The 112,631-nt window shown below is 71.8% G+C and carries 106 protein-coding genes, 2 tRNA genes and 1 riboswitch (2 of these 109 running past the window's edge); of the genes, 48 read left to right on the plus strand and 60 right to left on the minus strand.

Features of this window, described 5'->3' with window-relative positions:
- Positions 1–709, plus strand: the 3' portion of a protein-coding gene (locus tag ASH01_RS03400; RefSeq protein WP_235509513.1) for a glycosyltransferase family 2 protein. Its footprint begins 155 nt before the window's first position; the window shows 709 of its 864 coding nt (coding positions 156–864); the start codon falls outside the window, past its left edge; its stop codon occupies positions 707–709.
- 3 nt (positions 710–712) lie between these two features.
- Here ASH01_RS03400 and ASH01_RS23185 read toward each other — a convergent pair whose 3' ends face one another.
- Positions 713–1,123 (minus strand): universal stress protein, encoded by a 411-nt coding sequence (locus ASH01_RS23185; RefSeq protein ID WP_162263858.1) that lies wholly within the window; start codon positions 1,121–1,123, stop codon positions 713–715.
- Between the two features lie 297 nt (positions 1,124–1,420).
- Here ASH01_RS23185 and ASH01_RS23190 point away from each other — a divergent pair, with 297 nt between their 5' ends.
- The 9 genes from ASH01_RS23190 to ASH01_RS03450 all read left to right on the plus strand — a co-directional run bounded on the left by ASH01_RS23190 (position 1,421) and on the right by ASH01_RS03450 (position 9,377).
- Positions 1,421–2,068 (plus strand): hypothetical protein, encoded by a 648-nt coding sequence (locus ASH01_RS23190; RefSeq protein ID WP_056771293.1) that lies wholly within the window; start codon positions 1,421–1,423, stop codon positions 2,066–2,068.
- Between the two features lies 1 nt (position 2,069).
- Positions 2,070–2,573, plus strand: a complete 504-nt coding sequence (locus tag ASH01_RS03415; RefSeq protein WP_056771296.1) for a pyridoxamine 5'-phosphate oxidase family protein — start codon at positions 2,070–2,072, stop codon at positions 2,571–2,573.
- A 202-nt stretch (positions 2,574–2,775) separates the two neighbouring features.
- Entirely contained in the window at positions 2,776–4,578 is a 1,803-nt protein-coding gene (locus ASH01_RS03420; protein ID WP_162263859.1) for a GAF domain-containing sensor histidine kinase, read from the plus strand.
- Positions 4,554–5,297, plus strand: a complete 744-nt coding sequence (locus ASH01_RS03425; RefSeq protein ID WP_056771303.1) for a response regulator — start codon at positions 4,554–4,556, stop codon at positions 5,295–5,297. Before ASH01_RS03420 ends, ASH01_RS03425 begins: the two co-directional genes overlap by 25 nt.
- A gap of 343 nt (positions 5,298–5,640) precedes the next feature.
- Positions 5,641–5,979: an ANTAR domain-containing protein gene (locus tag ASH01_RS23195; protein ID WP_056771306.1), complete on the plus strand. Its 339-nt coding sequence runs from the start codon at positions 5,641–5,643 to the stop codon at positions 5,977–5,979.
- Between the two features lie 150 nt (positions 5,980–6,129).
- Positions 6,130–7,749 carry an LCP family protein gene (locus tag ASH01_RS03435; RefSeq protein WP_056771311.1) on the plus strand — a complete coding sequence of 540 codons (1,620 nt, stop codon included), beginning with the start codon at positions 6,130–6,132 and terminating at the stop codon, positions 7,747–7,749.
- A 116-nt stretch (positions 7,750–7,865) separates the two neighbouring features.
- The gene (locus tag ASH01_RS03440) at positions 7,866–8,414 is read left to right on the plus strand and encodes a copper chaperone PCu(A)C (RefSeq protein WP_056771314.1); all 549 of its coding nucleotides are present in this window, start codon (positions 7,866–7,868) and stop codon (positions 8,412–8,414) included.
- A gap of 55 nt (positions 8,415–8,469) precedes the next feature.
- On the plus strand, positions 8,470–8,868 hold the full coding sequence (locus ASH01_RS03445) for a nitroreductase family deazaflavin-dependent oxidoreductase (RefSeq protein ID WP_056771317.1): 399 nt from the start codon (positions 8,470–8,472) through the stop codon (positions 8,866–8,868).
- A gap of 59 nt (positions 8,869–8,927) precedes the next feature.
- A complete protein-coding gene (locus ASH01_RS03450) occupies positions 8,928–9,377 on the plus strand; it encodes a hypothetical protein (protein ID WP_056771318.1) in 450 nt (149 codons plus the stop codon).
- Between the two features lie 54 nt (positions 9,378–9,431).
- Here the strand turns inward: ASH01_RS03450 and ASH01_RS03455 are convergent, their stop codons facing one another.
- Together ASH01_RS03455 and ASH01_RS03460 are read right to left on the minus strand one after the other, a co-directional pair.
- Positions 9,432–10,871 carry a carboxylesterase/lipase family protein gene (locus ASH01_RS03455; RefSeq protein ID WP_056771324.1) on the minus strand — a complete coding sequence of 480 codons (1,440 nt, stop codon included), beginning with the start codon at positions 10,869–10,871 and terminating at the stop codon, positions 9,432–9,434.
- Positions 10,872–10,954: 83 nt separating this feature from the next.
- Positions 10,955–12,472 (minus strand): leucyl aminopeptidase family protein, encoded by a 1,518-nt coding sequence (locus tag ASH01_RS03460; protein ID WP_235509514.1) that lies wholly within the window; start codon positions 12,470–12,472, stop codon positions 10,955–10,957.
- A gap of 118 nt (positions 12,473–12,590) precedes the next feature.
- On the opposite strand from ASH01_RS03460, the gene ASH01_RS03465 reads away from it, so the two are divergent.
- The gene (locus ASH01_RS03465; RefSeq protein WP_056771331.1) at positions 12,591–14,396 is read left to right on the plus strand and encodes an SLC13 family permease; all 1,806 of its coding nucleotides are present in this window, start codon (positions 12,591–12,593) and stop codon (positions 14,394–14,396) included.
- Here ASH01_RS03465 and ASH01_RS03470 read toward each other — a convergent pair.
- From ASH01_RS03470 to ASH01_RS03490, 5 genes are all read right to left on the minus strand, one after another.
- On the minus strand, positions 14,371–15,501 hold the full coding sequence (locus ASH01_RS03470) for a lysylphosphatidylglycerol synthase transmembrane domain-containing protein (protein WP_082619372.1): 1,131 nt from the start codon (positions 15,499–15,501) through the stop codon (positions 14,371–14,373). The two genes, ASH01_RS03465 and ASH01_RS03470, sit on opposite strands and share 26 nt — an antisense overlap.
- A 5-nt stretch (positions 15,502–15,506) precedes the next feature.
- Positions 15,507–15,713, minus strand: a complete 207-nt coding sequence (locus ASH01_RS03475) for a hypothetical protein (protein ID WP_056771338.1) — start codon at positions 15,711–15,713, stop codon at positions 15,507–15,509.
- Positions 15,714–15,823: 110 nt separating this feature from the next.
- Positions 15,824–18,865: a LuxR C-terminal-related transcriptional regulator gene (locus ASH01_RS03480; RefSeq protein WP_056771341.1), complete on the minus strand. Its 3,042-nt coding sequence runs from the start codon at positions 18,863–18,865 to the stop codon at positions 15,824–15,826.
- A 511-nt stretch (positions 18,866–19,376) separates the two neighbouring features.
- Positions 19,377–20,663 carry an MFS transporter gene (locus tag ASH01_RS03485; RefSeq protein WP_082619427.1) on the minus strand — a complete coding sequence of 429 codons (1,287 nt, stop codon included), beginning with the start codon at positions 20,661–20,663 and terminating at the stop codon, positions 19,377–19,379.
- Entirely contained in the window at positions 20,657–22,096 is a 1,440-nt protein-coding gene (locus tag ASH01_RS03490) for an FAD-dependent oxidoreductase (RefSeq protein ID WP_200961746.1), read from the minus strand. The genes ASH01_RS03485 and ASH01_RS03490 overlap by 7 nt, the downstream gene beginning before the upstream one ends.
- A gap of 123 nt (positions 22,097–22,219) precedes the next feature.
- Between ASH01_RS03490 and ASH01_RS03495 the strand changes: the two genes are divergently transcribed.
- A complete protein-coding gene (locus ASH01_RS03495; protein WP_056771345.1) occupies positions 22,220–22,573 on the plus strand; it encodes an ArsR/SmtB family transcription factor in 354 nt (117 codons plus the stop codon).
- Between the two features lie 46 nt (positions 22,574–22,619).
- On the opposite strand, the gene ASH01_RS03500 is transcribed toward ASH01_RS03495, so the two are convergent.
- The 4 genes from ASH01_RS03500 to arsB all read right to left on the minus strand — a co-directional run bounded on the left by ASH01_RS03500 (position 22,620) and on the right by arsB (position 26,704).
- Positions 22,620–23,153 (minus strand): DinB family protein, encoded by a 534-nt coding sequence (locus ASH01_RS03500; protein WP_056771349.1) that lies wholly within the window; start codon positions 23,151–23,153, stop codon positions 22,620–22,622.
- A gap of 83 nt (positions 23,154–23,236) precedes the next feature.
- Complete coding sequence (locus tag ASH01_RS03505) at positions 23,237–23,653, minus strand: arsenate reductase ArsC (RefSeq protein ID WP_056771353.1); 417 nt, start codon at positions 23,651–23,653, stop codon at positions 23,237–23,239.
- 75 nt (positions 23,654–23,728) lie between these two features.
- Entirely contained in the window at positions 23,729–25,531 is a 1,803-nt protein-coding gene (gene arsA / locus ASH01_RS03510; protein ID WP_327191907.1) for an arsenical pump-driving ATPase, read from the minus strand.
- Positions 25,532–25,561: 30 nt separating this feature from the next.
- On the minus strand, positions 25,562–26,704 hold the full coding sequence (arsB, locus tag ASH01_RS03515) for an ACR3 family arsenite efflux transporter (RefSeq protein WP_056771356.1): 1,143 nt from the start codon (positions 26,702–26,704) through the stop codon (positions 25,562–25,564).
- Between the two features lie 130 nt (positions 26,705–26,834).
- Here arsB and ASH01_RS03520 point away from each other — a divergent pair, with 130 nt between their 5' ends.
- On the plus strand, positions 26,835–27,179 hold the full coding sequence (locus ASH01_RS03520; protein ID WP_056771359.1) for an ArsR/SmtB family transcription factor: 345 nt from the start codon (positions 26,835–26,837) through the stop codon (positions 27,177–27,179).
- Positions 27,180–27,195: 16 nt separating this feature from the next.
- Here ASH01_RS03520 and ASH01_RS03525 read toward each other — a convergent pair whose 3' ends face one another.
- The 3 genes from ASH01_RS03525 to ASH01_RS03535 all read right to left on the minus strand — a co-directional run bounded on the left by ASH01_RS03525 (position 27,196) and on the right by ASH01_RS03535 (position 29,645).
- Entirely contained in the window at positions 27,196–28,035 is an 840-nt protein-coding gene (locus tag ASH01_RS03525; RefSeq protein WP_056771362.1) for an aldo/keto reductase, read from the minus strand.
- 71 nt (positions 28,036–28,106) lie between these two features.
- Positions 28,107–28,916 (minus strand): SDR family NAD(P)-dependent oxidoreductase, encoded by an 810-nt coding sequence (locus ASH01_RS03530; protein ID WP_056771364.1) that lies wholly within the window; start codon positions 28,914–28,916, stop codon positions 28,107–28,109.
- A gap of 240 nt (positions 28,917–29,156) precedes the next feature.
- Positions 29,157–29,645 carry a winged helix-turn-helix transcriptional regulator gene (locus ASH01_RS03535; RefSeq protein WP_056771366.1) on the minus strand — a complete coding sequence of 163 codons (489 nt, stop codon included), beginning with the start codon at positions 29,643–29,645 and terminating at the stop codon, positions 29,157–29,159.
- A gap of 114 nt (positions 29,646–29,759) precedes the next feature.
- On the opposite strand from ASH01_RS03535, the gene ASH01_RS03540 reads away from it, so the two are divergent.
- From ASH01_RS03540 to ASH01_RS03550, 3 genes are all read left to right on the plus strand, one after another.
- Complete coding sequence (locus tag ASH01_RS03540; protein ID WP_056771369.1) at positions 29,760–30,254, plus strand: SRPBCC family protein; 495 nt, start codon at positions 29,760–29,762, stop codon at positions 30,252–30,254.
- Positions 30,255–30,401: 147 nt separating this feature from the next.
- Positions 30,402–30,767, plus strand: a complete 366-nt coding sequence (locus ASH01_RS03545; protein ID WP_056771370.1) for a YidH family protein — start codon at positions 30,402–30,404, stop codon at positions 30,765–30,767.
- On the plus strand, positions 30,764–31,105 hold the full coding sequence (locus ASH01_RS03550) for a DUF202 domain-containing protein (protein WP_056771373.1): 342 nt from the start codon (positions 30,764–30,766) through the stop codon (positions 31,103–31,105). Before ASH01_RS03545 ends, ASH01_RS03550 begins: the two co-directional genes overlap by 4 nt.
- Positions 31,106–31,158: 53 nt before the next feature.
- Here ASH01_RS03550 and ASH01_RS03555 read toward each other — a convergent pair whose 3' ends face one another.
- Positions 31,159–33,366, minus strand: a complete 2,208-nt coding sequence (locus tag ASH01_RS03555) for an MMPL family transporter (RefSeq protein WP_056771378.1) — start codon at positions 33,364–33,366, stop codon at positions 31,159–31,161.
- 214 nt (positions 33,367–33,580) lie between these two features.
- On the opposite strand from ASH01_RS03555, the gene ASH01_RS03560 reads away from it, so the two are divergent.
- Positions 33,581–34,141 (plus strand): TetR/AcrR family transcriptional regulator, encoded by a 561-nt coding sequence (locus ASH01_RS03560; RefSeq protein WP_056771379.1) that lies wholly within the window; start codon positions 33,581–33,583, stop codon positions 34,139–34,141.
- 10 nt (positions 34,142–34,151) lie between these two features.
- Here the strand turns inward: ASH01_RS03560 and ASH01_RS03565 are convergent, their stop codons facing one another.
- Both ASH01_RS03565 and ASH01_RS03570 read right to left on the minus strand, forming a co-directional pair.
- Positions 34,152–34,571 carry a DUF7144 family membrane protein gene (locus ASH01_RS03565; protein WP_056771382.1) on the minus strand — a complete coding sequence of 140 codons (420 nt, stop codon included), beginning with the start codon at positions 34,569–34,571 and terminating at the stop codon, positions 34,152–34,154.
- Positions 34,572–34,639: 68 nt separating this feature from the next.
- Positions 34,640–36,607 carry an alpha/beta-hydrolase family protein gene (locus ASH01_RS03570; protein WP_056771385.1) on the minus strand — a complete coding sequence of 656 codons (1,968 nt, stop codon included), beginning with the start codon at positions 36,605–36,607 and terminating at the stop codon, positions 34,640–34,642.
- A gap of 178 nt (positions 36,608–36,785) precedes the next feature.
- Between ASH01_RS03570 and ASH01_RS03575 the strand changes: the two genes are divergently transcribed.
- On the plus strand, positions 36,786–38,219 hold the full coding sequence (locus ASH01_RS03575) for an ATP-binding protein (RefSeq protein ID WP_082619373.1): 1,434 nt from the start codon (positions 36,786–36,788) through the stop codon (positions 38,217–38,219).
- A 36-nt stretch (positions 38,220–38,255) separates the two neighbouring features.
- On the opposite strand, the gene ASH01_RS03580 is transcribed toward ASH01_RS03575, so the two are convergent.
- The 3 genes from ASH01_RS03580 to ASH01_RS03590 are packed head-to-tail and all read right to left on the minus strand — an operon-like array spanning position 38,256 to position 42,080.
- A complete protein-coding gene (locus tag ASH01_RS03580) occupies positions 38,256–39,422 on the minus strand; it encodes an ABC transporter ATP-binding protein (protein ID WP_200958942.1) in 1,167 nt (388 codons plus the stop codon).
- A complete protein-coding gene (locus tag ASH01_RS03585) occupies positions 39,419–41,035 on the minus strand; it encodes an ABC transporter permease (RefSeq protein ID WP_056771388.1) in 1,617 nt (538 codons plus the stop codon). Before ASH01_RS03585 ends, ASH01_RS03580 begins: the two co-directional genes overlap by 4 nt.
- Before the next feature lie 7 nt (positions 41,036–41,042).
- Positions 41,043–42,080 carry an iron ABC transporter substrate-binding protein gene (locus ASH01_RS03590; protein WP_056771391.1) on the minus strand — a complete coding sequence of 346 codons (1,038 nt, stop codon included), beginning with the start codon at positions 42,078–42,080 and terminating at the stop codon, positions 41,043–41,045.
- Positions 42,081–42,211: 131 nt separating this feature from the next.
- Here ASH01_RS03590 and ASH01_RS03595 point away from each other — a divergent pair, with 131 nt between their 5' ends.
- Positions 42,212–42,556 carry a histone-like nucleoid-structuring protein Lsr2 gene (locus ASH01_RS03595; RefSeq protein ID WP_056771393.1) on the plus strand — a complete coding sequence of 115 codons (345 nt, stop codon included), beginning with the start codon at positions 42,212–42,214 and terminating at the stop codon, positions 42,554–42,556.
- A 56-nt stretch (positions 42,557–42,612) separates the two neighbouring features.
- On the opposite strand, the gene ASH01_RS03600 is transcribed toward ASH01_RS03595, so the two are convergent.
- Both ASH01_RS03600 and ASH01_RS03605 read right to left on the minus strand, forming a co-directional pair.
- Positions 42,613–42,828, minus strand: coding sequence for a hypothetical protein (locus tag ASH01_RS03600; RefSeq protein ID WP_056771396.1), 216 nt, complete (start codon positions 42,826–42,828; stop codon positions 42,613–42,615).
- Between the two features lie 70 nt (positions 42,829–42,898).
- The gene (locus tag ASH01_RS03605; protein ID WP_056772663.1) at positions 42,899–44,080 is read right to left on the minus strand and encodes a phytanoyl-CoA dioxygenase family protein; all 1,182 of its coding nucleotides are present in this window, start codon (positions 44,078–44,080) and stop codon (positions 42,899–42,901) included.
- A 162-nt stretch (positions 44,081–44,242) separates the two neighbouring features.
- On the opposite strand from ASH01_RS03605, the gene ASH01_RS03610 reads away from it, so the two are divergent.
- The 4 genes from ASH01_RS03610 to ASH01_RS03625 all read left to right on the plus strand — a co-directional run bounded on the left by ASH01_RS03610 (position 44,243) and on the right by ASH01_RS03625 (position 48,383).
- The gene (locus ASH01_RS03610) at positions 44,243–45,295 is read left to right on the plus strand and encodes a LacI family DNA-binding transcriptional regulator (RefSeq protein WP_056771399.1); all 1,053 of its coding nucleotides are present in this window, start codon (positions 44,243–44,245) and stop codon (positions 45,293–45,295) included.
- Positions 45,296–45,454: 159 nt separating this feature from the next.
- Entirely contained in the window at positions 45,455–46,459 is a 1,005-nt protein-coding gene (locus ASH01_RS03615) for a Gfo/Idh/MocA family protein (protein WP_056771402.1), read from the plus strand.
- Complete coding sequence (locus ASH01_RS03620; protein ID WP_056771405.1) at positions 46,456–47,505, plus strand: Gfo/Idh/MocA family protein; 1,050 nt, start codon at positions 46,456–46,458, stop codon at positions 47,503–47,505. Before ASH01_RS03615 ends, ASH01_RS03620 begins: the two co-directional genes overlap by 4 nt.
- Positions 47,502–48,383, plus strand: coding sequence for a sugar phosphate isomerase/epimerase family protein (locus ASH01_RS03625; protein ID WP_056771408.1), 882 nt, complete (start codon positions 47,502–47,504; stop codon positions 48,381–48,383). The genes ASH01_RS03620 and ASH01_RS03625 overlap by 4 nt, the downstream gene beginning before the upstream one ends.
- Before the next feature lie 65 nt (positions 48,384–48,448).
- Here the strand turns inward: ASH01_RS03625 and ASH01_RS03630 are convergent, their stop codons facing one another.
- Positions 48,449–48,718, minus strand: a complete 270-nt coding sequence (locus tag ASH01_RS03630; protein WP_156415399.1) for a hypothetical protein — start codon at positions 48,716–48,718, stop codon at positions 48,449–48,451.
- 15 nt (positions 48,719–48,733) lie between these two features.
- Positions 48,734–49,177: an Hsp20/alpha crystallin family protein gene (locus tag ASH01_RS03635; protein WP_056772665.1), complete on the minus strand. Its 444-nt coding sequence runs from the start codon at positions 49,175–49,177 to the stop codon at positions 48,734–48,736.
- Between the two features lie 266 nt (positions 49,178–49,443).
- On the opposite strand from ASH01_RS03635, the gene ASH01_RS03640 reads away from it, so the two are divergent.
- Positions 49,444–49,728, plus strand: coding sequence for a hypothetical protein (locus ASH01_RS03640; protein ID WP_056771413.1), 285 nt, complete (start codon positions 49,444–49,446; stop codon positions 49,726–49,728).
- 81 nt (positions 49,729–49,809) lie between these two features.
- Here ASH01_RS03640 and ASH01_RS03645 read toward each other — a convergent pair whose 3' ends face one another.
- Both ASH01_RS03645 and ASH01_RS03650 read right to left on the minus strand, forming a co-directional pair.
- Positions 49,810–50,871, minus strand: coding sequence for an ANTAR domain-containing protein (locus tag ASH01_RS03645; protein WP_056771416.1), 1,062 nt, complete (start codon positions 50,869–50,871; stop codon positions 49,810–49,812).
- Between the two features lie 342 nt (positions 50,872–51,213).
- Positions 51,214–54,366 (minus strand): S8 family serine peptidase, encoded by a 3,153-nt coding sequence (locus ASH01_RS03650; protein ID WP_235509538.1) that lies wholly within the window; start codon positions 54,364–54,366, stop codon positions 51,214–51,216.
- 315 nt (positions 54,367–54,681) lie between these two features.
- Between ASH01_RS03650 and ASH01_RS03655 the strand changes: the two genes are divergently transcribed.
- Together ASH01_RS03655 and ASH01_RS03660 are read left to right on the plus strand one after the other, a co-directional pair.
- A complete protein-coding gene (locus tag ASH01_RS03655) occupies positions 54,682–55,191 on the plus strand; it encodes a DinB family protein (protein ID WP_056771421.1) in 510 nt (169 codons plus the stop codon).
- 204 nt (positions 55,192–55,395) lie between these two features.
- On the plus strand, positions 55,396–55,992 hold the full coding sequence (locus tag ASH01_RS03660) for a phosphatase PAP2 family protein (RefSeq protein ID WP_056771424.1): 597 nt from the start codon (positions 55,396–55,398) through the stop codon (positions 55,990–55,992).
- Positions 55,993–56,252: 260 nt separating this feature from the next.
- On the opposite strand, the gene ASH01_RS03670 is transcribed toward ASH01_RS03660, so the two are convergent.
- A tRNA-Tyr gene (locus tag ASH01_RS03670) sits at positions 56,253–56,333 on the minus strand.
- Between the two features lie 135 nt (positions 56,334–56,468).
- On the opposite strand from ASH01_RS03670, the gene ASH01_RS03675 reads away from it, so the two are divergent.
- Positions 56,469–56,963 (plus strand): YajQ family cyclic di-GMP-binding protein, encoded by a 495-nt coding sequence (locus ASH01_RS03675; protein WP_056771430.1) that lies wholly within the window; start codon positions 56,469–56,471, stop codon positions 56,961–56,963.
- Between the two features lie 85 nt (positions 56,964–57,048).
- On the opposite strand, the gene ASH01_RS03680 is transcribed toward ASH01_RS03675, so the two are convergent.
- Positions 57,049–57,837, minus strand: a complete 789-nt coding sequence (locus ASH01_RS03680; RefSeq protein ID WP_056771433.1) for a DUF4031 domain-containing protein — start codon at positions 57,835–57,837, stop codon at positions 57,049–57,051.
- Between the two features lie 138 nt (positions 57,838–57,975).
- On the opposite strand from ASH01_RS03680, the gene ASH01_RS03685 reads away from it, so the two are divergent.
- Complete coding sequence (locus ASH01_RS03685; protein WP_056771435.1) at positions 57,976–58,266, plus strand: WXG100 family type VII secretion target; 291 nt, start codon at positions 57,976–57,978, stop codon at positions 58,264–58,266.
- 130 nt (positions 58,267–58,396) lie between these two features.
- Here the strand turns inward: ASH01_RS03685 and groL are convergent, their stop codons facing one another.
- The 3 genes from groL to ASH01_RS03700 all read right to left on the minus strand — a co-directional run bounded on the left by groL (position 58,397) and on the right by ASH01_RS03700 (position 61,269).
- On the minus strand, positions 58,397–60,028 hold the full coding sequence (gene groL, locus ASH01_RS03690) for a chaperonin GroEL (protein WP_056771437.1): 1,632 nt from the start codon (positions 60,026–60,028) through the stop codon (positions 58,397–58,399).
- Positions 60,029–60,249: 221 nt separating this feature from the next.
- On the minus strand, positions 60,250–60,675 hold the full coding sequence (locus tag ASH01_RS03695) for an HIT family protein (protein ID WP_056771440.1): 426 nt from the start codon (positions 60,673–60,675) through the stop codon (positions 60,250–60,252).
- A gap of 45 nt (positions 60,676–60,720) precedes the next feature.
- On the minus strand, positions 60,721–61,269 hold the full coding sequence (locus ASH01_RS03700) for a hypothetical protein (RefSeq protein WP_056771443.1): 549 nt from the start codon (positions 61,267–61,269) through the stop codon (positions 60,721–60,723).
- Positions 61,270–61,373: 104 nt separating this feature from the next.
- On the opposite strand from ASH01_RS03700, the gene ASH01_RS03705 reads away from it, so the two are divergent.
- Positions 61,374–62,267 (plus strand): MBL fold metallo-hydrolase, encoded by an 894-nt coding sequence (locus ASH01_RS03705; RefSeq protein WP_235509515.1) that lies wholly within the window; start codon positions 61,374–61,376, stop codon positions 62,265–62,267.
- Positions 62,268–62,381: 114 nt separating this feature from the next.
- Here the strand turns inward: ASH01_RS03705 and ASH01_RS03710 are convergent, their stop codons facing one another.
- The 7 genes from ASH01_RS03710 to ASH01_RS03740 all read right to left on the minus strand — a co-directional run bounded on the left by ASH01_RS03710 (position 62,382) and on the right by ASH01_RS03740 (position 69,056).
- Entirely contained in the window at positions 62,382–63,401 is a 1,020-nt protein-coding gene (locus tag ASH01_RS03710) for a type IV toxin-antitoxin system AbiEi family antitoxin domain-containing protein (RefSeq protein ID WP_056771447.1), read from the minus strand.
- Positions 63,402–63,587: 186 nt separating this feature from the next.
- Positions 63,588–64,658, minus strand: coding sequence for a P1 family peptidase (locus ASH01_RS03715; protein ID WP_056771449.1), 1,071 nt, complete (start codon positions 64,656–64,658; stop codon positions 63,588–63,590).
- On the minus strand, positions 64,655–65,119 hold the full coding sequence (locus tag ASH01_RS03720) for a GNAT family N-acetyltransferase (RefSeq protein WP_020143393.1): 465 nt from the start codon (positions 65,117–65,119) through the stop codon (positions 64,655–64,657). Before ASH01_RS03720 ends, ASH01_RS03715 begins: the two co-directional genes overlap by 4 nt.
- 95 nt (positions 65,120–65,214) lie before the next feature.
- Positions 65,215–65,514, minus strand: a complete 300-nt coding sequence (locus tag ASH01_RS03725) for a DUF3263 domain-containing protein (RefSeq protein WP_056771452.1) — start codon at positions 65,512–65,514, stop codon at positions 65,215–65,217.
- A 273-nt stretch (positions 65,515–65,787) separates the two neighbouring features.
- Positions 65,788–67,149, minus strand: a complete 1,362-nt coding sequence (locus ASH01_RS03730; RefSeq protein WP_056771455.1) for a pyridoxal phosphate-dependent decarboxylase family protein — start codon at positions 67,147–67,149, stop codon at positions 65,788–65,790.
- 71 nt (positions 67,150–67,220) lie between these two features.
- A complete protein-coding gene (locus tag ASH01_RS03735; RefSeq protein WP_056771459.1) occupies positions 67,221–67,868 on the minus strand; it encodes an HAD family hydrolase in 648 nt (215 codons plus the stop codon).
- Between the two features lie 9 nt (positions 67,869–67,877).
- Entirely contained in the window at positions 67,878–69,056 is a 1,179-nt protein-coding gene (locus tag ASH01_RS03740; RefSeq protein WP_056771462.1) for an N-acetylglucosamine-6-phosphate deacetylase, read from the minus strand.
- A gap of 44 nt (positions 69,057–69,100) precedes the next feature.
- Here ASH01_RS03740 and ASH01_RS03745 point away from each other — a divergent pair, with 44 nt between their 5' ends.
- The 3 genes from ASH01_RS03745 to ASH01_RS03755 all read left to right on the plus strand — a co-directional run bounded on the left by ASH01_RS03745 (position 69,101) and on the right by ASH01_RS03755 (position 73,268).
- On the plus strand, positions 69,101–69,778 hold the full coding sequence (locus tag ASH01_RS03745) for a uracil-DNA glycosylase (RefSeq protein WP_056771465.1): 678 nt from the start codon (positions 69,101–69,103) through the stop codon (positions 69,776–69,778).
- Complete coding sequence (locus ASH01_RS03750; RefSeq protein ID WP_056771467.1) at positions 69,775–70,593, plus strand: SGNH/GDSL hydrolase family protein; 819 nt, start codon at positions 69,775–69,777, stop codon at positions 70,591–70,593. Before ASH01_RS03745 ends, ASH01_RS03750 begins: the two co-directional genes overlap by 4 nt.
- A 299-nt stretch (positions 70,594–70,892) precedes the next feature.
- Positions 70,893–73,268, plus strand: a complete 2,376-nt coding sequence (locus tag ASH01_RS03755; RefSeq protein WP_056771470.1) for an immune inhibitor A domain-containing protein — start codon at positions 70,893–70,895, stop codon at positions 73,266–73,268.
- A 132-nt stretch (positions 73,269–73,400) separates the two neighbouring features.
- On the opposite strand, the gene gabT is transcribed toward ASH01_RS03755, so the two are convergent.
- The 5 genes from gabT to ASH01_RS03780 all read right to left on the minus strand — a co-directional run bounded on the left by gabT (position 73,401) and on the right by ASH01_RS03780 (position 76,908).
- Positions 73,401–74,738 carry a 4-aminobutyrate--2-oxoglutarate transaminase gene (gene gabT / locus ASH01_RS03760; RefSeq protein ID WP_056771473.1) on the minus strand — a complete coding sequence of 446 codons (1,338 nt, stop codon included), beginning with the start codon at positions 74,736–74,738 and terminating at the stop codon, positions 73,401–73,403.
- Between the two features lie 143 nt (positions 74,739–74,881).
- Positions 74,882–75,463 carry a dihydrofolate reductase family protein gene (locus ASH01_RS03765; protein ID WP_056771476.1) on the minus strand — a complete coding sequence of 194 codons (582 nt, stop codon included), beginning with the start codon at positions 75,461–75,463 and terminating at the stop codon, positions 74,882–74,884.
- Positions 75,464–75,563: 100 nt separating this feature from the next.
- Positions 75,564–76,004, minus strand: a complete 441-nt coding sequence (locus ASH01_RS03770) for a VOC family protein (protein ID WP_056771479.1) — start codon at positions 76,002–76,004, stop codon at positions 75,564–75,566.
- A gap of 5 nt (positions 76,005–76,009) precedes the next feature.
- Positions 76,010–76,522, minus strand: coding sequence for an SRPBCC family protein (locus ASH01_RS03775; protein WP_056771482.1), 513 nt, complete (start codon positions 76,520–76,522; stop codon positions 76,010–76,012).
- The gene (locus ASH01_RS03780) at positions 76,519–76,908 is read right to left on the minus strand and encodes an ArsR/SmtB family transcription factor (RefSeq protein ID WP_056771483.1); all 390 of its coding nucleotides are present in this window, start codon (positions 76,906–76,908) and stop codon (positions 76,519–76,521) included. Before ASH01_RS03780 ends, ASH01_RS03775 begins: the two co-directional genes overlap by 4 nt.
- 173 nt (positions 76,909–77,081) lie before the next feature.
- Between ASH01_RS03780 and ASH01_RS03785 the strand changes: the two genes are divergently transcribed.
- From ASH01_RS03785 to ASH01_RS03800, 4 genes are read left to right on the plus strand one after another with little or no spacing between them, the layout of a single operon-like run.
- Positions 77,082–77,477: a TOBE domain-containing protein gene (locus ASH01_RS03785; protein ID WP_020143406.1), complete on the plus strand. Its 396-nt coding sequence runs from the start codon at positions 77,082–77,084 to the stop codon at positions 77,475–77,477.
- The gene (gene modA / locus ASH01_RS03790) at positions 77,474–78,349 is read left to right on the plus strand and encodes a molybdate ABC transporter substrate-binding protein (protein ID WP_056771488.1); all 876 of its coding nucleotides are present in this window, start codon (positions 77,474–77,476) and stop codon (positions 78,347–78,349) included. Before ASH01_RS03785 ends, modA begins: the two co-directional genes overlap by 4 nt.
- A 37-nt stretch (positions 78,350–78,386) precedes the next feature.
- Entirely contained in the window at positions 78,387–79,172 is a 786-nt protein-coding gene (locus ASH01_RS03795) for an ABC transporter permease (protein ID WP_056771491.1), read from the plus strand.
- Positions 79,169–80,242: an ABC transporter ATP-binding protein gene (locus ASH01_RS03800; RefSeq protein ID WP_056771494.1), complete on the plus strand. Its 1,074-nt coding sequence runs from the start codon at positions 79,169–79,171 to the stop codon at positions 80,240–80,242. Before ASH01_RS03795 ends, ASH01_RS03800 begins: the two co-directional genes overlap by 4 nt.
- A 40-nt stretch (positions 80,243–80,282) precedes the next feature.
- Here ASH01_RS03800 and ASH01_RS03805 read toward each other — a convergent pair whose 3' ends face one another.
- The 3 genes from ASH01_RS03805 to ASH01_RS03815 form a co-directional block, all read right to left on the minus strand.
- On the minus strand, positions 80,283–80,516 hold the full coding sequence (locus tag ASH01_RS03805; RefSeq protein ID WP_156415401.1) for a hypothetical protein: 234 nt from the start codon (positions 80,514–80,516) through the stop codon (positions 80,283–80,285).
- Positions 80,513–81,598: an MFS transporter gene (locus ASH01_RS03810; RefSeq protein WP_056771503.1), complete on the minus strand. Its 1,086-nt coding sequence runs from the start codon at positions 81,596–81,598 to the stop codon at positions 80,513–80,515. Before ASH01_RS03810 ends, ASH01_RS03805 begins: the two co-directional genes overlap by 4 nt.
- A gap of 175 nt (positions 81,599–81,773) precedes the next feature.
- Positions 81,774–82,670, minus strand: coding sequence for a peptidoglycan DD-metalloendopeptidase family protein (locus tag ASH01_RS03815; protein WP_082619374.1), 897 nt, complete (start codon positions 82,668–82,670; stop codon positions 81,774–81,776).
- 137 nt (positions 82,671–82,807) lie between these two features.
- Here ASH01_RS03815 and ASH01_RS03820 point away from each other — a divergent pair, with 137 nt between their 5' ends.
- From ASH01_RS03820 to arfB, 3 genes are all read left to right on the plus strand, one after another.
- Entirely contained in the window at positions 82,808–83,953 is a 1,146-nt protein-coding gene (locus ASH01_RS03820; RefSeq protein WP_056771507.1) for an acyl-CoA dehydrogenase family protein, read from the plus strand.
- Between the two features lie 51 nt (positions 83,954–84,004).
- Entirely contained in the window at positions 84,005–84,781 is a 777-nt protein-coding gene (locus ASH01_RS03825; protein WP_056771510.1) for an SDR family NAD(P)-dependent oxidoreductase, read from the plus strand.
- Between the two features lie 101 nt (positions 84,782–84,882).
- The gene (gene arfB / locus ASH01_RS03830) at positions 84,883–85,338 is read left to right on the plus strand and encodes an alternative ribosome rescue aminoacyl-tRNA hydrolase ArfB (RefSeq protein WP_200958944.1); all 456 of its coding nucleotides are present in this window, start codon (positions 84,883–84,885) and stop codon (positions 85,336–85,338) included.
- Positions 85,339–85,399: 61 nt separating this feature from the next.
- On the opposite strand, the gene ASH01_RS03835 is transcribed toward arfB, so the two are convergent.
- On the minus strand, positions 85,400–85,726 hold the full coding sequence (locus ASH01_RS03835) for a DUF952 domain-containing protein (RefSeq protein ID WP_056771514.1): 327 nt from the start codon (positions 85,724–85,726) through the stop codon (positions 85,400–85,402).
- Between the two features lie 147 nt (positions 85,727–85,873).
- Here ASH01_RS03835 and ASH01_RS03840 point away from each other — a divergent pair, with 147 nt between their 5' ends.
- Positions 85,874–86,749 (plus strand): alpha/beta fold hydrolase, encoded by an 876-nt coding sequence (locus ASH01_RS03840; RefSeq protein WP_056771517.1) that lies wholly within the window; start codon positions 85,874–85,876, stop codon positions 86,747–86,749.
- A gap of 47 nt (positions 86,750–86,796) precedes the next feature.
- Here ASH01_RS03840 and ASH01_RS03845 read toward each other — a convergent pair whose 3' ends face one another.
- Positions 86,797–87,489, minus strand: a complete 693-nt coding sequence (locus tag ASH01_RS03845; RefSeq protein ID WP_056771520.1) for a Crp/Fnr family transcriptional regulator — start codon at positions 87,487–87,489, stop codon at positions 86,797–86,799.
- Between the two features lie 174 nt (positions 87,490–87,663).
- Between ASH01_RS03845 and ASH01_RS03850 the strand changes: the two genes are divergently transcribed.
- The gene (locus ASH01_RS03850) at positions 87,664–87,861 is read left to right on the plus strand and encodes a hypothetical protein (protein ID WP_020143422.1); all 198 of its coding nucleotides are present in this window, start codon (positions 87,664–87,666) and stop codon (positions 87,859–87,861) included.
- 4 nt (positions 87,862–87,865) lie between these two features.
- Here ASH01_RS03850 and ASH01_RS03855 read toward each other — a convergent pair whose 3' ends face one another.
- Genes ASH01_RS03855 through ASH01_RS03870 form a run of 4 tightly spaced genes read right to left on the minus strand, consistent with a single transcriptional unit; the run spans position 87,866 to position 93,742 of the window.
- On the minus strand, positions 87,866–89,530 hold the full coding sequence (locus ASH01_RS03855) for a peptide ligase PGM1-related protein (protein WP_056771524.1): 1,665 nt from the start codon (positions 89,528–89,530) through the stop codon (positions 87,866–87,868).
- Complete coding sequence (locus ASH01_RS03860; protein WP_056771528.1) at positions 89,527–90,687, minus strand: adenylate/guanylate cyclase domain-containing response regulator; 1,161 nt, start codon at positions 90,685–90,687, stop codon at positions 89,527–89,529. Before ASH01_RS03860 ends, ASH01_RS03855 begins: the two co-directional genes overlap by 4 nt.
- Entirely contained in the window at positions 90,684–91,076 is a 393-nt protein-coding gene (locus ASH01_RS03865) for a response regulator (protein WP_056771530.1), read from the minus strand. The genes ASH01_RS03860 and ASH01_RS03865 overlap by 4 nt, the downstream gene beginning before the upstream one ends.
- Positions 91,073–93,742 carry a response regulator gene (locus ASH01_RS03870; RefSeq protein ID WP_056771533.1) on the minus strand — a complete coding sequence of 890 codons (2,670 nt, stop codon included), beginning with the start codon at positions 93,740–93,742 and terminating at the stop codon, positions 91,073–91,075. Before ASH01_RS03870 ends, ASH01_RS03865 begins: the two co-directional genes overlap by 4 nt.
- Before the next feature lie 220 nt (positions 93,743–93,962).
- Between ASH01_RS03870 and ASH01_RS03875 the strand changes: the two genes are divergently transcribed.
- Both ASH01_RS03875 and ASH01_RS03880 read left to right on the plus strand, forming a co-directional pair.
- Positions 93,963–94,712 (plus strand): MIP/aquaporin family protein, encoded by a 750-nt coding sequence (locus ASH01_RS03875; protein ID WP_056771536.1) that lies wholly within the window; start codon positions 93,963–93,965, stop codon positions 94,710–94,712.
- A gap of 55 nt (positions 94,713–94,767) precedes the next feature.
- Entirely contained in the window at positions 94,768–97,020 is a 2,253-nt protein-coding gene (locus ASH01_RS03880) for an MMPL family transporter (RefSeq protein ID WP_235509516.1), read from the plus strand.
- Here the strand turns inward: ASH01_RS03880 and ASH01_RS03885 are convergent.
- Positions 96,986–97,498: a hypothetical protein gene (locus tag ASH01_RS03885; protein WP_235509517.1), complete on the minus strand. Its 513-nt coding sequence runs from the start codon at positions 97,496–97,498 to the stop codon at positions 96,986–96,988. The genes ASH01_RS03880 and ASH01_RS03885 overlap by 35 nt on opposite strands.
- A 141-nt stretch (positions 97,499–97,639) precedes the next feature.
- Between ASH01_RS03885 and ASH01_RS03890 the strand changes: the two genes are divergently transcribed.
- Positions 97,640–100,423, plus strand: a complete 2,784-nt coding sequence (locus ASH01_RS03890; RefSeq protein WP_056771544.1) for a cation-translocating P-type ATPase — start codon at positions 97,640–97,642, stop codon at positions 100,421–100,423.
- Between the two features lie 18 nt (positions 100,424–100,441).
- Here ASH01_RS03890 and ASH01_RS03895 read toward each other — a convergent pair whose 3' ends face one another.
- A complete protein-coding gene (locus tag ASH01_RS03895) occupies positions 100,442–101,488 on the minus strand; it encodes a type I asparaginase (protein ID WP_156415405.1) in 1,047 nt (348 codons plus the stop codon).
- Between the two features lie 356 nt (positions 101,489–101,844).
- Between ASH01_RS03895 and ASH01_RS03900 the strand changes: the two genes are divergently transcribed.
- From ASH01_RS03900 to ASH01_RS03910, 3 genes are all read left to right on the plus strand, one after another.
- Positions 101,845–103,161, plus strand: coding sequence for an anaerobic sulfatase maturase (locus ASH01_RS03900; protein WP_056771553.1), 1,317 nt, complete (start codon positions 101,845–101,847; stop codon positions 103,159–103,161).
- Between the two features lie 162 nt (positions 103,162–103,323).
- Positions 103,324–105,681, plus strand: a complete 2,358-nt coding sequence (locus ASH01_RS03905) for an arylsulfatase (RefSeq protein WP_056771556.1) — start codon at positions 103,324–103,326, stop codon at positions 105,679–105,681.
- 72 nt (positions 105,682–105,753) lie between these two features.
- Complete coding sequence (locus ASH01_RS03910; RefSeq protein ID WP_056771558.1) at positions 105,754–106,461, plus strand: hypothetical protein; 708 nt, start codon at positions 105,754–105,756, stop codon at positions 106,459–106,461.
- 187 nt (positions 106,462–106,648) lie between these two features.
- On the opposite strand, the gene ASH01_RS03915 is transcribed toward ASH01_RS03910, so the two are convergent.
- From ASH01_RS03915 to ASH01_RS03935, 5 genes are all read right to left on the minus strand, one after another.
- On the minus strand, positions 106,649–107,095 hold the full coding sequence (locus ASH01_RS03915) for a DUF6325 family protein (protein ID WP_056771560.1): 447 nt from the start codon (positions 107,093–107,095) through the stop codon (positions 106,649–106,651).
- Between the two features lie 161 nt (positions 107,096–107,256).
- Positions 107,257–107,332, minus strand: a tRNA-Thr gene (locus ASH01_RS03920).
- Positions 107,333–107,493: 161 nt separating this feature from the next.
- Positions 107,494–108,144, minus strand: a complete 651-nt coding sequence (locus ASH01_RS03925; RefSeq protein ID WP_056771563.1) for a LysM peptidoglycan-binding domain-containing protein — start codon at positions 108,142–108,144, stop codon at positions 107,494–107,496.
- A 3-nt stretch (positions 108,145–108,147) separates the two neighbouring features.
- A riboswitch (cyclic di-AMP (ydaO/yuaA leader) is annotated at positions 108,148–108,335 on the minus strand.
- 320 nt (positions 108,336–108,655) lie between these two features.
- Complete coding sequence (locus ASH01_RS03930; protein WP_056771567.1) at positions 108,656–110,548, minus strand: serine/threonine-protein kinase; 1,893 nt, start codon at positions 110,546–110,548, stop codon at positions 108,656–108,658.
- A 99-nt stretch (positions 110,549–110,647) separates the two neighbouring features.
- Positions 110,648–111,079, minus strand: coding sequence for a CBS domain-containing protein (locus ASH01_RS03935; RefSeq protein ID WP_056771570.1), 432 nt, complete (start codon positions 111,077–111,079; stop codon positions 110,648–110,650).
- Positions 111,080–111,283: 204 nt separating this feature from the next.
- Between ASH01_RS03935 and ASH01_RS03940 the strand changes: the two genes are divergently transcribed.
- A protein-coding gene (locus ASH01_RS03940) for an alpha,alpha-trehalose-phosphate synthase (UDP-forming) (protein WP_056771572.1) crosses the window boundary here: on the plus strand, positions 111,284–112,631 show its 5' portion. The gene runs 215 nt beyond the window's last position; the window shows 1,348 of its 1,563 coding nt (coding positions 1–1,348); the start codon lies at positions 111,284–111,286; its stop codon lies beyond the right edge, outside the window.

The following is a 112,631-nucleotide window of genomic DNA, read 5'->3' on the forward strand; positions in this document are numbered from 1 at the left end:
GGACGTGCGGGTCGAGAGCCTGCCGCGTCGCGAGGGAAGGCTTCCCCTCGCCGCGGCGCGGAACCTCGGGGTCGCCGTCGCCTCCCGCGCCGGCGCCGAGCAGGTCATGCTCCTCGACGTCGACTGCATCCCGTCACCAGGGCTCGTCGAGCGGTATGCCGCCGTCCTGGGCGACGAGCGCCGGCGCAGTCCCGGGCCGGACGTGGCACCGCTGGTCCTCGCCGGAGAGGTGGCCTACCTGCCACCGGCCCCGGCGGGACGCGACTACCGCGACCTCGACCTCGCGGCCCTGGCCTCGCCGCACCCGGCCCGGCCGACCCTGGCCTCGGACGAGGTGCGTCCTGCCGAAGACCTGCGGCTCTTCTGGTCCCTGTCCTTCGCGCTGACGGTGCGCTCGTGGAACGCCGTCGGGGGCTTCGACGAGGCGTATGTCGGCTACGGCGGCGAGGACACCGACTTCGGCCAGCGCCTCGGCGCCTCCGGTGGGCGCCTGCTCTGGGTCGGCGGTGCCGCAGCACACCACCAGCACCATCCGACGAGCTCGCCGCCCGTCCAGCACGTGCACGACGTCGTCGCCAACGCCAACCGCTTCGCCCGCCGGTGGGGCTGGTGGCCGATGGAGGGGTGGCTCGACGCGTTCGCCACCCTGGGGCTCGCCCGGCGCGACCCCGACGGCACGTGGCAGGTCACCGACGACGCGCCCGGCTGAACGTCAGCGGGCGAGGACCACGGTGCTGAGGGCGTGCTCGACGACGGCCCGGCTCGTCGAGCCGAGCGACATGCCGGCGAAGCCACCGCTCCCGGTCGCCCCGAGGACGACGAGATCCGCGACCGCGGACAGGCTGATCAGCTGCTCGGCAGCATGCCCCGAGAGCACCTTCTGCTCGACGACGACGTCCGGGAAGTCGTCGGCCACCTCGTCCACGACCTCCCCGAGGAAGGCGCGAGTGGCCTCCTCCGGGTCGGACGTGAACCACCACGGCGACGCACCGATACGCTCGGGCGGCGCCAGCGGGTAGAGGTGCCACACCGCGACCGCGACGACCACGGCCCCCTTGGCGTCGGCGTCAGCACAGGCCCAGCGCAGCGCGGCCCTGCTCTGCTTCGAGCCGTCAACCCCCACGACGATCCTGCCCCTCGGCCGAGGCGCGTCAGCCCCCCGCACCCCAGCGGGCCGTGTCGCCACACGTGCCGCCCCGGGGCGCGCCGGACCTGGGTCGCGCTGTCTCGTCTCGTCCATGGTGCTCACCTCTGGGTCCAGCGTCTGCCGCGGACCGGACTGCCGACAGATGCATCGGTCCTGTCCGATCCGGGACCTTGGTCCCGGCCCCTGGCGACCTTCGGCCGTGTCATGACCCGCCCACCGGCGCGCACCATCGATGCAGCGCCGTGCCCGGCGCCGCCGACCAGGGAGAGCACCATGTGCACCGTCCTCATCACCTACTCGACCCCACCACCCCCGCCGGAGGCGGCGCCCGAGTCGTACGCCACGGGCGTCCTCCCGACCGGAGTGGCCACGGGCGCGCCGGCCACGCCCCCATCGTCGTCCTCGTTCGCGGCGACGACCGCGGGGATCGACGAGGCCATCGCCGCGTCGATCGCCGATGAGCTCTCGCGCGCCGGGCACCGCGTCACGTGCCGCCCGTGCGTCGCGATCACGTCGACGGAGGGCTTCGACCTCGTCGTCGCCGTCGACCACCTGCACGTCAGCCACTGGAGCGGCCGGCCGTCGGTCCCCGTCCGGCCCACGGAGCCGCCGGGCGCCGGCGCCGAGGCGGGACCGGAGGACGGCCGGTCCACCATCCCGATGACGTGGTGCGCCGACTGGCGTGCCGTCGACGCGTGGGCGCGCAGCGTCGGCGACCACCTCGTGCACTTCCTCGAGGTGCGCACCGAGCTGGCCCGGGTGCGTGCCGAGCTCGACCGGTGCCGAGCGATGCTCCGCGCCGTGACTCCCGAGCCGCGCCCGGTCAGCGCCGTCGAGCTCGGACGGCCCGTGGGACGTGACTCCGGCCGCGCCCACCACCCCCAGCGCCTGGTCTCGGCCGGGCCGACGCCGAGGCCCTGACATGACGACGACCGGCCGGCCGGCCGGCGAGAGTGCGGACCACGCGGACCACGGGCAGCGGTCGAGCCGACGCATCAACTATGCCGACCTGACCCCGACCGAGTGCCAGGCCCTGCTCGAGTCCCGCAACGTCGGGCGCATCGGGTGGAATGCCGGCCACGGCCCCCAGATCTTCCCCGTCAGCTATGCGTGCGCGGCCGACCTCATCGTCTTCCGGACCTCGCCCTTCGGCGTGCTCTCGGAGCTCGTGCGGCCGACCCAGGTGGTCTTCGAGGTCGACGACCTCGACGACACGGCACACACGGGGTGGAGCGTCATCGCACGCGGTCGCGCCCAGGCCGTCGCGTCACCCGCGCTGCTCACGCACCTCTGGACGGTCGAGGGTGCCGAGCCGTGGGCCGGTGGCGTGCGCAACGTCTTCATCGGGATCAGCGTCGAGCGGATCACCGGTCGTTCCTTCGGATCGCAGCGCGTGCCGTCCGCCGCGCGACGCAGTGCCCGCTGACGGCCCGCCCCGTCCTGCGACAACGAGCCACCGGCGCAGCCGCGCGGGCCTAGCCTTGGGTGATGACGGCGACGCGCGCGACCGGCCGACGGGTGCGGACGGCCGCCGTGTCTGGGCGGACGACACGCTGATGGTCGAGCGTGTCCCGTCGCCCCGCCCGGCCGGCGCATCTGGCCCGGGCGCTTCGGCACCCACGGCAGGCGTGGAAGCCTCGACGGGCTCGACCGGCTCGGCGGAGGACCGGCTGCGCGGGCTGCTCGCGGCCAACCGCTCCGTCGTCTCGGAGCTCGCGCTCCCTGCCGTGCTCCGCCGCATCGTCGAGGCAGCACGCGCCGTAGCCGGCGCCCGCTACGCCGCGCTCGGGGTCATCGGGATCGACGGCCGGCTCGAGCAGTTCATCCACTCGGGCATGGACGCCGAGGTGGTCGAGCTGATCGGCCACCTGCCCACCGGGCGCGGCGTGCTCGGAGCCCTCATCGAGGAGCCGGAGCCGATCCGGCTGCACGCCATCTCCGACGACCCGCGGTCCGTCGGATTCCCGGCCGGGCACCCTCCGATGCACGGCTTCCTCGGGGTGCCGGTGCGCTCCCGGGGCGAGGTCTTCGGCAACCTCTACCTGGCCGAGCGCGTCGACGGCTCGGACTTCTCGTCCGACGACGAGGACCTCGTCGTCGCCCTCGCCGCGAGCGCCGGTGTGGCCATCGAGAACGCTCGCCTCTACGAGGAGTCGCGACGACGCCAGGAGTGGCTGCGGGCGTCGGCCGAGATCAGCCGCGACCTGCTCCGGCCCGGCCTCGGCGAGCAGGTCCTCGTCCGCATCGCCGACGCGGTGCTGCGCCTCGCCGACGCCGACGTCGTCACCCTCGACTTCCCCGACCGCGAGACCGACGCCGCCCTCGCCGACGCCGACGAACCCCTGGCGTATGCCGTCCGCCTCGTCGTCGGGGTCGCGCGCGGGGTGGGTGCCGACGGCCTCGTCGGAACGGCATACCGCTCCGGTCCCTCGCTGGCCGGCACGGCGATGCGCGAGCGTCGGGCGGTCCTCGCCGAGGCGTCCGGGCCGGCCGACCCGACCCTCGTCTCGGTCGCCGAGGCAGGGTCGGGCGGGCCGGCCATGGCCTGTCCGCTCGTCGGCGAGGCCGGGGTGCGCGGCGCCGTCGTCGTCGCCCGACGGGCCGGGAGCCGCCCGTTCACCCGTGCCGACGTCGAGATGGCCGAGCAGCTCGCGACCCACGCCGCGCTCGCACTCGAGCTCGCCGACGGCCGCGCCGACGAGGAGCGCATCGCGGTGCTCGAGGACCGCCACCGCATCGCCCGCGACCTGCACGACCACGTCATCCAGCGCATCTTCGCGACAGCCCTGTCACTCGAGGCGGTCACCGAGCGGACCGCCGACACGACGGTCCGCGGCGCCCTGGGCCGAGCGGTCGAGGACCTCGACGAGACGATCCGACGGATCCGCGCTTCGATCTTCGAGCTGCAGGAACCCCCGTCGTCGCTCGACGCCCGCGCCGTGCTGCTCGAGGTGGTCGCCGCCGCGACCCCAGGTCTCGGCGTCGAGCCGACCCTGAGCCTCGACGGGCCGGTCGCGACGGTCATCGACCCCGTGCTGCTCCACGACGTCACGGCCGTCCTCCGCGAGGCGCTGACCAACGTCGTCAAGCACGCGCGGTGCTCCGCCGTCTCCGTCCGCGTCGCCGTCACGGCGGAGGCCGTCACGGTCGAGGTGACCGACGACGGTCCGGCCACGCGGGGCGCGGGGGCCGACGGCGCGCGGCGCGGCAGCTCGGGGACACCGGCTGACCGCGACGCCACCGACGCCGCCGACGCCACCGACGCCGCCGACGCCACCGACGGCGCCGGACGGACCACGCGCCCGCCCGAGCGACGGCACCGCGGCCTCGCCAACCTCACGAAGCGCGCCCACGACCGCGGCGGGGACTGCACGCTGACGACCGACGAGAGGGAGACGGTGCTGAGATGGACCGCCCTGCTGACCCCGTGACGACGCCGATCACGGTCTTCCTGCTCGACGACCACGAGATCGTCCGCCGAGGGCTCATCGACCTGCTCGAGTCGCACGACGGCTTCCGGGTCGTCGGGGAGGCCGGCACCGCCGCCGAGGCCCTGCGACGCATCCCGACGCTCGCCCCCCAGGTGGCGCTGCTCGACGCTCGGCTCCCCGACGGGAGCGGCATCGACGTGTGCCGCGAGGTCCAGGTGAGCAGCCCCGGCACGCGCTGTCTCATCCTCACCTCCTACGACGACGACGACGCCCTCTTCGCCGCGGTCATGGCCGGGGCCTCGGGCTACCTGCTCAAGCAGATCCGCGGCACGTCCCTCACCGAGGCGGTCGCGCACGTCGCCGCCGGCCACTCCCTCATCGACCCGGCCCTCGTCGAGCGCCTGCTCGAGCGGATCCGCCGACCCCAGGGCGCCGACTCCGCGGACGGCGGCGGTGAGCACCCGTCGGGGCGGGTCGGGTCGGCGCGACCGGGCTCGCGCACCGGGACCCTGACCGACCGGGAGCAGGAGATCCTCACCCTCATCGCCGAGGGACTGACCAACCGCCAGATCGGCGACCGCCTGCACCTCGCCGAGAAGACCGTCAAGAACTACGTGTCCGGCCTGCTCGCCAAGCTCGGCTTCGAGCGCCGCACCCAGGCCGCGGTCTACGGCGCCCAGCACGGCACGGAACGCGCGGAGCACCACGAACGCAGGTGACGGCATACGCCGAGCCGAAGGCTGTAACGGATGCACGCGGGCCGCGATGGTGTGGGTGAGGCGGCACCCGATCCCCCGAGCGGGTGCCGTCTCGCTGCACCTCCGGCGCCGGTCCCGCCGGCGACGTCACCGCCGCCCCTGGCTGGTTGAAGAGCGACGATGGCGCCGGGTGACGAGTACCCAGCGAGAGCCGCGTCAGTCGCCCGCCTCGTGTCCCGCCGTACCGGACGAACCGGACGCCCCACCCGCTCGACCCCATCTGTCGGACCGGTCCCCTAGGCTTGACGCGCGCCAATCGCGGTCGAGCAAAGGCCGCCGGCGGGGTACCAGTAGGAGTTTTCGCATGGAGCCACACGTCGTGGCGGGCACCTCGCCCAGACACGGGGTCGACACGGTCTTCGGGGCGTCCGACGACGCCGACGAGCAGCTGACCGCGGTCGAGACCTACCTCCTCGAGGCGCTCGAGCGCCTCGACGCCGCCGAGTCACGCGCCCTCCAGCTCGAGGCCGCCCTCGCCCACAGCCGTGACATCGGCGCCGCCATCGGCATCCTCATGGCGCTGCGTCGCGTGACGCGGGAGCAGGCGTTCGACGAGCTCCGGAGGGCCAGCATGGCGCGCAACGTCAAGCTGCACGTGCTCGCGCTCGAGGTCGTCGAGACGGGGCGCATCGATCAGTCGTGACCCGCGGGGCCGCCGCCCCGCCGGCACCCCGGCACGTCCCCGTCCCATCCCTCGGGATGAGCCTTTCGCCGAGGTGCTTCTGCTGGGCGCCTCCGAGAGGCATGATGTCGATCGGTGACCTGCGCACGTGGCCAGGCCGGGAGGAGCAGGATGCAGCCGGACGGCGCTGCGCACGAGCCGCGGCCGCAGGACGCGCCGGAACCGGCCGCGGCCGGGCCGGGTGAGCCGGGTGAGCGGGGTCGCAGCCAGGTGCGCCGTGAGCTTGGGTCCGGCTTCCGCCGCGCACTCGGTCTCACCGCCCTCGGCACCGTCCTGCCGGGCGCCGGGCTGACGCAGACCCGCAGCCGCTGGGTCGGCTGGACCATCCTCGGCATCACCCTGGCCGCGGTCGCCGGGGCGGCGTACGCCGTGCTGACCCAGGGCGTCACGAGTGCTGCGCTCACGGTCGTCGCCAGGCCCAACCTGCTCCGCGGAGCCGTCGTCGTCATCGCGCTCTGGGGCCTCGTCTGGTGCGCGTCGATCGTCCTCACGGCCGTCCAGGCGCGACCGGGTACGCTCGACCGCGGCCGCACCGGCCTGCTCGCCGCCTTCACGACGCTCATGGTGCTCGTCGTCGGCGGCGGGGCCTTCACCGCCGCGGACTATGCCCTCATCACCCAGGACACCGTCGAGGTCGTCTTCTCGGCGCCGCCGTCGCGACCGGGCGTGGGCGCGAGGGTCGTCGAGGGCGACGACCCGTGGGCCGAGCAGGCCCGGGTCAACCTCCTGCTGCTCGGCTCCGACGCGGGCTCCGACCGCATCGGCACCCGCACGGACTCGATGATCGTCGCGAGCATCGACACGCACTCCGGGCGCACGACGCTCATCTCGATGCCCCGCAACCTGCTCAAGGCTCCGCTCGCCCCCGGCAGCCCCCTCCGCGCCCGCTACCCGTCCGGCCACTTCGGCTCGCCCGAGCGGTCCTGCGCCCAGAACGAGCCCGGCGCGACCGGCCAGTGCATGCTCACCAACCTCTACAGCGAGGCGGAGGGGTATGCCGTCGACCACCCGGGCGCCTACCCCAAGGGTGTCGTGCCGGGCCGGGAGGAGATCCGCGGCACCGTCCAGCAGATCGTCGGGCTGACGATCGACCACGTCGTCGTCATCGACCTCAAGGGCTTCTCGCTGCTCATCGACGCCATGGGCGGGCTCGACATCAACGTCAAGGACGCCGGCACGGGCGGCCCGCTGCCGATCGGTGGGCGCGTGACCGCCGACCAGCGCATCGTCGGCGTCAAGGCGTGGTTCACGCCCGGGCGCCAGCACCTCGACGGGTGGCACTCGCTCTGGTACGCCCGCTCGCGTGCCGCCGACAGCGACACGTTCCGGCAGGCCCGGCAGCGGTGCGTCGTCCAGGCGATCGTCGGGCAGGTGAACCCGGCCGAGATGGTGGCGCAGTACCCCCAGCTGGCCCGCATCGCGCGCGACAACATCTACACCGACATCCCGGCCCGGAGCCTGCCTGCCTTCGTCGACCTCGTCGAGCGGGTGCAGAAGGCCAAGGTCAACAGTGTGACGCTGACCCTCGACGACGGCATCAAGCCGTGGGACCCCGACTACGCCAAGGTCCGCGCCCTCGTCAGGAAGGGGATCGCCGCGCCGAAGCCGGCGAAGACGCCGACGCCGACGTCCACGACGCCCGGTTCCGCGGGCGGCACGGGCGCGGCGACCCGGACGCCGCGCACCCCCGCGACGCCGAGCCCGACGACGACGCCGTACGCGCAGTGCTGAGGCGGACCCGGAGCCCGCGGCTCCGGGTCCGCCCGCACCGGCGACCACCTCCACCGCCTGAGGATCACCCCCGACGGGGGAATCGCCCGACGCGCGTCCCGCCTAGCGTGACGGCCATGAGGACCAGCCCGATCGTCGTCGCCGCGCTCCTGTCGGTCAGCGTCGTCCCGCTCGCTGCGTGCACCTCGCAGCCGGACCCCGTGCAGGCGCGCATCACCAACCCGGCGCGTGGCACGAGCGTCAACGCCGAAGTCGGTTCCCTCCGGCTCCTCGCGACGCGCATCGACGCCCCGGAGGACCGGAAGCTGCTCACCGGCTCGAACACGGGGCTCTTCACCACGCTCGCCAACGACGGAGCCACCGCGGACCGGCTCGTGGCCGTGAGCACCGCCTACGCCAGCCAGGTCATCACGCGCCAGGGCACCGACGGGCCCGAGGGCCCCGTCCAGGTCGACGTCCCCGCCAACGGGGTGGTCTCGCTGCAGTACCCCGGCGGCCTCCACCTCGAGATGGTCGACCTCAAGCTCGACGTGCGGGCCGGTCGGCTCCTGCCCGTGACCTTCCGCTTCGAGAAGGCCGGGAGCGTCACGGTCAACGTCTTCGTCGACGGCTTCGGTCTGCCGACCGTCTCGCCCGTCTCCCCCGTGGCACCGGCGACGAGCTGACCGGGGCCGACCCGCCAGACCCGCGAGCGCCGAGCTCAGTCGAGAGGATCGCGCCATGGACCCCGACCACTCACCGGGTGAGGCCACCCGGGCTGCGTTGACCCGCAGCCAGCTCATCGACCTCACGACGACAGGCCGGCGCACCGGCCGACGACGGCGTATCGAGATCTTTCTGCACCATGACAACGGGCAGCTCTTCATCACCGGGATGCCCCGGGCCGACCGGACGCGCGACTGGATCCACAACATCGAGGCCGACCCCCACGTCGTGGTCCACCTGAAGCAGTCGGTCGTCGTCGACGTGCCCGCCACGGCGCGCGTCGTCACGGACCCTGACGAGCGCCGGCCCTTCATCGAGGCTGCCGCCAGACGTTGGCGGCGCACGGACGTGCCGGAGATGCTCCGGTACAGCCCGCTCATCGTGCTCACGGTCGATGACTCTTCCGACCACTGACCCCACGACCGGTCGACGGCCGCTCGTGATCCGGACCGACGAAGGGGCCGGCGACCGCCGTGGCCACGTGGGCTGAGTTCGCCGACGCCGAACCAGATCTCGCGGCCTTCGCTCGGGAGCGGATGGCGGGTCGGATCGTCTACCTGGCCACGCTGCGGCTCGACGGTGGCCCACGTGTGCACCCGGTGTCCCCGTGGCTCGCGGCCGGGCTGCTGTGTGTGTCGTTCCGCGACACCAGCCCGATGCTCCGCGAGGTGGGACGTGACCCGCGGTACGCGTTCCACACGGCGCAGCCGTGGGACGACCACACCGGCGACCACGGGGAGTTCATGGCACGCGGCTCGCTGGAAGAGCTCGCTCCCTCGCACCCCGCAGTGGTGGCGCGCCCGAGCCAGACGGCATACGGCCTGGTCCACTATGCGTGCTCGGTCGCGGAGGCCGTGGCCACGGAGTACACCGACGAGGAGATGCCCGTCCGCCGACGGTGGACGGCGCCTCCGTCGGCGTGACCGGGTGGCGGCGACGTCACCCACGGGGCCCCAGGCGTGCCTCGCCGGACCCGACTACACCTGGGCCAGGTCGAGCACCTGAGGCGGCTCGCTCCAGATCCGGCGGGAGACCTGCTCGGGATAGCTCGTGACCTCCGGCTCGGCATCGAACAGTCGCGTCGCTCCGGTGTCGTAGGAGGGCCACCCGGGGTCGCCGTTCGTCGCGAACGCCGTCCACGCGCTCCGCATCTGCTCGGACACCGCCTCGGCCTCCGCCGTGGGGCGGCCGATGAGCAGGGCCGGCTGACCGACCGTGAGGGTGCCGAACACGAGCGGCACGTCCAGCCCGTGGCAGGCCCCGAGGACCCCGCCCATGCCGGGTGCCGGCCAGGTCAGCTCGTAGAGGTGGACCCGGCCACCCGCGGCCAGCTGGGCCTCGGCGAGGTGCAGGGACGGCATCCGGAAGAGCCAGTCCGACCGCACCACGTCGTAGAGCTCCTCGGGGTCGGGGAAGCTCTCGCGGTAGCGCCCCGGGTCGGGGCCGAAGATCTCGGCCGCCTCGAAGGCCTGCGCCTCGGTGATCGCGCCCAGCTGCCCGCTCAGCGCCGTGAGCAGCCGCTGCTCGTGGCGCGTGTGGCCGACCATCAGCTCGACCCGCCCGGTCAGCCCGAGCCACGGGGTCGTCGGGAGCACGTCACCGTCGACGACCGGCGCCAGGGGGACGTGTGCGTGGGCCGCGCGCCCCCAGCGGTCCGCGTGCAGCCCCATCGTCGCCGCCACGGCATCGGCGGCTGCGGGCAGGGTCCGGGGGTCGGCCGCCGGCAGCTCGGAGGGGTCCAGTCCGAGCTCGGCCGCGCAGGCCCGGGTGATGTCGGCGGCCAACCGAGGGGTGAAGAACGTGCCGGGCAGGCTCTGCGCGACGGCCCGGTGGAAGAGCCCGGAGGCGCGGGGCATGGCGAGCAGCGCCGCCACCGAACCGCCACCCGCGGACTGGCCGAAGACCGTGACCCGCTCGGGGTCGCCGCCGAAGGCGCCGATGTTGTCGCGGACCCACTCGAGCGCGGCGACCTGGTCCAGCAGCCCACGGTTCGCCGGCGTGCCGTCGACCCAGCCGAAACCGTCCAGGCCGACCCGGTAGTTGAAGGTCACGACGACGACCCCGCCGCGCGCTAGGAGGCCCCCGTCGTACTCAGGCAGGCCGGACGTGCCGAAGAGGTAGGCGCCTCCCTGGATCCAGACCATGACGGGTGACCGGCGCCCCAGCCCCGGCGACCAGACGTTGACGGTCAGCCAGTCGTCGCCCTCGTCGGTCGGGGCGTCCATGCCGAAGGCGGCCGACTGCGGCGGCGGTGGACCGAACGCGCGGGCCGGGCGGGTGCCGGCCCAGGGCCGCACCGGTCCGGGGGCTGCGAAGGGAGCGGGCGGGGCGGCGTACGGGATGCCGCGGAAGACGGCGAGGCCGCCCTCGGTGGCGCCGCGCACGACGCCACCCGTGACCTCGACGTCGATGTCCACCCGACGATTGTCGCCGCGACCCCGGCCGCGGGGCCAGCCCATTTCGCCGGGGTCGGTCCGCGCCGGAGCGGCACGGACGGCGTTCACCTGCCGGGCGTGGCCGGCCTCTCGAACGCGCAGGCGAGCTCGATGAGCAGCCGGCTCCCGAAGCCGGTGGCCCCCTTGTTGCGCCAGCCTCTGGCCTCCGGCAGCTGTGCCGTGCCCGCGATGTCGATGTGGGCCCACGGCTTGTCGCCGACGAACTCCTCGAGGAAGAGGGCCGCCGTGATCTGGCCGGCGTTCGGACCGCCGAGGTTGGTCATGTCGGCGATCGGCGAGTCGAGCTGCGACCGGTAGCGGCGATGCAGCGGCAGCGGCCAGACCGGCTCGTCGACCACCGCCCCCGCTGCCCGGACCTGGTCGACGAGCGCGTCCGAGTTGCCCATGACACCGGCGATGTCGACACCGAGGGCCCGCAGGCACGCACCGGTCAGGGTGGCGATGTCGACGATGGCGTCGACGTCGAGCTCGACGGCGAGAGCGAGCGCGTCCGCCATGACGAGACGTCCCTCGGCATCGGTGTTGAGCACCTCGACGGTCTTGCCGTTGCGCATCCGGAGCACGTCGCCGAGCTTGAGCGCCGAGCCGGAGGGCATGTTGTCGGTGCACATGAGGTAGCCGGTCACCTCGGTCTGGCAGCCGACGGCACGCAGCGCGGTCATGGCGGCGAGCACCGTGGCAGCACCGGTCATGTCGTTCTTCATCTGCGCGTGCGACTCGTCGCTCGGCTTGAGGCTGATGCCGCCGGAGTCGTACATGATGCCCTTGCCCACGAGGGCGAGGTGCCCGCGCGACTCGCCCTCCGGCACGTAGTGCAGACGCACCATGCGCGGCTCCTCGACGCTGCCGAGGTTGACCCCGAGCAGCCCGCCGCACCCCATCTCGACGAGCTCGTCGAGGCCGACGACGTCCACGTCCAGTCCGGCGTCGGGGCCGAGCTCCTGTGCGACCTCACCCATGCGGGTCGCGGTGAGCGCCGCGGCAGGACAGTTGGCGAGGTCGCGGCCGACCGCTGCCGCTCGCGCGAGCACCTCACCACGACGGACGCCCTCGACGACGGCCTCGGAGTGCTCGGCGGGGGCGATGAGGACGAGCCGCTCGAGGACCGGTTCGTCGTCGGTCTCGCTGATCCGGAAGCGCCATCGGGCGAGGAGGACACCCTCGGTGGCGGCGCGGGCGAAGTCGGCCGGCGACACGCCGATCTCCCGGTCGGGCAGCTCGACCGCGAGGCGGGTGTGCAGGGGCACGGCCCGGGCGAAGGTCGCGGCGAGGTCACGCACCGCAGCCTCGTCGATGTCGTCGACCGCCCCGATGCCGACGGCGACGAGGGCTCGGCCACCGCTGGGGATCACGATCGTCTGCCCGCGCTTGCCGGTGAAGCCGGCGGCGCCGAGGGCGGCCGCGTCCTGCCCGAGGTCGGCCGGCGGCTCGGCGCCCTCCGCCACCGGCACCGCGACCGCCCCGACCTCGTCGGCTCCGGGCAGGTCGGTGACGACGTCGACCGTGACGGACGACCGGGTCGACGGGATGGGATCCAGAGTGCGCATGGCAGGAGTGCTCACGCCGACTCCTTCCGGAGACGTTGGTCTTGGTCCTAACGAGCATGGCCGCGCCGCCCCCGCGACCGATTCACCCGTCGTGGGTGACCGCACCACGCCTCCCGGCACGGACGATGGGGCGATGAGCCCCGCGACGACGAGCCTGGTGGTCCTCGCGGCAACCGTCGTCCTCTTCATCTGGAACCGCCTGCCCGTGGGCGGGGTGGCGGTCCTCACCTGCCTCGCGCTCTACGCGACGGGACTCGTCGACGCGGACACGGCCCTGTCCGGGTTAGGCGACCCGGTCGTCGTCTTCATCGCCTCCCTCTTCGTCGTCAGCGAGGCCATCGACTCGGCCGGTGTGACGACGTGGGCGGGCCAGCGGCTCATCGACGTCGTCGGTGACGGAGCGGTGCGCCTCATGGTCGCGGTGCTCGGTCTGTGCGCGGTCCTGACCGCCGTCATCACCCTCAACGGCTCGGTCGCCGCCCTCCTGCCCATGGTTCTCGTGCTCGCCACCCGGATCCGGCGGTCGCCCTCGCTCATGCTCATGCCGATGGCCTTCGCCGGGAGCGCCGGATCCCTCCTCGCCCTGACAGGCAGCCCGGTCAACGTCATCGTCTCCAACGCTGCCGTCGACGCCGGTGTCGAGCCGTTCGGCTTCTTCGACTTCGCCGTCGTCGGCCTCCCCCTCGTCATCGGCACGGTGACGCTGGGGGTCCTGCTCGGGCCACGGGTGCTGCCCCGCCGGTCCTCCTCCCAGCCGGTCCGTGACCTCGGTCGGCACGCGAGCCGGCTCGCCGCCTACTACGAGCTCCACGACGGCTTCTACCGCCTCCGGGTGCGCCCGGGGTCGCCCGTCGTCGGGGTGCCCGCGTCGAGACTCGACCTCGCGGCATACCCGGGGGTGACCCTCATCGGCGTGCAGAGTGCCGGCGGTCACGCCGTGACGGGAGCGACCCCGGTCGGGGACGACGACGTCGTCGTCGTCAGCGGGGCGAGCGATGCCGTGAGCCGCCTCGTGCCCGAGCTGCGCCTCGCCGTCGCGATGCGACCGGTCACGGTCGAGTCGGCCGGCATCATGAACCGCGAGGTGGGCGTGGCCGAGGTCGTCGTCCCGCCACGCTCGCCACTCGTCGGTGAGACGTCCTTCCCCGGCCAGATGCGTGGCAGCGACCTCGTCGTGCTCGGGATCCGCCGGCTCGGGAAGGACCTGGGTGCGACGCCGCACGAGCTGACGGCCGGGGACAGCCTCCTGCTGCACGGCACGTGGACGTCGATCGAGGAGCTCGTGCACGACCGTGACGTGCTCCTGGTCGACTCCCCGGATCTCGTTCGGCGACAAGCAGTTCCGCTCGGTCCACGGTCGGGCCGGGCGATCGCCGTCCTCCTCGTCATGGTCGTCCTGCTCGCACTGGGACTCGTGCCGCCGGCGATCGCGGGCCTCGCCGCGGCCACCGCGATGGTGCTGACGAGGGTCGTCAGCGTCAACCAGGCCTACCGCGCCGTCTCGTGGCAGACCGTCGTGCTCATCGGCGGCCTCATCCCGCTGTCGACCGCGATCGAGACGAGCGGCGCGGCCGACCTCGTGGCCAGGGGGCTCATCGACGTCGTGGGCGAGGGCCGGCCCTACCTCCTCCTCGTCGCGCTCTTCGGCCTCACCGCGGTCGTCGGGCAGGTCGTCAGCAACACCGCGACGGTGCTCATCGTCGTGCCGATCGCGGTCGCAGCGGCCCAGGAGACCGGCGTCTCGGTGCTCCCGGTCCTCATGCTCGTCGCGGCCGCCGGGGCCGCGTCGCTGCTCACCCCGATCGCGACGCCCGCCAACATGATGATCATGGGCCCGGGCGGCTACCGCTTCGGCGACTACTGGCGCCTCGGTCTGCCGGTCCTGCTCCTGTGGCTGGTCGTGGCCGTCATCGTCATTCCCCTCGTGTGGCGCTTCTGACGGCTGCCGCCTCGGCGACGTGGGCGCGCCGCCACCGCGTGACCGTCACGGTTCCGAGTGCGAGCGGAACGAGCATCCAGCACACGCGGAAGACGACGAGCCCGGCGACGGCCTTCGTCTCGAACGGTCCCTGCTCCAGGCCGAGGATGGCGATGACGGCGGCGTCGAGCACCCCGACGCCGCCGAAGGGCAGCGCCGTGAGGGGGTAGCTGACGAGCAGGGCCACGACGATGGTGACGGTGGGGGCCACGAGCGCCGGCACGCCCGCGAAGCGCAGCGACAGCACGAGCAGCAGCGCCTCGCTGAGGACCAGCCCGACCTGGCAGGCCATGGCCCGGCCCCAGCCGCGGCGCAGCACGTCGCCGGCCTGCCGGACGAACTCGGTGGCGCGGGTCGACCACGCCGCGGGATCGACCCGCGGGGTGACGCGCCGCAGCTGGTGGCCGACCCATCCAGCGGCACGCGCGGCGGGCCGCTCACCGCGCGACGCGATGACGAGCCCCGCGACGACGACGAGGCTGACAGCGCCGCTCGAGACAGCAGTCCAGACGTATGCCGGCTCGGCCTGTCCCGCGACCGCGGCCAGTCCCAGCCCGAGGACGGGCGCGCCGAAGCGCGCGACGTAGTAGGTCAGGGTGTTGAGCGAGATGCCGGCGATGGCCTCGGCGGACGGGATCCCCCACGACCGGAGCATCGCGATGCGCAGCACGACGTCGCCCGGTGGGGGTGCGACCGTCGCGACGAGGTTGGCCGACAGGTCGTTCGACACCGCCCGGCGCAGTCCGAGGGACGGCACGAAGACCGCGAGCGGGCCGGCGTTGAGGCACTGACGCAGCGCGACGACGCACAGCAACGCCAGGACCTGGACCGGAGCCAGGCCGGTGACGGCGTCCCACACGGCCGACCAGTTGACGCGTCGCACGACGCGGGAGAACCACCACAGCGCGACGAGCGTCAGGCCGATCCGCAGGGCACCGACGAGCAGCGCCCGCCGACGCAATGACAGCAGCGACTGCTCGGCTCGCGACGGCGGCTCCTGCGGCTGCTCGGACCGCCATGGCTCAGGGGGGCCAACCGCAGAGTCCCCCACGGGCTCCTGGGTCACCGGCGCTAGTCCGGGAGTCGCCGCAGCTCGAGGAGCGTGAAGCCGAGGTCCTGGAAGCGGTCGAGGATGCCGTGCAGGTGCGGCGCGTCGACGACGTCGCCGTACATGACCGAGCCCAGCGCGCCGACCTGGACGGTCGACTCGTCGAGCTCCGGGAAGGCCGCGCGGGCGACCTCGGGGATCTGCTCGGCCAGGATGAACTCGTAGCGCACGCCGCCCCCTTCGCGGGTCGGGCCGGATGCCGAAGGCTCTTGATCCGATCGTGCCGGTCCGGGTGCGTCGTGGCGTCACCCCGGGCGGGTGACCTCGACCTGCCGGCGACCTAGAGGAGCCCGAGGCGGCGCGCTGCGGCCACCGCGTCGCGGCGCGACCCGACACCGAGCTTCTGGAAGAGCGAGCGCATCTGCGTCTTGACGGTGTTGCGGCTCACGGCCCGCGCGTCGGCGATCTCGGCGACGGTGAGCAGCGATGGCAGCTCGCGCAGCAGGCTCAGCTCGCGGGCGCTGAGGGCGACGTCGAGCAGCGGCTCCGGCCGCAGGTCCGGAGCCTGACGGGAGTGCTCGCGCAGCTCGAGGGCGAACGGCTCGAGCTCGCCGAACCGTCCCGCACCGACGGCGAGGACCTCGGCGACCTCGGGCGCGACCTCGAGCACGGTCCGGAGCGCGTGCTGGGGAGCGGCTCGGGTGAGGGCGACGACGAGTCCCTCGTGCGCGACGGTGGCCTGGGCGTTGCGGTGGGCCACCACCGCCTTGACGAGGTGCGCCGTGACCGCCGCGCGCAGGGGAAGCACCGCCGGGTCGACCGCGAGCAGGGGCGCGACCGCCGATCGGGCAGCGGCGTCGTCGCCGTCCCACAGGTGGCGCACCCCCGACATGACGGCGACCTCGACCTCGCACCCGGGCAGCCCGGCGCTCAGCTGCTCGACCTCGAGGGCGAGCCGCGGGAAGCCTGCGAGCAGCACGATCCGATGCGCCCGGGACAGCTCGCCCACGGCGAGGTCCGCGGTCATCGACAGTCGCGACACGTCCCTGGCTCCGGCCATGACCCGGGTGACCACGTCCTGCCGGGCACCGGGCTCGTCCGCGGCCTCCTCGAGATCGAGGTCGGCCTCGAGCATCCGCGCGAGCCGACCCAGCTGCTCGAGGCCGCGTGCCGCGGTCGTGTAGGCGTCGTCACCGGACTCCCCGTCCCCGGGCATGGGCACGGGCGCGGGCGCGGGCGCGGGCATCATCGACGAGACCTCGGCGATCAGCGCGAGGGCGGTCACGTTGCGGTCCCGCGCGGTCGCGATGTCGAGGACCTGATGGGCGCCCCACGCCGCGAAGACATGGGCGGGCAGCAGCCGGGGCGACAGGGCCCACGGCGTGCCTTGCGCCTCGGCGAGCACGCGTTCGGACCATGCCGTCATCTCGACGAGGTCCTCCTTGCCGGCCGCGACCGACGCGAGCCCGACCATGGCCTGAAGGGCGGACAGCAGGTGCCCGGCACGGCGGGCGGTCCCGAGGGCCGCACCGTAGGCCGTCCGGGCGTCGTCGAGACGTCCGGCGCCGAAGAGGACGCCACCGCTCGTCAGCTCGTCGAGCAGGTCGAGGTCTGCCCGCGCATGCTCATGGGGCACGCGACCCATCTGCCGACTTCGCTCCGAAAGCCTCTCTCCCACAAGAGGGCTCGCGACGGGATCGTCGAGGGGAGGCACGACGTGGCCGCGCGTGGACCGGCTGCCCGACCACGTCCGGAAGGTGGAGGACAGCTCGGCGGCCAGCCCGTCGGCGACCCTCTCGTCGCCGCTGGGCTGGGCGCCGAGTCGCGCGGCCGTGTCAGCGACCGAGCGTCGGCCCACGTCGTCACCGACGAAGGAGAGCCAGCGGAGGCCGACCGCCAGCAGACGCTCGAGGGGCAGCGCACCGGGATCGTCCTGCCCGGTGCCGTCGGGCGCCGGCTCGACGTCGGCCTGGGCACCATCTGCCTCGCCCGCGAGCCACGTGTCGGGCTGCGTCGCGAGGGACACGAGCTGGATCCGGGCGGCCTCCGGGTCCGACAGGTCGAGGCTCGCGAGGGCTGCGACCGCGGTCATGACGGGGTCACCGATCGGGACCGTGCGCACGGCGGCATCGATGTCGGCGGCCCGGCCGTCGAGCAGCAGGTGGAGCGCGTGGTGGTGGATCACGTCGCTCATGAGGTCGAGATCCCCCGCCGCCTCGGCGTGACGCAGCGCCCGTCCCGGGACGTCGTGGGCGGCATACCACCGCGCGGCGCGGGCGTGGACCTCCCGGGCACCTCGGAGGCTGCGGGACTCGAGCATCGCGCCGAGGTAGCTGCGCAGCAGCACGTGGTAGCGATAGGTCGGCGGCCCGACCCGGTCGGCGGTGACCATGGCGTTGTCCGACGAGAGCGCCTCGAGCAGCGCACCCGCGTCGTCGCGCCCGGTCACGGCGGCGGCGAGATCGGGCGTGAGGTCCTCGAGGACCGAGGTCGAGACGAGGAAGTCACGCACCTCCTCGTCGAGGCTCGCCAGCACCTCCTCGACGAGGTAGCCCGACATCGCGCGGTGGCTCCGTGCGAACTCGCGGAGGAAGGCGTCGGCGTCGCGGCCTCGCGCCAGCGAGACGGCCGCCAGGGCGACTCCGGCCGCCCACCCCTCCGTGAGCTCCTGCAGGTGGCGCACCTGGCCGTCGTCGAGGGCGACGTCGTGGCGGGACAGCAGCTCACGGGTGTCGTCGACGGAGAAGCGCAGCCGGTGCTCGCGCACTTCGAGGAGCCGCTCCTCGAGGCGCAGGCGGGCCAGGTGCAGTCCCGGGTCGGCACGCGTGCCGACGACGACGTGCAGGTGCGCCGGGGCCCAGCGGACGATCAGCTCGACGAGCTCGAGGCACCGCGGGTCGCGGACGAGGTGCAGGTCGTCGAGGACGAGCCACGTGTCCGCCGGAGCCTCACCCGCGAGCTGGACGAGACGGGCCACGAACGCGTGCCCGACCCGGCTCGGGACCGTCTCCGCGTCGGCTGCAGGGACGTGGGCGCCGACGGCCGCCCGGAGGGCGCCGAGCAGCGTCTCGCCCATGACCTGGGGGTCGTTGTCCTCACGGTCGAGCGAGGCCCAGCCGACGAGGTCGCCGCGCTGCTCCAACGCGCCCGACCAGTCGGCGAGCAACGTCGTCTTGCCCGTGCCGACGGAGCCGGCGACGAGCACGACCGTGCCGCTGGCACGCTCGGTCGCCGAGTCCAGCGGGAGCGGCGCCGGGATCGTGGCACGTCGCACCGTGCGAACCGTGAGGCCGGGCGGTCGGTGCTTGGGCGAGCGCCGGAGGGCGGCGGAGCCGCGCCCGTCGATGTGGCCGTCGGTCGTGCGCGCAGTCCCCGAGTGCACGGCGTCAGCCCTGGCCGGAGGACGCTGGAGGTCGCCCGGAGGTCTCCGGGGGGTCGGCGGCCTGTCGGTGGGAGGGAGGACGTGCTGGGAGGGTCATCACGGTGCACTTTCGTGAGGGGTCACGCCTGCGACACGTTCGGGCCGATCGCTCGACCGCCGGCTACCGCGGTGACCGGCCGCTCGGCCCGGTTTCACCGTACCCCTGCCCACAGCCGTCGTTCAGGATTCAGGCGTTTGGTCGGGGGTGCGTCCACCGGTTGACCACCGGCTGCCGGGCCGTGCGGCCGGGACGCACCCACCGGGCGTAAACTGCCCCCGGGGCCCAGCCGGTGGAGAGTGGAGACCTCGCAGAGGGGTGAGCCGATGTCCATGAGTGCGGAGTGCGAGAACGGCTGGCACAAGAGGTGCCCGGCGAACGGAACGGTGGACCACACGTGCTCGTGCACGTGTCACTGGGACGACGACGACGAGCCGCGCGACTGACGTGCCGTCGTCACGGTCGAGCCGTCGGTCAGGCCGTCACGGCGACACCCGCCGCGACGGCTGAGACCGCAGCCATCAGCCAGAAGAGGGCGGCATACCCTCCGAGCGGTCCGGCGAGGGCGGCTCCGACCCACGGAGCCAGCGCCCCGGCGATGGTGACGGGGGCGGCCAGGGTCGCGGTCAGACGTCCGTAGGCGTGGGTGCCCCAGCGGTCCGTGACGGCGGTCGCCTGCAGGAGGGTGAGGTTGCCGCGGACCATTCCGGCGCCCATCGCCACGATGGTGACGAGCCAGATCGGCCCGGCGAGGGATGCGAGGAGCGCGGTCGTCACGCCCCCGGCGAGGACGAGGACTGCGGTGCGCGTCCGGGCGCTGGTCCGTGCCGCAAGAGTCGTGTAGAGCAGGCGGCCCATGGTCTGGCCGAGGCCTCCGAGACCGAGCGCCCACGCGGCCTGGGACGTGGAGGCGCCGCGTTCGGTGAGCAGCGGGATGAGCCCGAACACGACGGCATACATCGCGAAGCCGGACAGGGTCAGCGCGACGGCCAGCTGCAGGAAGCGCCTGCTCGTCGTGATGGCGCGAGCACCGGGTGCCGCGTCGGCGATCTGCTCCGACGTCTGGTCGGGAGGGTGCGGCGGCCACGGGCCCCGGAGACCCACGGCGTGCAGCGGTGCAGCGATGACCAGGACGACACCGGCAAGCACGAGGGTGGCGTGGCGCCACCCGAGGTGGTCCGCGAGCGTTGCCGTGATCGGCGCGAACACGGTGCTGGCGAGGCCGCCCGCGAGGGTGAGGATGGTCAGGGCCCGGACCCGGTCACGGCCGTACCAGCGTGTGAGGGCGGCGAAGGCAGGCTGGTAGAAGGTCGCTGCCATCGCGACACCGGTCAGCATCCATCCGACCGTGAACACGAGCAGGTTCGGGGCGACGGCGATGGCGGCGAACCCGGCCGCGCCGAGCACGGAGCCTGCCGTCATGAGCCGGCGGGGTCCGGCTGCGTCGATGAGGCGTCCGACGGGGAGGCCGACGAGGGCCGAGACCACGAGCGCGGCGGAGAAGGCTGCCGTCGTGGTCGTGGGGGGCCATCCGGTCTCGCGGGTGAGGGCGGGCAGCATGACGGGGAAGGCGTAGTAGAGCACGCCCCAGCCGATGATCTGGGTGACGCACAGAGCCGGGAGCGCCCAGCGGGGGCGGTGCGGAAGGCCTGATGGCGTGGCGACGTGGACGGTGACGTCGGGGTGGGCCCCCGATGACACCGCGCTCACCGCGTTCACCGCGCTCACCTCGACGCCGTGGCCGGCGAGAGGCTTCAGCATCCGGTGGGTCCGCACGCTCCCGCGCTGCCCGACGGGGCGCCGATCTGGACGAGCTGCGGTACAGCCGGGGCGCAGCAGCCGCCGACTGCTTCCTCGCCGTCGGCGCCTGCCGTGGTGGCGGCCGGCTCGTCGAACAGCCCCGCCCCGCCACACACCCCGGTCTCCGGGAGCGTCAGCTCGACCCGGGAGGCCGCCTCGTGATCACCGGCCAGCGCGGCCGCCACGGATCGGACCTGCTCGTAACCGGTGAGCGCCAGGAACGTCGGCGCACGGCCGTACGCCTTCATCCCGACGACGTAGACCCCCTGCTCGTCATGGGCCAGCTCACCGGCACCGTGCGGGTAGACGGTGCCGCACGAGTGGACGTTGGGGTCGATGAGCGGCGCGAGTCCGAGTGGCGCCTCGAGCCGGTCGTCCAGGCGCAGGCGCAGCTCGGACATGATCGAGTGGTCCGGACGGAACCCGGTGAGTCCGACGACCTCGTCGAGGCCGTCGACGCGGCGCCCGTCCTCGCTGACCAGCGCCAAGGCACCGCCGGCGCCGTGCTCGACCGCCAGCGTCCGGAAGCCGGTGACGACCTCGACGTGCCCGGCCGCGACAGCGTCGCGCGCGCGCAGGCCGAGGGCGCCTCGAGCCGGAAGCTGGTCCGCGTCCCCGCCGCCGTAGGCGCTGCCGACGGCCCCTCGGCGCAGGACCCAGACGGCCGTCGTCCCGGGCGCCTTCTCGGCGAGCGTGGCCAGGGCGACCAGCGCCGTCAGGGCGGAGTGGCCCGACCCGACGACAGCCGTGCGCCGTCCCCCGAAACGCGCCACGTCGTCTGCGGTGCTGACGTCGGGGACACGGTAGGAGACGCGAGCTGCGACGGCGGGCTCGTGCTCCCCGTCTGCCGGGTAGCCATCGCTGCCGAGCGGGTTGGGGCTCGTCCACGTACCGGAGGCATCGACGACGGCGCCGGCCGTGACCCGACCCGTGCGCCCGTCTTCGTGACGCACGTGGACCGTGAACGGCTGGTCCTCGCGACCGGAGTCGACGACCCGGTCCCGACCCTGCCGGGCGACTCCGGTCACCGTGGTCTCGTAGTGGACGCAGTCGCCGACGGCCTCGGCCAGCGGTCGGAGGTACTCCTCGGCCCACTCGGCGCCGGTCGGATAGTGGTTCGCGTCGGGCTCGGCCCAGCCCCGGCCGGACAGCAGTCGCCGGGCGGCGGGGTCGATGAGCTCGGACCAGCGGGAGAAGAGCCGCACGTGACCCCATGACGCCACCGAGGCGCCCGCGCGGTCTCCGCGCTCGAACACGACCGGCTCGAGCGCTCGCTCGAGAAGGTGCGCCGCGGCGGCCAGACCGATCGGGCCGGCGCCGATGACGGCGACCGTCGCGCCGACCGGGGACGACGCGCCGGCGGTGTCGGTGGGTGCCTGGGGGGTGCTGGTCACGGGACGGCCTCCGGTTCGGTCGGTGACGTCCCGGGCTGAGCGGGACCCCACGCTGTTTCGATGGTTGTCGATGTCGACATCGCCCATCTTGCAACCGGCATAGACAGATGTCAACATAGACGCATGTCAAATCCGCTGCCCGTCCTCGACGTCACCGCGACACCCTGCTGCGCGCCGCTGACCCGTTCCCCGATCGGAGAGTCGGATGCGGAGCGCGTGGCTGCGATGTTCAAGGCCCTGGGCGACCCGGTGCGTCTGAGGCTCTTCTCCAACGTCGCCTCGGCCGAGGGCGGCGAGGCCTGCGTCTGCGACATCCAGGATGTCGGCGTCTCCCAGCCGACGGTGTCGCACCACCTCAAGAAGCTGCGCGAGGCGGGCCTGCTCGAGTCAGAACGACGGGGCAGCTGGGTCTACTACCGCCTGGCCCCGTCGGCGCTCAGGGTCATGTCGGACCTGCTCTCACCGGTCAGCACCTGATCCGACCCGGGGCGCACGATGACCCTGCTGTCGCGCTGGGGCACCGCTACCCGTCGATCGTGAGCTGCTTCCGGTGGAAGTCGAAGTGCTGCATGCCGTACGCGTACACGTCGGCCAGCGTCATCGTGTCCCGGAAGAAGGGATCCCATCCGAGCGGGAAGTGCATCCGCCTGCCGAGCGCTTCGGCTGACTCGGCGTCGAGCCGGCGGTGCAGCCGCGCGATGGTGTGGTCGAGCCGGCGGGTCAGCCGTGGGCCGCGGAAGACGAGCGCGCCACCGACGGACCCGAGGTAGTTGACGGAGTGGAACGGTCGGGTCCCCGCGTCGAGCACCGCTGCGAAGGCCCGGCTCAAGCCGTCCGGCAGCCGCCCGAAAAGCCTGACCAGCGGGAGCAGCCTGGACACGATGAGGAACCCGAAGACCATGTGCCACAACAGCTGCCCGTTGGTCCAACGGGTTCCGTTGCTGCGCCGTCGGAGCTCCCGGGCGCCCGCGGCGGCGACGATCTGGTGTAGGTCGGCGCGGACTCCCTCCAGATCATCGTGGAGGCGTTGCCGATCGACGGACGCCACGGTGGCCATGCCCCAGTGTCCCGCGACGATCGCCGCCGGGCGGCGGAATCCCCCCGATGCACGGCACCCCGATCAGTGGGATGCGAGAGGCGTCAGGCGTTGGCGGCGGGGACGTCGAGCGACTCGAGCAGGCCGAGGATGCGCTGCCTGATCTCGTCGCGGATCGGGCGCACCGCCTCGACGCCCTGGCCCGCCGGGTCGGCGAGCTCCCAGTCCTCGTAGCGCTTGCCGGGGAAGATCGGGCACGTGTCGCCGCACCCCATGGTGATGACGACGTCGGACTCCTTGACCGCCTCGGTCGTGAGGATCTTGGGGGTCTCGGCGGTGATGTCGATGCCCTCCTCCGCCATGGCGGCGACGGCGGAGGGGTTGACCTCGTCGGCGGGCGCAGATCCGGCGGAGCGCACCTCGACGGCGCCGCCGGAGAGGTGGGCGAGGTAGGCGGCGGCCATCTGGGAGCGGCCGGCGTTGTGGATGCAGACGAAGAGGACGGAGGGCTTGTCGGTCACGGGTGCTCCTGGGTCGATGGTTGGGGAGGGTCGGCTTCCGAGGTCGCGCAGCAGCCGGGCGACGCGGCCCGAGTGTCAGAACGCATCGACCGAAATGCCTTCCGTGAGGGGACGGGTGAGCTCGGACAGCGCTGCGGCGCCGACGGGTTCGCGGGCGAGCAGCGGCAGGACGGCCACGCGACGGCAGAGCCCCCTCACGCGGGTCAGCGGCTCCGCTTCGGCGTGGGCGCGGGCCCGCAGGAACGGCGAGCTCGGCGCTGCTGCGGTCAGGCTGCCGTTGACGACCCACGCCCACGGCGTGATGCCGGCCCGGGCGAGGTCGCCCTGCAGCTCCTCGGCCTCGAGGACGGGGGTCGTCTCCGGAAGGGTGACGATGACGACCTTGGTCTGCGCCGGGTCCTGCAGCCGCATGAGCGGGGTCACGAAGTGTGCACCCTCGCTCATCTGCCGGGTGATCTCGCGGTGGTAGGAGCCGGTCGCGTCGAGCAGGAGCAGGGTGTGCCCGGTCGGCGCCGTGTCGAGAACGACGAACTGCTTCCGGGCCCGGAAGACGACGTGGGAGAACTGCTGGAAGACGGCGACCTCGTCGGTGCACGGCGACTTGAGGTCCTCGGCGAGGACGGCCCGGCCGGCGTCGTCCAGAGCCTTGCCCTTGCCGGCCATGACCCGCTCGCGGTACCCCTCGATCGCCACCTGGGGGTCGATGCGCTCGACGGTGAGGCGCGGGGCCTCGGCCTGCAGGGTCTCGTTCAGGTGTGCCGCCGGGTCGGTGGTCGTGAGCAGCGTCTCGTGGCCTCGGGAGGCGAGCTCGAGGGCGATGGCCGCAGCGACCGTGGTCTTGCCGACCCCGCCCTTGCCCATGCACATGACGAGCCCGTGCCCGCCGGCCTCCAGCTCGTCGACGAGATCACGCAGATCCGTGAATCCGTCTGGGAGCATGGCGATCTCGGTGGCAGGTTCCGGGAGCGACGGCACCTCCGGCCCGAGCAGCGCCCGGAGGGCGGGCACGCCGACGGTGTTGACGGCCAGCAGGGGCAGGGTGGTCCGGGGCAGGGCGGCCAGGACCCCGGGGACGGCGTCGAGGGCGGCGTCCTCACGCGCGCCGACCGCGTGGGCCAGCTCGTCCCCGGGCGTGCTCGTGACGGCATACGCCGGCAGGACGCCGTTGACGACGAGGTGGGCGTTCGTCATGCCCAGCTCGCGCAGCTCGCCGTACGTCCTCGCGGCCTCACGGAGCGAGGACCCTTGCGGTCGGGTGACGAGGACGAGGCGGGTACGCGTCGGGTCCGTCAGCGCGGCCAGGGCGCCCGCGTAGTCGTGACGCAGCCGGTCAAGGCCCGCCACCGGCCCGAGGCACGACACGTCGCCCTTGCCGTCGGAGAGGTAGGTGGTCCACTCCCCCGGCAGCTGGAGCAGGCGGACGGTGTGGCCCGTCGGCGCGGTGTCGAACAGGACGTGGTCGTAGGCCGCCGTCGTGGTCTCGTCGGCCAGCAGCGACGTGAACTCGTTGAAGGAGGCGATCTCCGTCGTGCACGCCCCGGACAGCTGCTCCGTCATCGCAGAGACCTCCGCCGCCGGCAGGAGGTCGCGGACCGGGTCGATGATCGTGGCACGGTAGGCGTCAGCTGCCTGCTGCGGGTCGATCTCGAGGGCATCGAGGCCGGGGACGGTCGGCACCGGCGTGATGGTGTTGCCGACGCTGACCCCGAAGACCTGCCCGACGTTCGAGGCAGGGTCGGTGCTCGTCAACAGGACCCGGCGGCCCTGCTCCGCGAGGCGTACCGCGGTCGCGCAGGCCAGCGAGGTCTTGCCGACGCCGCCCTTGCCGGTGAAGAAGAGGAACCGCGGCAGGTCGTCGAGGAACGGCACGCGAGGCATCAGCACGGTGCCGGCTCCTGGCCCCGGAGGTCAGGCACGGCGGGACCCGGCAGCCTGCGCCTCGAGCGGCACGGAGGGACCACCGGGTCGAGCGGTGAAGCGCTTGCGCAGCGCCAGGCTCACGTAGACGAGCGCGACGAGGGCCGGCACCTCGATGAGGGGACCGACGACGCCGGCGAGAGCCTGTCCGGAGGCCGCGCCGAAGGTGGCGATGGCCACCGCGATCGCGAGCTCGAAGTTGTTGCCCGCCGCCGTGAAAGCGAGGGTCGCCGTGCGCTCGTAGCCGAGTCCGAGACCCGCTCCGAGCCCGAACCCGCCGCCCCACATGACGGCGAAGTAGACGAGCAGCGGGAGCGCGATGCGCACGACGTCGAGCGGCTGTGAGGTGATGGCCTCACCCTGCAGCGCGAAGAGGATGACGATCGTGAAGAGCAGGCCGTACAGCGCCCAGGGAGCGACCCTCGGGATGAACTTCGTCTCGTACCAGTCCCGCCCGCGACGCTTCTCCCCGATGCGGCGGGACAGGAAACCGGCCAGCAGCGGGATGCCGAGGAAGATGAGCACGGACCGGGCGATGTCCCACGTCGACGCGTCGATGCCGGTCTGCTCGAGGCCGAGCCACCCGGGCAGGACGGAGAGGTAGAACCACCCGAGCCCGGCGAAGGCGACGACCTGGAAGACGGAGTTGATCGCCACGAGCACCGCGGCCGCCTCCCGGTCCCCGCACGCGAGGTCGTTCCAGATGATGACCATGGCGATGCAACGAGCGAGGCCGACGATGATCAGGCCGGTGCGGTAGGCAGGCAGGTCGGGCAGGAAGATCCACGCCAGGGCGAACATCAGGGCCGGCCCGAGGACCCAGTTGAGCAACAGCGAGCTGAGCAGGAGGCGCGTGTCGCCGGTCACCGAGTCGAGCCGGTCGTAGCGGACCTTGGCGAGCACGGGATACATCATCACGAGCAGACCGAGGGCGATGGGCAGCGAGACGCCGTCGACCTCCACGCGCGCCAGGCCGTCGCCGAGCCCGGGCACGAGACGCCCGAGCAGCAGGCCGGCCACCATGGCCAGCCCGATCCACACCGGCAGGAACCGGTCGAGGGTCGAGAGCCGTGCGGCGACCGGATCGTGCGCGGAGGATGCCAGGCGTGCAGAGGGGCTGGTCGGGTCGGTCACCGGTGTCCTTCGAACGCTGGGTTGTGGTCGCTGGCCTGCATCGACCACGGTCGATCCCTCAACGTTGGCAGCCGCATCGGCATGTGTCAATATGGACCATCGTCGATGTCGGTGAACGGAAGGTGAACCCGTGAGCGTGACCACGTTGAGCACGACCCCCCAGGAGGTCTCCGCCTGTGGCACCTCCCCCGTCGACGTCCTCGACCGCGCGGAGGCCGACCGCCGGGCCGCGCTGCTCAAGGCCCTCGCCGACCCCGTGCGCCTCCAGCTGATCAGCATCATCAGCGCCGCCCCCGGCCGCGAGGCCTGCGTGTGCGACATGACCGAGGCCGTGCAGGTCTCCCAGCCGACCGTCAGCCACCACCTCAAGACCCTCGTCGACGCGGGCATCCTCACCCGCGAGCGCCGGGGCAGCTGGGCATGGTTCCGGCTCGACGTCGAGCAGCTCGCTGCCGTGCGCGGCTTCCTGGCCTAGCGCGACGGGTCGAGCGTCACATCTCCTCGTGCATGTCCGGGTCGCCCCCGAAGAGGCGCCCGTCCGCGCGCGCGAGTGCCGAGATCGCGGTGACCTCGGCCTGGGACAGCTCGAAGCCGAAGACGTCGAGGTTGGCGCGCTGCCGCTCGGCGTCCGACGACTTCGGCAGCGGCACGACGCCGAGCTGCACGTGCCAGCGCAGGATCGCCTGGGCCGGGGTGACGCCGTGCGCCTCCGCGGCGGCAGCCACCGGGTCGGCGCCGAAGGGGGCGTTTCGCTTGCCGAGCGGGCTCCACGCCTCGGTGACGATCCCGAGCCGCTCGTGGACCGCCCGCAGACGCTCCTGCGGGAAGAGCGGGTGCAGCTCGACCTGGTTGAGCACCGGCGTGACACCCGTCGCCTCGATGACGTCGGCGAGGTGCTGCTCGGTGAAGTTGCTGACACCGACGGACCGCACGAGGCCGCGCTCGCGGCACTCGACGAGAGCGCGGTACGCGTCGCCGTAGAGCCCGACGCTCGGGTTGGGCCAGTGGATGACGGCGACGTCCACCTGCTCGAGGCCGAGGCGCTCGAGCGACCCCTCGACGGAGGCGATGGCACGGTCGTACGCGTGGTCGCGCCCCGGCACCTTCGTCTGGACGACGATCTCGTCGCGGGGCACCCCCGACCGGCGGATGGCCTCGCCGACCTCCGCCTCGTTGCCGTAGTTGACCGCCGTGTCGAGCAGTCGGTAGCCGGCCTCGAGCGCCGACACGATGGCGCGTATGCCGTCCTCGCCCGTGAGCGGGTACGTGCCGAAGCCGGTGGCGGGGAGGGTCGTGCCGTCGCCGAGGGTGCGTGTCGGAACCTGGGTCATGGGTCCAACCTAGGCACTCGGCGGCCCCGGGGGCGAGGGTCGGCCGACCGGTGGGAGAGGTCCGTCGGGAGTCAGCGGTCGAGCAGGGACGCCATCCTCCTGGCGACGAGCTCCGTGGCGCGCCGGGGGGCGAGTCGGGTCAGCCGGTCGAGCGTCCGCGCGTCCCTGCCGATGACGACGCGGAAGCGCCCCTCCTCGACCCCGCCGACGATGATCCGGCGGGCCGCCTCGACCGGTGACGTCATCGACGTCGGGGCGTCCTCGTCCGCGGAGGCGACGTCCGGCATCGGCACGCCGCTGTGCCCGCTGATGTCAGTGGCGACCCCACCCGGGAAGACGCACGTCACGGCCACCGACGTGCCGCGCTGCTCGGCCCAGAGCCCTTCGGTGAGGAGCATGACGGCGGCCTTGCTCGCGCCGTAGACCGCCTGGCCCGGCACCGGTGCGAAGGCGCCCATGCTCGAGACGTTGACGACGCACGCCTGCGGACGGGTCACGAGGTGCGGGAGGAACGCCTTGACGGTGTGGACGACGCCCCAGAAGTTGACCGCCATGACCTTCTCCATCGCGGCGAGGTCGAGCTCGGAGAAGGGCACGAAAGGCTGGATGATGCCGGCGACGTTGAGCAGCCCGTCGACTCGGTCGTACTCGTCGACGACAGCGTCCGCGAGCGCCTCGACGGCGGCACGGTCGGTCACGTCGACGACGTGGGTGCTCAGCCGGTCACCGGCCCGGGCCGCTTCCACGGTCTCGGCGAGCCCGTCGGCGCGCAGGTCGACGGCCGCGACGCGCGCATCGCGCGCGAGCAGACCCAGCACGACCTCGCGACCGATGCCGCCGCCACCCCCGGTCACGACGAAGACCCTTCCCTCGATCTGCATGACCCTCACCCCTCCGGCCACGCGCCGGTGGCCCACTCACCCGGCCGACCGCCGGCGGCGCCTCGGTCCGGTCCCCTTCGATCCTCCTCCGCGCCCCGCCTCTCGGCGGGCAACTGTGACGCACCTGCCCCCTCCTGGCCTCGGGCGGGACGGGGCGGGAGGCCCCCTGAGCCGGGCGCCGACACCCGAACTCGAGTGCCGCGAGCACGGCGCCGACGAGGAGCATGCCGACCGCCGCGCTCAGCTGGTCGGGCGCGGGCGGCGCTGGGCGAGGTACTCGGGCGGCATACCGGGGCCCGGCGCCACCGTGATCTCGGCGGCGTCGACGGGACCGCACGTCGCGCACACGACGACCTCGGCCACCGCGTCGCCGCACGTGCGGTGGCGGTAGAGGATCGGCGGGCCGCCGGGCGCGGCCCAGCGGTCGCCCCAGCGCGTCAGCGCGACGAGGGCTGGCGCCAGGTCCCGCCCCTTGTCGGTGAGGACGTACTCGAACTGTTCGGGGCGTTCGGAGTAGCGACGGCGCTCCATGATGCCCGCCTCGACGAACGCCTCGAGGCGCGCCCCCAGGACGTTGGTGGCGATGCCGAGGTTGTGCTGGAAGTCCCCGAAGCGGGTCACGCCGGCGAAGAGCGCGTCGCGGACGATGAGCAGGCTCCAGCGCTCACCCACCACCTCGAGGGCGCGGGCGATGGAGCACACCTGCTGGTCATACGTCCGTCCGAGCACGCACCCATCCTACAGAAGTGCTTGCATCATGAAAGCGTCTGGTTCTATCGTCACTTGCATGATGCAAGTGATCGTCATCGCCCGATGACGACGCCGATGGATGGGAGCAGGACCATGAGCACCGACCTCACCTTGTCGTTCACCGTCGACCAGAGTCCCGAGGAGGCCTTCGCTGCGATCACCGACGTCCGCGCCTGGTGGTCGGGCACGATCGAGGGGCCCACTGACCGGCTCGGGGCGGAGTTCTCCTACTCCGTGCCCGACATCCACCGGTCGACCTTCCGGATCACCGAGCTCGAGCCGGCCCGCAGGGTCAGCTGGCTCGTGCTCGACGCGTGGCTCTCGTTCACCGAGGACGCCGAGGAGTGGGCCGGCACGACGGTCACCTTCGACCTCTCCGAGGTCCAGGGCCGGACCCTCGTCCGCTTCACGCACGTCGGCCTCTCGCCCGAGCAGGAGTGCTACGAGGTGTGCCACACGGCCTGGGGCCAGTACGTCCTCGGCAGCCTGCGCTCCCTCATCGAGTCCGGGGCAGGACGGCCGAACTCGTTCGAGGGGCAGGCCGAGCTCGAGGCCGCGCTCGCCGGCACGGTCCCCCTGCCTCGCTGAGCCCTACCCACGACACGCCGGCCCGCTCCCCCACCGGAGCGGGCTCGCGCGTGCCGGCGGAGGCGAGCCGGTCGCCCCTGGAGGATGATCGGGAGCGACCCCCGGCTACCGAGCGGGGTTGTCGACGACGAGGAGGGCGACCCACCCATGCCGCAGGACCGCGGACGCTTCCCACGATCCGTCTTCGAGCACGGCGAGGACCCCGACCCCCGCTTCAGCCTCGCCAACGAGCGCACCTTCCTCGCCTGGATCCGGACCGGACTGGCCTTCGTCGCGGCCGGGCTCGCCGTCGAGGCCCTGCAGGTGCCGCTCACCGAGTGGCTCCGGGTGACCATCTCGCTCCTGCTCGTCCTCGCCGGGATCGCCGCCACGGCGCAGGCGTGGCTCTCGTGGGTGCGCACCGAACGCGCCATGCGCCGCCTCGCCCCGCTGCCGTCGTCGGGCCTCAAGCTGCCCATCGCACTGCTGCTCGGGCTCGTCGCGCTCGCCGTCGTCGTCGGCCTGCTGCTGTGACCTCCCCGGCCGACCCCGGGCTCCAGGCCGAGCGCACCTCGCTCGCGTGGCGTCGCACGGCGCTCTCGGTGGCCGTCGGCTCGCTCGTCGCGCTGCGCGTGCTCCCACCGCAGCTCGGCCCGCTCGGGTATGCCGTCGCGCTCCTCGGCCTGGCGTGGAGCGGCGACCTGGCGCTGACGGCACGACGCCGCTACCGCGACGGCAGCCGACTCGTGCGCACCCGGGACGACCCGGACGGACGCGCGGTCGCCGCGGCGACCCTGGCGAGGACCGCCGTGGTCGCCGGGGTCCTCGCGGTCGCGGCCCTCGTCCTCGTCGTCGTCATCGCGAGCCGCTGACGACCCCGCATGCCGTGTCCCCTCCGACACGCGGCATACGGGGTCGGGCGACGTCAGGGAGCGGTCTGGACCGCCGGTCGCTCGGCACCCTCATGGCCACCGGATCCGCCTGCGGGACGCAGCTTCTCGCCCTCGATGTCGACGTCTGGCATCGCCCGGTCGAGCCACCGCGGCAGCCACCACGCCTTGTCACCGAGGAACGACATGACCGCCGGCACGAGCGACAGGCGCACGACGAAGGCGTCGACCGCGACACCGAAGGCCAGGGCGAAGCCCATCGACTTGATGATCGGGTCCTCGACGAGGACGAAGCCGGCGAACACCGACATCATGATGAGCGCCGCAGCGACGACGACCCGCGCACCGTGGCCCACGCCAGCGACGACCGCCTCGCGCGCGGTCTCGCCGTGCACGAAGTCCTCGCGCATGCGCGAGACGAGGAAGACCTCGTAGTCCATGGCGAGGCCGAAGAGGATGCCGATGAGCAGGATCGGCAGGAAGCTGACGAGCGGGCCCGCGGTGTCGAGCCCCACGAGTGAGGACAGCCAGCCCCACTGGAAGATCGCGACGGTCGCCCCGAACGCGGCGCCGATCGTCAGGAGGAAGCCGAGGGTCGCCTTGAGCGGCACGAGCAGCGACCGGAACATCAGCATGAGCAGGACGAAGCCGAGCCCGACGACGACGAGCAGGTAGACGGGTAGGGCCGCGGAGAGCTTGTCGGACACGTCGACGCCGACCGCCGTGACACCGGTGACCGAGATCTCGGCTCCGGTCGCGCCGGCCGTCACGGCGAGGGCCGAGCGCAGGTCGCGGACGAGGTCGAAGGTCGCCTCAGCCGTGGGGCCGGACTTCGGGATGACGGCGAGGATCGTCGTGCGCCCGTCGGCGCTCGTCTGCCCGGGCGCCACGGCGAGCACGTCGGACAGGCCGGTCGCCGCCTTGGCCGCACCGGCCGTGGCCTGCTGGGCCTGCTGCGGGGTGTCGCCGTGGACGACCATGACGAGCCGGCCGTTGAAGCCCTCGCCGAAGCCCTCGGAGATGAGGTCGTACGCCACGCGCTTGCTGCTCGTGACGGGCGCGGTGCCGTCGTCGGGCAGGGCGAGGCGCATGCTGGCGGCCGGGAGGGCGATCGCGCCGAGGAGCACGACGCCCGCGACGAGCACCGGCACACGGTGGCGGACCGTGAAGCGTCCCCAGGCGAAGCCGCGGTTGCCGGCCCTCTCGTCGAGGTCCGTGCCGGCGGCGTCGGCCCGGCGCTGCCGGCGCGAGAGCACCCGGTCGCCCGCGAAGCCGAGCAGCGCGGGCAGCAGCGTCACGGCCACGAGGACGGCGACGAGCACGGTCCCGGCCGCGGCGAGGCCCATCGCGGTGAGGAACGGGATGCCGACGACCGACAGGCCCGCGAGGGCGATGATGACGGTCAGACCGGCGAAGACGACGGCGGTGCCGGCGGTGCCGACAGCACGCGCGGCCGCCTCCTGGCGCTCGAGGCCGAGGGCGAGGTTGTGCCGGTAGCGCGAGGTGATGAAGAGCGAGTAGTCGATGCCGACCGCGAGACCGAGCATGAGGGCGAGCACCGGGGTCACGCTCGAGAGCTCGACGGCATGTCCGACGATGAGCAGCCCGATCATGCCGACGCCCACCCCGATGAGCGCGTTGACCATCGTCATGCCCGCCGCGACGAGCGAGCCGAAGGTGATGACGAGCACGACGAGCGCGACGAGGACGCCGATGCCCTCGGTCGAGCCGATCTCGGGCGTCGCGAGCAAGGGCTCCCCGCCGGCGGCCACCGCCCAGCCGCTCGGGGCGCCGTCGCCGAGCGCCTCGTAGGCAGAGCGCTGCTCGGCGGTCAGCTCGTCGGCCGTCCGGTCGAACTGGACCGTGACGAGGCCGTAGCGGCCGTCCGGGCTGAGCGCCTTGGTGTCGAAGGGGCTCAGGGCACCGACGACTCCCGGGACCTTCCCGGCCCGCGCGACGACGTCGTCGACGACCGCCTTGCCGGCCGGGGCGACGACGGTCTGGCCATCGGGTGCCCGGACGACGACGGTGCCCGAGGCCCCGCTCGCCTGTGGGAACTCCTTGGCCAGCGCCTCGAGCGCCCGCTGGGACTCCGTGCCGGGGATCGTGACGCTCGAGGTCGGGGCGCTGCCGAGGGTCAGCAGCACACCGGCGAGCACGGCGAGCAGGACGAACCAGGCGGACGTGACGACGCCGCGACGACCGAACGCGAAACGTCCGATCCGGTAGAGCAGGGTGGCCATCGGGGTGACTCCAAAGGGTCTCGAGGTGCTTCGGTGCCGGGCGTCACTGACCAGCGTTGCTCAAGTTAACCGTTCGGCTAACTCGATGACAAGCCGATCGGCTAGCTCCGCTAGGGTGACGCCCACCACGCCACGCCCGTCGACGCGACGCCGACCGCGACCCCGCAGCCGACGGCCTACGACACCCGCGTGGACGACCGACGAGGAGGCGACCATGGCGCGACCCCAGGCCCCGCGGGGCCACGGCCGCCGGCGCGTCATCGAGGCTGCCGTCGAGCTCTTCGCCGAGCACGGCGTCACCGGGACGTCGTTGCAGATGATCGCCGACCACCTCGGGGTCACCAAGGCGGCCGTCTACTACCAGTTCCACGCCAAGGAGGACATCGTCCTGGCCGTCCTCGAGGAGGCGCTCGTCGACATGACGGCCTTCGTCTCGGCCGCGGAGGCGGAGGCGACCCCCGACGCGGCCGCGACCGCAGCGCTGCGGGGACTCGTCGACCTCATGATCGGCCACCGCCAGGTCGTCGCCGCACTGATGCGCGACCCCGAGGTCGAGCGCATCATGGCCGGCCACGACGACCTCAACTCGCTCATCGGACGGCTGACCTCCCTGCTGCTCGGGCCTTCGCCCGACCTGCGCCGGCGGATCGCCGTCTCCGTCGTCGGGGCCGGCGTCGCCCAGGCCGGGATCGACCCGATGCTCGCCGACGTCGACGACGAGACGCTGCGCGCCGAGCTGCTCCGACTCGGCCCGGCGATGCTCCCCCACGACTGAGGCCGGCGGCTCAGAGGTCGCTGAGGTCGACCGCGGTCAGGCCCCAGATGACGAGCACGTCGAGCGCGATGATGACAATGCCCCAGAGCGGGTAGTGCGGCAACCACAGGAAGTTCGCGAGTGCCGACAGCACCGCGAGCGCGACGCCGACCGACCGGGCCAGCAGGTTGCCGGTGAAGATGAAGCCGCCCGCGACGGCCGCCGCCAGGCCGATGACCATGTGGAACCAGCCCCACGCGGTCGCGTTGAAGGTGAAGACGTAGCTCGGCGTGCTGACGTAGAACTCGGGGCCGTTGACGACGGCGACGAGCCCCTCGACGAACTGGAACAGGCCCACGACGAGCATGATCGTCGCGGCGAAGGTGCTCGCGCCGGCGGCCCAGAGCGTGCGGGCACGGCGGGTGGGGGCGGTGGGACTGGCGCCTGCCATGGCGTCCTCCGTTCAGATTGCTTTCTCGCGGTCAGGATCGGGCGGATGCTGCTGGTGCTGAGGGCCGCTCAGGCGAAGACCCCCTCGCGCAGCTCCTCGCGCACACGCACCGCGTCCTGGATGGCCTGCATCTGCTCGTCCGTGCACTCGAGGTCGTAGACGTCGCGGATGAACTCAGGCAGGTCGGCCCGGTAGTCGTGGGCCCAGGCCCTGAAGGAGCCCGGCACCTGCGCGTTCTTCATGTCGATGAGCGTCTGGAAGAAGGTCGTCACGGGACGCCACCGCATCCCCGCGGGTATGCCGCGTGGCGACCGCAGCGGCACGTCCTCGCGGCGCGGTCGGTCGGGTCCCAGCCAGGCGGGTCTGCGGTTGAGCAGGTCGGGGCCGAACTTCGTCACGCCGTCGTTGTCGTGGCTGAGCAGCACGTAGCGCAGCCGGTCCCGGGTCTCCTGTCCGAGGGCGGCGAGCTGCTCGTGGTCGTTGACGACGGTGACGAGGCTCGCGTCGACGTCGGGGCGCGGCGCCCCGGTGACCTCGTGCATCCACTTGCTGCCCCCCGGGGTGCCGATCCACAGGGCCCGGTCGATCCCGAGCGCCTGGGGCCCCAGGGTCCCCCAGCCGAGCAGCACGTCCTGGCTCGTGTGCGCACCGAGCGACTCGCCGAAGAGCACGACCTCGGGCCGCTCGTCCGGGGCCATGGCCCGCACTCGCTGGAGGATGTGCAACCACAGCAACCGGTTCTGCTCGCGCGCGTCGCGGACCTTGCCGAGCGACAGCGGCGACGGGCGCTTGGAGTACTGCATCGTGACGCTCGCGACGTCGCCGCGGGTGAGGTACTGGGCGGCGGCGATCGCGACGTAGTTGACGTAGCCCGTCCCGGTGGGTGACACGAGCATGAGCAGCGAGCGCGACCAGGCGTCGGTGCGGTCCATCTCGGCGATCGCGAGCTCGACGCGCTCGGTCGGGGTCGCCGCACTGTCGAGGCCGACGAAGACCTGCACGGGGTGCGCGCGGGCGGGCTCGCCCATCACCGTCGCGATCGACAGGTCCGGCGGGGTCCTGCCGTCCGGGAGCGCCAGCGGGTGCGCGACGGGTGCGGGGCGCACATAGGTGACGGCGTGCCGGCGGCCCTCCCGCCCCAAGGACTCCCACGACACGAGGCTCGCCGGGTCACCGCTCGTCATCGGGTCGGTCCAGACGCCCGGTGCCGCCTGCATCCAGGGGTCCACCGTCGTCGTCACGGCCTCGATCCGCTGCATGACGCGCGTCCAGAGGGCGCTGACGGCGATGCCGGCGCCGGCCATGAAGGCGGCGTGCGAGACGAGCTGCCAGGCGAGCCCGGCGCCCGGTGTCTGCCCCGGGGCGAGCCGGCGCACCTGCTCGGCGGTCCACCGCTCGACCCAGCCTGCGCCGTAGAGCACCGCAAGGACCCCGCCGCCGGCTGCGAGCCCCCGGAGGGTGGGCACGTCGTCCGCGGTGTCGAGTCCGGCCTCCGAGCCGGACTCGCGCTGGACGCGCTCGATGAGGGCCGACGTGGCCAGACCCACGGGGATCGACAGCGGGAGGGCCGCGAGGCGCCCGTCGGCACCGACGGCGCGGTCGAGCCGACGCACCCCGGCCGTCGCCCCGATGAGCACCGATCCGCACAGGCCCGTGGCGCCCATCCGCCAGGCGCCCTGCCGCAGGAGGCCGTCCCTCGCTGTCGCGACGCCGCGCCGGTCGAGATACGCCGCGAGACCGAGTCCCAGCGGCGCCATGACCAGCTCGCACCCGAGGGCTGCCGCCGACCGGCGGCGTTCGACGGACCAGCTGTCCGGGAAGACGGCCCACGTGGCTGCGGCGCTCGCCACGACGTCGATGACGTCCTGGGAGGAGAGCGCGACGAGGTAGTGGGCGCCCGTCGACAAGCCGGTGATGATCCCCTGGTCCTGCCAGGAGCGCTTCGACAGCGACGGCGCGAGCGTCGACGGGGTGACGAAGGAGGCCATGACGAGGCCGACCTTCTGCCCGGTGTGGACGAAGTCCGACTGCTCCATGAGCCCTCCCCGGCACTGACCGGCTGCAGGTGGACCTGACGTCGCACCCGCCCACCTTCGAGCATGGTCACGTGGGGACTGGTTGCGCTCACCCCTCCAGGGTGATCTTCGGGCGCGTCGGGCGGCCTTCTGCGCCAAGGGGTGCCCAAGGGGCGTCAGGCGTGAGCATCATGGATCCATGACTGCGAACGTCGAGGTCGACCCGCCCACCGCTCCGACCTCCGTGCCTGCGGCGCTGACCCATCTGGAGTCCACGGACGGCCGGTCCTTCGTCGCCCGCGGGCCCGGGAGCGAGCGCCCGCTGCCGGGTGACTACCTCGAGCTCGACGGCGAGGACGGCATCCTCGCGTTCGTCGAGGAGGTCACGGACGAGGCGTCGGGCGCCGGCTTCGCCGCCACCGGCACGCTGGTGCAGGTCGGGAGTGGCTCCGGTTCGGGGCGAACCGCGGACTCCCCGCGGCACGAGGTGCCGGTCCGGCCGACCCGGCCCGACACCGTGCAGCGGCTGCTGTCGGGCGGCGACCCCCGGCTGCACCTCGGCCACCTCGCGGGCCAGGAGTCGGTGGGCGTCGCGCTCGTGCCCAACCGCCTCAACCGACACACGTTCTGGTGCGGGCAGAGCGGCTCCGGCAAGACGTACGCCCTCGGCGTGCTGCTCGAGCGGATCCTCCTGACGACCCGCCTCCCCATGGTCGTCTTCGACCCCAACAGCGACTTCGTGCGCCTCCACGAGCAGGCCGTCCAGGCCGGCGCGGAGGACGAGCACGCCGACGCACTCCATGACCGTGAGGTCGTCATCCTGCGGCCCGACGACGAGCAGAACCCGCTGCGGGTGCGCTTCACCGAGCTCACGTCCCGGGCCAAGGCCGCGGTCCTGCGTCTCGACCCGGTCGTCGACCGGGCCGAGTACAACGCCCTGCTGCGCCTCTTCGGAGGAGACTTCCAGACCGTGGACGCGGGCCAGATCGTCCCGTACCTGCGCTCGCTCGGCGACCCGGACGCCGAAGCCCTGGCGCAGCGCCTCGAGAACCTCGGTCTCACCGAGTGGACGAGGACCTGGGCGTTCGGCGCCACGGCGGTCACGGACGTCATCGAGCGCCGACCGGCCGCGACGGTCGTCGACCTCGGTGGCTACGACCGTCCCGAGGAGCAGCTCACCGTGGCGCTCGCCGTCCTCGACGACCTGTGGGCCCGGCGCACCGAACGCCGCCCCCTCCTCATCGTCGTCGACGAGGCACACAACCTCTGCCCACCGGAGCCCGAGACCCCCCTCGGAGTCGCGGTGCGCGACCGGCTCATCCAGATCGCCGCGGAGGGCCGCAAGTACGGCCTCTGGCTGCTCCTGTCGACCCAGCGTCCCTCGAAGGTGCACCCGGGCGTCGTGTCCCAGTGCGACAACCTCACACTGATGCGGATGAACTCGCGGGACGACCTCGACCAGCTGGCGTCGGTCTTCGGGTTCGTGCCTCGCGGGCTGCTCGCCCAGGCCGCCCGCTTCCGTCAGGGTGAGGCCCTGCTCGCAGGTGGCTTCGTCCCGATGCCGAGCGTGGTGCAGGTCCGTGGACGCATCACTCCGCAGGGCGGCACCGACGTCCCGGTGCCGATGCCCTGAGGGCTGGACTTCGGGCGCTGGTCCGGCACCGACGCGTCAGGCCGGGGGCGGAGGTGCCAGTGCCGGGAAGGCGATGGCCTCGCCCTCGATGCGCAGCCGGAGCTCGGTGCCCTTGGCGGCGATGAACGCGTTGGAGTGGCGGATGCTGATGATCTCGCCCTCTCGCGCGAGCGCCGATGTCTCACAACCGGGTTCGCGGCTCGAGGTCAGCTCCAGACGGACCGTGCTCTCGGGACCGAAGTAGTCGGTGTCGACGACGACGCCGCGGATCGGACCGTGCTCGTCGACGCGGATCTGCTCCGGTCGGAGCATGAGCTGCACCCGGCCGCGGAGGGTCGTCGCCGCGAGCGGGACGGCCCCGAGCGAGCACGTCGCCGTGTCGCCGTCGACCCACGCCTCGAGCATCACGGCGTCGCCGAGGAACTCGGCCGTGGCCCGGTCGACGGGTCGCGTGTAGACCTCGAGGGGGCTGTCGACCTGCGCGAGCAGACCGTCGCGCATCACGGCGACCTGGTCGGCGAAGCTCAGCGCCTCGGCCTGGTCGTGGGTCACGAGGACGGTCGTGATGCCGGCGTCGTGCAGCACCTTGGCCACGGTGCGCCGGGTCGCGACCCGCAGACCCGCATCGAGGGCCGAGAAGGACTCGTCGAGGAGCATGAGCTCGGGTTCGCGGGCGAGGGCCCGCGCGAGCGCCACCCGCTGCTGCTGCCCGCCCGAGATCTCGTGGGGTCGCCGCGCCGCCAGTGCGCTGTCGAGCGAGACCATCTCGAGCAGCTCCGCGACCCGCGCCTGCACGGCCTTGCGCCCCCCGGTGAGGTCGGAGGCGTCGATGCCGAAGGCGATGTTCTGCCCGACGGTGAGGTGCGGGAAGAGGGCGCCGTCCTGGGCGACGTAGCCGACGTCGCGGTGGTGCGCGGGCACCCAGGCATCCTCACCGGCGAGCGCGCGCCCGCTCAGGGTGACCGAGCCCGCGTCGGCGCGCTCGAAGCCGGCGATGAGCCGCAACAGGGTCGTCTTGCCCGAGCCCGACGGACCGACGATGGCCGTCGTGCTGCCCGGGTCGACCGACAGCGTGACGCCGCGCAGCACCTGCTGCGGGCCGAAGCTCTTCGTCAGTCCCGTGACCTCGAGACGGCCCCGGGCCGACGGGTCGTGGTAGTCGACCGCCGCGTGCGGGGAGGTCGACGGGGGTGTCGTGGTCATTGTCCGGCCGCTTTCTTCGACTGCTGGAAGAGCAGGTAGGTCATCGGCGCCGAGAGCACGACCATGAGCAGGGCGTACGGTGCGGCGCCGGCATAGTCGATCTCGCTGCTCTTGGCCCAGAACTCCGTCGCGAGGGTACGCGTGCCGTTCGGGGCGAGCAGGAGGGTCGCCGTCAGCTCGTTGACGATGGCGAGGAAGACGAGGGCCGCTCCCCCGGCCGCGGCCGGCGCCGTGAGCCGCAGCGTGACCCGGACGAAGGCACCGAGGGGACGCACCCCGAGCGCCTGCGCGGCCTCCTCGAGCTCCCGCGGCGCCTGCGCGAGCCCCGAGCGGAGGCTGACGAGGGCACGCGGCAGGAAGAGCAGCACGTAGGCAGCGACCAGGACGACGGCCGTCTGGTAGAACGCCGGCAGGAAGCGGATGCTCACGGTGACGAAGGCGAGGCCGACGACGATGCCGGGCATCGAGCTCGTGATGTAGTTGGACAGCTCGAGGGAGCGGGTGAACCAGCTCGGTCGCCGCACGGCGAGGAAGGCCATCGGGAAGGCGACGAGCGTCGTCGCCGCCGCACCGGCCACGCCGTAGAGCAGCGTCTGGAGCAGGGCCGGGACGAGCTCGTCGGGCGCCCAGATCTCTGATCCGCCGAGCACGACCCACCGGAGGACGAACCACATCGGGACGCCGACGGCGAGCACGACGAGGAGCAGGAGCGCGAGCTGCGCCGGCACGTGGAGCCGGCGGAGCGGCATACGCCCCGGGGCCGCCTGCCCGCCGGAGCCGACGCGGGCGTAGCGCGCGGTGCCGCGGCTGCGGACCTCGGCGACGAGCAGCAGGAGACACAGGACGACGAGGACGCTGGCGAGCATGTTGCCGGCGGCGCCGTTGAAGGTCGACTGGTACTGCACCATGACCGCCGTCGTGAAGGTGTCGAAGCGGATCATCGCGAAGGCGCCGTACTCGGCGAGCAGGTGCAGTCCGACGAGCAGCGCGCCGCCCGTCATCGCGAGCCGCAGCTGGGGCAGCACGACCCGGCGGAAGACCTGCCACGGGCCGAGCCCGAGGGAGGCCGCGGACTCCTCGAGCGACGGGTCGAGGCGGCTCAGGGTCGCCGCGGCCGGGATGTAGACGAGCGGGAAGTACGACAGCACCGAGATGAGCACGCCCGACCACAGGCCGGCGAGCGACGGCACGGCGGACACCCAGCCGTAGCTGTTGACGAACGCGGGGATGGCGAGCGGCGCGGCCAGCGCGAGTGCCCAGAACCTGTTGCCGCGCAAGGCGGTCCGCTCGACGAGCCAGGCGCCACCGACGCCGAGGACGAGGCACAGCGGCACCGAGACGGCCATGAGCAGGATGGTGTTGAGCAGCAGCTCACCGACGCGCGCCCGGAAGATGAGACTGACCGCGGTGTCCCACCCGGTGGCGACCGTCATCGCGATGACGTAGCCGAGGGGCACGAGCGAGAAGAGCGCGATGAGCACGGCGATGACCGCGAGGGCGGGTGGTCGCCGACGCCCGGACGCCGGGCCCGGGCGGGTGCCCGGGCCCGGCGTGGGAGCCGTGCCGGTGCCGGTCGCGCGGTGCGCGCCGGGCGCGGTGAGGTCGGTGGTCACCCGAGAACTACAGCAGACCCGCCTTGGTCATCAGATCGGTGACCGTGGCGGAGTTGAGCTTGGCGGGGTCAACCGTCGGGGCCTGGAGGTCCTTCAGGGGCACGAGCGCCGGGTTGGAGGGCACGTCGGAGCCGATGGCGTACTCGAAGGAGGTGCCCTTCTGCAGCACCTCCTGCCCGGCCTTGCCGGTGACGAACTTCAGGAAGGACTGGGCGGCCGCGGCGTTCTTCGACGCCTTGAGCACGCCACCACCGGAGACGGAGACGAAGGCGCCCGGGTCCTCGTTCTTGAAGTAGTGGGTGCCGACGTTGGCCGAGTTCTCGCCGGTCTTCGCCTGGTCCCCGTAGTAGTAGTAGTGGTAGATCAGCGCGGTCTCGACCTCGCCGGAGTTGACCGCCTTCATCGCGGTGCTGTTGCCCTTGTAGGCCTTGGCGTTGGTCTTCATCGCGGTGAGCCAGTCGTTCGTCACGGTCTCGCCCTTGAGCTCGAGCAGCGCCGAGACGATGGCCTGGAAGTCGGCGCCCGACGGCGAGGCCGCCCAGCGGCCCTTCCACTCGGGCTTGGCGAGGTCGAGCATCGAGGCGGGGAGCTGGTTCTCCTGCAGCGTGCGCTTGTCGTAGACGAGGACCGTCGAGCGGGCCGCGATCCCGGTCCACTTGCCGGTGGACGGGCGGAACCCGGCCGGGACCTGGTCGAGGGTGGCCTTGTCGACATCGGCGAAGAGGCCGGCGTTCTCGACCTGGGTCATGGCGGGGCTGTTCTCGGTGAGGAAGACGTCGGCCGGCGACGCCGCGCCCTCCTGGACGATCTGGTTGGACATCTCCGAGTCGTCGCCGTTGCGGACGGTGACCTTGATGCCGGTCTGCTTCGTGAACGCGTCGACCCATTCCTTCGTCAGGCTCTCGTGCTGCGCGTTGTAGACAGTGATGCTGCCCGTTCCGTCGGTCGAGCCGCTGCCGGACGAGCCGGAGCCGCAGGCCGTCAGGGCGAGGGCGCCGACGGCCGCGAGCGCGACGCCGATGGTGGTGCGGGGGCGGGAGGTCATGTGAGCTGCCTTCGTGGATCCGGAGGGGCGCGCCGGTCCCGTCGGAAGGCGCGCCTGAGTAGGTAAGCCTTACCTTACACACGGTTGGGAGTGCCTCCCTCCACCCCTGGGGCGCCCACTAGGCTCATCCCATGCGCCGGACCATCGTCTCCCTCGTCGACGACCTCGACGGCACCGAGGCCGCCGAGACCGTCACCTTCGGCATCGACGGGGACTCCTTCGAGATCGACCTCTCGGAGGCGAACGCCGACGCCCTCCGCTCGACGCTCGACGACTGGGTGGCCCGGGCTCGGCGGGCCGGGGACGAGCGCCGGACGCACACGGCGCCCGCGCGGTCGACGACGGTGCTGCCCGCGGTGGGCGAGTCCCGCAACGCGCTGATCCGGGCCTGGGCGGCCGAGACGGGACACCAGGCCCCCGCGCGTGGCCGGATCCCCCAGGCCGTGGTCACCGCGTACGACGACGCCCACCGCTAGCCGCTCGTCCGGGCGGCCGGACCCCTGCGCTTCGCCAGCGGGCGGACCGTCGGCCGCTAGGCCTGTGGACGGTCGTGGAACTCCTGCTCGGTCACCCGCTTGCCGTAGAGCCAGTACTGCACGGAGCCGTCCTCGGCCTCGACGGCCGGGCCGTCGAGCCGGTGCAGCCGCGCCGCGATGAAGTAGAGCGTGTCCCCGCGCGCGACGATCACCTTGTCGTAGCCGCCGGTGGGGTGTCGGGTTCCGCTTCTCCAGTCGGGCTGCGACGTCACGGTGCTGGGGTCTCCGGATCTGTGGGGTCGAACGGTCAGGGCGTGGGGTTCAGGTTACTGCGCCCCCTCGTCAGTGACTGTCGCGGCCGGACAGCTGGCGCGTCAGAGCGCCCCGCAGCTCGTCGAGCGGCTGGTCGGCGGCGAGCGCCTCGGTGACGAGCTCTGCCTGCGTCCGCGGCGACAGACCGTCGACCGGCTGGTCACGGTCGAGGTTCGTCGGGAACGCGTACCCCTCCGCGCTCGCGGCGACGACGTTGCCGATCTCCCGCGGCTGCATCCCGGCAGAGCGCGCAGCAACCAACGCCGGGTGGATCGCCTCGACGACCCGCGCCCGGTCGACGGTCTCCATCGCCCGGCCGAAGGCCGAGCTGACCTGCAGCAGGTTGGCCATCCGGCGCACGTCCGTCGTGTGGTTCGTGCCGGCGGCGTGGAGCAGAGCGGGGTTGAAGAAGACGGCGTCGCCGGCCGACAGCGGCAGCTGCACGTGGTGGGCCACGAAGTACGCCTGGAACTCCGGCTGCTGGTAGGCGACGTAGCCGTGCGTGTACTTCTGGCTGTGCGGCAGGTAGAGCGTCGGACCGGACTCGGCGGGCATGTCGACGTGCGCGACCGCGCCCTGCAGGGTCAGCGCCTGCGAGAGGACGTGCACGTGCGACGGGTAGCGGGCGCACGTCTCGGCGGACTGGAAGCCGAGGTGGTAGTCGCGATGCACCGTCTGCCCGGCGCCCCCGGGGTTGACGACGTTGAGCTGTGAGGTGACCTGGTAGCCCGGCCCGAGCCAGGCCTGCGCGGCGAGCGCGACGGCGTCGTTGGCGTAGTAGTCGACGAACGCCCCGGGGTCGGCCACGGCGAGCTTCTCGAGGGCGTTCCAGATGCGGTCGTTGGCGCCCGGCTTGGCGAAGTGGTCACCCGCCGCCGTGCCGCTCGCGCGCTGCTCGGCGATCATCCGCTCGAAGGCTGCGGTCGCCCGGTCGAGGATCTCGGCCTCGAAAGCGCCTGCCAGGACGACGATTCCGGGGCCGTCGGAGAAGGCCCGCGCCAGCTCGGCCTGGACGTCACGCCGTATCACGTCGTCCGCGGCCGTATGCCGCAGCGTGGCCCAGTCGTAGACGAGGACCTCCTGCTCGACGCGGGCTGCGTGCGGGTAGTCGGCGAGGTCGGTCCGCTCGGCGAGCACCTCGAGCAGGTCGGACAGCTGGGCGTCCTCGGGACGGATCCAGCCGGTGCGCGAGCTGGTCGGCGTGATGGTCATGGTGCCCTCCTCGGGCGGATCGACGGTGATCGGGGTCCGACCGTGCGCCGCCCGGAGCGGCGCTGGCCGTGCCTCAAGGATGCGGCCCACGGAGGGGGCGCCGACCCACCGGATGACCTCAGAAACACCTCAGACGCGTCCCCTGGAGACTACGCTCCGGGGATGGCCCAGCACCGCGCGCGGTCGCACCGCGTCCGCGACATCGCCGAGCAGTCGGGACTGTCGGAGGCGACGATCGACCGGGTGCTCCACGGCCGGGCTGGGGCGAGCGCGCGCGCCGTGCGCGCCGTCGAGCAGGCCGTGCTCGACCTCGATCGCCAGCAGACCCAGCTGCGCCTCGCGGCCCGCACGCTCCTGCTCGACGTCGTCGTCCAGGCGCCGACCCGATTCAGCACGGCGGTCCGGTCGGCGCTCGAGGACGAGCTGCCCGCGCTGCGCCCGGCCGCGGTCCGAGCGCGCTTCCACCTGCGTGAGAACGCCGACGTCGCGGCCGCCGTCGAGGTGCTCGACAGCCTCGGCCGGCGCGGGCGCGTCTGCCACGGCGTCGTGCTCAAGGCGCCGGACGACCCGGCCGTGGCCGCGGCCGTGGGCCGCCTCGCCGACCGCGGTATCCCCGTCGTCACGCTCGTCACCGACGTCCGCGACAGCGCTCGGGTGGCGTACGTGGGGCTCGACAACGCCGCGGCCGGCGCCACCGCCGCCTATCTCGTGTCCCAGGTGCTCGGCGACCGGCCCGGTGACGTGCTGCTGAGCCTCAGCCGGTCGTTCTTCTTCGGCGAGCGGGAGCGGGCCGAGGCGTTCACGGTCGCCCTCGGTCGTCTGGCACCCGACCGGCGCGTCCACACGATCACGGACAGCGACGGGCTCGACGCGACGATGTCCGCGCTCGTCTCCGACGTGCTCCGGTCGGAGCCGGAGGTGCGCGCCGCCTACTCGGTCGGCGGCGGCAACCGGGCCATCTCGGCGGCCTTCGTCGCGGCGGGCCGGCCGCCCGGTGTCTTCATCGGCCACGACCTCGACGAGGACAACCTCGACCTGCTGCGCTCCGGGGTGCTCACCGCCGTGCTCCACCACGACCTCCACGCCGACATGCGGGCCGGCGTCCGTCAGGTCATGCGTGCCCACCGCCTCGTGCCCGGGGCACCCACGTCGGTCGCGGCCAACGTCGAGGTCGTGACGGCATACAACATCCCCCCGCGCATCCACGCGCACTGACGCCCGACCCGTTCGGCTGAGGTCTTTTTGACGGGTCCGAACGGTGCCGTGCGGCCGCCCTGTCCCGCACGCTGAGGTCATCAACCGGGACCACGACGTCCTCGGTCGCCTCGGCGGACCGGGTGCCGTCGCACCCACACCCCGCCCCCAGGAGATCCCATGCGTCTCGGCCTCATCGGTCTCGGCAGGATCGGCTCGTTCCACGCCGACACCCTGTCCCAGCTTCCCGATGTCGACTCCCTCGTCGTCACCGACGTCGTGGCGGAGGTGACGAGGGCCGTGGCGGATCGAGTCGGCGCCGACGTCGCGGAGTCACCCGCGAGCCTGCTTGGCGATGGCGTCGACGCGATCGTCATCGCCGCCGCCACCGACGCGCACACGGAGCTGATCCGGGCCGGAGTCGATGCCGGCGTGCCCGTCTTCTGCGAGAAGCCGCTGTCGGCCGACCTCGCCGAGGCGGCGGCGATCGCCCGCTACGTCACGGAGCACGGTGCCGGGGTCCAGGTCGGCTACCCGCGCCGCTTCGACCCGGCCTTCAGCGCTGCCCGCCAGGCCGTCGAGGCCGGGGAGCTCGGGTGGGTCCACACGGTGCGGTCGACGACCTTGGACCCGGCCCCCGCTCCCCGCGCCTACATCGAGACCTCCGGCGGCATCTTCCGCGACTGCAGCGTGCACGACTTCGACACCGTCCGATGGGTCACCGGCCGGGAGGTCGTCGAGGTCTACGCCACCGGGAGCGCCCGGGGCGCGGACGTCTTCGCCGAGCTCGGCGACGTCGCCACCGCGGCGACCCTGCTGACCTTCGACGACGGAGCGACAGCGGTCGTGTCGAACACCCGCTACAACCCCCGCGGCTACGACGTGCGCCTCGAGCTGCACGGGACCGCGGACAGCGTCGCCGCCGGATGGAGCGACACGACTCCCCTGCGCAACCTCGAGCCGGGAGCCACCTGGCCCTCCGGACCGCCGGCCACCTTCTTCATGGACCGGCTCACCGCCGCCTTCCGCGCCGAGCTGCAGGCGTTCACCGACGTCGTCGCCGGGCGACGCACCTCGCCGTGCACCGTCGACGACGCCCTCGCCGTGGCCTACATCGCCGAGGCCGCCACCCTGTCGCTGCATGAGCACCGCCCGGTGCGGATCGACGAGGTCCGGCTCCCATGACCGGCTCGGACGACGAGGGACTCGCGACGGAGCCGCTCCGCGTCGGCGTCCTCGGGGCGGCACGCATCACCGAGCTCGCCCTCGTCAAACCCTCGAGGATCACCGGTGCCCGACTCGTCGCCGTCGCCGCTCGCGATCGCTCCAGGGCCGAAGCGTTCGCCGGCGCCCACGGCGTCGAACGCGTCCACGACTCCTACCTCGACGTCATCGAGGACCCCGAGGTCGAGGTGGTCTACAACCCGCTCGCCAACAGCCTGCACGGCCCGTGGAACATCGCCGCGCTGGCCGCGGGGAAGCACGTCTTCACCGAGAAGCCCTCCGCGAGCAACGTCACCGAGGCCGAGACGGTCGCCGCGGCCGCCCGGCTGAGCGGGCAGCAGTTCTTCGAGGGGTTCCACTACCTCTGGCACCCGCTCGTCTCGCGGCTCCACGAGATCCTGGCGAGCGGCGAGCTCGGCGAGCTGCGTCACGTCGAGACCGTCATGGACATGCCGGCGCCCACCGCCTCCGACCCCCGATGGTCCCTCGAGCTGAGCGGCGGAGCGCTCATGGACCTCGGCTGCTACAGCCTGCACACGATGCGCCTGCTCGCCCCGTATGCGGGCGGCGAGCCCACCCTGGTCGGCGCCACGGGCGGCGAGCGCGCCGGCCACCCCGGCGTCGACGAGTGGCTGACCGCGGAGCTGGCATTTCCCAGCGGCGTCACCGGGACGGCCGGCTGCACCATGGCCAGCGACCACCACGAGATGAGCCACCGGCTCGTGGGGACCGCGGGCGAGGCCGTCATCACCGACTTCGTCAACCCGCACGACGACGACCGCCTCGTCGTCACCACCGCCGCCGGCACCCGCACCGAGCGCCTGGGTCGACGGTCGTCGTACACCTACCAGCTCGAGGCGCTGACGACTGCGATCCGCACGGGCACCCCGGCCCGCACCGACGCCGACGACGCCGTGCTGACGATGCGACTCATCGACCAGTGCTACGACGCCGTCGGTCTCGGCCCCCGGCCCGCGCACGCCGACGTCGCGAAGGACCTCCGATGACGACTGCTCCGGCACCCGACGAGCTGCTCGCCACCTGCTGGAGCAGCGCCGGCGACGCCGCCTCCGACCGCGCCGACCTGCGGAGTCCGCTCTCCCTGCGCGAGCGGGTCGAGGCCGCGTCAGCGGCCGGCTTCCGAGGCTTCGGCCTGCTGTCCGACGACCTCCCGGCGGCCGTGACGGCATACGGCCTCACCGGGATCCGCGACCTGCTCGCCGACAACGGGATCACTCACCTCGAGCTCGAGGGCATCCCCTGGTGGTGGGACGTCGGAGCCCACGAGCAGGAGTCCTTTCGCGTCCGGCACGCCCTGCTCGAGGCGGCGGAGGTGCTGGGCGCCCGGCACCTCAAGGTCACCCCCGACGGGGACGACGGGCCGTGGGACCGCGGACTCTGGGCCGCCCGGTTCGCCGAGCTCGCAGCCCAGGCCCACGACGTGGGCGCGCGGCTCGGGATCGAGTTCTTCCCGTGGTCGAACGTCGCGTCGCTGGCCGAGGGCCTGCAGCTCGTCACGGCGGCCGGCCATCCGGCGGGCGGCGTCATCATCGACACCTGGCACGTCGCACGGGCCGGCACCCCTCCCGCGGACCTCGCAGCGGTGCCGCTCGAGCGCATCATCGGCGTCGAGCTGAACGACGCGGACGAGTGCGTGGTGGGCACGCTCTTCGAGGACACCGTGCACCGCCGGCGCTACTGCGGGGAGGGCGACTTCGACCTCACGGCGATGATCACCGACCTGCGGAGCGCCGGCTGGACCGGACCGTGGGGTGTCGAGATCCTCTCCGACGAGCACCGGACCCAACCGGTGGGTGAGGCGCTTCGACGGGCGGCCACGAGCGCCCGCCACGCGCTCGAGACGGCACCGGCGCTGGCGTCGTGAACCGGCTCACCGGGTGGCACGGGCCACCCGGTGAGCCGGCAGCGGAACGAGCCCTCGGCGCCCACTCACGGTGGCGGAGCGCGCTCCCGGCCACGGTCGACGGGACCGCCGTCCCGCCGCACGGCGCGTTGCGTCGCCACGCGGCGGCCCTCCTCGAGGCGCGTGCGCTCGCGAGGAGCAGCTCCGGGGTGGTCGGGTCGGGAGGACGTGCCGACGGGCGGCCACCCGGCGCTGACGATCGCGTCGAACTCGGCGCGCAGCAGCTCGTCGTCGTCGCAGACGAGGGCCATGAAGACCTCGTCGACGTCGGCGACCGCCTCGGTGCGTGTGTCCATGACCGCCACGTCCCCTCAGGCGGTGATGGTCTTCCGGTCGTCGGCGTCGTGCGAGATCGCGATCCTGCGCGGCTTGGCGCGCTCAGCCACCGGGATCGCGAGCCGCAGCACGCCGGCGTCGTAGCTCGCGCGGATGTGCTCGGTGTCGAGGCTGTCGCCCAGCACGAGCTGGCGGCTGAACACGCCACGCGGCCGCTCGGCGGCGACGAGGTCGGCATCGCTCGCGCGGGTGGGACGCTCGGCCTTGACCGTCACGACGTTGCGCTCGACGTCGAGGTCGATGGACTGCGGGTCGACGCCCGGCAGGTCCAGCTCGACGTGGAAGGTGTCTCCGTCTCGCCAGGCGTCCATCGGCATGGCCGAAGGCCTGGCCAGCGTGCCGCTGGTCCCGAGGGCGAGCTGGGCCACCCGGTCGAGGTCCCGGAAGGTCTCACGGAAGGGGTCAGTGCGCATCAGCATCGTCGTCACCTCCATCATGTCCAGATGCTCCATGGTGGCCACGACCGCATCTCACACGTCGTGGCATGCGCTGTAGGAATGTTGTAGCACCGACGGGTTCGTTTGTGCAAGAGCGTGATTCGCAGAATTCTCTGATTCGTTCCCTTATCGCCGCGACACGGCCCTCGCAGGTCGTCCTGCCCCGGCGGCAGCCTGGTCCGCCCGGGCGGCATCCGCGCGCTGGGCAGCGACTTGGCCTCGGCGCCGAAGCAGGCGACGATGTCGCCATGGCGAAGTCTGGGGGTGGTCCGCGGTTCTTCAAGCGCCGCGGTGACGAGCTCACGGTCAAGGACGGTGAGGGCAACAAGCACCAGGCGACGCTCGAACGCGTCGACGCCGACTCGACGCAGGAGGACGGCTCGTTCGTGCTGGGCTACTGCAAGAGCTGCGACTGGACGGGCCCGGCCCGTCGGGCCCGGGACAAGGCCCGCAAGGACGCGCTCGCGCACTCCGACGAGTGCCCGAGCAAGGGCAAGGTCCGGCTCGGCGTCAGCGAGAACGACCCCCGGTAGGACCTGGCCGGCATCACCCGCGGTGCGTCGACCGTCGCGACCACCTCGTCGGAGCCTTGGCGGCGTGCGGACTGGTGCGCGTCACTCGGGGCCGGCCGGGCTGTGGAGCTCGCCGGTCTCCGCAAGTGTGAGCGCGACCCTGTGAAGCTTTTCGTTCAGCTGGTTCGACGCCTGACGCAATGCGTCGAAGGCGTCCTCGGGAGTGAGCTTGAGCCGCTCCATGAGGATCCCCTTGGCCTGGCCGATGACATCCCGGTTCAGCAGTGCCTTGTGCAGGTTCTCGGCCACATCCGCAAGGCCGTCTCGCTCGCGGACCACCCTTGACGCCATCGAGGCGTGCGCCGCCAGGATCAGCCCGATCTGCTGCGCTTCCTCGCTGAACGCATCCGGCTCGGCGCCATAGGTGTTCAGCGAGGCTCCGCTGCTCCGTGCTGCCTGACTCACCGTTGCCAAGCGATACGACGCGGCCGAGTACGCGCCCAGATCAGCCGGACGCGACGAGAGCGTGGGCCAGCGGTTGTCAGGGAATGACTTCGCGTAGACGATCGGCGCGGCCATGGCATCCAGGCACGGGCCCTCTCGCGCGTCGTACTGCGCCTGGTCGACGGCCGACGCACTCGCGTCCGTCGTCGAGGCGGTGCGATAGGTCCCGCCCTCACCGACCGTGACGCTGGCCATCTGGCACCCTGCGACCGTGCTGACTGCCGTCTCTGCGATGCGCAGGAGGATCGCGTCGTATGAGTCGGCTGCGTAGAGGTTCTCGGCGATGTCGGCGAAAGCTGAGGCCAGGCGCGTCGTGGGGGTGGCCTCCAACCGTCGATCCGTGGCATCCTCGCGCGCTCCAGCCGCGGCATCTCTCTCGGCCCTTGACCCGTCTCGGTCCTGGCGGGCCCGTTCGCGGGCGTCCGCGTCGTCCCGATTCGTCACCGCCCCAGCGGAGTCGCGTGGCACACCCAGCTCGGCCTCTTTGGCGGCCAGCTCCCGTTCCCGCTGGTCCAGCGCTCGTTCTCGCGCGTCGGCCTTCAGGTCTCGCACGTCGCCGGCCACGTCTCGCTCATCAGCGACCTCGTCACGGCGGTCACCGACGAAGTCGCGCTTCTCAGCGGCCCAGCGACGCTCAACATCGACTGACTGGGCATCCATCGGGTCGCTCCTCTTCGTCGCCGAGCCGTGCTCGACACCAGGCCCGACCCGGCAATCCCGGGAGGAGCAAACGGGCCGACTTCTTCGTGCGAAGCGGCCCACGCGACCACACAGCGGGGGTGGCGGCAGTCCCCTGCTGCCAGCAGTCCCGCGATGCCTCAACCCTACGACCACCCGGTCGCATTGGGACCCTCCGCAGTGACCCGACAACCCCACCCATCGCTCTTGAGGGTTGCCCCGCGGATGCGCTCGACCGCCGTCGGGGGCACGGACCACGGAGAGCCCCTCCAGGGATCGTCCCGGGGAGACCCTCCGTGGTTATGTCGCGTCCGAGCGCGGAGGCTACGGGTTCACGGCATTCACGATGACGTTGCCACTACCGACCAGGATGCCGGTGTCGGTGCGGACCTGCACCGTGCCGAGCAGGACCCGACCGGCGGCGGGCGCCGTGTTGGCGGTCACGGTGCCGGGGACGGTCCACGACGACCCCGCGGGTCGGAGGGCGTTCGCGTCCGTGACGGCGACAGAACCGAAAGCCGGGTTGCCGAACACGTCGACGTAGTCGAACGTCGTCGACCCCTGGGGGACGGCGAAGCCGTCGACAAGGGTCACCCAGAGACCAGCCGCCGGGTTGGCGATGGTCACCGACTCCTCACTGTCACCGTCGGCGGACTGACCGGCGAGCACGCAGGTGCCGGTCGTGCAGTTGTAGACGTACAGGTCGAGGTCGGCGCCCGTGTCGCCGGCCGACCCGATGGTGGCCCGCAGGGACGTCGACCCGGGCGTGACGGAGACCCGAACCTGCTGCTGGGCACCTGCCGCGATCGTCGGCCTCAGCATCTTCGCGCTGCCCAGCGTGGTGCCGATGGCCCGGCCGGTGAAGGCGCCGAAGCCGTTGGTCAGGGTGTAGCTGCGAGCCAGCGGGACTCCGAGGGCCGCTGAGGCGATGGTGTCGGGGTTGGGCGACACCGTCGCTCCGAGGATGGACGCCGTGAGGGTGTAGGGGGCGTTCTCGGCGTCGGAGGTGCGCCGCGCCTCGACGGTGACCTCCCAGACCCCGGCCTGCGGGTTGCTCGTCGTGCGGCTGGTGGCCGCACCCGTGGCGCAAGTCCCGGATGTCGGGGTGTAGCAGCTGAGCGACGAGTTGTCGTCGATCGCCACTCCGTAGGGGTGGAACCGGAGGAACCGGATCTGTCCCGCGCCGGGGGTGCTGCCTCCGCCGACGAGATCGACCTTGAGCGCCGGAGTGTTGGCCGGCACCGCGTAGAAGTAGCTGGTCACCTGGTTCCGGCCGATGCTGCCCGGGTGAGCCACCGAGAAGTTGTTCGCTGCGGTGAACGCCTCAGCGGCCACGACGGTGTTGAGGGTCGCCTTCTCGATGCCCGATGTGGATGGGTCGTCGAGCTTGAGGATCGCCGAGTGCGTGCCCGCATGGAGGGGGTTGACGGAGACGGCGACCTGGGTCGGGGTGTTCAGGGGCAGCGTCACCGAGGCAGGCGACGCGAAGGTGCCGTCGTTGCCCACCCAGCTCAGGTTGTAGGTGCGGCTGCCGCCGCTGCCCGAGGTCCGGGTGAAGGTGTAGGTGCGCGTGTAGGAGGCGCCAGGGGCGACTCCCTCACGGTCGAAGATCCCCTCGCCGCGGCCGGGCGTCGCGAGGAAGCCCGACAGGAGCGTGTGAACCGCGACCGACGAGCTGATGTCGACCGGCTTGAGGTTGGTCTTGAGCAGGTCCCAGGCCGCACCGACGGTGATCAGGCCGTTGCCCTGCTCGTAGGCGCCGAATCGCGTGGGGTCCAGGTAGCGGGCAGAGGAGGTCAGGGCCTCGCGCAGCTGCGCCGGCTTGACCTGCACTCCTGACTGCTTCGCGGCACTCACGAGGAGCGCGCCTGCTCCCGCGGCCTGCGGGGACGCCATGGAGGTGCCCTGCAGCATCGAGTAGCCGGCAGGGAGGTCGTAGGTGCCAGCCACCGGGGACGAGGTCTCCCACATCGGGGTCGTCGAGATCGCAGCGCCCGGCGCGACGATCTCAGGCTTGAAGCCGCCGTCCTCGCGGGGTCCGCGTGAGGAGAAGCCGTGCAGGTTGTCGACGTAGGCGGAGTCGGAGCCGTAGTTCTTCCGCCACGTCTCCTTGCTGATGTAGGACCCGACCGCGAGCACCTTGGACGCAGCGGCAGGGTCGCCGATCGTGTTGAGGCCCGAGCCGTTGTTGCCGGCCGAGATGAACATCTGGACGTTGTACTGCTCGATGAGCCGGTTGTAGAGGATCGCACGGGTGTTGTTGCCGTCGTTGAGCGCCGGCAGGCCACCGATCGACATGTTGATGACGTCGACGTTGCCCTGCTTGGCGATGAACGTCATTCCCTCGATGAGGGCGTGCGAGGTGCACCCGGTGATGAACATGCAGACCCGGACGGACTTCAGCTTGGCGCCCGGGGCCGCGCCGGACATCGCGCCGCCGAACATCTGGTTGGCCGCGGTGATACCGGCGACGTGGGTGCCGTGCTCACCGGACACGATGCCGATGTTGACCACCTTGTTCTTGCCGTCGGTCTGGACGACGAACGGCATGGACTCGTGCTCCGGCGTCGCCGGGTTGTCCGTGCCGAAGTGGCCGACGTCGAACTTCTTGGCGTAGTCGGTCAGGACCTGGTCGTTGCCCAGGTTGTGGTCCTGGTTGGTGTCGACACGGACGGTGCCGGCTGCCGCGTCCCACAGGACCGCGAACGTGTCAGTGCTGTCACCGTCGCGGTTGACGTCGCTGCCGACCTCTCCGCCGAGCCGCGGGTCACCCTCGTTGAAGACCGAGACCCGGTAGCTTCCCGGTGGGGCGACGTAGGCCACGCCGCCGTAGGTGAAGCTGGGGCCGGTCATCTGGGTGGACATGTCCAGCCAGGTCGGGTCGTCATCGGTGAAAGGGTCAGTCGCAGTGACCCAGTCGGTGATCTTGCGCTCACCGGTCGTCGTCGTCGCCAGCGCGGGGTGGTCGAGGTCGATGCCGGAGTCGACGATGCCGATCGTGGTGCCGCGGCCGTCCCACGTGGGGTGGGCTGCGGTGAACTGTGCGGCGCCCGTGTCACCGATCGGCATGTACGCGTTGTTCCGAGGGGTGCCCGCGCCAGGAGGGGTCTGCGGGGAAGGCGACTGCGCTCCCTGCGGGCTCGGGTCGTCCAGTGGAATGACCTCGTCCAGGTCCGCGGCCACGATGCCGGTCACGTTGGCTGCTGCCTCAGCCTTGTCGATCGGCACGATGGCGCGGATGTAGCTGACGTCGCTGTCGGCCTTGCTGATCACCGCACCGAGCGATCGCAGGCCGGTCGTGACCGTGTTGTTCTGCCCCGGCACGGCCGCGATGAGCAGCGTCACCGTCCGCGAGCCATTGGCTCGCGCGGTGGCGAGCAGCTCGCGATCATGCTTGCCCAGCTGTGACTGCTTCGCTGATGCGCCGGCGTTCGGCGCGCCGACCGCCTGCGGGGCGTTCAGACCCACTGCCCCCATTGCCCCGACGGCCGACATGATCACCGCAGCGCGACGCGCTCTCGATCCCAGGAACCTGCCCATGAACTCCACCTCTGTTGGTTGTTGAGGTACGGCCCCCGTCCCGGACGCTTGAGGCTATCGACGCGAGCGGCCGGCTGGTGGGGCTTCGGCGACATCTGGATCTCGGGGCTGGTCGAGCCCAGGCCGTTCGCGATCGAGAATGGTTTCTGCGGGCGAGATGTGGGCAGACAGAGAGTGCACCGGGAGTGCACTGCACCGCACTCCCGGCCGCCACGACCATCAGCACGACGAGACGCAGGAGATGGATCCCGAATGAGTACGCCTTTTCCCGAACCGACACAGCCGGCGTCGTCATCGGCCGAGGTCCTGCTTCGCTACCTCGACTACTTTCGCGATCAGGTCGCTGAACGGGTCGAGGGCCTGTCCGAGCACGAGCAGCGAACGAGCCGGCTCCCGTCAGGTTGGACGCCGGTACAGCTCGTGAAGCATCTGACGTACGTGGAGCATCGATGGCTCGACTGGGGATTTGAAGGCGCACACGTTGCTGACCCATGGGCTGACAGCCGTGATGGGCGATGGTTCGTGGACGACGACGAGTCGCTCGCGGATCTGCTGGCCGCCTTCCGCAGCCAGGCCGCACGTAGCAACGCCGTCACCAGGTCCCACGACCTGACCGATGTGGGTCGCCCCGGCCCCAGATGGGACGGCCAGCCACCGGCACGTCTGGACAGGGTGCTGCTCCACCTGCTTCAGGAATACGCGAGGCACGCGGGCCATCTCGACATCGTGGCCGAACTCGCGGGGGGCCCCACCGGGGAATGAGTCGTTCGCCGGTGGGGCCCACAGGCACCGCCGCGCCGGAACCGAACGCGATGACGACTCCTGCTCCCCCGCTGGCGCGGACTGGGGCGGACACCTGGTCCAGTCGTCGAGGCTGCCGCGCGTCTCTGAGATTCCTCCGAGATCTCGTCGTCAGGCTGTGGGTTCGTGCGGCCGCCGCCGCTCCATCCACTCCGAAGGACGTCCGTGACCCACCTGCTCCACCTCAGTGACGCCCTGTTCCTGCGGATCAACGACCTGGCCCGCGCGTCCACGGGTCTGCACGCACCCGCCGTCGCCTACGCGAGGTACGGCCTGGTCGCGTTCGCTGCACTGATACTGCTGGGGGTCTGGCGACGTCGGGGCGCGAGCGACCGGGACCTCGCGGCTGCCGTGTGGGCGGGAGCAGGAACCCTGCTCGCCGTCGCGGTCAACCAGCCGGTGGCCGCCCTCGTGGCCGAGGCCCGGCCGTACGCCGTGCACCCCGCCGCACTGACGCTCGTGGACCGGACCACGGACTGGTCCTTCCCGTCTGACCACTCCGTCATGGCCGGTGCCGTCGCGGTGGGGCTGCTGCTCGTGTCGAGGCGCCTGGGCGCTCTTGCGCTGGCAGCGGCAGTGCTCATGGCGGCCACCCGGGTGTACGTCGGCGCGCACTACCCCCACGACGTCGTCGCGGGCCTGCTCCTCGGCGCAGCGGTGGCCGACCTGGGCTGGCTCCTCGTGCGACTGCCCCTCACGAGGCTGGTCGGCGCTCTGCGTACCCTCCCTGTCATCGAGCGCGTGCTCTCGCCCGTCACGTGAGGACTGCCCCACGGGGATGCACCGGGCCGTGCGAGGAGACGCGCCGCATAGGCTGCTTCGTCGTCTCGGACATCCTGCTGGCGCTCACCACCGAACCGGACGATCTTTCGGAACGGCTGCTGTCGCGCCGACTGGCCAGCCTCGAGGACCTCGTCATCAACCGACGCTGGAGTCCGGTCACCTCCTGAGGGTCACCTCGAGACGGCAGAAGGGCCCCTGACCGGCGTTTCCGCTGGTCAGGGGCCCTTCCGAGCACTGGGTGGCAGGTGAAGGATTCGAACCTTCGTAGCTCTCGCGACGGATTTACAGTCCGTTTCCATTGGCCGCTCGGACAACCTGCCTTGGTGCGTCTGGAAGGATAGCAAGAGATCGGGCGCGGTCCGAAATCGGGGCCGCGGCGACTCTTTTGTCGTGTCCGCAACCCCTCGCACACCCGCCCGGCAGACCAGACAACAGCATCCGGAAGGACCCCACCGATGGCCGACTCCTCGTTCGACATCGTCAGCAAGTTCGACAAGCAGGAGATCGCGAACGCGGTCAACAGCGCCAGCAAGGAGATCGCCACGCGCTACGACTTCAAGAACGTCGGCGCCTCCGTCGACCTCGCCGGCGAGGTCATCAAGATGAAGGCGAACACCGAGGAGCGCTGCCTCGCAGTGCTCGACGTCGTGCAGACGCACCTCGTCAAACGCAAGGTCAGCCTCAAGCACCTCGACGTCCCCGAGGCAGGCCCGCGCCTCTCGGGCAAGGAGTACCACCTCGACGCGCCGCTCAAGGAGGGCATCTCCCAGGAGAACGCGAAGAAGATCAACAAGCTGATCCGCGACGAGGGGCCCAAGGGCGTCAAGAGCCAGATCCAGGGCGACGAGCTGCGCGTCTCGAGCAAGTCCCGCGACGACCTCCAGGCCGTCCAGCGGATGCTCCGCGACGCCGACCTCGACGTCGCACTGAACTTCACCAACCAGCGCTGAGCGCGCGGGTCCGCCTGCGTGACAGGCGAACCCACCACGACAGACCACGTATGCCGTCCACCTCGGTGGGCGGCATACGTGCGTCTCAGAGCGGGCGGGCGAGTCCGCGCAGGTCGGGGAAGACCTCGACCGCGAGGGCCCACCAGAAGAGGTGGCCGCACAGCTCGGCGTACTCCTGCGGCGTGACCCAGCGCGTCTCGTGGATGCCGTCGTCGCCGTCGGTCAGCTCGGGTCGCACGTCGTCGAGCCGGGTGCGGAAGACCTGCAGGAACGGCTTCTCGCGACTGAAGAGGTTGTCCTCGGTCTTCGGCGTGAACCGCTCGTAGCCGCAAGGGAGCACGTCCGGATGGCGCAGCCGCAAGCCGGTCTCCTCGAACGTCTCGCGCACGGCGTTCTCGACCGGTGTCTCGTCGTCCTCGCGCCACCCCCCGGGGGAGCCCCACTCGCCGCGACGGACGCTGTGCACCACGACGAAGTCGCCCCGGCGGTCGCGGACGAAGACCATCGCCGCGAGCACCCGGGCCGGGTCGAGCGGGTCGTCGGAGGCGACGAGGTCGACATCGCTCGCGCCGTTCGGGAAGGACACGTCGAGGATGCGACGCACCCCCCGGTCACGTTTGCGCTTGCGCAGCCGCAGCCCGGACGCGTTGAGCCGGCGCGCGAGGTCGACCCCGGTCGTCGGCGTCGCGCCGGCGTCGACGGCGTCCTGCCAGCGCCCCTGTGGCACGTCGTAGTGGTCGCCGTCGAACGACCGCGGGTGCAGCTGGGCGGCATGTGCGACGGCGTGCAGCTCGTCGTAGGAGGTGTCGCTGACGAGGTGGGCGAAGAGCCGACCGTGGGCGGGCCAGATCGGCTGGTCGATCCACACGGTCATGCCTCGAAGCCTAGGCCAGGCCGCCGACGCGTGCCGTCCGGTGCCCTGTGGACGACGCCGGCCGCCTCTCCCCCGTCCGACCTAGCCTCGGACGAACGCGGCCACCGTCCGGTCGGCCCACGATCGAGGAGAGCACCCATGTCCCGTTCCGTCGTTGACACCGAACGCATCGCCGCCGCGGCCGGCGACATCAACCGGCTCGCCGACACCATCACGTCGAGCACCGCCGAGCTGCGCGGGCGCCTCGCCGGCATGGGCGCGGACTGGCAGGGCCCGGCCAAGGTCGAGTTCGAGCGCGTCATGCACGACTACCAGCGCATCCAGGCCCAGATGACCGAGGCCCTGGCCGACGTCGGCCGCCTCACCCTCAAGGCGTCGACGGCCTACGCCGAGCACGAGAACGCGACCCGCGCCCTCTTCGCCCGCTGACCCCTCCCCGGCACCCGGCATACGCTCTCCCGGCGCCGCCGGGCGTCGGGCCGCGGACGACGAAGGGCGGCTCCCCCGTGAGGAGGAGCCGCCCTTGCGACGTGCTGCGGTGCTGCTCAGACGGATGGGCTCAGAAGCCCATGCCGCCCATGCCGCCCATGTCGTCGCCACCGGGCATGGCCGGCGCGTGCTTCTCGGGCTTGTCGGCGATGACGGCCTCGGTCGTGAGGAAGAGCGCCGCGATCGAGGCTGCGTTCTGCAGCGCCGAGCGCGTCACCTTGACCGGGTCGATGATGCCGGCGGCGAGCAGGTCGACGTACTCACCCGACGCGGCGTTGAGACCGTGACCGGCCTCGAGACCGCGCACCTTCTCCGCGACGACGCCACCCTCGAGGCCGGCGTTGATCGCGATCTGCTTGAGCGGGGCCTCGGTCGCGACGCGCACGATGTTGGCGCCGGTCGCCTCGTCACCCTCGAGCACGAGCTCGTCGAGCGCCTTGGCGGCCTGGATGAGAGCGACGCCACCACCGGCGACGATGCCCTCCTCGACGGCAGCCTTCGCGTTGCGGACGGCGTCCTCGATGCGGTGCTTGCGCTCCTTGAGCTCGACCTCGGTGGCCGCGCCCGCCTTGATGACGGCGACGCCGCCGGCGAGCTTGGCGAGGCGCTCCTGGAGCTTCTCGCGGTCGTAGTCGGAGTCCGACTTCTCGATCTCGGCCTTGATCTGGGCGATGCGGCCCTCGATCTGCGAGCGGTCCTCGGCGTCCTCGACGATGGTCGTCTCGTCCTTGGTGACGACGACCTTGCGAGCGCGGCCGAGCAGGTCGAGGGTGGCGTTCTCGAGCTTGAGACCGACCTCCTCGGAGATGACCTGGCCACCGGTGAGGATGGCGATGTCGGTGAGCATGGCCTTGCGGCGGTCGCCGAAGCCGGGAGCCTTGACGGCGACCGACTTGAACGTGCCCTTGATCTTGTTCACGACGAGCGTCGCGAGGGCCTCACCCTCGATGTCCTCGGCGATGATCAGCAGCGGCTTGCCCGACTGCATGACCTTCTCGAGGAGCGGGATGAGGTCCTTGATGTTGCCGATCTTGGAGTTCGCGACGAGCACGTAGGCGTCGTCGAGGACGGCCTCCATGCGCTCGGTGTCGGTGACGAAGTAGGCGGAGATGTAGCCCTTGTCGAAGCGCATACCCTCCGTCATCTCCAGCTCGAGGCCCATGGTGTTGGAGTCCTCGACGGTGATGACACCTTCCTTGCCGACCTTGTCCATCGCCTCGGCGATGAGAGCACCGATCTCCTCGTCGGCCGCCGAGATGCTGGCGGTCGAGGCGATCTGCTCCTTGGTCTCGATCTCCTTGGCCTGCTCGAGCAGGCGGGCGGTGACGGCCTCGACGGCCTTCTCGATGCCGCGCTTGAGCGCCATCGGGTTGGCGCCGGCGGCCACGTTGCGCAGGCCTTCCTTCACCATCGCCTGGGCGAGCACGGTCGCCGTCGTCGTGCCGTCACCGGCGACGTCGTCGGTCTTCTTGGCAACTTCCTTGACGAGCTCCGCGCCGATCTTCTCGTACGGGTCGTCGAGCTCGATCTCCTTGGCGATCGAGACGCCGTCGTTGGTGATCGTGGGGGCGCCCCACTTCTTCTCCAGGACGACGTTGCGGCCCTTGGGGCCGAGGGTCACGCGGACGGCGTCGGCGAGGATGTTCATTCCCCGCTCGAGCCCGCGACGCGCCTCTTCGTCAAACGCAATGGTCTTGGCCATTCGGGTGGTCCTCCACGCGAATCGTTGGTGGTGGCCCGCATGACGCCCGCGACGGACGGGACCGGTCTCCCCAGCTTCATGTAGCTGCGAACCCAGCCCCTCGGCATACGGCCCATTTCTGTCACTCCCCTAGGGAGAGTGCTAACGCCATTATTGGCACTCTCGGGGTGAGAGTGCAAACGTCTGGCCCCACGGGCTGGGGCGTATGCCGTCCGCTCGGGTCAGGCGTCCACGGCCGGTGCCAGCGCGGCGGCGATCCGGGCGGCATGCTCGGCGGACTCCTGCTCCGAGGCATAGGTCGTCCGCGGCCAGAAGAAGCCGCGCAGCCCGTCGCCCTTGGTGCGCGGGACGACGTGCACGTGCAGGTGCGGCACGGACTGGCTCACGACGTTGTTCATCGCCACGAACGTGCCCTGTGCGCCGAGCGCCCCGACGACGGCCGCGGCGAGGCGCTGGGTGGCCCCGAGCACCGTGGCGTGCAGCTCGGCCGGGAGGTCGAGGAGGGTGTCGACGTGTCGTCGCGGCACGAGCAGGACGTGACCCTTGAAGACCGGGCGGCGGTCGAGGAAGGCGACGAGGTCCGGCTCGTCGAGCACGACGTCGGCCGGCACCTCCCCCGCCACGATCGAACAGAAGACGCAGTCCATGGCGACAGGCTCCCACGCCTGGTCGCGTCGGCCCGGTCGGGCAGGTCAGCAGATGATGAGCAGGAAGCAGCCGCCGTCGCTCGACGTCGGCGAGGGGGTCGGCGTCGGGGTGGGCTTCTTCGTCGAGGTCGGCTTCGGCTTCGGGTTCGGGTTGCCCCTCGTGGGCGTCGACGACGGGCTCGGGGCCACGGTCGAGGACGGCGCGGGCGGCGTCGTGGCCCGGCTCGACGACGGGGCGGGAGCCGAGGTGGTCGGCACCGACGAGGTCGGGTCGGAGGCCGGCTCGACGACGGCGGTCGCCGGGGCGCGCGTGGTCCCGGGGCGGGTGGTCCCGGTCGCGGCGGTGGGCGTGCCGGTCGCCGCCGAGGAGGTGTCGGCCGAGCCCCAGCCGTCGTCGGAGGTCGTGCTCGTCCAGTCACCGCCGGGCAGGCCGGGGAAGCCGCTGGACGACATCGCCTCGTCGCTCCAGCTGTCGCCCGACCAGTAGGCGACGGCGCCGGTCGAGAGCAGCGCGACGGCCGCGAGGACGGCGGCGATGAGGACCTTGCGTCGGGACTTCGAGCCGGGAGTGGTGGTGTGGTTCTCGGTCGACATGGTCCACAAACGTAGAGGAATCGGGCGGGAGACGCCTCCTCAGAGGGCGGCCGCTACGGTGGTCCCATGCTCGGGGAGACGTGGATCACACCGAGGTACGCGGGGTGAGCGCGCCGCCGTCCGGGGACCGTCCCGCGGCGACGACCGGCTTCGTCGAGGTCGCCGACCGGGTCTTCGTCGCGCGCTACCGGCAGTGGGACGTCAACGTCGGCCTGGTGCTCGGTCGTCACGGTGCCGTCGTCATCGACACGCGGGCGAGCGGCATCCAGGGCAGCCAGGTCCTCGACGACATCCGACGCCTCGGCCGTGACATCGAGGTCCGCCACGTCGTCAACACGCACGTCCACTTCGACCACGCCTTCGGCAACACCGCCTTCGAGACCGCCATCGTCCACGCCCACGACAACGTCGGGCGCACCATCGACGCCGATGCCGAGCGGATCAAGGCCGCCTTCCGGGCCGACCCCGGAGACGGCCCGGAGTACGGCTACACCGCGCGCGACGCCGCCGAGGTCATGGCGACCGTGGTCCGCGGGCCCGACCGCACCTTCGGCTCGAACGCGACGATCGACCTCGGTGACCGCGTCGTCACGATGACGTATGCCGGCCGCGGCCACACCGACGGAGACGTGGCCGTGCTCGTGCCCGACACCGACGCGATGTTCCTCGGCGACCTCGTCGAGGAGAGCGCCCACCCGTCGTTCGGCGATGACTGCTGGCCGCTCGAGTGGGCCGACACCCTCACCTCGCACCTCGTCCAGGCCGAGGACCGCACGGTCGTCGTGCCGGGACACGGACACCCCGTGGACGGCGCCTTCGTGGCCCGCCAGCGCGACGAGATCGCTGTCGTCGCCGCCGTGATCCGCGAGCGCCGGCTCGGCGCGGCGTCGCTCACGGAGGCGTTGAACGCGCCGGACCCGCGCCTGCCCTACCCCCTCGACCACCTGGACTCCGCCATCCGCCGCGGCTGGGACCACCTCTCCCCACCCACCCCCTGACGCGACACCCACCCCGACGCCCGCCGCGCCGGAAGCCTTCCGTGGCCGGTTCGTGGAGTTCTTCCGGCATGTGGTGCCGGAAGAACTCCACGAATCGCTCCCACGACACGCAGTTCACGCCGGGCGCCGCTGACCTGGGCCCGCAAGGCAGTCGCGGCCGCATGAGCTGGGCTCTCCGTCCCAGCCGCGGGACCGGAGTAGCCGTCCGACGAGCACGCTCGCCCGGCAGGGCTCGAGGACGTGGGGCCACCTGAGTCGCAGCGTGGACTCGCCGCGGGCGACGGCATCGACATCACGCTCGAGGTCGGCCCACTCGCGCCGCGGTCCCGTGTGGACGAACCGCCCGTCGAGCTCGACGACGACGGCGAAGTCGGAGTACTCCACGTCGCGGTACGTCACGCCCCGCCTCGTGACGACCTTGACCTGCCGCCTCGCGGCCGGCAGGCCGTGCGACCGCTCGACGTCATGCAGGTAACGCCGTTCGAACACCGACATCGTGCCCGCGGCCACGTCGTCGAGGATCGGAAGGAGCAGGCGCCGACGAGGCAATCGACCTCGCGCCGACAGCGCGTCGTGCAGTCGGGCCGCTGTCGTCACCCGCTGCTGGCAGGCGTCGGCCAGGACGGCGACGGCCGTGGCCTCGTCAGCACAGGCGGAGGCGACGTCGAGCAGAGCCTCGTCCAGCCGCAGGCGCGGCGGCGAGAGATGGAGCTGCACCCGGCGCTCGAAGTCATGTCGACGGGTCACGACCACCCCGGCAGGTGGAGCGACCCGCCGGCTTGCGTCGACCACCACCTGGACGGGTTCCAGGGCGACCCGCCCGCGAGTCATCTCGCGGTCGAGCCAGGACGCTGCCACGACCTCGACCGCAGCCGACCTGAGGCCGTGCGCTCGAAGCGCGGAGTCCCCGGCGAGCGCAGCCGGCCAGTGGAAGAGCACGCCGGCCCAGGCTCGCTGCGTCCTGGTCGGCTGCCCGGCGTGGTCGACGTAGACACCGGGATGGATCCGCGCCAGCTCCCGTCGGCGCAACAGCCGTTCCAGGTCGCTGTCGTCGAGGCCGCACTCGAGGGCCTGCGTCCTCGAGATCACGCCGTCCTGCGCGTGAAGCACGTCGCGTGCACTCGCCAGGTCCATTCCTCGAGGGTCGCTGCGGCTCCGGCCACCCACGAGGTAGAGGGCCGCAGCTGTGGGCAACCCCCGGCGTTTCGCGGGGGATGTGGACACCGACGGACACGTCGTGGAGTTCTTCCGGCACCAGGTGCCGGAAGAACTCCACGACCTGCGCAGCTGCAGGCAGTAAAGGGGCGCCGGTCGCGGACCTCAGCCGGAGAGTGCGGAGGGGAAGGCGTCGGACCAGGAGCGCAGCGCGATGCCGCCGTCGGCCGTCCGGTCGACCGACGTCGCCGCGAGCAGCGCGTGCACGATCGCCCGGGCGACGCAGTCCGCACCGGCCTCCATGAGCACGGTCTGCTCGACCGGGTCCGGCGCCGGACGCTCGCCCGTCGCGAGCGTGAAGAGGGTGTCGCCGTCGAAGAGCGTGTGCACCGGCTTGAGCGCCCGCGCGTAGCCGTCATGCCCGATGCCGGACATCTTCTGGCACTGGGCCTTGGACAGGGTGGCGTCCGTCGCGATGACCCCGATGGTCGTGGCCAGTCCCGGCCTGCCGGCGTTCGCGGGCAGGGCCTCGGCCCGGGCCTGCGCAGCCTCGAGCTCGGCGGCACTCGGCCGACCCACGTGGGCCAGCTCGTCGCCGAGACCGAGCCCCACGGCATACGGCACCCCGGTGGCCGGGTCGACCGCCGAGCCGACGGCGTTGACGGCGACGAGCGCGGCAACGATCGTGCCCGACTCGAGCACGACGCTCGCGGAGCCGATCCCGCCCTTGAAGCCCCCGACCTTGGCGCCGGTGCCCGCACCGACGCAGCCCTGGGCGACGGCCGAGGACGTCGCACTGGCGTATGCCGCCCTCCCGTCCTCCGCGCGCGGACGGTGGCCCCACGTGCCAGCGCGTCCCAGGTCGAAGAGGATCGCGGACGGCACGATCGGCACGACGTGTCCCCGGTCGCCCATGGGCCAGCCGATCCCGTCGTCCAGCAGGGCGTCCACGACTCCGTCGGCGGCGGCGAGGCCGAGCGCGGACCCGCCGCCGAGGACGATCGCATCGACGCGGTCGACGAGGTTGCGCGGGGCCAGCAGGTCGGTCTCTCGCGTGCCCGGCCCGCCGCCGCGCACGTCGACGCCGGCGACGGCGCCGCCGCCGGGGGCGAGCACCACGGTCACGCCGGTGAGCCAGCCCGGCTCGTCACGGGTGCAGTGGCCGACCCGGAGGCCCGCGACGTCGACGAGCGAGTTCGTCGGGCCCGGGGCCACGACGAAGGGGGCATCGCTCACTGCGGGTCCCTGAGGTCGAACTCCATGAGGCGCCCCGGCGAGCTGAAGCCGAGCCGCTCGTAGAACTCCTGGGCCCGGTCGTCGGGAGCGTTGAGCCGGATCCACTTGACGTCGGTCGTGCGCGACCACTCGATCATCGCCTCGGTCAGCGCCCGCCCGACGCCGCGGTCACGACAGCCAGGCGCGACGAAGAGGCCGCCGACGTGCAGCCACGAGACGTCCTTGCGCCCGGGCCACGGCAGTGCGCGGATGCGCCGGGTCTCGAGGATGCCGGCATGGTCGCCCCGGCTCTCGGCGATCCACGTCGGCCGGTCGGGCCGCTCGGCCAGCCACGCGTCGACGAAACGGTCGAGGTAGCCGGTCTCGGACGGCATACCCAGCTCGCGGGCGAACTGGAGGTGCAGCGCGGCGACGATGAGGGCGTCGTCGGCCGACGCGCGGCGGATCGTCACCTCGGCCATGAGGGAAGTGAACCACGCGCGTGCCGCGAGGGCTCGCAACCACGGCTCGGCCGGGGTGCGATGCCCAGCCGGTGGGACGCGTCAGGCGAGAGCGGTCAGACGTTGATGCCGAGGCGGCGGCTCGTGCGCGCCCGCTGGCGGCTCGCGCGCATCCGGCGCAGGCGCTTGATGAGCATCGGGTCGGCCTCGAGGGCCTCCGGGCTGTCGAGGAGCGCGTTGAGCACCTGGTAGTAGCGCGTGGAGCTCATGTCGAAGAGCTCCTTGATGGCCTGCTCCTTGGAGCCGGCGTACTTCCACCACTGGCGCTCGAACGCCAGGATCTCGAGGTCGCGCGCGCTGAGGCCGTCCTCGGACTCGTGGCGCTGCGGCTGCGCCGTGGCGTGTTCTGTGCTCATGTCCCCGTCTCGCTGCAGTCGTGCTGCGTGTCGCGTCGTGCGTTGGCTCCGGTCACACCCTAGACCGAAATGACAAGGGTGTCATTCAGCTCAGGCGTGGCGCGGCATGTCGTCGGCGGGGCCGTCGCACCGCCCGGAACATGCGTCCCACGAGCCTCGTGCGCCCCACCCGTGACGCCCCATCGCGTCGTCCGGTGTCGTCCTGTGTCGTCCGGTGTCGTCCTGGCGTCGGTGCCGGGTGGCCGTCCTCGTCGATCCGACGGCCCATCTGGGTCAGGCCATCGTATCGAGGATGGCGTTGACGTCCTCCTTGGTGGTGTGCGGGTTGACGATGGCGAAGCGCGTCAGCGTCTCCCCGCGGAAGGTCGTCGGCACGACGAAGGCGAACTCCTGGGCGAGGAGCCGGTCGGTCCACGCCTGGTAGTCCTCGGGGCCCCAGCCGCGGCGGCGGAAGACGACGACCGACAGGTCGGGCTCGCGCACCGCCTCGAGGTAGTCGCGGCGCCCGATCTCGTCGGCGGCGAAGCGGGTCACCTCGAGGGTGCTCTCGATGGCGTCGACGTAGGCGTCGGTGCCGTGCACGGCGAGGGAGTACCAGAGCGGCAGGCCGCGCGCGCGTCGCGTCAGGCCGATGGAGTAGTCGGTCGGGTTCCACTCGGCCGACTTCGTGATGACGTCGAGGTAGCCCGCCTCCTGCGTGTGCGCGACCCGCGCCAGCTCCGGCTCGCGGTAGATGAGGGCGCAGCAGTCGAACGGCGCGAAGAGCCACTTGTGCGGGTCGACGATGAAGGAGTCCGCGTGCTCGATGCCGTTGAAGAGGTGTCGCACCGACGGTGCAGCGAGGCCGGCGCCACCGTAGGCCCCGTCGACGTGCAGCCACAGGCCGTACTCGCGGCACACCTCGGCGACCGACTCGAGGTCGTCGACGACGCCGAAGTTCGTGGTGCCGCTCGTCGCGACGACTGCGAAGAACGTCTCGGGACCGTTCTCCTCCAAGGTCTTTCGCAGCTCGGATCCGGTCAGGCGCAGTTTGTCGTCGACGTGCACGCCGCAGACTTCGGCGTCCATGACGGCCGCCATCGAGACGACGGACGAGTGGGCGTTGTCCGTGGCGGCGATCCGGTAGGGACGCGCGCCCGTGCCCGCTTCCTTGGCCTTCGCCCGGGCGGTGTGCCGAGCCACGACGAGCGCCGACAGGTTGCCCACCGTGCCGCCCGGGACGAAGACGCCGCCCGCCTCGGCCGGCAGGCCCGCGAGGTCGCTGATCCAGCGCAGCGCCTGGTTCTCGGCGTAGACCGCGCCCGCGCCCTCCATCCACGACCCGCCGTAGATCGACGAGGCGCCGACGACGACGTCGAAGGCCGCGGCCTCCCGCGTCGGGGCGCACGGGATGAAGGAGAGGTAGCGCGGGTGGTCGGTCGAGAGGCAGGCCGGCGCGAGGGTGTGCTCGAAGAGCTCCATCGCCCGCGTCGAGCCGAGGCCGCCGGCGGTGATGGTCTGGCCGGCGGCCGCCCGGAGGTAGGCCTCCGGCTGCGCCCCGTCGAGCGGGATCGGGTCCATGAGCAGGCGCTCGCGGGCGTAGCTGAGGACCTTGTCGACGGCGACGTGGTCGGCATCCTTGTCGAAGCTGTGCACGCACAGATGCTAGGCCCTGCGGCCGGGTGCGACTGACCGCCCGGGGGCCGCGTGACGGGTGGGGCGGGAGGTCAGCCGAGGAGGGCGGTGCGCAGCTCGTCGGCGGACGCGACGACGGCGGTGGGCCGCACGCCGTGGAGTGCGTCGGGCAGGCCTGCACCCCACGTCACCGCCACGGTGTCCATGCCCGCGGCCTTGCCGGCGAGGACGTCGACGACGGCGTCTCCGACGTAGACGGCGTCATTGGACCCCCGGCCCATCCGGTCGAGCGCGAGCAGCAGCGGAGTCGGGTCGGGCTTGTGCCGCTCGGTGTCCTCCATCGCGACGAGGACGTCGACGTGCTCGCTGATGCCGAGGATGTCCATGGCCTGCTGCGCCGACTCGCGTCGCTTCGACGTGGCGACCCCGACGTGGATGCCGGCGGCGCGCAGGTCACCGAGGACGTCGACGACGCCGTCGTAGCCCCGGATGAGCCGCTCGGTGTTGTCGGCGTTCCACTGGAGGTACGTCGCGTAGAGCTCGTCGGCGTGCTCGGGCGAGTGGTCGCGGAAGGCTCCGATGAGCGGGCGCCCGATCCACGAGCGGATCACGTCCGGGTCCTCCTCGTGCCCGAGGACCGTGCGGAACGCGTGCTGGTAGGACTCGACGATGAGGTTGATCGTGTCGGCCAGCGTGCCGTCCAGGTCGAAGACGGCGGTGGACCAGCGGGGAGAAGTCACCGGCCGAGCCTAGGGCAGCGACGGCTCCAGCCACCGCCCTCGTCTCATGACCCGGGTCGGGCGGGCGCCGTCGTCGACGACGACCACGTCGGCCCGGGACCCAACCGCGATCGAGCCCCGGTCGGCCAGCCCGAGCGCGCGGGCGGGCGTGCGCGTGGCGGGCCGGACGGCATACGCCATCGGGACGCCGGAGGCGACGGCGCGGGCGACGATGTCGGCGACGTGGCTCGTGCCACCCGCGATGGAGCCGGGGCTCGTGCCGTCGGGGTCGCGCGCCAGGCGGGCGATGCCGCGGTCGACGACGACCGAGAGGCCACCGAGGACGTACGCGCCGTCCCCCACCCCCGCCGCGGCCATGGCGTCGGAGACGAAGGCGACGTGGTCGGCGCCGACCAGGTCGAGGACGGTGCGCACGGTGTCGTCCGAGAGGTGCGCGCCATCGCCGATGAGCTCGACGGTGACGTGGCCCCGCGCGGCCGAACGCATCAGTGCCGCAACGGCGCCCGGCTTGCGGTGGTGCCACGGGTCCATGCCGTTGAAGAGGTGTGTGGCGAGGTCGGCGCCGGCCGCGACGGCCTGCTCGACCTGCGCGTACGTGGCCGTCGTGTGGCCGATCGCAGCGTGGATGCCGGCCGTCGTGAGCCAGCGGACGAGGTCGAGGCCGTGGGCGCGTTCCGGGGCGAGCGTCACCTGGCGGAGGTGACCGCGGCCGAGCTCGATGAGCCGCTCCACCTCGGCGAGCGACGGGTCGCGGAGCAGCGCCGGGTCGTGCGCGCCGCAGCGGGCTTCGGCCAGCCACGGACCCTCGAGGTGGATGCCGTCGACGACCCCGTCGTCGGCGAGCTCGGCGAGCATCGCGACGCCCCGCTCGAGGTCGCGCGGGCTCATCGTGACGAGGCTCGCGAGCAGGCTCGTCGAGCCGTGCGCGTGGTGGTGCTCGGCCGCCGCGGCCGCGGCGTCGTCGCGCAGGTCGGTGAACGCCGTCCCGCCGCCGCCGTGGCAGTGGATGTCGACGTATGCCGGCACCATCGTCCCGCTCACCCGCTCGGTCGCGCCGTCGCCCGGTGGGGGTCCGTCGCCTGCGGTGACGGGGGTGACCGCCGTGATGCGCTCGCCCTCGACGTGGACGAGGACGTCGGGCAGCACGGTGTCGTCGACGAGGGCGGGTCCGCGCAGTGTGAGGTTCATCGGGGTCGATTCTGTCGCACACCCGGCGGGGGTAGCGTGAGGCCGTGCCAGCCCAGCCCCTCAGCGACCTCGTCCACCCGACGTGGGTCCCGGCGCTCGAGCCGGTGGCCGACACCATCACCGCGATGGGCGCGTTCCTGCGCGCCGAGGTCGCGGCCGGCCGCGGCTACCTGCCTGCCGGCGACCGCGTGCTGCGGGCCTTCTCGCTGCCGCTGCCCGACGTGCGCGTGCTCGTCGTCGGCCAGGACCCATACCCGACCCCGGGCCACCCGGTGGGTCTCAGCTTCAGCGTCGCGCCGGACGTGCGACCGGTCCCCCGGTCGCTGCAGAACATCTACCAGGAGCTCGGCACCGACCTCGGCCTGCCGACGCCGGGCGACGGCGACCTGACGCCGTGGTTCGAGCGCGGCGTCATGCTGCTCAACCGGGTCCTGACGGTCCGCCCCGGGGCGAGCGCCAGCCACCAGGGCAAGGGCTGGGAAACCGTGACGGCACAGGCGATCTCGGCTCTCGCGTCGCGCGGCGGGCCGCTCGTCGCCATCCTCTGGGGACGGCAGGCGCAGTCCCTCGCGCCGATGCTCGGCGACGTGCCGCGCATCGAGTCGGCCCACCCGTCGCCGCTCTCCGCCCGCTCCGGCTTCTTCGGCTCGCGGCCCTTCAGCCGCACCAACGACCTCCTCGCCCAGCAGGGCGCGGCTCCCATCGACTGGAGGCTGACATGACCCAGCCCACCCCCGAGGTCTCCGGGCCGACGGTCTGGACCCGTTTCGTCGCCATCGGCGACTCCTTCACCGAAGGCATGTGCGACGACGACCCGACGTTCGGCCACGACGGCGAGTTCGCCGGCTGGGCCGACCGGCTCGCGTCGCACCTCTCGGAGATCGCCCGTGCCGACGGGCTCGACTTCGGCTACGCCAACCTCGCCGTGCGCGGCCGCAAGCTCGCCGACGTCGTCGGGCCCCAGCTCGAGGACGCCCTGTCTCTGCAGCCCGACCTCGTCAGCATCGTCGGTGGCGGCAACGACATCCTCCGGCCCAAGGCCGACCTCGACGGCCTCGCCGCCCGGCTCGAGGCCGCCGTGGCCCGGATCCGGGCGACCGGCGCCGACGTGCTCATGGCGACCCCCGTCGACCCCGCGGACGCCCCACTCGTCAAGGCCACCCGCGGCCGGGCCGCGATCCACACCGCCAACATCTGGAGCATCGCGCGGCGCAACGGCGCCCACGTCATCGACCAGTGGGGCCTGCACGCGCTGCGCGACTGGCGGATGTGGAGCGAGGACCGCATCCACATGACGACCGAGGGCCACCGCCGCGTCGCCCTCGCGGCTCTCGAGGCCCTCGGCCACACCCCGGCCGAGACCGACTGGGCCACACCGCTCGAGCCCGCTCCCCCGATCGGCCGCCGCGAGGCGCTGCAGGCCAACGCGCAGTGGGCCAAGGAGTACGTCGGCCCGTGGGTGCACCGCCGCCTCACCGGCCGCAGCTCGGGCGACCACCGCCAGGCCAAGCGCCCCGACGTGACCCCGTTCGACTGACGTCCAACCCCTGCCACGTCCAGCAGGCTCCCAGCCATCTCCCAGACGGCTGCAGCCACGTCCTGCACCGGAGGCGACGCGTTACCGCGGGTTCTTCGGAACATGTCCAGAACGCCCTGAGAATCTCCTGAACTTTTCCGCTTTGACCTCTAGTGCGAGGTAGGTCGGAAGTGATTAGGTCTCCCTCGGGTCGCGTGCGGGGGTGCCGGCTCTCCATCCATCACACAACGTGCGGCTCCCGACCGGGGCCGCACGTCATGCGCACCGACGGCCAACGAGCCGTCGAACGAGGAGGATCCGTGCGTAGGACGTCAGTGGGGCTGCTCAGCCTCGCCCTGGCAGCGGGTATGGGGGTGACCGTCGGAGTGCCGATGGTCGGCGCCGTTCCCACCACCAGCCCGAACACCGTGCAGGCGGGCGACACCGCCGCACCCGCGCAGTCCGACGAGCTCTCGAGCCCCCAGCAGGAGAAGGCGCGAGCCCTCAAGAAGCGGGCCGTCACCGAGGTGCTCGACGGCAAGGCCACGACCGTCAAGAAGGGCGCGAGCACGGTCGCCAAGATCTCCGGCGCGAAGAAGCCCGGGGGCGGCACGACCGACGAGTACGTCGAGGTCGGCCGTGAGGGCACCGACAAGATCTTCGTCGTCCTCGCCGAGTTCGGAAACCAGCGCAGTCCCGCCTACCCGGACGTCGACTCCGACCCGGCGACGCCTGGTCCGACGACGTGGGACGGCCCGCTGCACAACGCGATCCCGCAGCCCGACCGCACGCTCGACAACTCGACGAACTGGAACGCGAACTCCAGCCGCGACTACTTCCAGAACCTCTACTTCGGAAACGGCGGCACCATCGGCGCCGGCGGTGCCCAGGAGACCGTCAAGCAGTGGTACGAGCGCCAGAGCTCGGGCCGTTACAGCATCGACGGACAGGTCTCCGACTGGGTCAAGGTGCCCTACAACGAGGCTCGCTACGGTCGCGACTCCTGCGGTTCGCACGTGTGCACCAACACGTGGGCCCTCGTTCGTGACGCCGTCAACCAGTGGGTCGCCGACCAGAAGGCCCAGGGCCAGACGGACGCCCAGATCAAGTCGACCCTGGCGACCTACGACCAGTGGGACCGCTACGACGCAGACGGTGACGGCAACTTCAACGAGCCCGACGGCTACATCGACCACTTCCAGATCGTGCACGCGGGCGGCGACCAGGCCGACGGTGACCCGATCCAGGGCGAGGACGCCATCTGGTCGCACCGCTGGTTCGCCTACTACACCGGGGCGGGCACGACCGGTCCGGCCGGCAACCTCAACGGTGGCACGCAGATCGGCAACACCGGCCTCTGGGTCGGCGACTACACGATCCAGCCCGAGAACGGCGGCATGTCCGTCTTCACGCACGAGTACGGCCACGACCTCGGCCTGCCCGACCTCTACGACACCGCCACCGGCGCCGACAACGGCGTCAACTGGTGGTCGATGATGAGCCAGAGTCGCCAGGCCGGTCCGAACGACCAGTCGATCGGCTCGCGCGGCTCAGACTTCGGCGCGTGGGAGAAGCTGCAGCTCGGCTGGCTCGACTACAAGTACATTCCGTCGGTGACGGCCACCGGCACCTCGGTCGACCTCGGCCCGCACGAGTACAACTCGGCCAAGAAGCAGGCCGTCATCGTGGGTCTGCCGAAGAAGACGGTCGTCACGAAGCTCGCCGCCCCCGTCGAGGGCAGCAAGACGTGGTACGGCGGACGCGTGGACGCGACGAACGCCACGATGACACGTGACGTGACGCTCGCTGCGGGCACCTCGACGCTGACGTTCCAGACGAACTACTTCATCGAGGACTGCACGTGCGACTTCGCCTACGTCGAGGTCAACGACGGCTCCGGCTGGACGACGGTCAAGGGCAACATCACCGGTGACGAGAACAACGGCATCACCGGCACGACCGATGACAAGTGGATCCCGGCAACGTTCGACCTGAGCGCCTGGGCGGGCAAGACGGTGAGCCTGCGCTTCCGTTACGCCACTGACGCGGCCTACACCGAGCGCGGCTTCTTCGTCGACGCAGTCAGGGTCGTCTCGGGCGGCGCCACGATCGTCGACTCAGGCGCCGAGAACGGCACCGAGGGGTGGACCCTCGCCGGCTTCTCGGCCGTGGGTGGGGAGACCTCGAGCCAGTTCAGCAACTACTACATCGCCTCGAACCGGAACTACCTGTCGTTCGACAAGTACCTCCAGAGCGGCCCGTACAACTTCGGCTGGCTCAACACGAACGGCGACAAGGTCGAGCACTTCCCGTACCAGGACGGACTGCTCGTCAGCTACTGGGACCTCTCTCAGGCCGACAACAACACCGGCGCACACCCCGGTGAGGGCGAGATCCTGCCGGTCGACGCCAACGCGGCGCCGCGCCAGCTCTCCGACGGCACGTTGTTGCGGGCTCGTATCGCCGGGTACGACGCGCCGTTCTCGCTGTCCAAGTCGGACACGTTCACGTTCCACAAGAACGGCGTGCCCTTCACGGTCGCCGGCGCTTCCCCGGCCCCGGTGTTCAACGACGGCAAGCAGTTCTGGTACTCGCAGACGCCCTACACCGGCGTCAAGGTCCCGAACAACGGCGTCAACATTGGCGTGCAGAAGGTTGACGGCACCTCGATGACGGTCAAGGTGTGGCTCCGCTGACGCGGATCCCCCTGTGAGACAGTGAGGCCCGCCCCCTTTGTGGGGGGCGGGCCTCATAGCTTCAGGAGGCGTATGCCGCTCGGCTCGGTTGCGCTGGACGGCAACCGGACGGCATACGCCCTCGGCGCAGGATCAGACGGAGGCTGCGAACGCCTTCTCGAAGATGTCGAGACCCTCGGAGAGCAGCTCGTCGCCCGCGGCGAGCGGCGGGAGGAAGCGGAAGACGTTGCCGTAGGTGCCGCACGTCAGAGTCACGAGGCCCTCGGCGTGGCAGGCCTGGTTGACGGCTCCGGTCAGAGCGGCGTTGGGCGTGAGGTCGCCGGCGCCGTTGACGAGCTCGACGGCGAGCATGGCCCCGCGGCCGCGGATGTCGCCGATCTGGGGGTACCTCTCGGCGAGGGCCTGCAGGCGCGGGACGAAGAGGGCCTCGACCTGCTTGGCGCGGCCGCAGAGGTCCTCCTCCTTCATCGTCTCGATGGCGCCGAGGGCAGAGGCACAGGCGACGGGGTTGCCGCCGTAGGTGCCGCCGAGGCCGCCGCCGTGGATGGAGTCCATGACGTCGGCACGGCCGGTGACGCCGGCGAGCGGGAGCCCGCCGGCCATGCCCTTGGCGGTCGTGATGAGGTCGGGCACGACGCCCTCGTACTCGCTCGCGAACCAGTCACCGGTGCGGCAGAAGCCGGTCTGCACCTCGTCGGCGATGAAGAGGATGCCGTTGTCGGCACACCAGTCGGCGACCTGCTTGACGAATCCCGGTGCGGGGACGATGAATCCGCCCTCGCCCTGGATCGGCTCGAGGATGACGGCGGCGAGGTTGTCCTCCCCCACCTGCGCGTGCACCTGCGTGACGAACGCGTCGAAGCTCTCCTTGGCGCAGTCGGCCGCGCCACCGGGCCAGCGGTAGGGGTAGCTCATCGGCGCGCGGTAGACCTCGCCGGCAAAGGGTCCGAACCTGTGCTTGTAGGGCATGTTCTTGGCCGTCAGTGCCATCGTGAGGTTGGTGCGCCCGTGGTAGGCGTGGTCGAACGCGACGACGGCGTTGCGGCCGGTGAAGTGGCGGGCGACCTTGACGGCGTTCTCGACGGCCTCGGCGCCCGAGTTGAAGAGCGCGGTGCGCTTGTCGTGATCGCCGGGCGTCAGGTCGTTGAGGGCCTCGGCGACCTCGAGGTATTCCTCGTAGGGGGTCACCATGAAGCACGTGTGGGTGAAGTCCTGCACCTGCGCGGTGACGCGGTCGACGACGCGCGGCGCGGCGTTGCCGACGGTCGTCACGGCGATGCCGGAGCCGAAGTCGATGAGCTGGTTGCCGTCGACGTCGACGAGGATGCCGCCGCCGGCGCGCTCGACGTAGACCGGCAGACCGGTGGAGACTCCGGCGGACACGGCCGCCGTCTTGCGGGCCTGGAGCGCGGCCGACCTGGGGCCGGGGATCGCGGTCTGCAGGAGCCGCTGCTGGGGGACGTTGCTCATGCCCGTCAGTATGCCGCCCGGACGCCTCAGAGCGGAACCCGGGTCGGCGCGCGCGCACCTGCTCATTCCGTACTCGAACGCCGCGTTCGGTCACGAACTCAGCGGCAGAACGCTGAGTTCACGACCGAACGCGTCGTTCGGCGTCAGTGGACGGGACGGACGACCCGGTACCGCAGGTGGACGGTCTCCGGGGTGCCCACCGCCTCGAGCAGCTCGAGGTCGACGTGGCCGACGTCGAGACCGGCGAACATCGGCGTGCCACGGCCGAAGAGCACCGGGGCGACGTGCAACGAGACCTCGTCGACGAGTCCGGCCGCGAGACACTGGCGGCCGAGGTCCGCCCCGCCCATGACGGTCACGGTGCGACCACCGGCCGCTGCGCGGGCCTGGTCCAGGGCGGACTCGATCCCGCCCGTGACGAACGTGTAGACGCCGCCCTCGGGCACCGAGCTGGGCGCCGGCGCCTCGTGGGTGACGACGAACACCGGGCGCCGGGCATCGCCCGACGGGCCGTCGGCGCCCCAGCCCGCAATCGAATGGTCATAGGTGGTGCGGCCCGCGACCACGGCGCCGAGGTCGGTGACGGCACGCTCGAGGTAGTCCCGGTCGACGAGCCAGCCGTGCAGCTGCTCGCCGCCCGGTCCGAGCGGCTCCTCGGCGGTCTGCGGTGCGGCGGTGACGAACCCGTCGAGGGACAGGCTGATGTCGAAGACGGTCCTGCTCATGGCTCCTCCTCGGTGACGGGTCTGTGTCGTGTCGTGTCGTGTCGTGACGTGTCCTGCGCTGACCGGCGGCACACCCTGTCGTCGTGCCGCCGGCCGGCGGTCAGAGCTCGACGCCCTCGCCGAAACGGCCGCGGGCCTCGTGCGGGATGAGCGGCTTCTCGGCCCGGACCTTGAGCTCCTGGACGGCCCACGAGTTGCCGTCCGGGTCGGAGAAGCCGAAGAACGTACCCCCGTCGCGCGGGTCGATGACCTGGACCTCGGAGCACTCGACGCCCCGGCCGACGAGCTCCGCGTGCGCCGCGGCGGCGTCGGACACGACGAGCTGGATGCCGTGCAGCGACCCCGGCGCCATGGCCTTCTGCGAGGGCAGGTCGCCGATGACGATCGAACACCCCGACCCGCGCGGCGTGAGCTGCGCGACGTGCATGTGCTCGTTCCTCGTGTCGTGGTCGAGGGCGAACCCGACCTGGTCGCGGTAGAAGGCGATCGCGGCCCCGAGGTCGCTGACCGGCACGATGACGACCTCGAGCGTCCAGTCCACGGCGCTCAGCCCTGGGCCGAGGCGGACGCGGATGCGGATGCAGAGGCCGACGCGGCGACGAGCTCCTCGAGCCGCTCGTAGCCCTGGGCCATGCCCTGCTCCATGCCGCTCTCGACCATCATGTCGCGACCCTCGACCGTGCGGCCGATGCTGCGGCCCTCGAGCCGGCAGCGACCGTCGCCCAGGTCGACGAAGTGCATGAACTCGATGGCGACCTCGTCGGGCGCGCCCTCGAACTCGAAGGTCTGGACGGCGAAGTCGTTGTCGCGGACCGTGTGGAACGTGCCGTGGAAGCCGTAGACGTTGTCGCCGTCGCGGTGGGTGTAGCGGTAGCCGCCGCCGGACGTGAAGTCCCAGCGCTCGATCTGCATCTCGTAGCCCCGCGGGCCGAGCCACTGGCGGACGAGCTCGGGGTCGCGGTGGGCGTTGAACACGGCCTCGACGGGGGCGTCGAACTCGCGGGTGAAGTCGATCCACGGCACGCCGGCGGGGATGTCGAGGGTGAGTGAGTTGGTCATGACTGCTGCTCCTTGTCGGTGTTCTGCGTGGTTGCCGCAGGTGCTGCGGGTGGGGTGCTGCGCTCGAGCACGGCGTCGAGCGACCGGAACCGCTGCTCGGCGGCGAGCCGGTAGCGGTCGATCCAGGCCGTCATCGCCTCGAGGCGAGCGGCCTCGAGGTGGACCGGGCGGCGCTGGGCGTCGCGGGTCCGGCTCACCAGGCCGGCCAGCTCGAGCACCTGGATGTGCTTGCTGACGGCCTGCTTGCTGATCTCGAACGGTTCGGCGAGCTCGTTGACGGTCGCCGCGCCCCGGCTGAGGCGGGCGATGATGGCGCGCCGGACGGGATCGGCCAGGGCCGCGAAGGCGCGGTCGAGGTCCGCATCCGAGACGGGCGAGAGAATCATGGTCAACTAACTCCTTGATCAACTAATGCATTGATTAAAACTCACGAACGTCCCCCCGTCAACCCCCTTTCCGACGAGCCTCGCGACCCACCCACCGAGCGGTCGCCGTCGAGTCGCGCACGCGGCATACGCAAGCACTCCATGTCCGCAGGTGCGGGTGTAGGGTCACGGTCATGCCGCATCTGCGTATCACCGAGGCCGCCTCCCTCCTCGGCGTCTCCGACGACACAGTGCGTCGCATGGTCGACTCCGGCCGCCTCGACGGGTCCACCGACGACGCCGGCCGCCGGACCGTGGACGGCGCCCAGCTCGCAGCCGTGGCCCAGGAGCTCGCGCATCCGGCTGCGGTCGGCACCATCGGGGGTGCGTCCGCCCGCAACCGGATGCGCGGCATCGTCACCGCCATCACGAAGGACACCGTCATGGCCAAGGTCGAGCTCCAGTGCGGGCCGTTCCGCATCGTCTCGCTGCTCTCGAGCGAGTCCGTCGACGACCTCGCGCTCGAGGTCGGTTCCGTCGCCGTCGCCAGCGTCAAGTCGACCCACGTCGTCGTGGAGGTCCCCGCATGAGCACGCCGCTCCCCCGAACCCCCCGAACCCCCCGAACCCCCCGAACCCCCCGAACCCCGCGAGCCACCCGAAGCCCCCGCCACACCCTCGCGCCCACCGTCGCCGCCCTCGCCGCTGCCACCGCCCTGCTCCTCGCCGGCTGCGGCAGCTCCACCCCGTCCGCCGACGGCACCGGGCAACCGGGGAAGTCCGGTGCCTCGGCGGCCTCCCTCCAGGGCACCGTGACGGTCCTCGCCGCTGCGTCGCTGACCGAGTCGTTCGACCAGCTGAAGAAGGACTTCGAGGCGGCCCACCCGGGGGTCACCGTCGAGACCTCCTACGGCTCCAGCGCGACCCTCGTGCAGCAGGTCGACAACGGTGCGCCCGCGTCGGTCATCGCCCTCGCCGGCACGGCCGCGGCCAAGCCGCTCGACCAGGGCATGGTCAAGGACACGAAGACCTTTGCGACCAACGTCCTCGAGATCGCCGTCCCCCCGAGCAACCCCGGCGCCGTCGCCTCGATCAACGACCTCGCGAAGCCGAGCGTCAAGGTCGTCCTCTGCGCCGACACCGTGCCGTGCGGCAAGGCCGCGCAGGCCACCTTCGCCAAGGCCCGGATCGTGCCCAACGTCGTGAGCAAGGAGGTCGACGTCAAGGCGACCCTCTCCAAGGTCAAGCTCGCCGAGGCCGACGCTGCCGTGGTCTACCACTCCGACGTCGTCGCGGCGAAGGACGCCGTCACGGGCGTCGAGATCCCCGCGCAGTTCAACACGAGCCTCTCCTACCCCGTCATCACGCTCTCCGACGACACGGCGACCCAGGCCTTCGTCGCCTACCTGCTGAGCGCCGAGGGCCTGGCCACCGTGCAGTCGTTCGGCTTCGGCGCGCCCTGAGCGGCGCCCCGTCCGGCCACCGGCAGGATGACCTGACATGAGGTATGCCGCCCGGTGGCGTTCGCGCGTCGCGCTCGGCGTGCCGGCGGCGCTCGCACTGCTCCTGCTCGTCGTGCCGCTCGTGGCGCTGCTGCTCCGCGCGGACTGGGCCCGCATCCCGTCCGACCTCGCGACCCCGACCGTCCTGCCGGCGCTGCGGCTCTCGCTGACGACGACGTCGGTCACGGCCGTCCTGTGCCTGCTGCTCGGCACTCCCCTGGCCTGGTTCCTCGCCCGCTCCGAGCACCGGGCCACGAGCTGGGTCCGCGCGCTGCTCACCGTGCCCCTGGTCCTGCCGCCCGTCGTCGGTGGCGTCGCCCTGCTCATGACGTGGGGGCGCAACGGCCTCATCGGCCAGTACCTGACGCCCTTCGGCATCCAGATCCCGTTCACGACGGTGGCCGTCGTGCTCGCCGAGACCTTCGTGGCGATGCCCTACTACGTCCTTGCCGTCGAGGGTGCGATGCGCGGACTCGACCCCCGGCTCGAGTCCGTGGCCCGCACGCTCGGGGCGAGCGACGTGCGCTACCTGCGCACCGTGGGGATCCCGCTCGTGCTGCCCGGCATCGCGAGCGGACTCGCCCTCGCGTGGGCGCGGGCGCTCGGCGAGTTCGGCGCCACGATCACCTTCGCCGGCAACTTCCAGGGTCGCACCCAGACCCTGCCGCTGCTCGTCTACGTCGAGCTCGAGCGCGACCCGCAGGTGGCCGTCTCGATCAGCATCATGCTGCTCGCGGTCAGCGTGCTCGTGCTCGGCGTGCTGCGCGGGCGGTGGCTCCGATGAGCGCCGCGAGCCGCGTCGGCGCCGGACTCGATGCGCGGATCCGCCTGTCCCGCGGCGAGATCGAGGTGGACGTGGCCCTGACCGCCGAGCCCGGCCAGGTCATCGGCGTCCTCGGCCCCAACGGCGGCGGCAAGACCACCACGGTCCTCGCACTCGCCGGCGTGCTGCACCTCGCCGAGGGCCACGTCCGGGTCGGCGGCCAGGTGTGGGACGACGGACGGCACCGCCTCGCCCCGGAGCAGCGCGCCGTCGGGCTCATGCTCGCCGACAGCCTGCTCTTCCCCCACCTGCGCGCCCTCGACAACGTCGCCTACGGCCCGCGCAGCCGCGGCGTCGGGCGGCACGAGGCGCGAGACCGCGCCCGCACCGAGCTCGAGCGCGTCGGCCTCTCCGACCGAGCCGCCTCGCGCCCCCGCGAGCTCTCGTCGGGACAGCAGGCGCGCGTGGCCCTCGCCCGCGCCCTGGCCACCGACCCGGCGCTCCTGCTCCTCGACGAGCCGCTCGCGGCCCTCGACCCCGACACGCGCGCACGGACACGGAGCGACCTCGCAGCCCGCCTCACGGCATACGACGGCGTCACGGTGCTCGTCACCCACGACCCGCTCGACGCGCTGACGCTCGCCGACCACCTCGTCTTCGTCGAGGACGGTCGGGTGACGCAGTTCGGCACGCCCGCCGAGGTGCTGAGCGAGCCCCGGAGCGCCTACGTCGGCACCGTCGTCGGGCTCAATCTGTATGCCGCACAAGGCGATTCGCACGGTCACGTGCACACCGCGGACGGTGGGCTGATCGTCACCACGAGCCCGACCGAAGGGGCCGTGTGGGCGACGGTCCCACCGAGCGCCGTGTCGCTGCACCGTCACCACCCGGAAGGGTCGCCGCGCAACGCCTGGCGCCTGCGCATCGCGTCCGTGACCATGCAGGGCCAGTCGGCCCGCATCGGTCTCGTGGGCGAGGTGCCGCTCACCGCCGAGGTGACGCTCGAGTCGGTCACGGCGCTGGGGCTGCAGGTCGGCCACGACGTCTGGGCGGCCGTCAAGGCCACCGAGGTGCGCACCTACCCGCGCTGAGCCTGACCCTCCACCCTCTTCCACTCGAGTGGCCGCTGCGTCACTCTGGCCCCATGTCGGGGGTGGTACGCGTGGGGCCGGGAGGCCACTCGAGTGTGACGGACCGCCCACTCGACGGCGTTGTGGTGCGGCGGACGCGGAGGAAGGCCAGCACGGACGGCAGCTGCACGACCGCCGCCACGAGGAGCGCGACGGGGATCGACGTCCGCGTCGCGAGCGCCCCGAGCGGCGGCCCGCCCGTGACCTGGCCGATCGCGTTGGCCTGGCTGTTCATCGACAGCACCGTCGCCCGCGACGACGACTCGAGGTTGCGGTTGAGCCATGTCGCCTGGATCGGCGCGCTGAAGGCGCTGCTCGCGTTGTGCAGCCACAGCGCCGCGAGGACGAGCCACAGGTTGCCGAGCAGCGCGACCCCGACGACGGCGACGACCTGCGCCGCGGCAGCGAGGGCGACCGGCAGTCCCGGTTCTCCTCGACCACCCGGGCGGGGAGCCAGCGGCTGCTCGCACCCGACGCGAGCAGCGAGATGACCGACCCGATGAGCGCGAACACGGTGAACGCCACGGCGGGATCGCTGCCGAGGAACGACGGCATCGCGAAGGTGTCGAGCACACGCACCTGCCAGAGCCGGTCGAAGACCTCGCTCGACAGGCCGACGAGCACGCTGACGAGGAGGAAGACGCGCACGACCCGCCGCCCGCGAGCGACGGCGAGACCCGCGACGAACTGGTCCTTGAGGTGTCCGAAGGTCTCACGGTCACCGCGGGGCGTCGGGTGGAAGTGGCGCTCGGGCATCGCCACCGCGAGGCCCACGGCGAGGAGCACGAGCGTCACGCCGGCCACGACGATCGGCACCCGGAGGGCGATGAGACCGAGACCGCCCGCGGCCAGCGTGCCGAGGAAGCCGAAGGCGAGGTCGAGCTGGGTCTCGCGCGTGAAGACAGGAGCGACGTGCTCCTCACCCACCTCGTCGGTGATCCACGCCTGCAGCGCACCGGACGTGAAGGTGTAGCCGATGCCCCAGATGACGTTGCCGACGACCGCGGCGGCGAAGGTCGCGAGGACGCCCTCGACGGCGAAGCCGACTCCGACGAGTAAGAAGCCGATGATCACCGAGACGCGGCGGCTGTGCAGGTCGGCGACGATCCCCGTCGGCACCTCGAAGACGAAGCACGTCGCCTCGAGGACCGTGCCGACGAGGACCATCTGGAACGGGTCGAGGCCGACGACGCGGTACTGGAACACGAGGTTGAGGGTGAAGCACGCCGCGAAGGCGAAGGCCGCCACGGCCGTCAGCACGTAGAAGGTGGACGTCGCGTCCGCCTCGCGCAGCGGACGCCGCAGGAGCGCGAGCACCCTTCGACGGTAGGGCCCACGCGGTGCCCGCGTCGCCGGGGTTTCCGGGGCGTGTGCCGCGGGGCCGGCCGGGCGGCATACGTGGGCTCCGTCGGTGGTGGCTCCGCAGACGACCCGGGCCAACCGGGCACGGCGGTGGCCGGGACCTCAGCGGTCCCGGCCACCGGTCGGGCGCTCAGGGGAGCGCGAGGAAGGCGTTGCGCAGCAGGGGCTGGTTGTTGACGAAGCCGTAGCTCGCGCACGCGGCCGCGCTGCACGAGACGCGCGAGTCGACGCCGACCCGCATGTCGATGTGCAGGTGGGAGTCGGTGCAGAGGGCGTGGTACTTCGTGCCGACGTAGCCGATGCGCTGGCCCTTGGTCACCGACTGCCCGACCGAGACCACCGGCGCGGGGCTGTCGTCCATGTGGGCGAAGTACCAGAGTCGGCCGAAGCCGTCCTTGACCGTGACGGTGCTGCCGACACTGTCGCAGCCGGTGCTGCCCGCGCGGATGTTCTTCGTCATGACCGTCCCGTTGACCGGCGAGAGGACCGAGGTGCCGGTCGCGGCGAAGATGTCGGCAGCGTTGTAGTCGTGGTGGCAGTTGACCTTGCTGTCCCAGCACCAGTGCGGCGTGCGGTTCTTGATGTCGGCCTGGTTGACCGAGAGCGGGAAGCGCAGCGACGCGTCGCCGATGATCTGCGAGGCGTTGTTGTTCTTGACGTTGGAGTTGAGGTCGACCTGGGCGCCGTTGGGCACCTCGTCGTAGACGCCGCCGAAGTCGCTGTTGTAGAAGACGAAGACCGACGTCCCGGTGCGGTTCCAGACCGACGCCGTGTTGTTCTTGACGCACTGGCCCTGGCCCGAGCCGCTGCTGACGAACTCGATGCACCCCGAGCCGGTGCCGTAGTCGCGCTGCGAGTTGACGAGGTCGACGCGCGACCCGGCGTTGCCGCTGTTGTAGTAGAGACAGAACTCGCCGGACTCGCACACCCCGTTGCGGGCCGTGGCGTTGGCGTTCGGCGCGGTGCCGACGAGGGCGGCTGCGACGCCGAGCACGGCGACCAGTCCGACTGCGAATCTCCTGAACATCTCGTGTCCTTCCGAGCGATGAGGTGGTGCCCTGTACGAGCCACTGAACCGACGCGGCCTAACAAGCGGCTAACCCCTCGACCACCGGGTCCGTCTCACACTTTGGACGAAATGCTCGGACGTCCTAGTATCGATCCATGCCAGCGACGAGGCTGATGCCGACCGACGAAGCCACCGACCTGATCGAGCTGACGCGAGAGATCTGCCGCAAGGACCTCGCGCCGAAGGTCGACGACGCCGAACGCGCCCGCACCTTTCCCGAGGAGACCTTCCGCACCCTGGGCCGGGCGGGCCTGCTGTCGCTGCCCTACCCCGAGGAGTTCGGTGGGGCCGACCAGCCCTACGAGGTCTATCTCCAGGTCGTCGAGGAGATCGCGTCCGTCTGGATGAGCGTGGCCGTCGGCGTCAGCGTGCACAGCCTCACGGCCTACCCCGTCGCGACCTTCGGCACCCGCGAGCAGCAGGAGGCCCTGCTGCCCGGGATGCTCTCGGGCGAGCAGCTCGGTGCCTACTGCCTCTCCGAGCCCCTGGCCGGCTCCGACATCGCCTCGATGACGACGCGGGCGACCCGCACCGACGACGGCTGGTCGCTCAAGGGCACCAAGGCGTGGATCTCGCACGCCGGGCACGCCGACTACTACACGACCTTCGCCCGCACGTCCGACGACGGCGGCAAGGGCCTGTCGACCTTCATCGTCCCCGGTGACGCCGCAGGCCTGACCTTCGCCGAGCCCGAGCGCAAGATGGGCCTGCACTGCGACCCCGTCGCCCAGGTCATGTTCGACGGCGTCCCCGTCGACGGCGCGCGGCTGGTCGGCCGCGAGGGCGACGGCATGAAGATGGCCCTGTCGGCCCTCGACGCGGGACGCCTCGGCATCGCCGCTGCCGCCACGGGCCTGGCCCAGGCCGCCCTCGACGCCGCCGCCGACTACGCGACCGAGCGCCAGCAGTTCGGCCGACGCATCGCCGACTTCCAGGGACTCGCCTTCCTCATCGCCGACATGGAGGCCGCGGTCACCTCGGCCCGTGCCACCTACCTCCACGCGGCCCGCCTCAAGGACGCCGGCCGCGGCTTCGGCAAGGAGGCCGCCGTCGCCAAGCTCATCGCCACCGACGCGGCCATGAAGGTGACCACCGACGCCGTCCAGGTGCTCGGCGGCGCCGGCTACACCGAGGACTTCCCGCTCGAGCGCTACATGCGCGAGGCGAAGGTGACCCAGATCTTCGAGGGCACCAACCAGATCCAGCGCCTCGTCATCTCGCGCCAGCTCCTCGCCCGTTGACGCCGACCGGCATCTGCTCCCGCTGACCTCCCGACGCCCGAAAGGCCTGTCATGCAGCTGAACTCGTCCACCGTCGCCGTCGTCACCGGTGGTGGCTCCGGCCTCGGCGGTGCCACCGCTCGCCGCCTCGTCGCCGACGGCGCCACCGTCGTCATCATCGACCTCGAGGGCTCCACGGCCCCGGCGCTCGTCGACGAGCTCAACGCGCAGCGCGAAGGCAGCGCCGTCTTCGTCGCGGCCGACGTGCGCGACGAGGCCCAGGTGCAGGCCGCGATCGACCGGGCCACCGCGCTCGGCGAGCTGCGCATCGCCGTCAACTGTGCGGGGGTGGCGACACCGGGCCGCGTCATCGGGCGGGGTGGGCCGCTCTCGCTCGACACGTTCAAGACGGTCATCGACATCAACCTTGTCGGCTCGTTCAACGTGCTCCGTCTCGCGGCAGCGGCGATGCTCGGCAACGAGGCCGTCGACGGCGACCGAGGCGTCATCGTCAACACGGCGAGCATCGCCGCCTTCGACGGCCAGATCGGCCAGGCTGCGTACGCCGCGAGCAAGGGCGGCATCGTCGGCCTCACCCTGTCGGCGGCTCGAGACCTCGCGGACAAGGCGATCCGCGTCATGACCGTCGCTCCCGGCACCTTCGAGACGCCGATGCTCGCCGGCCTGCCGGGCGAGGTCAAGGAGGTCCTCGAGAAGCAGGTGCCGCACCCGTCGCGCCTCGGCCGCCCCGAGGAGTACGCCAACCTCGTGCGCCACATCGTCGACAACCCGATGCTCAACGGTGAGGTCATCCGCCTCGACGGCGCCCTGCGTATGCCGCCGCGCTGAGTCGCCCACGCCGCTCCACCCTCCCAGTCGAGTGAGCGCTCGAACGGGCACGACCTCACACGTGTGGACGCCGAGCCGGCCAGCGCTGGGACACTGGGGGTGTGAACGAGCCCGGCGGTGACCTCGTGATCGCAGCCGGTCCCGGCCTGCGGCGCGGTCTCGTCATCCCCGCCGGCGAGCTCGTCGAGCGCTTCAGCCGGTCCTCCGGCCCCGGCGGTCAGGGCGTCAACACGACGGACAGCCGGGTCGAGCTCGTCTTCGACCCGGAGACCTCGACCGCCCTGACGCCGGCCCAGCGCGAGCGCCTCGTCACCGCCCTCGACGGTCGGCTCGTCGCCGGACGGCTCACGATCGTGGCCTCCGAGCAGCGCTCACAGCTGCGCAACCGGGCCGCGGCCCGCGAGCGTCTCGTCGACCTGCTGCGCGACGGCCTGGCTCCCCCGCCGCCGGCCCGACGGGCCACGAAACCGACGCGCGGCTCGCAGCGGCGGCGGATCGAGGGCAAGAAGCGCCGCTCCGAGGTCAAGTCGGGTCGTGGCCGCATCCGACCCGACTGACGGAGCGCATGACGGGAGCACTCGACGTACGGAACCGACCGGGCGTGGCCTTCTCGACACGTCAGGCGTGCGGAGGCTCGAGCAGCGTCGTGTCGACGACCGCGTCGACGTCGACGGGGCCGTAGACGTGCGGGAACGTCTCACCCGTCGCCGGGTCCCCGACCTCGCGGACCACGCGCGACAACAGCCGCGACTCGTCGATGTGCAGCAGCACGAGGGGTTCCGTGACGTCGGCGTAGAAGCGCGACCGCACGACGGGCCACTGCTCCGCCGACGAGGCATGGACGAAGCCTTCCTCGGCGAGCGAGCGGCCGCGCGTCGAACGCGCATAGGTGCCGTCCCGGAGAGCCTGCTGCCAGTGGGCCTGCTCGGCCAGGTGGTAGATCATGCGCCGCGACGCTACCAAGCAGGCCCGCGAGCGGTGACGTGTATCTCAGGCAGCGCCCACGCCCCCTGAGGAGAGAGAGGCTGGGGGTGTGGATCGCGGTCGACCGCAGTCCCCGGCCGCACGCACCTGCTGGGAGGACGGCGCACCATGACCAGGACGCAGGACCCTCGGGACGAGGCCGAGCTGAGATACCCGCCGAGCGTGGCGAACCTCGGCGGCCACGACCTCTCCTACGTCGACACCGGCCACGGCTCCGCGATCCTCTTCATCCACGGCCTGCTCGGCTCGCACGAGAACTGGACCCACCTCGTCGACCGCCTCGACACCGAGCACCGGGTCGTCATCCCCGACCTCTTCGGGCACGGCGCCTCGGCCAAGCCCGTCGGCGACTACTCGCTCGGGTCGCACGCCGCGATCCTGCGCGACCTCATCGACCGGCTCGGCATCGCGAAGGTCACGCTCGTGGGCCACTCCCTCGGTGGGGGCATCGCCATGCAGTTCTGCTACCTCTTCCCCGAGCGCGTCGAAGCCCTCGTCCTCGTCTCCAGCGGAGGCCTCGGGAGATCTGTCAGCCCACTGCTGCGCTCGGCGACCCTCCCCGGTGCCGAGCTCGTGCTGCCGGTCATCGCCTCGGCCTGGGTGCGCGGCCGCGTCGAGACCGTCGGGCGCGCCGTTCGCGGCCTCGGCTGGCGACCGAGCGCCGACGTCTCGGCCGCGTGGAAGGGCTTCACGTCCCTCTCGGACGCCGAGAGCCGTCGGGCCTTCCTGGCCACGACCCGCGGCGTCATCGACCCCGGCGGCCAGACGGTCAACGCGCACGGGCAGCTGACGACCGCAGACCACATCCGCACCCTCGTCATCTGGGGCACCCGGGACCGGATGATCCCCGTCGGCCACGCGGAGCGCGCCCACGAGGTGTTCCCCGGCGCCGAGGTCGTGCTGTTCGAGGGCGCCGGCCACTTCCCGCACCTCGAGCAGCCGGACCGCTTCGCGAGCGTCCTCGAGCGGTTCATCCACGGCTGACGTCGGTTTGGCCGCGACCCGAGACACCATCGTGTCTCGTGCGGAGGTCAGGCCGGCCCGGGCCCGAGGGCGTGGGTCCCCGACCGGCGCAGGGCCTGCGGGTCGACGACGGTGACGCGGCCACGGTCGAGGACCACGGCCCCGGCCGACTCGAGGCGACGCAGGACGCGGTTGGCCGTCGGCCGGGTGACCCCCGCCAGCTCGGCCAGCTCGGACTGGTTGAGGTGCACCGTCACCGGGGAGCGTGACGGTGCGGCAACGGCATACACCCCACACAAGGACACGAGGCTGCGCACCACACGGAGCTCGGCGGGCGTGTGCAAGGCCTCCATGAGCGCGTCGGTCAGTCGGCTGACCCGGGCTGCGAGGAGGCGCACGAGGAGACGGTTGACCTCAGGGTGGCGGTCGCACAGCCGCTCGAAGTCCGCGAAGGACAGCGACAGGGTCACGGTCCGCTCGACCGCCTCGATCGTCGCCGTCCGCCGGCCGGCGCGCACGATCATCGCGAGCTCGCCGAAGGCCTGGCCCGGGCCCATGACGGCGTAGGCCAGCCGGTCCCCCTGCTCCGACGACCGGCGGGCGACGACCCGGCCCTCGACGACGAAGTGCACGGTGTCGGCGGCGTCCCCCTCGTGGAAGACCACGTCGCCCGCGTCGTACGTGTGGCGGTGCATCGACGCCACGACCTCCCGACGCTCGGCCGGCGCGAGGTCGGACAGCAGCCCGAGGTCGAGGGTCACGGCCGCCCTGCCGTCCGGTCCCGGTGCCGGCGAGCACTGCCGGGGTGTCGCCGCGCGCACAGACAGCGGCCGGCGGCGGCGGGACCGTCGTGGGAGACGACACCAGAACGTGACCGCACCGGGACATCTGCAGCACGAGGGGCAGCGAACCCCTCACCGAGGGAAGGCACTTCCATGACGACGACAACGGCACGACGACGGGTCCACCCGGACCTCGCGCACCACCACCCCCGGGTGACGCGCCTGCCCCGAGGCGGGTGGACGTGGGAGTGCGACTGCGGCGGCGCCTCGGCCCGCTCCGTCGTGGCCCGCCTGACGTGGCACCAGGCGTTCGTGGGTGCCCTCATCCACTCGGCCTCGATCGCTCCCTGAACGGTCACCGCAGACCCTCGCCGAGGCGCCCCCGCAGGGGCACGGGGAGCGGCGCCAGCGACGCACGCGCCTCGGCGAGCAACGCCGACTCCGCCCGGTCGAACACATCCTGGGCGGAGTCTGGCGTGTCCCCGATGGCGGTCATGCCGACGCGGCCGCACTCGGTGATCGAGCTGATCATGTGGAAGACGACGCCCGTCTGGCGCGACTGGTCGAAGTGGAGGCCGGCGCGCGCCACGAGGTCGAAGAGGTCGTCGACACCCATGCCCCGGAGCGTCTCGTCCTCGAGGTGGTCGGTCGCCACGAGGTGGCGTTCGGCGCCGGACGGGGTGACGAAGCGCCCCTCCTCGTGGACATAGGTGCCGTCGGTCAGGAACTGCAGCGTGAGGAACGGGTGCGTCGTACCGCCCCTGCGCAGGTTGATCTCGATGGCGTGGGTCTGCCATTGCTTGCCCTGGCGGACGACGACGAAGTCGAGGGCGAACCGCCCGAGCACCCCTTTGTCCGCGAGGATGCGACCCACCTTCTCCGCCTCCCTCGTGATCGTCGTCGCGTAGGCCGGATCGGCCGGGAACCGCGCACCGAGGTACATCTGGCCCGTCGGGCCACCGAGGACCTGGTCGTGGGTCGAGAGGATCTCCAGCTCCCCCAGGGGCGTCACGCGCAGCTGCACGCTCGGACTGCGCACCTCGTCACCGACGATGCGCTCCTCGACGATGCCACCGCGCTCGTCCAGCCGCCCGAGGTAGGCACCGGTCTCGATGCGTGCGTCCTCGAGCTGCATGCCCAGCACCCGTTCGGTGACGACCGCACGCAGCGCGCCTGTCTCGCCGCCCGGATCCACGGCCGCCGCGGCCGCCGCGGCCGCCTCGGCCGCCGCGTCCACGGCGGTCAGGTCGACGAGGGCGTTGCCGGAGCCCGAGACACCCTCGTCGAGCTTGACCATCGCCCACTGCGCGCCGGGCCGCGACGCGTGCAGCTCGAGCACGGCGTCGACGACCTCGTCGACGGTGTGGACGTCCTCGGCGCCGAAGGGATGGTCGACGCCGGCCTCGGCGAAGATCCGTCGGCAGCCGGTCTTGGTGCCCAGCGGATAGAGGCGCGGGTCCGCGGCATACATGGGGATGCCGAGCATCAGCGCCAGGTCACGCTCGCGCGTCGTGCTCGTGTACGGGACGATGTGCGACCGTGCCGGGTCCGTCACGAGGGAGGTGATGCGGGACAGGACCCGGGGGCGGGCCAGCAGCTTGTCGGTCAGAGGCCGCGGGGAGGAGTCACCCACCGAGACCAGGTCGAGTCGGGCCCGGGCATGGCTCGGGATGACGCCGGGGAGCAGCGACAGGTAGTACTCGATGATGTGCTCGTTGATCGGCATCGACGTCACGTAGACCATCCGGAGGCGCGGCTGACGCAGGAGCAGCAGCATGAAGAGGAAACGCTCCTCCATGGCCTGGTTCATGGCGCCCGCCGACTGCGTGAGGTTGTCGACGCTCATCGACGGCACGACGACCACCGACTCCCGTGGGTCGGCTTGACCGAAGCGGCGCCAGACATCGGGCAGGGCCTGCTGCAGGTCGTCGAACAGTCGGCCGCGCGCCACCTCGTCGAGCGCGTCGAGGCCACCGCCGTCCACCGTCGGGACGATCGGGGCCTGGGTCGTCGCTTTCATGGGTCGTCCTCCCGGTCGGTGGTGCCGATGACCTCGTGGACCTCGAGGGGCCGCGAGATGCCGCGCAGCTCCACCGGCCCGAGCGAGCGCGTCTCGAAGCGCTCGTCGATCCCGGCACGCACGCGGGGGCTGATGAGGATCTGGCGGGCGGCAGCGGCCGCGCAGAGGCGGGCCGCGACGTTGGTGACGGTCCCGATCGCCGCGTAGTCCCAGCGTCCTTCGAAGCCGACCCGACCGAGCGTCGCGTAGCCCTGCGCGATGCCCACCCCGAAGCCGAGCTGGTGCCCCTGCCGGGACCACCCGGACGCGAGGTCGTCGACGCGGTCGCGCATGTCGAGCGCCATGCGCACGGCCCGCTCGGGTGCGTCCGGACACGGCGGGGGGTCGTTGAAGAACACCATGAGCCCGTCGCCGGCGAAGTGCTCCAACGTGCCCTCGTAGGCGAAGACGAGCTCCCCGAGGGCGCCGTGGTACTCGCGCAGCACGGACATCGTCTCCTCCGGCTCGGCGGTCTCCGCGAACGCGGTGAAACCCCGGAGGTCGGTGAAGACGGTGGTGATGTCGCGTCGGTGGCTCTCGAGGAACGACTCGTCGCCGGACTCGACGATGAGGCCCGCGATCTGCGGAGACAGGAACCGGCGCAGGCGGCCCAGCCGGTCGAGGTCGTCCACCTGCTCGGCCACCCGGGTCTCGAGCTCGGCGTTCCAGCGCTCGAGCGCGACGGTCTGCTCGAGCACCGTGTCGTGCAGTCGTTTGACGCGCGCCAGCGACCGGACCCGCGCCACGAGCTCGGCCTGGTCGAACGGCTTGGTGACGAAGTCGTCGGCGCCCACCTCGAGGGCGCGCAGTCGCTGCTGGGTCCCGCTCGCCGTCACCATGACGACCGGCAGCATCGCCGTGCGGGGGTCGGCCTTGATGCGCTCGCACGTCTCGTAGCCGTCCATGACCGGCATGAGCACGTCGAGCAGGACGACGTCGACCTCGCACTCGGCGAGCGCCTCGAGGGCAGCCTGCCCCGACGCCTCCGAGCGCACGACGAAGCCCCGCGGCTCGAGGACGGCGTGCATGAGCTTGCGGTTCTGCTCGAGGTCGTCGACGACGAGGACCCGCACGCCCGTGAGCGGCCGGACCCTGGCATCGCCGTCGAGGGGCGTCACGGCTCCGGGGCCTCCCGTCGGGGCAGGTGACGGCGCACCTGCGCCGGGAACTCACGGACGCTGATCGGCTTCTCGAGGTAGCCCGCGAAGCCCGAGACGAGGGCCCGCTCGCGGTCGCGGTGCATCGCGAACGCCGTGAGCGCGACGATCGGGATGTGCGCGGTCGGCTCGTGGTCCCGGATCAGCTCGAGGGCGGCGAAACCGTCGATGCCGGGCAGCTGGAGATCCATGAGGATGACGTCCGGCAGGCTGGTCCTCGCCTGCTCGACCGCCTCCTCACCGGTGGTGGCCACGAGGACGCAGAAGCCGGCATACTCCAGCACGTCCCGCGCGAGCTTGAGGTTGCGCGGGTTGTCCTCGACGATGAGCACGACAGGCAGCTCGCTCACGGCCCCTCCCCCTCCCGCACGTGCTCGGCGGCGACCGTCGCGAGCCGGCGCGCGAGCCCCGGCAGGTCGATGCCGGCCTTCTCGGCGACGAACGCGATGCGCCCCTCGAGACGCGAGCGGTCTTGTGGTGTCAGGGACTTCGCGGTGAGCACGACGATCGGCGGCCCATCGGAGTCGCGGTGCGGCCGCAGCTCGTCGATGACGGCGAAGCCGTCGACGTGGGGCATGAGCAGGTCGATGACGACGACGGACGGGGCGACCGCACGCACGAGGTCCGCCGCCTGCTGGCCGCCCGCGCACGTGTGCACCTCCCAACCCAGCGGCTCGAGCGTGCTGCGCACGAGCTTGAGGGCGAGGGGGTCGTCGTCGACGACGACGACGCGCAGCCGAGGACTCTGCTCGTCCGCGCGCGGCGGTGGCAGCAGCCGCGTCACGGCGGCGAGGAGGTGCTCACCGCTCACGGGCTTCACGAGGTACTCCGTGGCCCCCAGGGCGAAGCCACGGCCGCGCTCGGGCTCGACGCTGACCACGACCACGGGCACGTCGGCCGTGGCCGGGTCGTTCTTGAGCTCGGTGAGGACCTCCCACCCGTCCATCCCGGGCAGGTGGATGTCGAGGACGACCGCCACCGGGTCCTGGGCCCGGACGAGGTCGAGTCCCTGCTCGCCCGTCGACGCGGCGACGGGGCGGAGACCGGCTGCACGCAGGTGCAGCTCGACGAGCTCGGCCGAGCGCGGGTCGTCCTCGATGACGACCACGGTCGGACCGTCGACGTCCTCGACGTCGATCGTCCACACGTCACCGCCGGCCTCCCGGTCGGCGTCGGGCTGCGGGACCGAGATCCCGAAGGTGCTCCCCTCGCCCGGTGTGCTCGTGAGCCAGAGTCGCCCGCCGTGCAGCTCGACGATGCGGCGGCTCAGGGTGAGACCGAGGCCGGTGCCCTCGCTCGACGACGCCGTCCGCTCGCCCTGCTGGAACGAGTCGAAGATGCGCTCCTGGTCCGCCGGCGCGATGCCGATGCCCGTGTCGGTGACCGTGACGCCGACCTCCTCACCGTCGCGCCAGGCCCGGACGACGATGCTGCCGCCGTCCGGCGTGAACTTCACGGCGTTGCTCAGCAGGTTGAGCAGGACCTGCTTGAGACGCAGCTCGTCCGCCGCGACGAGGCCGAGCCCGTCCGATGCCTCCAGCGTCAGGCGTATGCCGTGCAGCGCCGCGCGCTCGCGCACGAGCGAGAGCGCCTGGACGAGGATGTCGTCGATGGGGAAGGTCGTGAGGTCGAGCTCCATGCGTCCGGCTTCGATCTTGGACAGGTCGAGGATGTCGCCGAGGAGGGCGAGCAGGTGACGCCCGGCCGAGTGGATGTCCTGGAGGTAGTCCTCCTGCCGCTCGTTGAGGTCGCCGAACATCCGCTCGAGGAGCACCTCGGAGAAGCCGATGACGGCGTTGAGCGGTGTCCGCAGCTCGTGCGACATGCTCGCGAGGAACTCCGACTTGTGCTGGCTGGCCTCAGCGAGCGCGACGCTCTGCTGCTCGAGCTGCTGGTAGAGGCGGGCGTTGGTCAGCGCGACGGCCGACTGGCTCGCGAAAGCCGCGAGCAGCTCGCACGTCTCGTCGCTGAACGAGCCCGTCGACTTGCGCCGCACGACGAGCGCCCCCACGACCCGGTCGGGACGCACGAGCGGGATGGCAACGAGCGAGCGCCAGCCCGACCCGTGGAGCACGGCGAGGTGCGGGTCGAGCGGCCCGGGCGCGGCGTCGAGGTCGGGGATCTGGAGCACCCGCCGACCGCGCGCGGCCCGGCCCACCCAGGTGCGGTCGATGTGGATCTCCGCGGCCCGCAGCGCATCGATGACGTACTCGCTCGTGCCGTAGGCCGTGCGCACCCGGAAGAGTCCCGTCGCCTCGTCGAACTCCATGAGCGAGCCGCCGTCGGTGTCCGACAGCTCGACCGCGTGGCTGACGATCGTCGTCAGCACCTCGTCCGCGACGAGCGTCGAGCTGATCGCCTCCCCCACCTCGGCGAGCGCCTCGAGCTGGTCGACCTTGCGGGCGAGCTCGGCCGACCTGCTCTCGAGCGCCGAGAAGAGCTCGACGTGCCGAAGGGCGAGCGCCGCCTGCTCGGCGAACGTCGACAGGAGCTCCTCGGCGGCCTCGTCGAAGGGCGCAACCTGCGTGCGCCACACGTTGAGGGCGCCGACGACCTGGTCGCCGACCACCATCGGTGCGCCCATCATCGTCCGGTAGCCACCGACCCGCTGGAAGTCGGTGCGACGGTAGTCCGGATCGGCGAGGACGTCCTCGATCTGGTGCACCCTCCGGTCGATGGTCACCCGTCCGACCAACGTCGCGCGGTCGCGGACGATCGGGTGCTGCGAGACGAAGGCGACGAACTCCGGCGTCAGTCCGCTCGACCGCGCGAGCACGAACGAGTCATCCTGCACGAGGTAGATCTGCGCGACCTGCGCGCCGAGGAGCCGCCGGGCGCTGTCGACGACCGCGTCGAAGACCTCGTCACGGCTGGCGGCGCCGCCCGTCGTCGAGGCCGTGAGGACCTTGAGGATGTCGCTCGTGGCCCGCAGCTGCTCCTGCGTCGTCGCCAGCCGGTCGGCGAGCTGGTGGGCACCCCCGACCGCCTCGTCGCCCGTCTCTTCGAACCCGCTCATGCGAGTCCCCCATCGACCTGTGAGTCCCTGTGGTCCCCCACCGAGTGTCCTCCCCGAACGGTCGGCGCACCATGGGAATCCGAAGAGCTCGACGCCGGGGTCCAGCCGGCGCCCCGCGAGGCGGCGCGCAGATGACTGCACCCGGCACCGCCTCACCCCTACTCTGAAGACGAGCGCCCCGGGGGAACGGGCCCGCTCGCCCTGCTACGGAAGGACTTTCATGCCTGACTCCAGCACCGTTGCCGGCCCGACTCCTGACCTCACGCGCAAGGCCGTGGCCGAAGCCGTCGGAACGTTCATCCTCGTCTTCTTCGCCGTGGGCGCCGCCGTCGTCGGCCTCGAGACGATGAGCAGGCTCGCCGTCGCCGTGGCCTTCGGCTTCGTGCTGCTCGCACTGGCGTACGCCATCGGCCCCGTCTCGGGCTGCCACGTCAACCCCGCCGTCACCCTCGGCGTGCTCATGCGCAAGGGCATCACGACGACCGAGGCGATCTACTACTGGATCGCCCAGCTCGTCGGTGCGATCCTCGGCGCGGCCCTGCTCAAGCTCATGGTCTCGAGCTTCGGTGGCGTCAAGGACGAGACCGGCGCCCTCGGGACCAACAACTGGGGCGCGACGATCACCGCGGGTGGCACCTTCGTGCTCGAGGTCGTCCTCACCTTCCTCCTCGTCCTCGTCGTCCTGCTCGTGACGAGCCGGGCCGCGGCACCGGGCTTCGCCGGACTCGCGATCGGACTCGTGCTCACCGTGATCCACATCGTCGGCATCCCGCTCGACGGCACCTCCGTCAACCCGGCCCGGTCCATCGGGCCTGCCCTGCTCAACGGCGGCGAGCCGCTGGCTCACGTGTGGATGTTCATCGTCGCGCCGCTCATCGGCGGTGCCATCGCGGCCCTCGCCTCCCCGTACTTCGAGACGGCAGTCTCGAAGACCGACACCGACCCGACGGGCGCCGACGTGCCCGCCTGACCGTGCTTCGCCGACTGTCCAACCTTGTGGCGCGCGCCTGCCCCATGATGAGTCCATGGGCGACGCATCCGGGGGCAGGCACGGGTCGAGCAGGCCGAAGGGCCGTGCCGCGGTCCGGTGGGTGGCCGCCCTGGCGGTGCTGGCCTGGCTCGCCATCGGGGGCGTCGGTGGTCCCCTCGTGGGGCGGCTGTCCGAGGTCGCCACCAACGACAACGCGAACTTCCTTCCCCCGTCGGCGGAGTCGACGTCGGTGAGCAAGCTCGTGGGCCGCACGACCGACACCCAGACACTCCCCTACCTCGTCGTGGTCGAGCGGCAGAGCGGGCTGACCCCGGCGGACCTCGCGGCCGTCCAGCGATACGTCGACGGCATCCCCGGCCTGAAGCTCGCCGACCCCGGACGCACGGTCGGCGAGTTCCTGCAGTCGCCCCCGACCCTCGCGATCCCCAGCCAGGACAAGCAGGCTGCGCTCGTCCCCGTCGCCTTCCTCGCCGACAAGGCCGAGGACACCATCGCCGGGAACACCGCGTTGTATGCCGTCGCGCAGGCCCTGCGCGAGTCCGCTGCGTCGACGTTGGGTGCGTCCGGCCTGACCGTCCACGTCACGGGTGCCGGCGGCTTCTTCGCCGACTTCATCATCGCCTTCGGCGGCATCGACGGCATCCTTCTGCTCGTCGCCCTCGGCGTCGTCTTCCTCATCCTGCTCATCGTCTACCGCAGCCCGATCCTGCCCTTCGCCGTGCTCATCTCGGCCGTGTTCGGCCTGTCCCTCGCGGCGCTCGTCGTCTTCCCCCTCGCCAAGAACGGCACGATCAGCCTGAGCGGCCAGAGCCAGGGCATCCTGTCGATCCTCGTCGTCGGCGCCGCGACCGACTACGCCCTGCTCCTCGTCGCGCGCTTCAAGGAGGAGCTGCACGACGAGGAGTCGACGTGGGCGGCGATGAAGATCGCGTGGCGGGCCTCGCTCGAGCCGATCGCCGCGAGCGCTGCCACCGTCGTCCTCGGCCTGCTCTGCCTGCGCCTGTCGGATCTCGGCAGCACCAAGGGTCTCGGCCCCGTCGGCGCGCTGGGCATCGTCGGCGCCTTCGTCGCGTCCCTGACCTTCCTGCCCGCGCTCCTGCTCCTCATCGGCCGACGCGTCTTCTGGCCGCAGGTGCCCCACGTCGACCACGTGCACAGCGCGGACGCGGTGGGCACCCGCGGCATCTGGGGCCGGGTCGCCGGCATGGTCGGGCGCCACCCCCGGCGCACCTGGGTGGTCACCCTCCTCGCCCTCGCGACCTGCGCGGCGTTCCTGCCGACGCTCAACGCGCGGGGCATCGCCCAGTCCGACCTCTTCCTCACCCAGGTGGACTCCGTCACCGGGCAGGAGGTGCTCGCGCGCCACTTCCCCGCCGGGTCCGGCTCCCCCGTCCAGATCGCCGCCCCCGAGGCCCAGGCCGATGCCGTGGTCGCGGTGCTCGAGTCGACCGACGGGGTCAGCAGCCCACAGGTGGGGCTCGTCCCCGGCCAGCCGCCGAAGGTCGTCGACGGCCAGGTCATCGTGCAGGCCACGCTCGACGCCGCCGCCGACAGCGTCGCGGCCGAGGACACCATCGAGACGCTGCGCGCCTCCCTCGACCGGGTCGGCTCCGACGTGCTCGTGGGAGGGACCACCGCGACGAACCTCGACGTGCGCCTCGCCAGCGAGCGCGACCTCAAGGTCATCATCCCGACGATCCTCGCCGTCATCTTCGTCGTGCTCATGCTGCTGCTGCGCTCGATCGTGGCGCCGCTCGTCCTCGTCGCCGCGAACGTCCTGTCGTTCGCCGCGACGATGGGCGTCTCCGCGATCGCCTTCAACCACGTCTTCGGGTTCCCGGGCTCCGACCCGTCGACGCCGCTCTACGGCTTCGTCTTCCTCGTCGCACTCGGCATCGACTACTCGATCTTCCTCATGACGCGCGTCCGTGAGGAGTCGCGCACCCGTGGCACGCGGCCCGGCATCCTCGTGGGCCTCGCGGTGACGGGCGGTGTCATCACGAGTGCGGGCATCGTGCTCGCGGCGACCTTCTCGGCCCTCGCGGTGCTGCCGATACTCTTCCTCGTCCAGATCGCCTTCATCGTCGCCTTCGGCGTCCTGCTCGACACGCTCATCGTGCGCAGCCTGCTCGTCCCGGCGGTGTCCTACGACCTCGGCGACCGCATCTGGTGGCCCATCGGTCTCCGCCGGACGCCCCGCCCGGCGGCGGGAGCCGGCGCGATCGACAGCGAGGGATCCGGAGCACCGCGGACTAGTGCGGCTTCAGGACGATCTGCAGAGCGATGACCGTGAGCCCGACCAGTCCCCCGGCGAGCGCGCCGGCGACCAGCCACGGTCCCCGCAGGCCGGCCCGGCTGCTCGCGACCGCCGACAGGAAGGCCAGGGTCAGCAGCCCGGTGAGCTCCACGGCGGGAAGGGTGTCGGCGTTCCCCAGCGCTGTCACCCGACCGATGACCAGGACGGCGAGCGGGGGCACGGCGGCCAGCAGGAGGTGCACCTGCCGGCGCGCCACCGCCAGCCATTCCGCGCTTGTGAGCCTCCGCTTCACCGCAGCATGCTCATGGAGGACCTCCGAGAACGCGTGCGCCAGGCACACGGCCACGATCGGTGACACGACGACGACGGCAGCGGATGGGAACGACAGGTCGGACCAGCCGGAGTAGGCGGACAGCACGGCCATCACGACGATGGTCGCGTAGGTCAGCCGCTCCAGGTCCAGGTCGACCCCGGCGACGCGCACCGAATGCGGATCTTGACTCGTCACGCGGACAAGGCTCGCACGGAAATGGCGGCCGCTCAGCGGATCATCGGACGACGTTGCGCCGCAGACCTGCCACGCAGGGGGCTCGTTGGTACTAGCCTGACAAGCGCTGAGGTTGAGGCAGCCCGAGCGGGGGACGGACCCATGAGCGAGAGCGGCACGTCGGCGTCGAGCGCGGACACCGAGACCCCACCCTTCGCGCTGGACGCCGACGAGGTCGTGGCCGCGGCCGGCTCAGACACGGACTCCGGTTTGACCGGGGCGCAGGTCGCGAGTCGCCGGGCAGCCTTCGGCCCCAACGCGATCGCCGCCGAGAGACCGCCGTCCGTCTGGGCCGTCGCCGCGAGCCAGCTGCGCGATCCGATGAACATCATGCTCGTGGCCGTCGTGGTCGTGAGCCTTGCCATCGGCCAGGTGTCGACCGGAGTGATCGTCGGTCTGCTCATCGTCCTCAACCTCGCCCTCGGCACCCGGCAGGAGCTGACGGCCCGCGCCAGCGTCGACGCCCTCGCCAAGATGCAGACACCGCAGGCGCGGGTCGTCCGTGACGGCGCCCTCTCCCTCGTCCCCGCCACCGAGATCGTGCCCGGGGACGTGGTGCAGGTCGAGGCAGGCGACATCGTCCCGGCGGACGGACGCATCGTCCGTTCCGCCACCCTCGAGGCCCAGGAAGCCGCGCTGACCGGGGAGAGCGTGCCGATAGCCAAGGACCACTCCGCGCTGGGATCCGTGGACGTCGCTCTCGGCGACCGGACCAACATGCTCTTCCAGAACACGTCCGTCACACGCGGCACCGGCACCATCGTGGTCACGGCGACCGGGCAGCGGACGCAGATGGGCCAGATCGCGACCATGCTCAGCTCGGTCACGCGAAAGCGTTCACCGCTGCAGAAGGAGCTCGACACCCTCACCAAGGTGCTGGGCGTCATCGCCTGGGGAGCGGTCGCCGTCATCGTCGTCGTCGGTCTCGTCCGCGGGACGCCGGCCAAGGACCTGCTGCTGCTGGGCACGGCGATGGCCGTCTCCGCGATCCCCACGGGAATGCCGGCCTTCGTCTCCGGACTCCTGTCGATGGGCGCCAAGCAGCTGGCTGCGTCCAAGGCCGTGGTCAAGAACCTCACCGACGTCGAGACACTCGGGTCGACGAGCGCGATCAACACCGACAAGACGGGCACGCTGACCCTCAACGAGATGATGGTGTCCACGCTGTACGCGAGCGGGTCGTGGTTCACCGTCGACGGCGAGGGCTACCGCAAGAGCGGGGCGATCCGGGCCGTGGCCGGCACGCCGGTCCCGGACTTCACGCGTCTGGGCCTCGGGTTGTGCCTCGACAGCGACGCAGTGGTCGGCGACGACGGCTCGGTGATCGGAGACCCCACCGAGGCGGCGCTGGTGGTGCTCGCCGCGAAGCTCGGGATCGACGCCGAGGAGACCCGCCGAACCTACCCGCGCCTGGCCGAGGTGCCCTTCGACTCCGAGTACAAGTTCATGGCCACGTTCCACCGGGTGACCCTCGAGGGGGCCGAGCACCTCATCGAGCTCGTCAAGGGCGCCCCCGACGTCGTCATCGCCCGCTGCACCCTGGCGGGTGGTCCGCTGAGTGGCTCGCAGGTCCCCATCGGGCAGGCGCTCGACGGCCTCCTGGAGGCCAACGAGCGGATGGGCGGCAAGGGACTGCGCGTGCTCGCGTTCGCGGCTCGCCTCGTCGCCGACGACGAGGTGGCGACCATGGACGCCGACCCCATGGCTCTGACGCAGGACCTGTCCTTCGTCGGGCTCGCCGGGATCATCGACCCCCTGCGCACCGAGGCGAGGAGCGCTGTCGCGACGGCCCTGACGGCCGGGATCGACGTGCGGATGATCACCGGTGACCACGCCGTCACGGCTCAGGCGATCGGCCAGGAGCTGGGGCTGGGTCCGGGGGCCATCAGCGGCGCCGATCTGCAGGCGCTGAGCGACGAGGAGCTGAAGCAGCAGCTGCCGATGCTGCACGTGTTCGGCCGCGTCACGCCCGAGGACAAGCTCCGGCTGGCTCGGGCGATGCAGGAGGAGGGGATGATCGTCGCGATGACCGGTGACGCCGTCAACGACGCCGCCGCCCTCAAGCAGGCAGACATCGGCGTCGCGATGGGGAGCGGCAGCGAGGTGACCAAGCAGGCCGCACGCATGGTGCTCACGGACGACAACTTCGGGACGCTCGTCCATGCCGTCGAGATCGGGAGGCGCGCGTACGACAAGGTCGTCTCGTACGTGCGCTACCAGATGACCCAGCTGCTCTCGCTGGTGTTCCTCTTCCTCGCGGCAACCGTGTTCGACGTCAACCGCGGTGTCGCGATGACCCCGACCATGGTGCTCTTCCTGCTGTTCTTCGCGACGGCCGTCGGTGTCATCGTCATCGCCGTCGACCCGGGTGACCCCGACGTCATGAGCCGGCCTCCCCGCGACCCCGGCCTCACCATCACGAACCGGTCGGCCGTCGTCATGTGGCTGGCCTACGCGGCGGTCCTGTTCGTGGCCGCCTTCTTGCCGTTGGTGCTCGGGCCGGACGAGCCGAGCCCCACGCGAGCATCCGTGTCGATGACGATGACGTTCGTGGTGATGGGCCTGGGCACCGCGTTCAACGCGGTGGTCAACCGGCGCGACCCCACCAGCGGACTCACGCCCCCGATCCTCAGGGCGCTGGCGATCGCCCTGATTCCGGTCGGCATGCTCCTCCTGGCGACCCAGCTGCCGACGTTGCAGCAGGCACTGCTGACCTCCGAGCTCACGCCGGGCCAGTGGCTCGTCTGCGCAGCCCTGGCAGCCGCGCTCCCCGCCGTCGTCGAGCTCGGCAAGCTGGTCAGGCGGCGCCGGCACGCGCCGGCGGACGCCCTCGACCCGCAGTCGGCGGTCGCGCCTGCCCGCGCCCTGACGACGCCGCGCGCCTGAGCGCCGACCCGAGAGCTTTCAGGTCGCCCCGCCCACCGGCGAAACCTCGACGTCGTCCTTCCTCGTCAGCTCACCGGCGATGTCGCGTTGCATCATGTCGGCGACGACGCCGGTGTCGAGGCCCTGGCCGAGCAGGACCGCGAGCTTGGTGAGCGCGGCCTCGCACGTCATGTCGTAGCCCGGCACGGCGCCGGCCCGCATCAGTGCCGACCCGGTCGCGTACGCCCCCGGCTGCACCGATCCGCGGACGCACTGGGTGACGACGACCACGACGATGTCCTCGGCCGTGGCGGCCTCGACGACGGCCATGAACTCCCGGTCGTTCGAGGGTCCGTTGCCCGCCCCGTAGGCCTCGATGACGAGTCCCTGCAGCGGGGGTCGGCACAGGTTCGCGAGGATCGAGGCCGAGAACCCGGGAAAGAGCCGCACCGCTGCCACCTCCCCCAGCCGTCCGGCCCGGAGCTCGGGTTCGCCCTCGGCGGGGCGCACCAGGGTGTGCCGGACGTCGATGTCGATGCCGATCGCGGCGAGCGGTGGGAAGCGTGGCGAGTCGAAGGCGTCGAGGCCCGAGGCGTCGACCTTCGTCGCCCGGTTGCCTCGCAGCAGCACCTCGCCGAAGAGCAGCGTGCTCTCCGGGACGTCGGACCGCGCCGCGACCTGGAGCGCCCCGATGAGGTTCTGCCGCCCGTCGCTTCGGGTGCGGGCGACGGGGATCTGCGAGCCGGTGACGATGACCGGCTTGCCGAACGACGGAAGCAGGAACGAGAGCGCGGACGCCGTGTAGGCCATCGTGTCCGTCCCGTGCAGGACGACGAACCCCCGGTGACGGCTGCGGCGCTCGTGGAGGACTCGCGCGATGGCGCACCAGTCGTCGGGCGTCGCGTTGGCGGAGTCGATGGGTGGGTCGAGCTCCTCGAAGACGATCGGGGGCAGCTCCCCTCTCGAGTTCTCCACGATCCAGTCGACATAGGGGGCGAGCGCACCCGCCACGGGCGCGTAGCCGTCCGGGGTGTCGACCATCCCGATGGTCCCACCGGTGTGAAGCACGAACACGCTGTCGCTCACGTGTCTCCCTTGGTCGGATCCCGGACTCTCGCGAGTCGACGCCCCAGGCCGCCGGTCCCGGCGGCCTGTGCCGCTCACCGTGGCACCGGACGCTCCGCCGTGTCCAGAGCCTCGCCAGGACGCGCTCGGCGGACGGCCACCACTCCCGTGAGCGGGCCACCGTACGCGGTGCACTCACCCCGTCCGGATGATCCGCAGCAGCCTGCCCGGTGTCACGCTCGGGGGGTGTCGATCATGAGGCGGAGGTCCGGGGATGGCTGCCCCTCGGCCGTCGACGGTGGGTGACGGTGGCCCCGGCTCCTGACGGGCGGACAGCTGCCGCGGCGCCCCTGACGGCCTCGCGGTCCTTCCACGTCATGTCCAAGCCCACCGGCGCCGTCTGCAACCTCGACTGCGAGTACTGCTTCTTCCTGTCCAAGGACGAGCTCTACCCGGGCAGCACCTTCCGGATGGACCCGCAGGTCCACGAGGCGTACATCGGCCAGCTCCTCGCGGCCCAGCGCGGCGCCGACGAGGTGGTGGTGGCGTTCCAGGGCGGCGAGCCGACCCTCATGGGTCTCGACTTCTTCCGACGAACGCTCGAGCTGGAGGAACGTCTCGCCGCGCCGGGTCAGCGCATCCTCAACACCCTGCAGACCAACGCCACGCTCCTCGACGACGAGTGGTGCGCCTTCCTGCGCGACCACCACTTCCTCGTCGGCGTCTCGATCGACGGACCACGCGAGATGCATGACGCCTACCGCGTCGACAAGGGCGGCAAGCCCACCTTCGACCGGGTCATCCGCGGTCTCGAGGCGCTCAAGCGCAACGGGGTCGAGTGGAACGCCCTCACCACGGTGAACGCGGCCAACGGCGACCACGGCCGGGAGGTCTACGGCTTCCTGCGCGACGAGCTCGGGGCCACGTTCGTGCAGCTCATCCCCATCGTGGAGCGGGTGACGGCCGAGCTGCTCCCGCTTGCCGAGTCGGGGTGGGGCGCCCGGTCCGGTGACCGGCCGCTCTACGTGCAGGACGGCAGCCTCGTCACCCACCGCACGGTCAGTGCACACCAGTACGGCCGCTTCCTCGTCGACGTCTTCGAGGAGTGGGCCCGCCACGACGTCGGCGACGTCTTCGTCTCGATGTTCGACACCGCCCTCGCCCACTGGATGGGCATGGACCAGGCCGGCCTGTGCGTCCATGCCCGCACGTGTGGGGACGCCGTCGCGCTCGAGCACAACGGCGACCTCTACTCCTGCGACCACTACGTGGAGCCGGGCTACCTCCTCGGCAACATCAGGCAGGGACGAACGCTGCTCCAGCTCGTCGACTCGCCCCAGCAGCGCGCCTTCGGACAGGCCAAGCTCGACACGCTGCCGGCCTACTGCCGCTCGTGCGACGTCCGGTTCGCCTGCAACGGCGGCTGCCCCAAGGACCGCTTCCTCACCGCCCCCGACGGCGAGGCCGGCCTGCACTACCTCTGTGAGGGCTACCAGCTCTTCTTCCGACACGTCGACGCACCCATGCGCGTCATGGCGTCCTTGTTGCGTCGAGGCCGGGACGCCACGGGGCTGAGGGAGTGGTATGCCGTCCGCGACGCCGAGCGCCGCCCGGGTGACCCATGCTCATGCCTCGGTGGCGCCGTGTGGGCGGACTGCCATGGGGCCGGCACGAGCGATGACGCGCGCCCCTGACCACGGCTCGCGTGAGCGCCGACCTTCTCATCCGCCGAGGGTGAGGCACAGGGCACCGTCCCCGTCACATGCTGGGCGGAGCCCCGCCTGAGGAGCACCCGTACCTTCGTCGGATCCGCGAGCGCCGACGATCGTGAGCAGTCGCGAGCAAGGAGTCATGACATGGCGCAACCGTTTCGTGGTGTGGTCAACGTCGACATCAGGGACTCGGTGGAGGACTGGGCCCCGTTCGCCCCGCCGAAGGCACCCGAAGGGTCGCCCAACGTCGTGTACATCGTGCTCGACGATGTCGGGTTCTCCGCCATGAGCTGCTACGGCGGCCCCATCGAGACCCCGAACATCGACAAGATCGCCGGTGACGGGGTGCGCTACACCCAGTGGCACACGACGGCCCTGTGCTCGCCCACCCGGTCGTGCCTGCTCACCGGACGCAACCACACCCGGAACTCCATGGCGTGCATCACGGAAGGGGCCAGTGGCTTCGCCAACGCCAGCGGCACCATCCCGCCCGAGAACGGGATGCTTCCGGAGATCCTCGGCGAGCGGGGCTGGAACACCTACATGGTCGGCAAGTGGCACCTGTGCCCCACGGTCGAGATGAACCTCGCCTCGACGCGTCGCAACTGGCCGACCGGGCGCGGCTTCGAGCGCTGGTACGGGTTCCTCGGGGCCGAGACCAGCCAGTGGTACCCGGAGATCACCTACGACAACCACCCGGTCGACCAGCCGAGATCGCCCGAGGAGGGATACCACTTCGGTGAGGACATCACCGACAAGGCCATCGAGTTCATCATGGACGCCAAGGCCGTCGCGCCGGACAAGCCCTTCTTCCTCTACTACGCACCGGGTGCCGCGCACGCGCCGCACCACGCGCCCAAGGCGTGGATCGAGAAGTACGCCGGGCGCTTCGACGCGGGCTACGAGGCGATGCGTGAGGCCACCCTGGCCCGTCAGGTCGAGATGGGCATCGTCCCGGCGAACACCGAGCTCCCACCGATGAACCCGATCGGCACGCCGGAGACGCGCACCGGCCCGGACGGCCAGCCGTTCTCGGCCGTCGACACCACGCGGCCGTGGGACTCGCTGTCCGAGCAGGAGCGGCGCCTCTTCGCCCGGATGGCGGAGGTGTACGCCGGTTTCCTGTCCCATGCCGACGCCCAGATCGGTCGGTTGCTCGACTACCTCGAGGAGACGGGCCAGCGGGAGAACACCATGGTCATCCTCGTCTCGGACAACGGTGCGAGTGGTGAGGGCGGCCCGGACGGGTCGGTCAACGAGATGTTGTTCATGAACGGCATCCCCGACGACATCGACGTCAACCTCGCCATGCTCGACGAGCTGGGCGGGCCCAAGACGTACAACCACTACCCGAACGGGTGGGCGATGGCGTTCAACACGCCCTTCAAGATGTGGAAGCGCTACGAGTTCAACGGAGGCACCTCCGACCCGTGCGTCATCTCGTGGCCGGCCGGCATGACCTCCAAGGGTGAGATCCGGGAGCAGTACCACCACGCCATCGACCTGGTGCCCACCGTCCTCGACGCCCTCGGCATCGAGGCCCCGGAGACCATCAAGGGCCACACGCAGAGCCACTTCGACGGCGTCAGCATGCGCTACAGCTTCGACGACCCCGAGGCCCCCGGGCGGCGGCAGACGCAGTTCTACTCGATGCTGGGCTCGCGGGGCATCTGGCACGACGGCTGGAAGGCCATCACCACGCACCCGACGATCAGCGGTTGGTCGCACTTCAACGACGACGAGTGGGAGCTCTACCACGTCGAGGTCGACCGCTCCGAGCTGCACAACCTGGCGGCGGAGCAGCCCGACAAGCTCCGTGAGATGGTCAACCTCTGGTACGCCCAGGCCGGCGCCAACGAGGGGTTCCCCCTCGATGACCGTTCGGCGCTGGAGATCCTCGTGTCCCCCCGGCCCCAGCTGTCGGCCCCGCGCGACCGGTACGTCTACTACCCCAACCACGCCGAGGTGCCCGAGGCCCAGGCCGTCGTGGTGCGCGGCCGGTCATTCGTCATCGGCGCGCTGGTCGACATCCCCGAGCCGGGCGCCCAGGGCGTGCTCTTCGCCCAGGGGTCGCGGTTCGGCGGACACAGCCTCTACGTCAAGGACAACCGGCTGCACTACGTCAACAGCTTCGTGGGCCTGTTCGAGCAGAAGGTCGTCGCGACCGAGGACCTGCCCACCGGCGAGAACCTCATCCTGTCGGCGTCGTTCGTCAAGGACGGCACGGAGCAGACCCCCGTCGCCACCGGCACCCTGTCGCTCTACCACGGCGACACCCTGGTCGGAGAAGGCCAGATCAAGCTCCAGCCCGGCAGCTACATGATCGCCGGGGAGGGACTGGCGGTGGGCCGCGACATGGGCGACCCGGTCACGCAGGACTACCCCGGCGAGCGCCCGTACCGGTTCACGGGAGGCACCATCAGGCGCGTCGCCGTCGACGTGAGCGGCGAGCCCTACGTCGACCTGGAACGTGAAGCGCAGGGCATGTTGATGCGTGAGTGAACCGCCACCGACCCCCGCAGGGTCGTCACACGATCGGTCCCGACGAAGGCCGCACGGGCCCACGGCTGGAGCATGAGCATGCATGAGGACGACCGTGGTCGGGCCGAGTCACCGGCCGACCTCGCACCACGGGGGCGGGTGCTCGACGAGATCCGCACACCGCGGGCGGCGGCCATCGCCGGGATCGCCTTCGCCGTGCTCCTGGGGGCGGTCGTCATCCTCATGTACCTGGCGCTCCCGGGCACCGGCGGCCGCTCGACGTGGATCACCGATGCGGAGCGCCGCGGCAGGGTCACGCTGGCGATGCAGCTCACCCCGTACGCGGGCATCGCCTTCCTGTGGTTCATCGGGGTGATCCGTTCCCGTCTCGGGCACCGCGAGGACAAGCTGTTCGCGACAGCCTTCCTCGGGTCGGGGCTGCTCTTCGTCGCCATGCTCTTCGCCGCATCTGCAGACGTCGGAGCCCTGCTCGCCCTCTACGACGGGCCCGACAGCGTCTCGCCGGAGTACGTCCGGCAGGTGGGGGCGGTCAGCACGGCCCTCCTGACGACGTTCGGCATCCGCATGGCAGCGGTCTTCACGATGGTCGTCACGAACCTCGGCCGTCGCACCGGGATCGTGCCTCGCTGGCTCGTGGCCGTGGGGTTCGTCGTCGCGCTGGTCCTGCTCCTTGCACCACCGCGGACGGTCTGGGCCGTCCTGCTCTTCCCGTTGTGGGTCCTGCTCCTCAGCCTGCACCTGCTGGTCACGTCGTTCCGACCGGAGCCGGCGACGGCGTAGGGCAGCGCAAGGAGCCGTGGAGCCCTGAGCGGGCCCCACGGCCCGAGTCACGCGTCAGCGGCGATCGCGGCGATCGTCGCGCCGGTCCTCACGGCGTTCACCGCGCCGGTGAATCCCGTGCGCGACGACGACGGCGCCGCCGACGGCGGCCACTGTCCTTCTCCTGCGCCTGGCTGCGAGTGGCATGTCAGGCTCCTTCCTCTTCGTCGGACTCGATGGCGGCGATGACGGCCTGGATCGGGATGCGCCCGCTGGCCACGAGCTGGCCGCCGGCGTGACGCACCGCCGCGCCGAAGGGAGCCGCCCACAGGTTCTCCCAGACCAGGACGGCCGCTGAGCTGCCGGGCTCGATGGTGTCGGCCAGGTCGGCGACGTCCTGCTCGCTGAGCAGCATGGCCAGCTCGGTCTCGTACGCACGGAGCTCGCCGATCTCCGAGTCCTCCAGGTCGGTCGCCTCGAAGGCCTCGAAGCTGCCGTCCTCCGCCTTCTTGAAGAACAGCAGGTCCAGGACCCGGATGAGCTCGCGATCCACGTAGTCCTTGAGGATCGGGGCGATCTTGCCGTTGAGGGTGCTGCCCTCGAACTCCACGACGATCCAGTCCACCGGACCGAGCTCGTCGACGTTGAGAGTCATGTCATCTTCTCCTTGAGGTGCGTCCGATGGATCGGTGCGTCCGATGGGGGACCGATCCCAACGCTAGGAGCCGCTCGTCCGTCCCGCGTCATCCGCCGGGGATGAGCCTCTCGCCGTGGGCACGCAGATGCGGGCCCGTCAGCCGGACTCGCACGTCACGGTGGAGCTGGCGAGGGGACTCGAACCCCTAACCGCCTGTTTACAAGACAGGTGCGCTACCAATTGCGCCACGCCAGCACGTCTCGGCGCGAGCGCCGCGGACGGGCGAAAGCGTAACCGAGCGGGACGGCATACGCCCAAACACCGGGCGCGAGCCGACGCCGGACATGAGAAGGACGGCCCCGCGCAAACCCAGGGGTTGGTCGCGCGAGGCCGTCCGGCTCAGTTGTATCAGGAACTCACGGGAGTCGCAGAGTCTGACCCACGAAGATGAGGTTCGGGTTGGTGACCCGGGCGCCGTTGGCCTTCCAGAGGGCCTTCCAGCCGCCGGCCACGTGGTAGCGCGCGGCGATCTTGCCGAGGGTGTCGCCGCTGTGCACGGTGACCTTCGCGCCCTTGGCGGTGTTCTTGACCGTGGGCTTCGTCGCGTACGTCTTCTTCTTGACGACCTTCTTCGTCGTCACGGGCTTGCGGACGGTCGACCGCGAGACCGGGTTCGTCGTCGCGCCACCGTTGGCCCGCGTCAGGCCGGCCCGCTGCGAGCACACCGGCCAGGCGCCGGGGCCCTGGGAGGCGAGGACGCGCTGCGCGATGGCGATCTGCTCGGCCCGCGTGGCGAGGTCGGCGCGCGACGCGAAGGCCGTGCCGCCGTAGCCACGCCACGTGCTCTGCACGAACTGGAGGCCGCCGTAGTAGCCGTTGCCGGTGTTGATGTGCCAGTTGCCGCTCGACTCGCACTGGGCGACGCGATCCCAGACCGAGGCGGCCTTGGCCGACCCGCCCGTGGCGATCCCACCGACGATGGTGGCGGCTCCAGCGATTCCGACTCCCGCGATGCGCTGCTTGGCCGAGATCTTCTTGGCCGCAGCATGCTTGGACATGTACTGCATGGGTGATCCTTCCTGACGCGCGCCTGCGGGGTTAGCTGTCGGGTTGGGGCGTCAGGTGCCCCGTCGCGGATGCGACTTCACCCCGAGACCAGATCTCGTCCTCTTGACATGCGCTTCGACACACATGCACTCACTGGCCACACTGGGTCCCCCGTCCTCGCCCGGCCCACGGGTGTGGGCTACATCCCTGGCTGGCGAGGCTCGGCGCGCTCAGGGAACGGATAAATGGGTGTCCATGTGAAGTTGTGGGAGCGTTCGTGTGGAGCCGGACGCGACGAAGCGACCCGGGAGCCGAGTGGTGCTGCTCCCGTTCGACCCGAAAGTCGAGGCCGCCGAGCACTGACGGTACGGGAGGTTTCCGCAGCGCACAAGGCACGTCGAGACACTTCCGTGATCTTTTTTTCAGCCCCAGATGCAGGTCGATGCGCTATGCACACAGGCCCCGCACAGAGGCCGCCCGGACGCCCCACAGGCCCCGCCCCGCACGCTCACCGTCTCGTGCGCCGAGCCGTCACTTCCCGAAAGGGTTCGTCGTGAACGGGTCCCACGTGAGGCTCGACCCGTGCTGCAGGGCCACGAGCGCAGCCGCGACGCCGAAGACGGCGAGCAGCCCGGAGACGATCTGCGCGGCCAGGCCGGCCGGCACGAGGAGCCGCGCCATCGAGCGCGAACCGCGTCGCAGCGAGGCGCCGCCGGGGCCCCACCACAGCATGAGCAGGCCGAGGACACCGCCGATCGCGAGCGTGATCGGTGTGCCCGGGCCGAGGTCGGTCCCCTGCGTGCCGGCGAGGAGCAGGGCGGCCGCGAAGACGCCGGCGAGCGCCACCGCCACGGGCAGGAGCAGCCCGACCCCCGTTGCGATGATGCCGACGACGAGGTGCCACGGGCTCGACACGACGGCGAAGGGCACGTCGCTGCGCCGGCGGCCGAAGTCGTAGCGGCGCAGCACGAGCGCCGTCACCGAGCGATCGGTGGCCCGGGCGAGCGCCGACAGGACGACGAGCACGACGAGGGCGATGCCCGGCCACGCCATGAGGGCACCGACCCAGGCGATCGCGACGGCGGCGAGCAGGCCGGTGCGCATCGGCAGTCCGATGCGCGGGTCGCCCTCGCGCTGGGCGGGCTCGTCGTCCTCGTCCCACTCGTCGTCGGGCCAGTAGCCGTCCTGCGGAGCCGGTTCGACGTCCTGGCCGCCGCGCCCGTGTCGGGCATCGTAGGCCTGGGCGCCACCCCAGTCGTCCGGCGACGTGGGCTCGTCGTCCCAGCCGTGGTCGTATGCCGCCGGGCCGGGATCGGGCGACCGTGGACCGGTCGGGGGCGGGGCCCACCGCACCGGGTTCCCCGCGGCCGCACCAGCGCCCACGGCGCCTGCCGTGCCTGCCGTGCCTGCTGTGCCTGCTGTGCCGACGGGCGGCATGACGGCGGTGCTGCCGTGCTGCACGACCTGGGTGTCTCCGGGGGTCGCGCTGACGCGGCCGTCGTCCCACGGGTTGCCGCTCGGCGTCGGCACGGTCGCCGCGCGGCCGGCGGCGTAGAGCTCGAGCGCCGCGATGACCTCGTCGGCGTGGGGGCGAAGCCGCGGGTCGGGAGAGAGGGACGCGCGCAGCAGCGGCACGAGGCGCGGGTCGACGCCCTCGAGGTCGACGTCACCGGCACGGACGCGGGTGAGCACGGCGTCCATGCGGGCGCGGCCGAACGGCGGACGGCCCGACGCGGCATACGTGATCGTGGCGGCCCAGCCCCACCAGTCGGTGGCGTCCGTGATGGCGGCACCCTCGACGAGCTCGGGCGAGAGGTAGCCGGGCGTGCCCATGACCAGCCCGCCGACGGTGTGGCGCACGTCGTCCTGCAGGTGCGCGATGCCGAAGTCGATGAGGACCGGGTCGCCGTCCTCGATGAGGACGTTGCCCGGCTTGATGTCGCGGTGGACGACCCCGCACGCGTGGATGGCGCGGATCGCCTCGGCGATCCCGCGGGCCAGGCGGAGCAGGTCCGCCGGGGCCAGCGGGCCGTGGTCCTCGACGACCTCGTCGAGGGCCGGGCCGGGCACGTAGCGGGTCACGATGTACGGGCGGGGCGCCATGACGTCGGCGTCGATGACGCTCGCGACCCGCGCGTCGCGGATGCGCGAGAGGGTGTCGACCTCACGGGACAGGCGCTGCCGGGCGTCGGCGTCGTGCGCGACGTGGGCGCGCAGGACCTTGATCGCGACGGCACGGCCGCGCGGGTCGAGGGCGAGGTGGACCACGCCCATGCCGCCCTCGCCGATCTCCTCGATGAGGCGGTACGGGCCGATCCGCTGCGGGGACCCCGGCCCGCCGGGGCGCGCTGCCACGGGCACGCCACCGGTGCGCGCGCCGGGCCGCGGGTTGGGCACCCGCTCGGTCCGGTCGTACGCAGTCATACCCCTACGGTATGCGACGGGGGCGCCACGGCAGGAACCCTGCGGCAGCGAGCCTCGGAGTGTCCTCGTTCGTCGGTTCTGTCCGGTTTCTCCGGAGCGTCAGCTGCTGATGTAGTCGCGCAGCTGGTCGCGCTCGGACTGGAGCTCGGAGAGCCGGTGCTTGACGATGTCGCCGATGCTGACGATGGCGGCGAGCCTGCCGTCGGCGTCGACGATCGGCACGTGGCGCACCCGCATCTCCGTCATCGTCCCCGCGAGGTCGGCGATGTTATCGTCGGCCGAACCGGTGGTGACCTCGCTCGTCATGATCTGCGACACCGGCGCCTCGAGCACGCTCGTGCCGGTGCTGTGGAGGTGCCGGACGATGTCGCGCTCGCTGACGATCCCGTCGACGCTCGAGCCGTCCGTGCTCACCACGACCGCGCCGATGCGGTGCTCGGCCAGCAGGCCGAGCAGGCCTGCGACCGTCTCGTCGGGCTTGATGGTGATGACCTCGCTGCCCTTCTTGCGCAGCACGTCAGAAATCTTCACGGCGACTCCTTCACCTCGGCGCGATGCCCTCAGGCGGCCACCCGCTCCACCAGAGATGCCCTGTCTCGACCCTAGAGCGGGACCGCACCGGGCGCCACCGTTCGCTCGTTAGAGTGAGACCGATCGCGCCCCGCGGCGCCCCTCCCCCCGGGTCTGGGTACGTCGAGGGCCGTGCCCTCCCCTCGAGCAGCAGGAGCTGATTGCGTGTCGACCCCTCGGCCGACCTACGACCTCGTCATCGCCGCGAACCGCCTGCCCGTCGACAAGGTCATCACCGACGACGGCGAGGTCGAGTGGCGACGCAGCCCCGGCGGCCTCGTCACCGCGATGGAGTCGGTGATGCGCACGCAGCCCGGCGCCTGGGTCGGCTGGGCCGGAGACGCCGGTGAGGCACCCGAGCCGTTCGACGAGGACGGCATCCACCTGCACCCCGTGCCGCTGTCGACCGACGAGGTCCGGGACTACTACGAGGGCTTCTCCAACGACACCCTGTGGCCGATCTACCACGATGTCATCGTGCCCGCGACCTTCCACCGCGAGTGGTGGTCGAGCTACCAGACGGTCAACCGACGCTTCGCCGAGGCCGTTGCCGAGGTCGCGGCCGAGGGAGCCACCGTGTGGGTGCAGGACTACCAGCTCCAGCTCGTCCCGGCCCTCGTGCGCCAGCTGCGACCCGACGTGCGCATCGGGTGGTTCAACCACATCCCCTTCCCGCCCGTCGAGCTCTTCGCCCAGCTGCCGTGGCGGGCCCAGCTGCTCGAGGGCCTGCTCGGGGCCGACTTCCTCGGCTTCCAGCGCCAGGCCGACGCCCGCAACTTCGTGCGCGCCTGCCGCCAGCTGCTCGGCGCCCAGACCAAGCGCGACCGCGTCACCGTCGAGGGCGCCCACCGCCAGGTCCGGGCGGCGGCCATCCCGATCTCCGTCGACTTCCAGGGACTCGAGGAGCTGGCGAAGCGCCCCGACGTCATGGAGCGCGCCCGCGAGATCCGCGAGAGCCTCGGCAACCCCAAGGTCCTCATGCTCGGCGTCGACCGGCTCGACTACACCAAGGGCATCCGGCACCGGCTCAAGGCCTACGAGGAGCTGCTGAGCGAGCGTCGCATCGGGCCGCCCGACGTCACGCTCGTGCAGGTCGCGACCCCGAGCCGCGAGCGCGTCGACGCCTACCGCAACCTCAAGAACGAGATCGAGCAGACCGTCGGCCGCATCAACGGCGAGCTCGGCAAGATCGGCGCCCCGGCCGTCCACTACCTGCACCACTCCTACCCGCGCGAGGAGATGGCGGCCCTCTTCCAGGCCGCCGACGTCATGCTCGTCACCCCGCTCCGAGACGGCATGAACCTCGTCGCCAAGGAGTACGTCACGTGCCGCCATGACCTCGGGGGCGCCCTCGTGCTGTCGGAGTTCACCGGCGCGTGGCACGAGCTGCACCAGGCCTTCGCGTGCAACCCGCACGACATCGAGGGGCTCAAGCAGACGATCCTGCGCGCCATCAACACCCCGGCCAAGGACAAGCAGCGGATCATGAAGGCGCTGCGCCGCCGCGTGTCCG

Origin of the sequence: Terrabacter sp. Soil811 (assembly GCF_001429655.1) — a bacterium.
In the GTDB taxonomy this organism is placed as follows: Bacteria; Actinomycetota; Actinomycetes; order Actinomycetales; family Dermatophilaceae; genus Terrabacter.

Coding starts and splice junctions, on each gene's coding strand:
- ASH01_RS03855 (WP_056771524.1), bottom strand. CDS start 89,530: ATGAAAGCGACGACCCAGGCCCCGATCGTCCCGACGGTGGACGGCGGT.
- ASH01_RS03595 (WP_056771393.1), top strand. CDS start 42,212: ATGCGCCGGACCATCGTCTCCCTCGTCGACGACCTCGACGGCACCGAG.
- ASH01_RS03645 (WP_056771416.1), bottom strand. CDS start 50,871: ATGGATGCCCAGTCAGTCGATGTTGAGCGTCGCTGGGCCGCTGAGAAG.
- ASH01_RS03925 (WP_056771563.1), bottom strand. CDS start 108,144: ATGCAGTACATGTCCAAGCATGCTGCGGCCAAGAAGATCTCGGCCAAG.
- ASH01_RS03500 (WP_056771349.1), bottom strand. CDS start 23,153: ATGGCCACCGTGGCGTCCGTCGATCGGCAACGCCTCCACGATGATCTG.
- ASH01_RS03800 (WP_056771494.1), top strand. CDS start 79,169: ATGAGCGCCGCGAGCCGCGTCGGCGCCGGACTCGATGCGCGGATCCGC.
- ASH01_RS03565 (WP_056771382.1), bottom strand. CDS start 34,571: ATGGCAGGCGCCAGTCCCACCGCCCCCACCCGCCGTGCCCGCACGCTC.
- ASH01_RS03580 (WP_200958942.1), bottom strand. CDS start 39,422: ATGACCACGACACCCCCGTCGACCTCCCCGCACGCGGCGGTCGACTAC.
- ASH01_RS03655 (WP_056771421.1), top strand. CDS start 54,682: ATGAGTACGCCTTTTCCCGAACCGACACAGCCGGCGTCGTCATCGGCC.
- ASH01_RS03680 (WP_056771433.1), bottom strand. CDS start 57,837: ATGACCGTGTGGATCGACCAGCCGATCTGGCCCGCCCACGGTCGGCTC.
- ASH01_RS03750 (WP_056771467.1), top strand. CDS start 69,775: ATGACCCAGCCCACCCCCGAGGTCTCCGGGCCGACGGTCTGGACCCGT.
- gabT (WP_056771473.1), bottom strand. CDS start 74,738: ATGAGCAACGTCCCCCAGCAGCGGCTCCTGCAGACCGCGATCCCCGGC.
- ASH01_RS03930 (WP_056771567.1), bottom strand. CDS start 110,548: ATGACTGCGTACGACCGGACCGAGCGGGTGCCCAACCCGCGGCCCGGC.
- ASH01_RS03820 (WP_056771507.1), top strand. CDS start 82,808: ATGCCAGCGACGAGGCTGATGCCGACCGACGAAGCCACCGACCTGATC.
- ASH01_RS03795 (WP_056771491.1), top strand. CDS start 78,387: ATGAGGTATGCCGCCCGGTGGCGTTCGCGCGTCGCGCTCGGCGTGCCG.
- ASH01_RS03575 (WP_082619373.1), top strand. CDS start 36,786: ATGACTGCGAACGTCGAGGTCGACCCGCCCACCGCTCCGACCTCCGTG.
- ASH01_RS03870 (WP_056771533.1), bottom strand. CDS start 93,742: ATGAGCGGGTTCGAAGAGACGGGCGACGAGGCGGTCGGGGGTGCCCAC.
- ASH01_RS03835 (WP_056771514.1), bottom strand. CDS start 85,726: ATGATCTACCACCTGGCCGAGCAGGCCCACTGGCAGCAGGCTCTCCGG.
- ASH01_RS03775 (WP_056771482.1), bottom strand. CDS start 76,522: ATGACCAACTCACTCACCCTCGACATCCCCGCCGGCGTGCCGTGGATC.
- ASH01_RS03560 (WP_056771379.1), top strand. CDS start 33,581: ATGGCGCGACCCCAGGCCCCGCGGGGCCACGGCCGCCGGCGCGTCATC.
- ASH01_RS03615 (WP_056771402.1), top strand. CDS start 45,455: ATGCGTCTCGGCCTCATCGGTCTCGGCAGGATCGGCTCGTTCCACGCC.
- ASH01_RS03840 (WP_056771517.1), top strand. CDS start 85,874: ATGACCAGGACGCAGGACCCTCGGGACGAGGCCGAGCTGAGATACCCG.
- ASH01_RS03625 (WP_056771408.1), top strand. CDS start 47,502: ATGACGACTGCTCCGGCACCCGACGAGCTGCTCGCCACCTGCTGGAGC.
- ASH01_RS03570 (WP_056771385.1), bottom strand. CDS start 36,607: ATGGAGCAGTCGGACTTCGTCCACACCGGGCAGAAGGTCGGCCTCGTC.
- ASH01_RS03815 (WP_082619374.1), bottom strand. CDS start 82,670: ATGTTCAGGAGATTCGCAGTCGGACTGGTCGCCGTGCTCGGCGTCGCA.
- ASH01_RS03880 (WP_235509516.1), top strand. CDS start 94,768: ATGGGCGACGCATCCGGGGGCAGGCACGGGTCGAGCAGGCCGAAGGGC.
- arsA (WP_327191907.1), bottom strand. CDS start 25,531: ATGCCTCGCGTGCCGTTCCTCGACGACCTGCCGCGGTTCCTCTTCTTC.
- ASH01_RS03780 (WP_056771483.1), bottom strand. CDS start 76,908: ATGATTCTCTCGCCCGTCTCGGATGCGGACCTCGACCGCGCCTTCGCG.
- groL (WP_056771437.1), bottom strand. CDS start 60,028: ATGGCCAAGACCATTGCGTTTGACGAAGAGGCGCGTCGCGGGCTCGAG.
- ASH01_RS03685 (WP_056771435.1), top strand. CDS start 57,976: ATGTCCCGTTCCGTCGTTGACACCGAACGCATCGCCGCCGCGGCCGGC.
- ASH01_RS03465 (WP_056771331.1), top strand. CDS start 12,591: ATGAGCCCCGCGACGACGAGCCTGGTGGTCCTCGCGGCAACCGTCGTC.
- ASH01_RS03610 (WP_056771399.1), top strand. CDS start 44,243: ATGGCCCAGCACCGCGCGCGGTCGCACCGCGTCCGCGACATCGCCGAG.
- ASH01_RS03785 (WP_020143406.1), top strand. CDS start 77,082: ATGCCGCATCTGCGTATCACCGAGGCCGCCTCCCTCCTCGGCGTCTCC.
- ASH01_RS23195 (WP_056771306.1), top strand. CDS start 5,641: ATGGAGCCACACGTCGTGGCGGGCACCTCGCCCAGACACGGGGTCGAC.
- ASH01_RS03695 (WP_056771440.1), bottom strand. CDS start 60,675: ATGGACTGCGTCTTCTGTTCGATCGTGGCGGGGGAGGTGCCGGCCGAC.
- ASH01_RS03640 (WP_056771413.1), top strand. CDS start 49,444: ATGGCGAAGTCTGGGGGTGGTCCGCGGTTCTTCAAGCGCCGCGGTGAC.
- ASH01_RS03675 (WP_056771430.1), top strand. CDS start 56,469: ATGGCCGACTCCTCGTTCGACATCGTCAGCAAGTTCGACAAGCAGGAG.
- ASH01_RS03650 (WP_235509538.1), bottom strand. CDS start 54,366: ATGGGGGCAGTGGGTCTGAACGCCCCGCAGGCGGTCGGCGCGCCGAAC.
- ASH01_RS03530 (WP_056771364.1), bottom strand. CDS start 28,916: ATGCAGATCGAGGGAAGGGTCTTCGTCGTGACCGGGGGTGGCGGCGGC.
- ASH01_RS03915 (WP_056771560.1), bottom strand. CDS start 107,095: ATGACTCTCAACGTCGACGAGCTCGGTCCGGTGGACTGGATCGTCGTG.
- ASH01_RS03825 (WP_056771510.1), top strand. CDS start 84,005: ATGCAGCTGAACTCGTCCACCGTCGCCGTCGTCACCGGTGGTGGCTCC.
- ASH01_RS03910 (WP_056771558.1), top strand. CDS start 105,754: ATGAGCATGCATGAGGACGACCGTGGTCGGGCCGAGTCACCGGCCGAC.
- ASH01_RS03620 (WP_056771405.1), top strand. CDS start 46,456: ATGACCGGCTCGGACGACGAGGGACTCGCGACGGAGCCGCTCCGCGTC.
- ASH01_RS03545 (WP_056771370.1), top strand. CDS start 30,402: ATGCCGCAGGACCGCGGACGCTTCCCACGATCCGTCTTCGAGCACGGC.
- ASH01_RS03890 (WP_056771544.1), top strand. CDS start 97,640: ATGAGCGAGAGCGGCACGTCGGCGTCGAGCGCGGACACCGAGACCCCA.
- ASH01_RS03425 (WP_056771303.1), top strand. CDS start 4,554: ATGGACCGCCCTGCTGACCCCGTGACGACGCCGATCACGGTCTTCCTG.
- ASH01_RS23190 (WP_056771293.1), top strand. CDS start 1,421: ATGTGCACCGTCCTCATCACCTACTCGACCCCACCACCCCCGCCGGAG.
- ASH01_RS03710 (WP_056771447.1), bottom strand. CDS start 63,401: ATGGACCTGGCGAGTGCACGCGACGTGCTTCACGCGCAGGACGGCGTG.
- ASH01_RS03720 (WP_020143393.1), bottom strand. CDS start 65,119: ATGGCCGAGGTGACGATCCGCCGCGCGTCGGCCGACGACGCCCTCATC.
- ASH01_RS03540 (WP_056771369.1), top strand. CDS start 29,760: ATGAGCACCGACCTCACCTTGTCGTTCACCGTCGACCAGAGTCCCGAG.
- ASH01_RS03415 (WP_056771296.1), top strand. CDS start 2,070: ATGACGACGACCGGCCGGCCGGCCGGCGAGAGTGCGGACCACGCGGAC.
- modA (WP_056771488.1), top strand. CDS start 77,474: ATGAGCACGCCGCTCCCCCGAACCCCCCGAACCCCCCGAACCCCCCGA.
- ASH01_RS03630 (WP_156415399.1), bottom strand. CDS start 48,718: ATGGACACACGCACCGAGGCGGTCGCCGACGTCGACGAGGTCTTCATG.
- ASH01_RS03850 (WP_020143422.1), top strand. CDS start 87,664: ATGACGACGACAACGGCACGACGACGGGTCCACCCGGACCTCGCGCAC.
- ASH01_RS03555 (WP_056771378.1), bottom strand. CDS start 33,366: ATGGCCACCCTGCTCTACCGGATCGGACGTTTCGCGTTCGGTCGTCGC.
- ASH01_RS03435 (WP_056771311.1), top strand. CDS start 6,130: ATGCAGCCGGACGGCGCTGCGCACGAGCCGCGGCCGCAGGACGCGCCG.
- ASH01_RS03525 (WP_056771362.1), bottom strand. CDS start 28,035: ATGACCCAGGTTCCGACACGCACCCTCGGCGACGGCACGACCCTCCCC.
- ASH01_RS03725 (WP_056771452.1), bottom strand. CDS start 65,514: ATGAGCACAGAACACGCCACGGCGCAGCCGCAGCGCCACGAGTCCGAG.
- ASH01_RS03740 (WP_056771462.1), bottom strand. CDS start 69,056: ATGAACCTCACACTGCGCGGACCCGCCCTCGTCGACGACACCGTGCTG.
- ASH01_RS03805 (WP_156415401.1), bottom strand. CDS start 80,516: ATGAACAGCCAGGCCAACGCGATCGGCCAGGTCACGGGCGGGCCGCCG.
- ASH01_RS03765 (WP_056771476.1), bottom strand. CDS start 75,463: ATGAGCAGGACCGTCTTCGACATCAGCCTGTCCCTCGACGGGTTCGTC.
- ASH01_RS03700 (WP_056771443.1), bottom strand. CDS start 61,269: ATGTCGACCGAGAACCACACCACCACTCCCGGCTCGAAGTCCCGACGC.
- ASH01_RS03495 (WP_056771345.1), top strand. CDS start 22,220: ATGTCAAATCCGCTGCCCGTCCTCGACGTCACCGCGACACCCTGCTGC.
- ASH01_RS03485 (WP_082619427.1), bottom strand. CDS start 20,663: ATGCTGAAGCCTCTCGCCGGCCACGGCGTCGAGGTGAGCGCGGTGAAC.
- ASH01_RS03440 (WP_056771314.1), top strand. CDS start 7,866: ATGAGGACCAGCCCGATCGTCGTCGCCGCGCTCCTGTCGGTCAGCGTC.
- ASH01_RS03590 (WP_056771391.1), bottom strand. CDS start 42,080: ATGACCTCCCGCCCCCGCACCACCATCGGCGTCGCGCTCGCGGCCGTC.
- ASH01_RS03605 (WP_056772663.1), bottom strand. CDS start 44,080: ATGACCATCACGCCGACCAGCTCGCGCACCGGCTGGATCCGTCCCGAG.
- ASH01_RS03875 (WP_056771536.1), top strand. CDS start 93,963: ATGCCTGACTCCAGCACCGTTGCCGGCCCGACTCCTGACCTCACGCGC.
- ASH01_RS03635 (WP_056772665.1), bottom strand. CDS start 49,177: ATGCTGATGCGCACTGACCCCTTCCGTGAGACCTTCCGGGACCTCGAC.
- ASH01_RS03905 (WP_056771556.1), top strand. CDS start 103,324: ATGGCGCAACCGTTTCGTGGTGTGGTCAACGTCGACATCAGGGACTCG.
- ASH01_RS03445 (WP_056771317.1), top strand. CDS start 8,470: ATGGACCCCGACCACTCACCGGGTGAGGCCACCCGGGCTGCGTTGACC.
- ASH01_RS03900 (WP_056771553.1), top strand. CDS start 101,845: ATGTCCAAGCCCACCGGCGCCGTCTGCAACCTCGACTGCGAGTACTGC.